93 protein-coding genes, 1 pseudogene and 1 riboswitch (2 of these 95 only partly in view) are annotated in these 115,343 nt (G+C 71.8%); of the genes and pseudogenes, 48 read left to right on the top strand and 46 right to left on the bottom strand.

The window, feature by feature from the left end; translation table 11 throughout:
* Positions 1–32 carry the 3' portion of a hypothetical protein gene (locus ACFZAM_RS09700; RefSeq protein WP_188283420.1) on the top strand. It extends 964 nt beyond the left edge of the window, so the window shows 32 of its 996 coding nt (coding positions 965–996); its start codon lies off the left edge, out of view; its stop codon occupies positions 30–32.
* Positions 33–163: 131 nt separating this feature from the next.
* On the top strand, positions 164–850 hold the full coding sequence (gene def, locus ACFZAM_RS09705) for a peptide deformylase (RefSeq protein ID WP_355347329.1): 687 nt from the start codon (positions 164–166) through the stop codon (positions 848–850).
* A gap of 93 nt (positions 851–943) precedes the next feature.
* Here the strand turns inward: def and ACFZAM_RS09710 are convergent, their stop codons facing one another.
* From ACFZAM_RS09710 to ACFZAM_RS09720, 3 genes are all read right to left on the bottom strand, one after another.
* Positions 944–1,957, bottom strand: coding sequence for a ribonucleotide-diphosphate reductase subunit beta (locus ACFZAM_RS09710; RefSeq protein WP_355347326.1), 1,014 nt, complete (start codon positions 1,955–1,957; stop codon positions 944–946).
* Positions 1,957–4,362, bottom strand: coding sequence for a ribonucleoside-diphosphate reductase subunit alpha (locus tag ACFZAM_RS09715; protein WP_391044805.1), 2,406 nt, complete (start codon positions 4,360–4,362; stop codon positions 1,957–1,959). The genes ACFZAM_RS09710 and ACFZAM_RS09715 overlap by 1 nt, the downstream gene beginning before the upstream one ends.
* 210 nt (positions 4,363–4,572) lie before the next feature.
* A riboswitch (cobalamin riboswitch) is annotated at positions 4,573–4,718 on the bottom strand.
* 77 nt (positions 4,719–4,795) lie between these two features.
* Positions 4,796–5,026 (bottom strand): hypothetical protein, encoded by a 231-nt coding sequence (locus tag ACFZAM_RS09720; RefSeq protein ID WP_391044369.1) that lies wholly within the window; start codon positions 5,024–5,026, stop codon positions 4,796–4,798.
* Between the two features lie 89 nt (positions 5,027–5,115).
* Between ACFZAM_RS09720 and ACFZAM_RS09725 the strand changes: the two genes are divergently transcribed.
* Positions 5,116–6,069: a helix-turn-helix domain-containing protein gene (locus ACFZAM_RS09725; RefSeq protein WP_355347320.1), complete on the top strand. Its 954-nt coding sequence runs from the start codon at positions 5,116–5,118 to the stop codon at positions 6,067–6,069.
* Positions 6,070–6,142: 73 nt separating this feature from the next.
* On the opposite strand, the gene mctP is transcribed toward ACFZAM_RS09725, so the two are convergent.
* The 3 genes from mctP to ACFZAM_RS09740 all read right to left on the bottom strand — a co-directional run bounded on the left by mctP (position 6,143) and on the right by ACFZAM_RS09740 (position 8,932).
* Positions 6,143–7,765 (bottom strand): monocarboxylate uptake permease MctP, encoded by a 1,623-nt coding sequence (gene mctP, locus ACFZAM_RS09730; RefSeq protein WP_391044373.1) that lies wholly within the window; start codon positions 7,763–7,765, stop codon positions 6,143–6,145.
* Positions 7,762–8,037: a DUF3311 domain-containing protein gene (locus tag ACFZAM_RS09735; protein ID WP_355347314.1), complete on the bottom strand. Its 276-nt coding sequence runs from the start codon at positions 8,035–8,037 to the stop codon at positions 7,762–7,764. The genes mctP and ACFZAM_RS09735 overlap by 4 nt, the downstream gene beginning before the upstream one ends.
* Positions 8,038–8,155: 118 nt before the next feature.
* Entirely contained in the window at positions 8,156–8,932 is a 777-nt protein-coding gene (locus ACFZAM_RS09740; RefSeq protein ID WP_355347422.1) for a GntR family transcriptional regulator, read from the bottom strand.
* A gap of 319 nt (positions 8,933–9,251) precedes the next feature.
* Here ACFZAM_RS09740 and ACFZAM_RS09745 point away from each other — a divergent pair, with 319 nt between their 5' ends.
* The 4 genes from ACFZAM_RS09745 to ACFZAM_RS09760 all read left to right on the top strand — a co-directional run bounded on the left by ACFZAM_RS09745 (position 9,252) and on the right by ACFZAM_RS09760 (position 14,077).
* Positions 9,252–10,547 (top strand): extracellular solute-binding protein, encoded by a 1,296-nt coding sequence (locus ACFZAM_RS09745; RefSeq protein WP_355347311.1) that lies wholly within the window; start codon positions 9,252–9,254, stop codon positions 10,545–10,547.
* Between the two features lie 91 nt (positions 10,548–10,638).
* Entirely contained in the window at positions 10,639–11,646 is a 1,008-nt protein-coding gene (locus tag ACFZAM_RS09750; RefSeq protein ID WP_355347308.1) for a sugar ABC transporter permease, read from the top strand.
* Entirely contained in the window at positions 11,643–12,530 is an 888-nt protein-coding gene (locus tag ACFZAM_RS09755) for an ABC transporter permease subunit (RefSeq protein WP_391044377.1), read from the top strand. The genes ACFZAM_RS09750 and ACFZAM_RS09755 overlap by 4 nt, the downstream gene beginning before the upstream one ends.
* Complete coding sequence (locus ACFZAM_RS09760; RefSeq protein ID WP_355347305.1) at positions 12,527–14,077, top strand: glycoside hydrolase family 3 protein; 1,551 nt, start codon at positions 12,527–12,529, stop codon at positions 14,075–14,077. The genes ACFZAM_RS09755 and ACFZAM_RS09760 overlap by 4 nt, the downstream gene beginning before the upstream one ends.
* A gap of 84 nt (positions 14,078–14,161) precedes the next feature.
* Here the strand turns inward: ACFZAM_RS09760 and nagB are convergent, their stop codons facing one another.
* Positions 14,162–14,947, bottom strand: coding sequence for a glucosamine-6-phosphate deaminase (gene nagB, locus ACFZAM_RS09765; protein WP_355347302.1), 786 nt, complete (start codon positions 14,945–14,947; stop codon positions 14,162–14,164).
* Positions 14,948–15,755: 808 nt separating this feature from the next.
* Here nagB and ACFZAM_RS09770 point away from each other — a divergent pair.
* Positions 15,756–17,204, top strand: a complete 1,449-nt coding sequence (locus ACFZAM_RS09770; RefSeq protein WP_355347416.1) for a histidine kinase N-terminal domain-containing protein — start codon at positions 15,756–15,758, stop codon at positions 17,202–17,204.
* A 133-nt stretch (positions 17,205–17,337) separates the two neighbouring features.
* Here ACFZAM_RS09770 and ACFZAM_RS09775 read toward each other — a convergent pair whose 3' ends face one another.
* Both ACFZAM_RS09775 and ACFZAM_RS09780 read right to left on the bottom strand, forming a co-directional pair.
* A complete protein-coding gene (locus ACFZAM_RS09775; RefSeq protein ID WP_031520293.1) occupies positions 17,338–17,595 on the bottom strand; it encodes a WhiB family transcriptional regulator in 258 nt (85 codons plus the stop codon).
* Positions 17,596–17,914: 319 nt separating this feature from the next.
* The gene (locus ACFZAM_RS09780; RefSeq protein WP_355347298.1) at positions 17,915–18,883 is read right to left on the bottom strand and encodes a diacylglycerol kinase family protein; all 969 of its coding nucleotides are present in this window, start codon (positions 18,881–18,883) and stop codon (positions 17,915–17,917) included.
* 48 nt (positions 18,884–18,931) lie between these two features.
* Between ACFZAM_RS09780 and ACFZAM_RS09785 the strand changes: the two genes are divergently transcribed.
* On the top strand, positions 18,932–19,453 hold the full coding sequence (locus tag ACFZAM_RS09785) for a hypothetical protein (protein ID WP_355347295.1): 522 nt from the start codon (positions 18,932–18,934) through the stop codon (positions 19,451–19,453).
* Positions 19,454–19,589: 136 nt separating this feature from the next.
* Here ACFZAM_RS09785 and ACFZAM_RS09790 read toward each other — a convergent pair whose 3' ends face one another.
* The 5 genes from ACFZAM_RS09790 to ACFZAM_RS09810 form a co-directional block, all read right to left on the bottom strand.
* Positions 19,590–20,618, bottom strand: coding sequence for a SigB/SigF/SigG family RNA polymerase sigma factor (locus ACFZAM_RS09790; protein ID WP_391044809.1), 1,029 nt, complete (start codon positions 20,616–20,618; stop codon positions 19,590–19,592).
* A gap of 228 nt (positions 20,619–20,846) precedes the next feature.
* The gene (locus ACFZAM_RS09795) at positions 20,847–21,260 is read right to left on the bottom strand and encodes an anti-sigma regulatory factor (RefSeq protein ID WP_188283433.1); all 414 of its coding nucleotides are present in this window, start codon (positions 21,258–21,260) and stop codon (positions 20,847–20,849) included.
* A gap of 196 nt (positions 21,261–21,456) precedes the next feature.
* Complete coding sequence (locus tag ACFZAM_RS09800; RefSeq protein ID WP_391044383.1) at positions 21,457–22,005, bottom strand: GNAT family N-acetyltransferase; 549 nt, start codon at positions 22,003–22,005, stop codon at positions 21,457–21,459.
* Positions 22,006–22,014: 9 nt separating this feature from the next.
* Positions 22,015–22,749, bottom strand: coding sequence for an AAA family ATPase (locus ACFZAM_RS09805; RefSeq protein ID WP_355347288.1), 735 nt, complete (start codon positions 22,747–22,749; stop codon positions 22,015–22,017).
* Positions 22,746–23,690, bottom strand: coding sequence for a pyridoxal-phosphate dependent enzyme (locus tag ACFZAM_RS09810; RefSeq protein WP_391044385.1), 945 nt, complete (start codon positions 23,688–23,690; stop codon positions 22,746–22,748). Before ACFZAM_RS09810 ends, ACFZAM_RS09805 begins: the two co-directional genes overlap by 4 nt.
* 127 nt (positions 23,691–23,817) lie before the next feature.
* On the opposite strand from ACFZAM_RS09810, the gene ACFZAM_RS09815 reads away from it, so the two are divergent.
* A complete protein-coding gene (locus tag ACFZAM_RS09815; protein ID WP_355347285.1) occupies positions 23,818–24,735 on the top strand; it encodes a MurR/RpiR family transcriptional regulator in 918 nt (305 codons plus the stop codon).
* 605 nt (positions 24,736–25,340) lie between these two features.
* Here the strand turns inward: ACFZAM_RS09815 and ACFZAM_RS09820 are convergent.
* Positions 25,341–27,365, bottom strand: a complete 2,025-nt coding sequence (locus ACFZAM_RS09820) for an N-acetylmuramoyl-L-alanine amidase (RefSeq protein WP_391044387.1) — start codon at positions 27,363–27,365, stop codon at positions 25,341–25,343.
* A 251-nt stretch (positions 27,366–27,616) separates the two neighbouring features.
* Here ACFZAM_RS09820 and ACFZAM_RS09825 point away from each other — a divergent pair, with 251 nt between their 5' ends.
* Positions 27,617–28,045: a MerR family transcriptional regulator gene (locus tag ACFZAM_RS09825; RefSeq protein WP_391044389.1), complete on the top strand. Its 429-nt coding sequence runs from the start codon at positions 27,617–27,619 to the stop codon at positions 28,043–28,045.
* The gene (gene trxA, locus ACFZAM_RS09830; RefSeq protein ID WP_391044391.1) at positions 28,042–28,377 is read left to right on the top strand and encodes a thioredoxin; all 336 of its coding nucleotides are present in this window, start codon (positions 28,042–28,044) and stop codon (positions 28,375–28,377) included. The genes ACFZAM_RS09825 and trxA overlap by 4 nt, the downstream gene beginning before the upstream one ends.
* Positions 28,378–28,625: 248 nt before the next feature.
* Here trxA and sodN read toward each other — a convergent pair whose 3' ends face one another.
* Positions 28,626–29,021, bottom strand: a complete 396-nt coding sequence (gene sodN, locus ACFZAM_RS09835; RefSeq protein WP_355347273.1) for a superoxide dismutase, Ni — start codon at positions 29,019–29,021, stop codon at positions 28,626–28,628.
* Positions 29,022–29,161: 140 nt separating this feature from the next.
* On the opposite strand from sodN, the gene sodX reads away from it, so the two are divergent.
* Positions 29,162–29,587 (top strand): nickel-type superoxide dismutase maturation protease, encoded by a 426-nt coding sequence (gene sodX, locus ACFZAM_RS09840; protein ID WP_355347270.1) that lies wholly within the window; start codon positions 29,162–29,164, stop codon positions 29,585–29,587.
* Here sodX and ACFZAM_RS09845 read toward each other — a convergent pair.
* Positions 29,491–30,123: a CGNR zinc finger domain-containing protein gene (locus tag ACFZAM_RS09845; protein WP_355347268.1), complete on the bottom strand. Its 633-nt coding sequence runs from the start codon at positions 30,121–30,123 to the stop codon at positions 29,491–29,493. The genes sodX and ACFZAM_RS09845 overlap by 97 nt on opposite strands.
* Before the next feature lie 78 nt (positions 30,124–30,201).
* On the opposite strand from ACFZAM_RS09845, the gene ACFZAM_RS09850 reads away from it, so the two are divergent.
* The gene (locus tag ACFZAM_RS09850) at positions 30,202–30,960 is read left to right on the top strand and encodes a methyltransferase domain-containing protein (protein ID WP_391044393.1); all 759 of its coding nucleotides are present in this window, start codon (positions 30,202–30,204) and stop codon (positions 30,958–30,960) included.
* 86 nt (positions 30,961–31,046) lie between these two features.
* Here ACFZAM_RS09850 and ACFZAM_RS09855 read toward each other — a convergent pair whose 3' ends face one another.
* From ACFZAM_RS09855 to ACFZAM_RS09865, 3 genes are read right to left on the bottom strand one after another with little or no spacing between them, the layout of a single operon-like run.
* Positions 31,047–31,814: an amino acid ABC transporter ATP-binding protein gene (locus tag ACFZAM_RS09855; RefSeq protein ID WP_355347265.1), complete on the bottom strand. Its 768-nt coding sequence runs from the start codon at positions 31,812–31,814 to the stop codon at positions 31,047–31,049.
* The gene (locus tag ACFZAM_RS09860) at positions 31,814–32,815 is read right to left on the bottom strand and encodes an ABC transporter permease subunit (protein WP_391044396.1); all 1,002 of its coding nucleotides are present in this window, start codon (positions 32,813–32,815) and stop codon (positions 31,814–31,816) included. Before ACFZAM_RS09860 ends, ACFZAM_RS09855 begins: the two co-directional genes overlap by 1 nt.
* A gap of 1 nt (position 32,816) precedes the next feature.
* Positions 32,817–33,788, bottom strand: coding sequence for an ABC transporter substrate-binding protein (locus ACFZAM_RS09865; RefSeq protein ID WP_355347262.1), 972 nt, complete (start codon positions 33,786–33,788; stop codon positions 32,817–32,819).
* A 492-nt stretch (positions 33,789–34,280) separates the two neighbouring features.
* Between ACFZAM_RS09865 and ACFZAM_RS09870 the strand changes: the two genes are divergently transcribed.
* Together ACFZAM_RS09870 and ACFZAM_RS09875 are read left to right on the top strand one after the other, a co-directional pair.
* Entirely contained in the window at positions 34,281–35,456 is a 1,176-nt protein-coding gene (locus ACFZAM_RS09870; RefSeq protein ID WP_391044811.1) for a malic enzyme-like NAD(P)-binding protein, read from the top strand.
* 77 nt (positions 35,457–35,533) lie between these two features.
* A complete protein-coding gene (locus ACFZAM_RS09875; RefSeq protein WP_391044398.1) occupies positions 35,534–36,496 on the top strand; it encodes a zinc-binding dehydrogenase in 963 nt (320 codons plus the stop codon).
* A 10-nt stretch (positions 36,497–36,506) separates the two neighbouring features.
* Here ACFZAM_RS09875 and ACFZAM_RS09880 read toward each other — a convergent pair whose 3' ends face one another.
* From ACFZAM_RS09880 to ACFZAM_RS09890, 3 genes are all read right to left on the bottom strand, one after another.
* Positions 36,507–37,496 (bottom strand): helix-turn-helix transcriptional regulator, encoded by a 990-nt coding sequence (locus ACFZAM_RS09880; RefSeq protein ID WP_391044400.1) that lies wholly within the window; start codon positions 37,494–37,496, stop codon positions 36,507–36,509.
* A 1-nt stretch (position 37,497) separates the two neighbouring features.
* The gene (locus ACFZAM_RS09885) at positions 37,498–38,346 is read right to left on the bottom strand and encodes a DUF4097 family beta strand repeat-containing protein (protein ID WP_391044403.1); all 849 of its coding nucleotides are present in this window, start codon (positions 38,344–38,346) and stop codon (positions 37,498–37,500) included.
* Between the two features lie 858 nt (positions 38,347–39,204).
* Positions 39,205–39,378: a DUF6104 family protein gene (locus ACFZAM_RS09890; protein WP_355347247.1), complete on the bottom strand. Its 174-nt coding sequence runs from the start codon at positions 39,376–39,378 to the stop codon at positions 39,205–39,207.
* Between the two features lie 210 nt (positions 39,379–39,588).
* Here ACFZAM_RS09890 and ACFZAM_RS09895 point away from each other — a divergent pair, with 210 nt between their 5' ends.
* The 7 genes from ACFZAM_RS09895 (at position 39,589) to fxsT (ending at position 52,776) form a co-directional block, all read left to right on the top strand.
* Positions 39,589–41,787, top strand: coding sequence for a serine protease (locus ACFZAM_RS09895; RefSeq protein WP_391044406.1), 2,199 nt, complete (start codon positions 39,589–39,591; stop codon positions 41,785–41,787).
* A 24-nt stretch (positions 41,788–41,811) separates the two neighbouring features.
* The gene (locus tag ACFZAM_RS09900; RefSeq protein ID WP_188283451.1) at positions 41,812–42,825 is read left to right on the top strand and encodes a MoxR family ATPase; all 1,014 of its coding nucleotides are present in this window, start codon (positions 41,812–41,814) and stop codon (positions 42,823–42,825) included.
* Positions 42,826–42,832: 7 nt separating this feature from the next.
* Positions 42,833–46,234: an SAV_2336 N-terminal domain-related protein gene (locus tag ACFZAM_RS09905; protein WP_391044409.1), complete on the top strand. Its 3,402-nt coding sequence runs from the start codon at positions 42,833–42,835 to the stop codon at positions 46,232–46,234.
* A gap of 122 nt (positions 46,235–46,356) precedes the next feature.
* Positions 46,357–46,776 (top strand): FxSxx-COOH cyclophane-containing RiPP peptide, encoded by a 420-nt coding sequence (gene fxsA / locus ACFZAM_RS09910; RefSeq protein ID WP_391044411.1) that lies wholly within the window; start codon positions 46,357–46,359, stop codon positions 46,774–46,776.
* A gap of 206 nt (positions 46,777–46,982) precedes the next feature.
* Positions 46,983–48,200 carry an FxsB family cyclophane-forming radical SAM/SPASM peptide maturase gene (locus ACFZAM_RS09915; RefSeq protein ID WP_391044813.1) on the top strand — a complete coding sequence of 406 codons (1,218 nt, stop codon included), beginning with the start codon at positions 46,983–46,985 and terminating at the stop codon, positions 48,198–48,200.
* Positions 48,197–49,603 carry an aKG-HExxH-type peptide beta-hydroxylase gene (locus ACFZAM_RS09920; protein WP_355347235.1) on the top strand — a complete coding sequence of 469 codons (1,407 nt, stop codon included), beginning with the start codon at positions 48,197–48,199 and terminating at the stop codon, positions 49,601–49,603. The genes ACFZAM_RS09915 and ACFZAM_RS09920 overlap by 4 nt, the downstream gene beginning before the upstream one ends.
* Positions 49,604–49,767: 164 nt before the next feature.
* Positions 49,768–52,776, top strand: coding sequence for an FxSxx-COOH system tetratricopeptide repeat protein (gene fxsT, locus ACFZAM_RS09925; RefSeq protein WP_355347232.1), 3,009 nt, complete (start codon positions 49,768–49,770; stop codon positions 52,774–52,776).
* Positions 52,777–52,897: 121 nt separating this feature from the next.
* Here the strand turns inward: fxsT and ACFZAM_RS09930 are convergent, their stop codons facing one another.
* From ACFZAM_RS09930 to ACFZAM_RS09945, 4 genes are all read right to left on the bottom strand, one after another.
* On the bottom strand, positions 52,898–56,794 hold the full coding sequence (locus ACFZAM_RS09930) for a multifunctional oxoglutarate decarboxylase/oxoglutarate dehydrogenase thiamine pyrophosphate-binding subunit/dihydrolipoyllysine-residue succinyltransferase subunit (RefSeq protein ID WP_391044415.1): 3,897 nt from the start codon (positions 56,792–56,794) through the stop codon (positions 52,898–52,900).
* 248 nt (positions 56,795–57,042) lie between these two features.
* Positions 57,043–58,134 (bottom strand): ATP-binding protein, encoded by a 1,092-nt coding sequence (locus ACFZAM_RS09935; RefSeq protein WP_355344450.1) that lies wholly within the window; start codon positions 58,132–58,134, stop codon positions 57,043–57,045.
* Positions 58,131–58,844 (bottom strand): response regulator transcription factor, encoded by a 714-nt coding sequence (locus ACFZAM_RS09940; RefSeq protein WP_188281597.1) that lies wholly within the window; start codon positions 58,842–58,844, stop codon positions 58,131–58,133. The genes ACFZAM_RS09935 and ACFZAM_RS09940 overlap by 4 nt, the downstream gene beginning before the upstream one ends.
* A gap of 60 nt (positions 58,845–58,904) precedes the next feature.
* Complete coding sequence (locus ACFZAM_RS09945; protein ID WP_355344446.1) at positions 58,905–59,639, bottom strand: spermidine synthase; 735 nt, start codon at positions 59,637–59,639, stop codon at positions 58,905–58,907.
* Between the two features lie 146 nt (positions 59,640–59,785).
* Between ACFZAM_RS09945 and ACFZAM_RS09950 the strand changes: the two genes are divergently transcribed.
* Both ACFZAM_RS09950 and lon read left to right on the top strand, forming a co-directional pair.
* Complete coding sequence (locus ACFZAM_RS09950) at positions 59,786–60,736, top strand: class I SAM-dependent methyltransferase (RefSeq protein WP_355344443.1); 951 nt, start codon at positions 59,786–59,788, stop codon at positions 60,734–60,736.
* Positions 60,737–61,013: 277 nt separating this feature from the next.
* Positions 61,014–63,488 (top strand): endopeptidase La, encoded by a 2,475-nt coding sequence (lon, locus tag ACFZAM_RS09955; RefSeq protein ID WP_355344440.1) that lies wholly within the window; start codon positions 61,014–61,016, stop codon positions 63,486–63,488.
* Positions 63,489–63,646: 158 nt separating this feature from the next.
* On the opposite strand, the gene ACFZAM_RS09960 is transcribed toward lon, so the two are convergent.
* Entirely contained in the window at positions 63,647–64,519 is an 873-nt protein-coding gene (locus ACFZAM_RS09960) for a GH25 family lysozyme (RefSeq protein ID WP_391044421.1), read from the bottom strand.
* A 239-nt stretch (positions 64,520–64,758) separates the two neighbouring features.
* On the opposite strand from ACFZAM_RS09960, the gene ACFZAM_RS09965 reads away from it, so the two are divergent.
* Positions 64,759–65,172 (top strand): MarR family transcriptional regulator, encoded by a 414-nt coding sequence (locus ACFZAM_RS09965; protein WP_355344462.1) that lies wholly within the window; start codon positions 64,759–64,761, stop codon positions 65,170–65,172.
* Between the two features lie 15 nt (positions 65,173–65,187).
* Here ACFZAM_RS09965 and ACFZAM_RS09970 read toward each other — a convergent pair whose 3' ends face one another.
* Entirely contained in the window at positions 65,188–65,946 is a 759-nt protein-coding gene (locus ACFZAM_RS09970; protein WP_391044423.1) for a hypothetical protein, read from the bottom strand.
* A gap of 400 nt (positions 65,947–66,346) precedes the next feature.
* Between ACFZAM_RS09970 and ACFZAM_RS09975 the strand changes: the two genes are divergently transcribed.
* The 5 genes from ACFZAM_RS09975 to ACFZAM_RS09995 are packed head-to-tail and all read left to right on the top strand — an operon-like array spanning position 66,347 to position 71,680.
* On the top strand, positions 66,347–68,875 hold the full coding sequence (locus ACFZAM_RS09975) for a nitrate- and nitrite sensing domain-containing protein (RefSeq protein ID WP_391044426.1): 2,529 nt from the start codon (positions 66,347–66,349) through the stop codon (positions 68,873–68,875).
* A gap of 26 nt (positions 68,876–68,901) precedes the next feature.
* Positions 68,902–69,390: a roadblock/LC7 domain-containing protein gene (locus ACFZAM_RS09980; protein WP_391044428.1), complete on the top strand. Its 489-nt coding sequence runs from the start codon at positions 68,902–68,904 to the stop codon at positions 69,388–69,390.
* The gene (locus tag ACFZAM_RS09985; RefSeq protein ID WP_188281760.1) at positions 69,390–69,782 is read left to right on the top strand and encodes a DUF742 domain-containing protein; all 393 of its coding nucleotides are present in this window, start codon (positions 69,390–69,392) and stop codon (positions 69,780–69,782) included. The genes ACFZAM_RS09980 and ACFZAM_RS09985 overlap by 1 nt, the downstream gene beginning before the upstream one ends.
* Entirely contained in the window at positions 69,763–70,371 is a 609-nt protein-coding gene (locus ACFZAM_RS09990; protein WP_355344424.1) for an ATP/GTP-binding protein, read from the top strand. The genes ACFZAM_RS09985 and ACFZAM_RS09990 overlap by 20 nt, the downstream gene beginning before the upstream one ends.
* A gap of 52 nt (positions 70,372–70,423) precedes the next feature.
* A complete protein-coding gene (locus tag ACFZAM_RS09995; protein ID WP_355344421.1) occupies positions 70,424–71,680 on the top strand; it encodes a styrene monooxygenase/indole monooxygenase family protein in 1,257 nt (418 codons plus the stop codon).
* A gap of 37 nt (positions 71,681–71,717) precedes the next feature.
* Here the strand turns inward: ACFZAM_RS09995 and ACFZAM_RS10000 are convergent, their stop codons facing one another.
* The 5 genes from ACFZAM_RS10000 to ACFZAM_RS10020 form a co-directional block, all read right to left on the bottom strand.
* Positions 71,718–73,076, bottom strand: a complete 1,359-nt coding sequence (locus ACFZAM_RS10000) for an NlpC/P60 family protein (RefSeq protein WP_391044431.1) — start codon at positions 73,074–73,076, stop codon at positions 71,718–71,720.
* Positions 73,077–73,344: 268 nt separating this feature from the next.
* Positions 73,345–75,021, bottom strand: coding sequence for a carbohydrate binding domain-containing protein (locus ACFZAM_RS10005; RefSeq protein ID WP_355344415.1), 1,677 nt, complete (start codon positions 75,019–75,021; stop codon positions 73,345–73,347).
* A gap of 200 nt (positions 75,022–75,221) precedes the next feature.
* Entirely contained in the window at positions 75,222–75,485 is a 264-nt protein-coding gene (locus ACFZAM_RS10010) for a hypothetical protein (protein WP_355344412.1), read from the bottom strand.
* A gap of 46 nt (positions 75,486–75,531) precedes the next feature.
* Complete coding sequence (locus ACFZAM_RS10015) at positions 75,532–76,266, bottom strand: TetR/AcrR family transcriptional regulator (protein WP_355344409.1); 735 nt, start codon at positions 76,264–76,266, stop codon at positions 75,532–75,534.
* Positions 76,267–76,355: 89 nt separating this feature from the next.
* Positions 76,356–77,249, bottom strand: coding sequence for a diiron oxygenase (locus ACFZAM_RS10020; RefSeq protein ID WP_391044436.1), 894 nt, complete (start codon positions 77,247–77,249; stop codon positions 76,356–76,358).
* Positions 77,250–77,354: 105 nt separating this feature from the next.
* Here ACFZAM_RS10020 and ACFZAM_RS10025 point away from each other — a divergent pair, with 105 nt between their 5' ends.
* From ACFZAM_RS10025 to ACFZAM_RS10035, 3 genes are all read left to right on the top strand, one after another.
* Complete coding sequence (locus ACFZAM_RS10025; protein WP_355344403.1) at positions 77,355–78,464, top strand: ferritin-like domain-containing protein; 1,110 nt, start codon at positions 77,355–77,357, stop codon at positions 78,462–78,464.
* Between the two features lie 30 nt (positions 78,465–78,494).
* Positions 78,495–79,679: a CapA family protein gene (locus tag ACFZAM_RS10030; RefSeq protein WP_391044440.1), complete on the top strand. Its 1,185-nt coding sequence runs from the start codon at positions 78,495–78,497 to the stop codon at positions 79,677–79,679.
* A gap of 176 nt (positions 79,680–79,855) precedes the next feature.
* The gene (locus ACFZAM_RS10035; protein WP_391044441.1) at positions 79,856–80,737 is read left to right on the top strand and encodes a polysaccharide deacetylase family protein; all 882 of its coding nucleotides are present in this window, start codon (positions 79,856–79,858) and stop codon (positions 80,735–80,737) included.
* Between the two features lie 34 nt (positions 80,738–80,771).
* Here the strand turns inward: ACFZAM_RS10035 and ACFZAM_RS10040 are convergent, their stop codons facing one another.
* A complete protein-coding gene (locus tag ACFZAM_RS10040) occupies positions 80,772–82,232 on the bottom strand; it encodes a penicillin-binding transpeptidase domain-containing protein (protein ID WP_391044443.1) in 1,461 nt (486 codons plus the stop codon).
* Positions 82,229–83,623, bottom strand: a complete 1,395-nt coding sequence (locus ACFZAM_RS10045; protein ID WP_391044445.1) for an FtsW/RodA/SpoVE family cell cycle protein — start codon at positions 83,621–83,623, stop codon at positions 82,229–82,231. The genes ACFZAM_RS10040 and ACFZAM_RS10045 overlap by 4 nt, the downstream gene beginning before the upstream one ends.
* 107 nt (positions 83,624–83,730) lie before the next feature.
* On the opposite strand from ACFZAM_RS10045, the gene ACFZAM_RS10050 reads away from it, so the two are divergent.
* The 3 genes from ACFZAM_RS10050 to ACFZAM_RS10060 all read left to right on the top strand — a co-directional run bounded on the left by ACFZAM_RS10050 (position 83,731) and on the right by ACFZAM_RS10060 (position 85,470).
* Entirely contained in the window at positions 83,731–84,384 is a 654-nt protein-coding gene (locus tag ACFZAM_RS10050; RefSeq protein WP_391044447.1) for a pentapeptide repeat-containing protein, read from the top strand.
* Positions 84,385–84,396: 12 nt separating this feature from the next.
* A complete protein-coding gene (locus ACFZAM_RS10055) occupies positions 84,397–84,897 on the top strand; it encodes a glutathione peroxidase (RefSeq protein ID WP_391044449.1) in 501 nt (166 codons plus the stop codon).
* Between the two features lie 126 nt (positions 84,898–85,023).
* Complete coding sequence (locus ACFZAM_RS10060; RefSeq protein WP_188281773.1) at positions 85,024–85,470, top strand: hypothetical protein; 447 nt, start codon at positions 85,024–85,026, stop codon at positions 85,468–85,470.
* A 153-nt stretch (positions 85,471–85,623) separates the two neighbouring features.
* Here ACFZAM_RS10060 and ACFZAM_RS10065 read toward each other — a convergent pair whose 3' ends face one another.
* Positions 85,624–86,058 carry a hypothetical protein gene (locus tag ACFZAM_RS10065; protein ID WP_391044452.1) on the bottom strand — a complete coding sequence of 145 codons (435 nt, stop codon included), beginning with the start codon at positions 86,056–86,058 and terminating at the stop codon, positions 85,624–85,626.
* Between the two features lie 134 nt (positions 86,059–86,192).
* Positions 86,193–87,200, bottom strand: a complete 1,008-nt coding sequence (locus ACFZAM_RS10070) for a LuxR C-terminal-related transcriptional regulator (RefSeq protein WP_188281775.1) — start codon at positions 87,198–87,200, stop codon at positions 86,193–86,195.
* A gap of 451 nt (positions 87,201–87,651) precedes the next feature.
* Here ACFZAM_RS10070 and ACFZAM_RS10075 point away from each other — a divergent pair, with 451 nt between their 5' ends.
* Both ACFZAM_RS10075 and ACFZAM_RS10080 read left to right on the top strand, forming a co-directional pair.
* A complete protein-coding gene (locus ACFZAM_RS10075) occupies positions 87,652–88,962 on the top strand; it encodes a Gfo/Idh/MocA family oxidoreductase (RefSeq protein ID WP_391044455.1) in 1,311 nt (436 codons plus the stop codon).
* A 190-nt stretch (positions 88,963–89,152) separates the two neighbouring features.
* Positions 89,153–89,392 carry a hypothetical protein gene (locus ACFZAM_RS10080; RefSeq protein ID WP_355344375.1) on the top strand — a complete coding sequence of 80 codons (240 nt, stop codon included), beginning with the start codon at positions 89,153–89,155 and terminating at the stop codon, positions 89,390–89,392.
* 212 nt (positions 89,393–89,604) lie between these two features.
* Here the strand turns inward: ACFZAM_RS10080 and ACFZAM_RS10085 are convergent, their stop codons facing one another.
* Together ACFZAM_RS10085 and ACFZAM_RS10090 are read right to left on the bottom strand one after the other, a co-directional pair.
* Complete coding sequence (locus ACFZAM_RS10085) at positions 89,605–92,466, bottom strand: AAA family ATPase (RefSeq protein WP_391044457.1); 2,862 nt, start codon at positions 92,464–92,466, stop codon at positions 89,605–89,607.
* Positions 92,467–92,721: 255 nt separating this feature from the next.
* Complete coding sequence (locus ACFZAM_RS10090) at positions 92,722–94,587, bottom strand: M1 family aminopeptidase (RefSeq protein ID WP_391044459.1); 1,866 nt, start codon at positions 94,585–94,587, stop codon at positions 92,722–92,724.
* A 693-nt stretch (positions 94,588–95,280) separates the two neighbouring features.
* Between ACFZAM_RS10090 and ACFZAM_RS10095 the strand changes: the two genes are divergently transcribed.
* Entirely contained in the window at positions 95,281–95,553 is a 273-nt protein-coding gene (locus ACFZAM_RS10095) for a LuxR C-terminal-related transcriptional regulator (protein WP_355344366.1), read from the top strand.
* 118 nt (positions 95,554–95,671) lie between these two features.
* Here ACFZAM_RS10095 and ACFZAM_RS10100 read toward each other — a convergent pair whose 3' ends face one another.
* Positions 95,672–96,373 (bottom strand): gamma-glutamyl-gamma-aminobutyrate hydrolase family protein, encoded by a 702-nt coding sequence (locus ACFZAM_RS10100; protein WP_391044461.1) that lies wholly within the window; start codon positions 96,371–96,373, stop codon positions 95,672–95,674.
* 366 nt (positions 96,374–96,739) lie between these two features.
* On the opposite strand from ACFZAM_RS10100, the gene ACFZAM_RS10105 reads away from it, so the two are divergent.
* Positions 96,740–100,159 carry a glycoside hydrolase family 3 C-terminal domain-containing protein gene (locus tag ACFZAM_RS10105; RefSeq protein ID WP_391044464.1) on the top strand — a complete coding sequence of 1,140 codons (3,420 nt, stop codon included), beginning with the start codon at positions 96,740–96,742 and terminating at the stop codon, positions 100,157–100,159.
* 135 nt (positions 100,160–100,294) lie between these two features.
* On the opposite strand, the gene ACFZAM_RS10110 is transcribed toward ACFZAM_RS10105, so the two are convergent.
* Entirely contained in the window at positions 100,295–101,788 is a 1,494-nt protein-coding gene (locus ACFZAM_RS10110) for a glycoside hydrolase family 76 protein (RefSeq protein ID WP_391044815.1), read from the bottom strand.
* 287 nt (positions 101,789–102,075) lie between these two features.
* On the opposite strand from ACFZAM_RS10110, the gene ACFZAM_RS10115 reads away from it, so the two are divergent.
* From ACFZAM_RS10115 to ACFZAM_RS10125, 3 genes are read left to right on the top strand one after another with little or no spacing between them, the layout of a single operon-like run.
* Positions 102,076–103,305: an ATP-binding cassette domain-containing protein gene (locus tag ACFZAM_RS10115; RefSeq protein WP_391044466.1), complete on the top strand. Its 1,230-nt coding sequence runs from the start codon at positions 102,076–102,078 to the stop codon at positions 103,303–103,305.
* Positions 103,302–104,039 (top strand): ABC transporter permease, encoded by a 738-nt coding sequence (locus tag ACFZAM_RS10120; protein ID WP_355344354.1) that lies wholly within the window; start codon positions 103,302–103,304, stop codon positions 104,037–104,039. Before ACFZAM_RS10115 ends, ACFZAM_RS10120 begins: the two co-directional genes overlap by 4 nt.
* Complete coding sequence (locus ACFZAM_RS10125; protein ID WP_355344351.1) at positions 104,036–104,704, top strand: ABC transporter permease; 669 nt, start codon at positions 104,036–104,038, stop codon at positions 104,702–104,704. Before ACFZAM_RS10120 ends, ACFZAM_RS10125 begins: the two co-directional genes overlap by 4 nt.
* 84 nt (positions 104,705–104,788) lie before the next feature.
* Here the strand turns inward: ACFZAM_RS10125 and ACFZAM_RS10130 are convergent, their stop codons facing one another.
* The 4 genes from ACFZAM_RS10130 to ACFZAM_RS10145 are packed head-to-tail and all read right to left on the bottom strand — an operon-like array spanning position 104,789 to position 109,018.
* Entirely contained in the window at positions 104,789–105,403 is a 615-nt protein-coding gene (locus ACFZAM_RS10130) for an ATP/GTP-binding protein (protein ID WP_355344348.1), read from the bottom strand.
* A complete protein-coding gene (locus ACFZAM_RS10135; RefSeq protein WP_188280651.1) occupies positions 105,390–105,830 on the bottom strand; it encodes a DUF742 domain-containing protein in 441 nt (146 codons plus the stop codon). Before ACFZAM_RS10135 ends, ACFZAM_RS10130 begins: the two co-directional genes overlap by 14 nt.
* A 36-nt stretch (positions 105,831–105,866) precedes the next feature.
* Positions 105,867–106,358 carry a roadblock/LC7 domain-containing protein gene (locus tag ACFZAM_RS10140; protein WP_355344344.1) on the bottom strand — a complete coding sequence of 164 codons (492 nt, stop codon included), beginning with the start codon at positions 106,356–106,358 and terminating at the stop codon, positions 105,867–105,869.
* Positions 106,355–109,018: an ATP-binding protein gene (locus ACFZAM_RS10145; RefSeq protein WP_391044470.1), complete on the bottom strand. Its 2,664-nt coding sequence runs from the start codon at positions 109,016–109,018 to the stop codon at positions 106,355–106,357. Before ACFZAM_RS10145 ends, ACFZAM_RS10140 begins: the two co-directional genes overlap by 4 nt.
* Positions 109,019–109,450: 432 nt before the next feature.
* Between ACFZAM_RS10145 and ACFZAM_RS10150 the strand changes: the two genes are divergently transcribed.
* The 4 genes and pseudogenes from ACFZAM_RS10150 to ACFZAM_RS10165 all read left to right on the top strand — a co-directional run.
* Entirely contained in the window at positions 109,451–110,422 is a 972-nt protein-coding gene (locus tag ACFZAM_RS10150; protein ID WP_391044472.1) for a glycine betaine ABC transporter substrate-binding protein, read from the top strand.
* A gap of 99 nt (positions 110,423–110,521) precedes the next feature.
* Positions 110,522–112,216 (top strand): aromatic amino acid ammonia-lyase, encoded by a 1,695-nt coding sequence (locus ACFZAM_RS10155; RefSeq protein WP_355344456.1) that lies wholly within the window; start codon positions 110,522–110,524, stop codon positions 112,214–112,216.
* Between the two features lie 166 nt (positions 112,217–112,382).
* Entirely contained in the window at positions 112,383–113,885 is a 1,503-nt protein-coding gene (locus tag ACFZAM_RS10160) for an IMP dehydrogenase (protein WP_355344335.1), read from the top strand.
* 194 nt (positions 113,886–114,079) lie between these two features.
* Positions 114,080–115,343: pseudogene (locus ACFZAM_RS10165) on the top strand (AAA family ATPase) (its annotated part continues 479 nt past the right edge of the window); the annotation flags it as partial.

A 115,343-nucleotide genomic window follows, 5' to 3' on the forward strand; every position in this document is an offset into this window, starting at 1 on the left:
GGGACTGGCGGGACCTCGAAGAGGTCTGCTGAACCGCACGCCCTGAACCCCGTGCCCCGAACGGCGAGGTGCGACGAACCACGAGGTGTGGGGAACACCGTCGTGCGCGGGCCCGTACCCTAGGGGGGTTCGTTTACGGGTTCGCGGAAGGCGTACGGCGCAGATGTCCCAGCAGCACACCGAGCACGGCCACGGTCACCAGCACCACCACGGGCATGACCACGACCACGCGCACAGCCACGACGCGGCCACCGAAGGCTTCCTCGACGACGTGACCGACGCGCAGGCGCGCGAACTGGCGTACCGCGAGCGCGGCACCGTCCGCCCGATCACCGTGGTCGGCAACCCGGTGCTGCACCGGGAGTGCAAGGACGTCACGTCCTTCGACGACGACCTGGACGCGCTGATCGCCGACATGTTCGCCAGCCAGCGCGCCGCCGAGGGCGTGGGCCTGGCCGCCAACCAGATCGGCGTCGACCTCAAGGTCTTCGTCTACGACTGCCCGGACGACGACGACAACCGGCACGTCGGCGTCGTCTGCAACCCCGTCCTGGACGAACTGCCCGCCGACCGGCGCCGCCTGGACGACTCCAACGAGGGCTGCCTGTCCGTCCCCGGCGCCTACATGGAACTGGCCCGCCCCGACTACGCGGTGGTGCGCGGCCAGAACGCCAAGGGCGAGCCGATCGTCGTCCACGGCAGCGGCTACTTCGCCCGCTGCCTCCAGCACGAGACCGACCACCTCTACGGCCGCCTCTACATCGACCGTCTCTCCAAGCGCGACCGCAAAGACGTCATGAAGCAAATGGCCGAGGCCACCCCGAAGTTCGAGACGGTCCCCAACGACTGACCCGCCCCGCGCGCCCGCCCGACGGGAAAGGGGCGGCGGAAGGCTCATCGCCTTCCGCCGCCCCTTTCGCCGTTGACCGTTCCAACCCGGGGTCTAGAAGTCCTCGTCCAGGGCGAAGCTGCCCTCCACCGCGACCTGGTAGGCGGACGGGCGGCGCTCGAAGAAGTTCGTCAGCTCCTGGACGCCCTGCAACTCCATGAAGGAGAAGGGGTTCTCCGAGCCGTAGACCGGGGGGAAGCCGAGGCGGGCGAGGCGCTGGTCGGCGACGCACTCCAGGTAGGCGCGCATGGACTCGGTGTTCATGCCGGGCAGGCCGTCGCCGCACAGGTCGCGGCCGAACTGGAGCTCGGCCTCGACGGCTTCGCGCAGCATGTCGGTGACCTGCTGCCGCAACTGCTCGTCGAAGAGGTCCGGCTCCTCCTTGCGGACGGTGTCGACCACGTCGAAGGCGAAGCTCATGTGCATGGTCTCGTCGCGGAACACCCAGTTGGTGCCGGTCGCGAGCCCGTGCAGCAGGCCGCGCGAGCGGAACCAGTAGACGTACGCGAAGGCGCCGTAGAAGAACAGGCCCTCGATGCACGCGGCGAAGCAGATCAGGTTGAGCAGGAAGCGCCGGCGGTCGGCCTTGGACTCCAGGCGGTCGATCTTCTCGACCGAGTCCATCCAGCGGAAGCAGAACTGCGCCTTCTCGCGGATCGAGGGGATCTCCTCGACCGCGTCGAAGGCCGCCGCCCGGTCCTCGGGATCGGGCAGGTAGGTGTCGAGCAGCGTCAGATAGAACTGGACGTGCACGGCCTCCTCGAAGAGCTGGCGGGACAGGTACAGCCGCGCCTCGGGGGAGTTGATGTGCTTGTAGAGCGTGAGCACCAGGTTGTTGGAGACGATCGAGTCACCGGTCGCGAAGAACGCGACCAGACGGCCGATCATGTGCTGCTCGGCGGGGCTGAGCTTGGCGAGGTCGGACACGTCGGAGTGGAGGTCGACCTCCTCCACGGTCCAGGTGTTCTTGATCGCGTCGCGGTAGCGCTCGTAGAAATCCGGGTAGCGCATCGGACGCAGGGTCAGCTCGAAGCCCGGGTCGAGCAGATTCTTGTCGGTGGACGTCATTACTGGCAGGCCTCGCAGGACTCGGGGTTCTCAAGGGAGCAGGCGATCGCGTCGGCGTCGGCGATCACCGGTACGGGGACGGGGGTGGCGGCCGTCTGCTGCTGGGCGCGGGCCGCGCGGGCGATCCGGGTCGCGGGCCGGGACCGCAGGTAGTACGTCGTCTTCAGGCCCTGCTTCCAGGCGTACGCGTACATCGAGCTGAGCTTGCCGATGGTGGGCGTCTCCAGGAACAGGTTCAGCGACTGGCTCTGGTCGAGGAACGGCGTACGCGCCGCCGCCATGTCGATCAGGCCGCGCTGCGGGATCTCCCACGCCGTGCGGTACAGCTCGCGGATCTCGGCCGGAATCCAACTGAAGCCGTTCACCGAGCCGTTGGCCTCGCGCAGCGCCTCGCGGGACTGCGCGTCCCACACGCCGAGCCGCTTGAGGTCGGCGACCAGGTACGAGTTGACCTGGAGGAACTCACCCGACAGCGTCTCGCGCTTGAAGAGGTTGGAGACCTGCGGCTCGATGCACTCGTAGACACCGGCGATGGACGCGATGGTCGCGGTCGGCGCGATGGCCAGCAGCAGCGAATTGCGCATGCCGGTGGCCGCGATCCGGGCGCGCAGCGCCGTCCAGCGCTCCGGCCAGTTCAGCTCGGTCGCGTAGTGGTCGGGGTGCAGCACACCGCGGGCGGTACGGGTCTTGTCCCAGGCGGGCAGCGGGCCCTGCCGCTCGGCGAGGTCGCAGGACGCCTCGTACGCGGCGAGCATGATCCGCTCGGCGATCCGGGTGGACAGCTCGCGCGCCGCGGCCGAGTCGAAGGGCAGCCGCAACTTGAAGAAGACATCCTGAAGACCCATCACGCCCAGGCCCACCGGGCGCCACTTGGCGTTGGAGCGGCCCGCCTGCTCGGTCGGGTAGAAGTTGATGTCCACGACCCGGTCGAGGAAGGTCACCGCGGTCCTGACGGTCTCGTCGAGCCGCTCCCAGTCCATCTCGCCGCCCGCGCCGCCCCCCGGGGTGGCGAAGGCGCCCAGGTTCACCGAACCCAGGTTGCACACCGCGGTCTCGCCGTCGTCGGTGACCTCAAGGATCTCGGTGCACAGATTCGAGGAGTGCACCGTACGGCCGGGCTCCGCCGTCTGGTTGGCCGTACGGTTCGAGGCGTCCTTGAAGGTGATCCAGCCGTTGCCGGTCTGCGCGAGGGTCCGCATCATCCGGCCGTACAGCTCGCGCGCCGGGATCGTGCGCTGTGCCAGGCCCTTGGCCTCGGCCCTGCGGTACGCGGCGTCGAAGTCGTCGCCCCACAGGTCGACCAGCTCCGGCACGTCGGACGGCGAGAACAGCGACCAGTCGGCGTCGGTCTCCACGCGGCGCATGAACTCGTCCGGGATCCAGTGCGCCAGGTTCAGATTGTGGGTGCGGCGCGCGTCCTCACCGGTGTTGTCGCGCAGTTCGAGGAACTCCTCGATGTCGGAGTGCCAGGTCTCCAGGTAGACCGCCGCGGCGCCCTTGCGACGGCCGCCCTGGTTGACCGCGGCCACCGACGCGTCCAGCGTCTTCAGGAACGGCACGATGCCGTTGGAGTGGCCGTTGGTGCCGCGGATCAGCGAACCGCGCGAGCGGATCCGGGAGTAGGACAGGCCGATCCCGCCCGCGTGCTTCGACAGCCGCGCCACCTGGTGGTAGCGGTCGTAGATCGAGTCCAGCTCGTCCAGCGGCGAGTCCAGCAGGTAGCAGGAGGACATCTGCGGGTGCCGGGTGCCGGAGTTGAACAGGGTGGGGGAGCTGGGCAGGTAGTCCAGCGCGCTCATCAGCCGGTAGAGCGAGGCGACTTCCTCGGCGGCGCGCACCGAGTCGTCCTCGGCGAGACCGCAGGCCACGCGGAGCATGAAGTGCTGCGGGGTCTCGATCACCTGACGGGTGATGGGGTGCCGCAGCAGGTAGCGGCTGTGCAGGGTGCGCAGGCCGAAGTAGCCGAAGCGGTCGTCCGCGCCGGCGGCCAGCGCCTCGTCCACCAGCGCGTCGAGCCGGGGCTTGTGCAGGGCCACGAAGGCGGCCGTGCGGTCGGCGATCAGGCCCTCGCGGTGCCCGACCGAGACGGACGCGGAGAACGACACCGCACCCTGGCCCGCGGCCTCTTCGGCGATGGTCGAGGTCAGCAGCCGGGCGGCCAGCCGCGAGTACGCCGGGTCCTCGGAGATCAGCCCGGCCGCCGCCTCGGTGGCCAGGCTGTGCATCTCGGCCGCGTCGGAGGCGGCGTTACGGCCGCGCAGCGCGGCGGCGGCGACCCGGCCGGGGTCGGTGTCGGTCAGGTCGGCGGTGAGCCGCACCAGCGTACGCAGCAGGTCCGCGCCCGGGCCCTCGTCGGGACCGGCGGGAGGTCCGGGGAGAGGTCCGGAGGGGGGAGCCGAGGGAATCCGGGGGGCGACGGTGCGGAGTTCGGCTGAAGCGGGGTCTGCGGGCGCGATGGTCACGGTGGTGCTCTCTCCCTCGAACGCGGCGACGGCCAGGCGGGAGGAGCGGGTACGCGTGCGGAGGCGCACCCCTGCTCAGGCATGGGCGTGCCGCGACGCGTCCGCCGGCCCAATCCGCGAGGCCCGGACACAACTGCGCCCGTCGCTTGTGGGCGCTACGGGCGCGCTGGCGGCAGGTCCTCGGGCTGTGCGGGCGTACGCCCGCTCACCGTTGCGGGGCAGCGCCGGATTCGCACCGGCTTCCCCTGCTCGACAGCGAAGTTGAGCATACATGTAGTGCCGCGGTTCGCGTGGAAGCCCAGATGTTGTGTCGTGAGGGCGGGTCGCCGAGGTCGGCGCGCAAGCGCCGGAGGGGATTTTATTCCCTCCGGCGCCCTCAGATCCGCGGGGCCGCGACCGCTGTGAGGGCCGGTTCGCGGCCTGGTTCGCGGTCCGCGCGCGCGGCGCGTCTCGCGTGCGCCCGGCGTGTCGCCTCGGCCTCGCGGGCGGCGTCGGCCGCGCGGATCTGGCGGGTGATCCTGGCCTCGGCGCGCAGGCCCAGGACGGGGACGAAGGAGAGGATGAGGAGGAGAGCGGAGAGGGCTGCGATGTCCAGGAGAACGGTCATGGGTCAATCGTGCTCGCGCCGCTTACCCGCGAACAGTGGCAGGACCGCCGTACTACCGCGACATCCTGCCACGTGGCATCCTCGGGAGCATGCTGAAGAACGTGGCCGCGGTACTGCTCGACGGTGTCCACCCCTTCGAACTCGGGGTGATCTGCGAGGTGTTCGGCCTCGACCGCAGCGAGGACGGGCTGCCCGTGTACGACTTCGCGGTGATCTCCGGCGAGGGCCCGACGCTGCGCACGCACGCCGGGTTCGAGCTGTCGGCCTCCTGCGACATGGACCGGCTGGACGAGGCGGACCTGATCGCCGTACCGGCCGGGGACTCGTACATCGACCGGGACTTCCCGCCGCAGGTGCTCACGGCGCTCAACCGGGCCGTGGAGCGCGGCGCGACGGTGCTCAGCGTGTGCTCGGGCGTCTTCGTGCTGGCCGCCTCCGGCATGCTCGACGACCGGCGCTGCGCCACGCACTGGCGGCACGCGGAACGCCTCGCGAGCCGGTACCCGCAGATCAAGGTCGAGTCCGACGTGCTGTACGTGGACGACGCGGGGGTGATCACCTCGGCCGGTACGGCCTCCGGCATCGACGCCTGCCTGCACCTGGTGCGCAAGGAGCAGGGCAGCGCCGTCGCCAACGGCATCGCCCGCCGCATGGTGGTGCCGCCGCACCGCGAGGGCGGCCAGGCGCAGTACGTGGACCGGCCGCTGCCGCGCGGGCAGAGCGACACCGTGGCCGGGGTGCTGTCCTGGATGGAACGGCACCTGGACCGCGAGGTGACCGTCGAGGAGCTGGCCGCCCGCGCCCACATGTCGCCGCGCACCTTCGCCCGCCGTTTCCAGCAGGAGACCGGCACCACCCCGTACCGCTGGCTGCTGGGTCAACGGGTGCTGCTGGCACGGGAGTTGCTGGAGGCCACCGACCACACCATGGACGCCGTCGCGCTCCGCGCGGGGTTCGGGAACGCGGCGACCATGCGGCATCACTTCGCCCGCTGGACGGGGACCACGCCGCAGGGGTACCGGCGCACTTTCGCCTCGCGCTGAGGCGCGGGTCCCCAAGGCGCGGGCCGCGCACCACAACGCGGCCTCGCGCCCCCGGGACCCGCCCCCTCGCGCTCTACGCCGGTGCGGGAACCGCCTCCTTCGCCGCCTCCTCCGCCTCCACCACGTAGTCGCCCTTCGCCGTCTCGTCCACGCCGTCGGGGGCCTTGAGGGCGCGCAGGAACAGGGTGAGGATGACCGCGACCGCCGCGTTCAGGACGAAGGCGGTGAGGCCGATGTAGCCGAGCTCGCCGATGCCGGGGATCTTCGCGGAGTTGCCGCCGAAGTGCGACTGGCTGGCGCTGGTCTGCTCGTACGCCTTCCACGTGCCGTACGCCATGCCCGCCGCCCAGCCGGCCAGCAGCGCCCAGCGGTGGAACCAGCGGGTGAACAGGCCGCCGACGATGGCCGGGACGGTCTGGAGAATCCAGATGCCGCCCAGGAGCTGGAAGTTGATCGCGACCGTCTTGTCCATCGACAGCACGAAGACGAGCGCGCCGACCTTGACCACCAGGGACGCGGCCTTGGAGACCTTGGTCTCCTGCGCGGGGGTGGCGTCCGGTTTGAACAGGTCCTTGTAGATGTTGCGGGTGAACAGGTTGGCCGCCGCGATCGACATGATCGCCGCCGGGACCAGCGCGCCGATGGCGATGGCGGCGAAGGCCACCCCGGCGAACCAGGAGGGGAACATGTCCTCGAAGAGCTGGGGGATGGCCAGTTGGGCGTTGTACCCCTTGACGCCCTTTCCGACGCCCGCCGCCAGCGCCATGAAGCCGAGCATCGCCAGCAGGCCGAGCATCAGCGAATACAGCGGCAGGATCGTGGTGTTGCGGCGGATGGTGTTGCGGCTCTTGCCGGAGAGCACGGCCGTCACCGAGTGCGGGTACAGGAAGAGCGCCATCGCCGAGCCCATCGCGAGCGTGGCGTACGCCCATTGGGCCTGCGGCGCGGACACCAGTGAGCCGCGCGGCTTGCCGGTGGCGGGGTTGGTCACCTTGTAGACCGCGTCCGCCTTGTCGAAGATGTCGCCGAACCCGCCCAGTTTGTACGGGATGTAGATGATCGCGACCACGATGACGATGTAGATCAGCGCGTCCTTGACGAAGGCGATCAGCGCGGGCGCGCGCAGCCCCGAGGAGTACGTGTACGCGGCCAGCACACCGAAGGCGATCAGCAGCGGCAGGTCCTTGACGAACCAGTTGGTGGAGTCGCCGCCGCCCACGCCCATCACGTCCAGCACGGCCTGGATGCCGACGAGTTGGAGCGCGATGTACGGCATGGTCGCGACGATCCCGGTGAGCGCCATCGCGACCGACAGGCTCTTCGACCCGAACCGGCCGCGGATGAAGTCCGACGAGGTCACGTACCCGTGCTTGTGCGAGACCGACCACAGCCGCGGCAGGAAGAGGAACACCAGCGGGTAGGTGATGATCGTGTACGGGACCGCGAAGAATCCGGCGGCGCCCGCGGAGTAGATCGCGGCGGGCACGGCGACGAAGGTGTACGCGGTGTAGAGGTCGCCGCCGAGCAGGAACCAGGTCACCCAGGTGCCGAAACTCCGGCCGCCCAGGCCCCATTCGTCCAGGTGCAGGGCGTTCTCCGCGCGTCGCCAGCGGGCGGCGAGGAAGCCCATCACCGTGACCAGGAGGAAGAAGAAGACGCAGACGCCGAGCGCCACGCCGTTCACGTCGTTCGTCACTTGCCCGCACCCCCCTTGCGCGCCCGCTCCTCGCGGCGCACCAGGACGTACGCGGTGTACGTCAGCAGCGCCGCCGCCGGCACCCACGCCATCTGGTACCAGTAGAAGAACGGGATGCCGATGAACCTCGGGGTGAGCCGCGAGTACGAGCCGACCCAGAGCAGCGCCACGAAGGGCGCGACCAGGCATATCCCGGCGATCACGCGCGACGCGGTGACCACCGGCCGCCGCGGCGGCGCGGGGTGTTCCTCAAGTGATAGGTCGTCGGGCATACGTGCGGCTCCCGTCCCCTAGAGCTACGAGTGTGACTCGCGGGAATCTAGGGGAGGGGAGTAGCGCACGTCACCATGTGTGCGGCGATCTCACTCGTGAGAAGTCAAACCGGCGGTCTCAGTCGGTGGGGCGGCTCAGTCGTGCCACGAACTTGTAGCGGTCGCCGCGGTAGACCGAGCGCACCCACTCGACCGGTTCGCCGACGGTGTCGATCGAGTGCCGGGAGAGCATCAGCATCGGCAGGCCGACGTCGGTGCCGAGCAGTCCGGCCTCGCGCGGGGTGGCCAGCGAGGTCTCGATGGTCTCCTCCGCCTCGGCCAGCCGCACGTCGTAGACCTCGGCCAACGCCGTGTAAAGGGACGTGTACTTGGCGAGGCTGCGGCGCAGCGCGGGGAAGCGCTTGGCCGACAGGTGCGTCGTCTCGATCGCCATCGGCTCGCTGTTGGCCAGCCGCAGCCGCTCGATCCGCAACACCCGGCCGCCGGCCTTCATGTCGAGCAGCCCGGCGAGCCGGTCGTCGGCGGTGATGTAGCCGATGTCCAGGAGCTGGGACGTGGGTTCGAGACCCTGGGCGCGCATGTCCTCGGTGTACGAGGTCAGTTGGAGCGCCTGGGAGACCTTCGGCTTGGCGACGAAGGTGCCTTTGCCCTGGATGCGTTCGAGCCGGCCCTCGACCACGAGTTCCTGGAGCGCCTGGCGGACCGTGGTGCGCGAGGTGTCGAACTCGGTGGCCAGCGTGCGCTCCGGCGGTACGGGCGTGCCGGGGGGCATGGTCTGGGTGATGTCCAGAAGATGCCGCTTGAGCCGGTAGTACTTGGGCACGCGTGCGGTACGGCCCGCGGTGCTCGCGGTCCCCGCCGTACTCTCCGCGCCACTGCCCGCGTCGCTGTCCATGACGTCTACTCCCGACTGCTGTCGTGCTGCCGTCACCGGCTCCTCCGTTATATGCGGCTCACATCGTGGCACGGCCTGACCTGGAGCGGGGAGGCGGTAGTGGTCGCTTCCCGCTCAGGTGTCGGTCCGATAACAGAGCCGACATGGGTTCTTATACACCCTTGACACCCCCAAAGGTCTAGGCCAAGCTCCGGGTACTGGTCTAAACCATTAACGACCAAATCCCAGACCCACGAGCAGGACGCGGCTGCACACGTGTCTCGCGGTAGCCGACATTTCGGGTGGTGGGGGGAGTTTCGGGCATCCTGAGGAGGGTGGCGTGAAGCGCAAGCTCATCGCGGCGATCGGCGTCGCGACCATGATTGCTGGTATTGCGGCCTGTGGGTCGGACAAGAAGGACGACAAGGCCGCTGAGAAGCCGGCCGACCAGACCGGCACGGTGACCGTCTGGCTGATGGCCGAGGCGCAGACCGCCTGGCCCGAGCTGGTACAGAACACCACCGCCCAGTTCAAGGCGAAGTACCCGAAGGTCAACGTCAAGATCCAGTACCAGCAGTGGAGCGACAAGGTCCAGAAGCTGGACGCCGCGCTCTCCGGTTCCAGCGCCCCCGACGTGGTCGAGCTGGGCAACACCGAGACCCAGACGTACATCCTCAACGGCGCTCTCGCCGAGCTGGACAAGAAGACCTTCCAGAACTCGGACACCTGGATCAAGGGCCTCGAGGACACCTGCACCTACCAGGGCAAGCTCTACTGCGCGCCCTACTACGCCGGTGCCCGCGTCGCGATCTACAACACCGCCGACTTCAAGGCCGGTACGGGCTCCGACGCCTTCCCCGCCACCGAGGACGAGCTGACCGCCGCCCTGGACAAGATCGAGGCGAAGAAGGGCGGCGACAAGACGTACTCGCCGCTCTACCTCCCCGGCCAGTACTGGTACGCGGCCATGTCGTACGTGAAGGCGTACGGCGGCCAGATCGCCAAGACCGACGGCAGCAAGTGGACCGCCGACCTGGAGAGCCCGCAGGCGCAGCAGGGCATCCAGCACTTCATCGACCTGGTGAAGAAGTACAACCACGGCGACCAGACCAAGGACGAGGCGGACCACGCCAACGTCATGGCCCACGAGAAGGCCGGCGTCATCTACGGCAACGGCTGGGAGTCCGGCTCGGTCATCACGCCGCCGAACGGCAACGCCAAGCTCAAGGACGTCATCAAGACGGCCACGATGCCCGGCCCGAACGGCAAGGCGCTGCCCTCCTTCATCGGCGGCTCCGACCTCGCCGTGGTCAACAAGTCCAAGGTGAAGGACCTCGCCAAGGAGTGGATCGCGGACTTCACCGACGAGAAGAACGAAGCCGCGCTGGTCACCAAGGCGACGCTGCCGAACAACACCAAGCAGCTCGAGCCGATGAAGGCCGACCCGGCCACCGCCGCCGCGGCCAACGCCGTGCCGGACGCCTGGTTCACGCCGATCGCACCGGGCTGGGCCGCGATCGAGAAGCAGGGCATCCTCAAGTCGATGCTGCTCGACATCCTCAAGGGCAAGTCCGTCGCCGACGCCACCAAGGCCGCCGACGACAAGATCAACTCGCTGATCAACACCGCCTCCTGACACGGCGGTCGTCACCAGGGGAGGGCGGTCCGCGGTCGCGGGCCGCCCGCCCCGGTATCCCGGCATGGACACCGAAGAAAGGTCAGAGCGGATGAGTGCCGCCGACACGCATGCCACCGAGCCGGTGACGGGGGGCCGCCCGCAGATCCCGCCGCCGCGCTCGACCGGTCCGGTCGCCACGACAGCGGGCCGCGCCGCCGGGCGCAACCGGCAGAGCAGATCGCTGCCGTATCTGCTGATCGCTCCGGCGCTGCTGATCATGATCGGCGTGCTGGGCTACCCGCTCGTCGACACCATCGTGCTGTCCTTCCAGGACGAGCGCCGCAACAACCTCTGGAACGGCGTCGCGGCGCCCTGGGTCGGCTTCGACCAGTACAGCTCGATCCTCGGCGACAGCGAGTTCTGGGCCGTGGTGCTGCGCACCGTGGTCTTCGTCGTCGTCTGCGTCGTCGCCACCATGTCGCTCGGCCTGCTGATCGCGCTGCTGATGCAACGGGTCTCCAACTGGGTCCGGGTCACCATGAGCAGCGTGATGATCGCCGTGTGGGCGATGCCGCTGCTGGTCGCCACCTCGGTCTTCAAGTTCATGTTCGACTCCGACTACGGCCTGGTGAACCAGCTCCTCACCCGGCTGCCCGGCGTCGACTACACCCGGCACAACTGGTTCCTCAACCCGACCACCGGCATGGCGATCATCGCCGTCCTGGTCGTCTGGGGCGCCATCCCCTTCATCGCCATCAGCCTGCACGCGGCGCTCACCCAGGTCCCCAAGGAACTGGAGGAGGCCGCGCGGATCGACGGCGCCAAGGGCTTCGGCATCTTCCGCTACGTCACCTTCCCGATCATCAAGCCGGTCTTCGTGATGACCAGCACCCTGTCGGTGATCTGGGACTTCGGCGTGCTCGGCCAGATCCTGCTGATGCGCGGCGGCCAGCCCGAGCAGGACTACCAGACGCTCGGCCTGTACGCGTACACCCAGGCGTTCATCTCCAACTCCTTCAGCCGGGGCGCGGCCATCTCCGTGGTCTCCGTCCTGCTGCTGTCGGGTGTCGCCGTCTACTACCTGCGCCAGCTTCTGAAGATCGGAGAGGTCGAGTGAGCACCGCTGTCAAGAGCGGCCCCGCGACCCAGGGCCCCACGGCCGGAGTCGTCTACCGCACTCCGAAGAAGAAGCGCAACGGCTGGAACGTGCTCGGCCTGATCGTCACCGTCATCATGGGCTTCCCGGTGTACTGGATGGTCATCACCGCGCTCCGCCCGAGCCAGGAGATCCTCAGCTACCACCAGAAGCTCTATCCCAGCTCCGTCACGTTCAACCAGTTCAAGCGCGCGATGGACATGCCCAACTTCTGGGACAACGTCAAGAGCAGCGTGATCATCTCGGCGTGCAGCGTCGTGATCGCCATCGGCATCGGCCTGCTCGCGGCGTACGCCATCGGCCGGTTCAAGTTCTGGGGCCGCCGCGGCCTGGTCATCGCGCTGCTGGTGATCCAGCTCATCCCGGCCACCTCGATGCTGATCCCGATCTACATCCAGCTCAACAAGATGGGCGGCCTCAACCAGTACTGGGGCGTCATCGTCGTCTACGCGGCGAGCACCCTGCCCTTCGCCGTATGGATGCTGCGCGGCTTCATCGTCAACATCCCCAAGGAGCTCGAGGAGTCGGCGATGGTCGACGGGTGCAGCCAGATGGAGGCGTTCCGCCGCGTCGTCCTCCCGCTGCTCGCGCCCGGCCTGGTCGCCGCGTCGATCTACGCGCTGATGACCGCCTGGAACGAGTACCTGTTCGCCTACGTACTTCTCCAGGACAATGACAAGTACACGTTGAGCATCTGGCTGCTGAAGTTCACCGGACAGCGCGGTACGGACTACGGGGCCCTCATGGCGGGCTCGATCCTGATCGCCCTGCCCGTCGTGATCTTCTTCCTGTTCGTCCAGCGCAAGGTGGCCTCCGGCCTGACCGCAGGCGCGGTGAAGGGATGACCGTCATTACCGTCGACACGCCCGCGGACGTCCTGGCCCGCGACGCCCTCACCGTCCTCCAGCCCGGCTTCCGCGGCACCGAGGCCCCCGACTGGGTGCTGCGGCTGCTCGCCGAAGGGCTCGGCGCGGTCGCGCTGTTCTCCCGCAACATCGAGTCGCCCGAGCAAGTCGCCCGGCTCACCGCCCAGTTGCGCGCGGTACGGCCCGACGTGCTCGTGGCCGCCGACGAGGAGGGCGGCGACGTCACCCGCCTCGAAGCGCGCGGCGGCTCCTCCTTCCCCGGCAACCTCGCGCTCGGCGCCGTCGACGACGTCAAGCTCACCCGGGCCGTCGCCGCCGAACTCGGCCGCAGGCTCGCCGCGTGCGGCGTCAACCTCAACTGGGCGCCGTCCGCCGACGTCAACTCCGACCCCGGCAACCCGGTCATCGGCGTCCGCTCCTTCGGCGCCGAGCCCGAACTGGTCGCGCGCAACACCGCCGCCTACGTGGAGGGAATGCAGTCGGCGGGCGTCGCGACCAGCGTCAAGCACTTCCCCGGCCACGGCGACACCGGCGTCGACTCGCACCACGCGATGCCGCGCATCGACGTCGACCTCGACACCCTGCGCGACCGCGAACTCGTGCCGTTCAAGGCGGCCGTCGCCGCCGGCACCAAGGCCGTGATGAGCGCTCACATCCTCGTCCCGGCCCTCGACCCCGACCTGCCGGGCACGCTCAGCTCCGCCGTCCTCACCGGCCTGCTGCGCGCCCCGCGCGAGCAGGGCGGCCTCGGCTACGACGGCCTCATCGTCACCGACGGCATCGAGATGCAGGCCATCTCCGCCGCGTACGGCATCGAACGCGGCACCGTCATGGCGCTGGCCGCCGGGGCCGACGCGATCTGCGTCGGCGGCGGCCTGTCCGACGAGCAGACCGTGCTCGGCCTCCGCGACGCCATCGTGCGCGCGGTGCGCGAGGGCGACCTCCCCGCCGAGCGGCTGGCCGACGCCGCCGCCCGGGTGCGCGACCTCCAGGTGTGGGCCGCCGAGCGGGCGGCCGCAGCGGAGGGGACCGCGTCCGCCGCCCCGGCAGGGGAGTCCGACATCGGCCTGGAGGCGGCCCGCCGCGCCCTGCGGATCACCCGCCGCGCCGAGTTCACCCCGCTCACCGAGGCGCCCTACGTCGCCGCCCTCACGCCGGTCGCCAACATCGCGGTCGGCGACGTGACCCCCTGGGGCATCGCCGCCGACCTCGCCAGGCTCCTGCCGGGCACGGTCACGGGCACCTACCCCGGCCGCGAGGTGGAGGAGCTGGGCGCCGAGGCGTTCGCCGCCGGACTCCTCGACGAGGCCGGCGACCGTACGATCGTCGTCGTCGTCCGCGACGCCCACCGGCACCGCTGGATGTCCGAGGCGCTCGCGGCGGTCGTCTCCCGCCGCCCAAGCACGGTCGTCGTGGAGATGGGCGTGCCCCAGGCGCCCGCCACCGGCGCTCTCCACATCGCCACCCACGGCGCGGCGCGCGTCTGCGGCACGGCCGCCGCCGAGGCCATCGTGGGCTCCGTCTGACGCGGGCTCCGTCTGACACGACAGAGCGCCGGACGGACTGCGATCAGTCCGTCCGGCGCTCTTTCGCGTTCCGCCGGGCAGGCCCTAGACGCCCTGCCAGGCGGGCTTGGCCGCGAAGGTGGCGCGGAAGTACGGGGCCAGCTTCAGCTTGGAGGCGGCGGCCTCGTCCACGACCACGGTGGCGTGCGGGTGGAGCTGGAGCGCCGAGGCGGGAACGACGGCGGCGACGGGCCCCTCGACGGTCTGCGCGACGGCCTCCGCCTTGCCCTCGCCGGTGGCGAGCAGCACCAGGTGCCGGGCCTCCAGGATGGTGCCGATGCCCTGCGTGATCACGTGGTGCGGCACCTGCTCGATGTCGCCGTCGAAGAAGCGGGCGTTGTCGACCCTAGTCTGCTCGGTGAGCGTCTTGATCCGGGTCCTGGAGGCGAGCGACGAACAGGGCTCGTTGAAGCCGATGTGCCCGTCGGTGCCGATCCCCAGGAGCTGGAGGTCGACGCCGCCGGCCGCGGCCAGCGCCGCGTCGTACGCCTCGCAGGCGGCCTGCACGTCGTCGGCGGCCCCGTCGGGCCCCATGAAGGACTTCTCCGACAGCCCCAGCGGCTCCACGACCTCCCGCAGCACGACCGAGCGGTACGACTCCGGGTGGCCGGTGGGCAGGCCGACGTACTCGTCGAGCTGGCAGACGCGGGCACGGGCCGCGTCGACGGCGCCCGAGCGGACCTTCGCCGCCAGCGCCTCGTAGATGGGCAGCGGGGTGGATCCGGTGGCCACGCCGAGCAGAGCGTCCGGCTTGCGGCGCAGCAGCGCGGCCATGGCCTCCGCGATCAGCTCGCCGCCTGCCGCGGCGTCCGGGACGATGACAACTTCCACGCTGGGCCTGCCGTTCTGGAGGGGACTTGTGTGGTATAGACCAATCTAGCAGAGCAGGGCCCCGTCGGCGCTGCGCCGGGGCACCTCTGCCCGCCACCGCTCGGGTGCGGCTGCGCGTGGCGCTGAGCCCCTGGGCCACGTGTGCGCGAGGTGGGTGCGCCGGTAGCCAGCGAGCCGAAGGGCGCGCCGGTGTTGAAAGGGAGAACGCGCACAGAGAGCGAGGAACGAGCGAACGAGCACGATCGACTGTCGACACCGGGCTTAAGCGCCCGGAGGCGAGAGGGCGGCAATAAAAAGGGAATTACGGCGCCCCCACAAAAGACGGCTCCCACCCCACGGCGCCCCCACAAAAGAGCCCCCCGCCCACAAAAGAGCCCCCCGAAAAACCCACGGGCCGCGGTGCGCAGCGGGGACCCTCAACCCCGCCGGCACCGCAGCCCGGAGCAGCCGTCGGCGCCTGGCCGGCGGGGTGTGCGGTTCCCCCCGGCGCGATGGGCCGACCTTGAGGTCAGGGCGTAGTCAGGGCAGAGAACGCCTTGCCTCGGTCCGTCCTCCTGTGCGGGGAGGACGGAGGTCTGATGCCACGCGTGTACGCGACACACGAGGTGTCACGTTCGACGCGCGGTACGCGCCACGCGTGGTGTCACGCTTCATTGTGGACTAGACCATTCGGCCTTGTCTACGGTTCCCGGCGACGCTTCCTCGCCAGGCCCCCGGCGGGTCGATGCACCCTCCAGCGAAATCATCTCCGAAAACGGCTCGTCCCGCACCCCCCTCCCCGGCCGGTACGCTCACAGGCGTGCCCTCCATGAACGACCTCGTACGCGAGCACACTGCCCTCGACGACTCCGACCTCGAATGGCTTCATCTGCTCGTCTCGGAGTGGCAGCTGCTCTCCGACCTGTCCTTCGCCGATCTCGTGCTGTGGGTCCCCACCCGCGACGGCACCCGGTATGTGTCCGTCGCGCAGATGCGGCCGAACACCGGGCCGACCTCGTACCAGGACGACATGGTCGGCCACCTGGTGCCGCGCGGGCGGCGTCCGCTGCTGGACATGGCGCTCGACGAGGGCCGTATCGTCCGCGAGGGCGACCCGGAGTGGCGCGAGGAGGTGCCGGTACGGGTCGAGTCGATCCCGGTCCGCCGCGACGGCCGGGTCCTCGGGGTGATCGCGCGCAACACCAACCTGCTGACCGTACGCACCCCCAGTCGCCTCGAACTCACCTACTTGCAGAGCGCCAGCGACCTGGCCCAGATGATCGCCCAGGGCGCCTTCCCGTTCCCGGCCGAGCAGGTCGACATGGACGCCTCACCGCGCGCCGGTGACGGCCTGATCAGGCTGGACGCGGACGGGCTCGTGCAGTACGCCAGCCCCAACGCCCTGTCGGCGTACCACCGGCTGGGCCTGGCGGCCGACCTGGTCGGCCACCACCTGGGCAAGGCCACCGCGGAACTGGCCCCGGCCCGCGGCCCGGTGGACGAGGCGCTGGTGAAGCTCGCCAGCGGCTGGGCGCCGCGCGAATTCGAGGTCGAGGGCGGCGACGGCGTCATCCAGCTGCGCGCGATCCCGCTCAAGCCCAAGGGCGTCCACACCGGTTCGCTGGTGCTGCTGCGGGACGTGACGGAACTGCGCCGCCGCGAGCGCGAGTTGATGACCAAGGACGCCACCATCCGGGAGATCCACCACCGGGTGAAGAACAACCTCCAGACGGTCGCCGCGCTGCTGCGCCTCCAGGCCCGCCGGATGGACTCCGACAACGCCCGTGAGGCGCTGGAGGAGGCGGTCCGCCGGGTCGGGTCGATCGCCATCGTGCACGAGACGCTCTCCCAGACTCTGGACGAGCGGGTCGAGTTCGACGAGATCGCCGACCGCGTGCTGTCGATGGTCGCGGAGATCTCACCCGGCCGGGTCACCCCGCGCCGCACCGGCCGGTTCGGCATCCTGACCGCCGAGATCGCCACTCCGCTGTCCATGGTCCTGACCGAACTGCTCCAGAACGCGCTCGAACACGGCTTCGGGCCGGGGGAGTCGGGCACGGTGGACGTCACCGCCACCCGCGGCCGGGAGCGGATCACCATCTCGGTGCAGGACGACGGCCGGGGCCTGCCCGACGGCTTCGACGCCCAGGAAGCGGGCAACCTCGGCCTCCAGATCGTCCGCACCCTCGTGGTCGGCGAACTGGGCGGCACCTTCGACATGGTCCCCGCCGAGCCGCGCGGCACCCGCGTCGTCCTCGAACTGCCCCTGGAGAGCTGAGAGTTCGCCCTTCCTCCGCGAGGGCACAGCAAAGGACCCCGACCTGGAAGGTCGGGGTCCTTCATGATGCTGTGTGCTGCGCGTGTTGGTGGGTGCTGCGCGCTGCGGCTCGGGGGGAAGCGGTAAGTGCGCGTCAGGCGCTGGCGTTGCGGGCCCGGTTGCGAGCGGCGCGGCGCTTCATCGCGCGGCGCTCGTCCTCGCTGAGGCCACCCCAGACACCGGCGTCCTGGCCACTCTCCAGCGCCCACTGCAGGCACTGCTCCATGACGGGGCAGCGGCGGCAGACGGCCTTGGCTTCCTCGATCTGCAGCAGCGCAGGACCGGTGTTGCCGATGGGGAAGAAGAGCTCGGGGTCTTCCTCGCGGCAAACGGCGCGGTGACGCCAGTCCATGGCTGCTCCAACTCCTTGTGTGACAAGCACGTTGCTTGTGAATGTGAACGCTTTCACGAATCCCTACGCAGGCAACGGGACGCCGCCCAGTCTTCACTGGTGCTGGTCCCGCTGAGTGAGGTAGAAGATTCGGGCTCTCAAGGGGGTCGTTGTCAGACCGTCCCGAGCGCCACCTAGAGACTCGCAAACCTCGGCTGGAGATACAACCCCTTCAGAGAAGTTTTTTTGGATTCCTCGGTGTCGCCTCGGTCACAGCCGTACTTCCATGGGGTGCAGGGCAGTCTAAACGTTCGAGTAAAAGGACTTTAGGCTCTTCGACTTACACAATCACACGCAGTGCACGGCGTACGCCTGTGAAGGTCGCGCTCGTTCGCAGCCCCAGGTGGTCACCGTCCACCTGGAAGGGCAATGCCGCCTGCGATTGCAAGGTGAAGTCGGTCAGGTCGTGGAGCGCCAGCGCGTTCTTCCCGCGCGGTCCCCGCTCCGGAGTGGAACGGAGCAATTGCGCCGAGTAACGCGTGGCAGAGGCCATGGACATCTTTGTCACGCCCAGCAGATCGAGGGCGGTGTCGAAGGACGCGCCGGGGGAGGCGTACACCGGTCTGTTCCCGAGATAGGTCCACGGCGAGGTGTTGCAGATTATCGCCATCGCGAGCCCCGACACCGGTTCGCCGTCCGGGCGTTGCAACGAGATCGTGCCGTGCCTGCGGTGCGGATCGGCCAGAAACTGACGTGCGACCTGGCGCAAATACAGCGCGTGCGTGGAGCGCTTGCCCAACTCCCGCTGCTGTTCGACCCGTCCGACCACCCCGGCGTCGAACCCCAGACCCGCGCAGAAGGTGAACCAGCGCGGCGGCACCCCTTCGTCCTCGGTGCCCGGCGTCCCGCTCACCAGACCGAGCCCCACCGTCCGCGAGGACCCCTCGCGCATCGCGTCCAGCAGCGCGCCGGTCGCCTCCACCGCGTCGTTGGGCAGCCCGAGCGCCCGCGCGAAGACATTGGTGGACCCGCCGGGCACCACCGCGAGCTGCGGCAGCGCCTCCGGGTCGGGGCCGTGGTGCAGCAGCCCGTTCACCACCTCGTTGACCGTGCCGTCGCCGCCGAGGGCGACCACCAGGCCCACCTCGCCGCCTTCCGCGGCCCGCCGCGCGAGGTCCCGCGCGTGCCCGCGGTACTCGGTCGTCGCGACGTCCAGCTTGAGGTCGCTCGCCAGTGCGGTACTGATCACATCACGCACCCGCGCGCTGGTGGTGGTGGCGGCAGGATTGACCACGAGGAGAGCGCGCATGGTCGACAGCGTACCTACCGTCTGGTACAGCGGGCTACGCTGGCCGGTGTGAGCCAGCCCTCGAAGAAGACGCGGAAGCCGCCTCAGCGGGTGGCGGAGAAGATGCAGAAGTTCGTGCCGCCGATGCGCGAACAGCCCACCGAGCGCGAGCGGGAGGCAGCCGCCGCCGCGAAGGCCGCCGCCGACGCGGACGCGGGACCGCCGCCGCTGCGGCTGACCGCCGCTGCCGCCGTCGCCGCCGTGGAGGGCCTGGCCGTGGTCGCCTGGGGCGTCACGATGTTCTTCGGCGGCTCGGGCAAGGCCGTGCTCGCCGGGCTGCTCGTCCTCGTCCTCGCGGGCTTTCCGCTCGGCGCCGCGTACGGGCTGCGCAAGGCCCGCCGGTGGAGCCGCGGGCCCGCGCTGATCATCCAGCTCCTGTCGCTGCCGATCGCCTGGACGCTGCTGCACAGCGACGGCGGCGGCTTCGTCGCGGGCGGCGCGGTCCTGGGCGCCCTCGCCCTGACCTGCCTCGTCCTCCTGGCCCACCCCGCCACCACGGACGCCCTGGGAATGAGCCGGACGTCGTCCTGACAGCCTGACGTCGTCCTGACGGACCGCGCGTCCTGACGGACCGCGCGCCCCGGCGGTCCGCGGCCGGTCTCTCGCGGGCGTGCGGGTCCCGGTCGCCCCGGGCGGGCCTGATGGCCGGCCGCCCGCCCGGCGAGGGCTACTCCTCGATCAGCAGCTTGTCCCGGAGCTGGGCCAGCGTGCGGGCCAGCAGACGCGAGACGTGCATCTGCGAGATGCCGACCTCCTGGGCGATCTGCGACTGGGTCATGTTGCCGAAGAAGCGCAGCAGCAGAATCGTCTTCTCACGCGGCGGGAGCTGTTCCAGCAGCGGCTTGAGGGACTCGCGGTACTCCACGCCCTCCAGCGCCTCGTCCTCGGAGCCGAGGGTGTCGGCGACGGCCGGCGACTCGTCGTCGGTGTCCGGGACGTCCAGGGAGAGCGTGCTGTAGGCGTTGGCGGACTCCAGGCCCTCCAGCACCTCCTCCTCGGAGATCTTCAGGTGCTCGGCCAGCTCGTGCACCGTCGGCGCCCGCCCGTGCCGCTGGGACAGCTCACCGGTCGCGGTGGTCAGCGCCAGCCGCAGCTCCTGGAGGCGGCGCGGCACCCGTACCGCCCAGCCCTTGTCCCTGAAGTGACGTTTGATCTCGCCGACCACGGTGGGGGTCGCGTACGTCGAGAACTCCACGCCGCGGTCCACGTCGAACCGGTCGACGGACTTGATCAGCCCGATCGTGGCCACCTGCGTCAGGTCGTCCAGCGGCTCACCGCGGTTGCGGAACCGCCGGGCCAGGTGCTCGACCAGCGGCAGATGCATCCGTACGAGCTGATTGCGCAGCTCCGCGCGCTCGTTGGAGCCCTCGGGCAGCTTGCTCAGCTCGACGAAGAGGGCGCGGGCGCCCGCCCGGTCGTGCGGGTCGTGCGCCTCCCGCTGCTCCTCGCGGTCGGATTCCCGGTCGGACTCGCGGTCGGAGCCCCGGTCGGGCTCCTGGTCGGCTTCCCCGTCGGACCGGGGCTCCGCCTCCTGGCGCGCGGACGGGGGCCCGGCCGGCTCCGCCTGCTGCTCCGGCGGCGCGTCCCGTCGCTCGGGCGGCTCGGGCTGTCCGGGCCGCTCCGGCTGCTCGCGCTGGTCCTGCTGCTCCATGGGGTCCGCCTGCTCCGCCTGCTGCGCCGCGTCCATTCCGTCCATACGGTCGTCCGTGCGGGTCTCCCCGCCGGGTTCGGGGTGCTGCCTGGCCGTGTGCCGCCGCCCGGCCGGCCCCGCGGGATCGGGTTGGGCCGGTACGGAGGCGCGGCCGTGCACCGCGGGCGACTGACGCGCGTCGTGCGCCTCGTCGTGGCCCGCGGGCGTGCCGGGGTCTTCACCCCGGGATAGCTCAGCGCTCATGGCGATTCCCCGTCTTCCCGCACGCGAGAGTCACGACAGCCCTGGACCGGCGCCGCGCTTCTTGTGGAGGCTGATGCTGACGGTCTTGTCCTCGGCGACGGTGGAGTCCACCTCGCCGGCCAGTGCCGACAGCACCGTCCACGCGAAGGTGTCCCGCTCCGGCGCCCTGCCGTCGGTGGTGGGCGCGGAGACGGTCACCCACAACGAGTCCCCGACGAGCCGGAAGACACAGCTCAGCACGGACCCGGGGACGGCTTGCTGCAACAGGATCGCGCACGCCTCGTCCACGGCGATCCGCAGATCCTCGATCTCGTCGAGGGTGAAGTCCAGCCGTGCCGCGAGTCCGGCCGTGGCCGTCCGCAGCACTGACAGATAGGCTCCCGCCGCGGGCAGCCGGACCTCGACGAAGTCCTTCGACCCGGGCTCGCCTGCGATCTGGGACACCCTCACCTCCACGGTGGCACACAGTGATTGCTCTGGTTCGCAGCGACGCTATCGCGATCCGTACCCCGCTGTCGCCCGGACGGCGCACGGTAGGGGAACGGTACGGTATCCGTATCTCTGTCACCCATGGTAAGCGCACGAGCACGGACCGTGGGTAGTGGTCTGCCGACTCAATTCGCATGAGAATCCGCCCGGTTCACCGAGCGTGCGCCAGCGCGGCCAGTTCGGCCAGCGCCGGGCCGGAAAGCCGCTGTACGGTCCACTCGTCCTGCGGGCGGGCGCCGATGGAGCGGTAGACGCCCAGCGCCTTCTCGTTCCAGTCGAGGACCGCCCACTCGAAGCGCTCGTAGCCGCGCTCCACGCAGACCGCCGCGAGCGCGGCCAGCAGCGCCTTGCCGTGCCCGCCGCCGCGCGCCTGCGGGCGTACGTACAGATCCTCCAGGTAGAGGCCGGGGGTGCCGGTCCAGGTGGAGAAGTTCCGGAACCACAGCGCGAAGCCGACCACGGTGCCCGCGCCCGCGCCCGCGCCCTCGCCCTCGCTCGAGCCGTCGTCCGCACCGTCCGCCGCGGGCTTCGCGGGCTCCTCGGCGATCAGCGCGTGCGCCACCGCGTCGGGGCCGAACAGGGCCGCGTGCAACTGCTCCTCCGTGGCCCGCGCCTCCTCCAGCGCCCGCTCGTACTCGGCGAGTTCGCGGATCAGCGCGTGGATCACGGGGACGTCGTCCGGGGTCGCGGTGCGGATCATGCCACCAGGTTACGGCTCGATGATGTGACGCAGGTAAGCGCGGGGGTCGGCCAGATAGCGACGCCAGTGGTCGACGATCGCCAGGTCCTCCCAGGCCGTCTCGCGCACACCGCGCTCGCCCACCTCCAGGATGGCCGCGTCGGGGGTCGCGGTGAGCAGCGGGGAGTGGGTGGCGCAGATGATCTGCGCGCCGGAGCGGCCCAGCTCGTGCATGAGGCCCACCAGGTGCAGACAGGCCGTGAACGACAGCGCGGACTCCGGCTCGTCCAGCACGTACAGGCCCACCGGGTGGCTGAAGCGCTCCCGGAAGGCGAGCAGGAAGCCCTCGCCGTGGCTCATGGACTCCACCGGCAGGAATTCGCGGCCGAGCGCGTCCATCGCGGTCTCGGCGCGCAGGAAGAAGCCGCGGCGGCCGGTACGCGGCCCGCCGAGCATCCGGCCGCCCGCCGCCGTGGTGTCGAAGCGGATGCGCTCGCCGAGCGGGGAGCGGGGGCGGTCCGAGACGTAGCGGTAGCCCGCCCGCCCGCCGTGCGGGTCCAGGCCGAAGCCCTCGGCGATGGCCTCGACCAGCGTGGACTTGCCCGAGCCGTTCTCACCGACCAGGAAGGTGACGGGCGCGGTGAAGCGCAGCCCGTCGCGCAGCAGCCCGGCGACGGCCGGGACCGACCACGGCCAGCGGTCCCCGCGGAACTCGTCGTCGCCCTCGGCGGCGGGGATGTGCGCGTACGCCCTCTCGATGATCATCCGGTCCCTCCGGGGTCGGTGCCCGTGATCACCGCGGCCACCCGGGTGCCCGGCGGGAAGACGCCCTCCTCGGCCAGGGAGTGGACGCCGTGCAGCATCTTCGCCACGTAGACCGGCTCGGGGCGCAGTCCGTGCCGGGCGGCGAAGTCGGCGGCGAAGGCGTCGAGTTCGGGGGTGGTACGGGCGTAGCCGCCGTGGTGGAAGCGGTCGTCGAGGCGCCACCGGCCGCGTCGGCCGCCGAACGCCTCCTCCTGGAGCCGCAGCACCTCGGCGGCCAGGAAGCCGCCGCCGCGCAGGACGGGGAAGCCGATCGCCTCCGCCCGGCCGAGCCCGGCCGCGAGCCCGGCCAGGGTGCCGCCGGTGCCGACGGCGACCGCCACCACGTCGGCCTCGCCGTCCAGCTCGCGCCCCAGCTCGGCGGCGCCGACGGCCGCCAGCGCGTTGCTGCCGCCCTCGGGCAGCACATAGGCGGGCCCGAACCGGTCGGTGAGCGCGGCCAGCGTCTCGGGCTCGGCCTTGCGGCGGTACGTGGCCCGGTCGACGAATTCCAGTCGCATCCCGTCGGCCGCGGCCCGTGCCAGCGAGGGGTTGAGCGGCCGGTCGGCCAGTTCGTCGCCCCGCACGACGCCGACGGTGCGGAAACCGAGCAGGCGACCGGCCGCCGCCGTCGCCCGCAGGTGGTTGGAGTAGGCGCCGCCGAAGGTGAGCAGCGTGGTGTGCCCGGCCTCGGCCGCCGCGGCCAGATTCAGCCGCAGCTTGCGGTATTTGTTGCCCGGCAGGTCGGGGTGGATCAGGTCGTCCCGCTTGAGCGCGAGCCGCACCCCGCGGGCGGCCAGGCGCTCGTCCGCCACCTCGACGAGCGGCGACGGCAGCCGGGCGTCCAGCGGGTCGGCGGCACCGGAACCGGTGGATTCCGGGGCGGCGGGCGGCGGTAGGGTCACGCCGACATTGTCACCCGGACGTGTGACATTCGCCGGGGGCGGCCGGGTGCCGCGACGATCCCCTGGCGGCACAAGAGAATCCTCCCGGCAGGTCCCACGCGGAGGATTCACGGTGCATTCTTTCCCCGTGCACGAAAAAGTCCCGGGACGACCGGCCACCAGAGCAGCCAGCGTCACTGCGGCCAGTGACGCCGGTGACGCGCTCACCGCCACGGTGCGGGGGCTGCTGCCCTCGCTCACCCCGGCCGCCGCCAGGATCGCCTCGCTGATCGTGGAGGATCCGGCGCAGGTCGCGCGCAGCACGATCTCCGAGCTGAGCGCCCTGGCGGGCACCAGTGAGTCGTCGATCGTCCGCACCGCGCGGGCGCTGGGCTTCGCCGGGTACCCCGAGCTGCGGCTGGCGCTGGCCGCGTCCGCCGCGCGGCAGGCGCCGCGCTCGACGCTGACCTCCGGGATCACCGAGGACGACTCGCCCGCCGAGGTGATCGCCAAGCTCGTGCACACCGAGTCGCAGGCGGTGCTGGAGACCGCCACGCAGCTCGATCCCGAGCAGCTCGCGGGCGCCGTGAAGGCCGTCTGCGGCGGCGGGCAACTGCACATAGCCGGGGTCGGGGCGTCCGGTCTCGTCGCCCAGGACCTCCAGCAGAAGCTCGCGCGTATCGGGCGGCCCTGTCACGCCCACGGCGACTCCCAGTCGGCGCTCACCAGCGCCGTGCTCCTGGGGGCGGGGGACGTCTTCCTCGCTGTCTCGCACTCCGGCGAGAGCCGTGACGTCCTCGCGCCGCTGCGGCGCGCCGCCGCCGAGGGCGCGACGACCGTGGTGATCACCAACCACCCGCTGTCCACCGCCGCCCGGCTCGCCGATTTCATTCTCGTCTCGGCGGGCCGGGAGACGACGTTCCGTCCCGGTGCCATGGCCAGCCGCATCAGCCAACTGGTCGTCGTCGACTGCTTCTTCGTCTGCGTCGCCCAGCGCACCTTCGACACATCCAGCCGCGCCCTGCGCGTCACACACGCCGCCCTGGAGGGCGACCGCACCGGCTGACCCCGGTGGTGCCACCCGCCCCGCCGGGCCAGTCCGGTGGTCGCCGGTCCACCCGCCGGTGGTGGGTTGCTCGCGCAGTTCCCCGCGCCCCTGAAAAGCCCGGCTTGCCCGGACGGGGAAGCTTGCGCCCCGGCGGGGCAGTTCGGTGGTGGCCGGACCACCGGCCCGGTGGGGGCTGGTGGCGCAGTTCCCCGCGCCCCTGGCGGGGCGCACCGTCTTTCGTCTGGGGGGCGAGCCGATCTTTTGAGGGGCGCGGGGAACTGCGCGCTCAGCCACGACGCTTCCGCAGGTCACCGCCCGCCCCGGTGGGGCAGTTCGGTGGTGGCCGGGCCACCGGCCCGGTGTGGGTTGCTCGCGCAGTTCCCCGCGCCCCTGACGGGGCACCGTCTTTCGTCCGGGGGCGAGCCGATCTTTTGAGGGGCGCGGGGAACTGCGCGCTCAGCCACGACGCTTCCGCAGGTCACCGCCCGCCCCGGCGGGGCAGTTCGGTGGTGGCCGGACCACCGGCCGGTGGGGGCGGGTGGCGCAGTTCTCCGCGCGCCGGAAGAAGCCGGCCTGCCCGGGCGGGGAACTGCGCGCTCGGACATGGCGGGCTGCAAGCCAAGCTAGTGGGCCGGGATGACGTCGACGTCGGCCGCGTTCACGAAGGCGACGCGGTGGTTGTAGACGATCTCGTACACCTTGGTCGTGCCGACGAAATCGTGCTGGTCGTACGGGGCGGAGCCGTCGTAGTAGATGGCGAAGTAGGAGTCGGTGTACTCGGCGGGGCCGGCGGAGACGTAGGACTGGCCGGCCGGGATGGTGTATTTGGCGCGGGCGAGCTGGGCGCGGGGGGCGACGCCGCCCTCGAAGGCCACGAAGTCCGGCGGGTAGACGGAGGCTTCGGGGTAGGCCGTGGTGTAGACGGGGATCGAGGTCTTCCCTGCCTTGGGGACGATGCGGGACGCCTTCACCGGGACGGTGGCCGGGTGTTGCGCGGAGTCCTGGAGCCACGCCTCGGTGCCGCCCCACCAGATCGCGGTCCAGCCGGGCCTGCGCTCGGCGACGACGTACTGCTCACCGGCCGGTGCCTTGTCGCCCCAGTCGTTCATCGCGGTGGTGCCCGCGCTGCCGTCCGGGTGCAGATACGGGTCGGCGACCAGCGGCGCGCTCGTGCTGGGCGCGGTGTGGAGCGGTACGAAGCTCGACGGCGTGTCGGTGGACGTCACCGGGCAGTCGAAGGCGCGGTACGGGCCGGGGAACTGCTTGTAGCCCTGCACGTCGTCGCAGTATGTGGTGGTCTGCTTGTTGCGCGCGTAGCCCGGCTTGATGGCGACGACGGCGCTGCCCGGCTTGGCGGTCGCGCGGATCGGCGCGCCGAGCAGGTCGAAGAAGTGCTCCCAGTCCCAGCCGGGTCCGGGGTCCCAGTGCTGGGTGGCGACGCCGCCCTCGGTGCCGCCGGGGATGTTGTCGTGGCCGAGGATGTGCGCGCGGTCCAGCGGGATGTCGTACTTCGCCGCGAGGTAGCGCACGAGCCGGGCGGTGGAGCGGTACAGGTTCTCGCTGTACCAGCTCGCGCCGTGCGTCGCCCAGCCCTCCTGCTCGATGCCGATCGAGTGCTGGTAGAAGGAGCGGTTCGCGCTGTCCCACGCGATGTCCTTGGTGGGGATCATCTGCGTGACGTGGCCGTCCTGCGAGCGGACGACGTAGTGCGCGCCCGCCGCGTAGGTCGGGTCGCGGAAGAGGTCGAGCGTGCCGTCGTACGTCTCGTCGGTGCTGTGCAGCGTGATGTAGCGGACGTCGAGGTTGCCGTTGGGGCGGTCGGCGAGGTCGTGGCTGCCGTAGTCCGCCAGGTCCGACGGGTCGAGCAGGGTGTACGCGCCGGGTATGAAGTCGCAGTTCAGCGACGTGGGGCACTCCGGCTTCCGAGAGCTCTTGGGCGGAGTGACCTCCTTCAGGCCCAGCTTGCGCACGTCGTCGCGGTTCGGGCGCAGGTGCCCGGTCGGCGCGAGGGTGATGTGCTGGCCGTCCTGCGTGGTGCGGGTCGCGCCGCCGCGCATCGTGTCCCACACGCCGTCGGCGAAGGTCTGCGCGACCTTGTTCTCGGTCGACTGGCTGTAGCGGGCGGCGGCGGCGTACCAGCCGTCGATGTCACGCGGCAGCCTGCCGTGGCCGTAGCCCTTGGCGTACGAGGCGAGCAGCGCGGCGCCGCCGCGGATGTTCAGCGTCTCGTCGCTCTGCACGGCGGCGGTGTCGGTGCCGAGGAGTCCGGCCGCGACGGCGGCGGTGTGCTCGGCCGGGGCCTTCAACAGGTCGGCGTAGCGCGGCGACTGGGTGGTCAGGCCGTCCGCGTCGAGTTCCCCGGCGGTGAGGTTCGTCAGGTTCATCGGGCCGTATCCGGCCTCGGCGTTGGACTGCCCGGCGTGTGCCTCCCACCGGGTCTCGTAGAACGACACGGCTTCCAGTACGGGCAGCGGTACGCCGAACTCGTGGGCCGCCGCGGTGAATTCCGCCTGCCGGGCGGTCCGCGGGTCGTCCGCCGTGGCGGAGGTCGTGGTGACGGCGGTCACCGAGAGGCCGGCCAGCAGGGAGAGCGCGGCGGCCACGGTGAGGGTTCTGCGGCTGCGCGGTTGTCTGAGCGGGCGGTGCATCCGTGCTCCTCGCGTGTGCGTGGGTCTGCGTGGTGGGGCTGTCGTCCGGGGGTGTTCGGGGGCGTGTGCGGGGGTGTGCGGGGGTGTGCGGGGCAAAACTGTCGGGGGTACGTCAAGAAACTGCTCCGCGCAGCCTGTCGAGCCGGACTGGCAGTAAGCAACCACCTGGACGTAAATCTTGGAACTTTTTGCCAGCGCGGCCGGAAATCGTCCTGGCCTTGACGCGTACGTCAAGGTCTAACGTCGTCCGTATGCGCATCGGCGAACTCGCGGAACGGGCGGGCACCACCACCCGGACCCTCCGCTACTACGAGTCCCTGGGCCTGCTGCCGCCGGCCGACCGGTCGGGCAACGGGTACCGGTCGTACGACGAGGAGCATCTGCGGCTGCTGGAGCAGATCCGGGTGCTCCAGGACTTCGGCTTCGGCCTGGAGGAGACCCGGCCGTTCGTGGACTGCCTGCGCGCCGGGCACCCGGCGGGGGACACCTGCGCCGCCTCGCTGGAGGTCTACCGGCGCAAGCTCGCCGAGCTGGACGCGGTCGTCGACCGGCTCCAGGAGGTACGGGCCCAGGTCGCCGCCCAGCTCGCCCGCGCGGAGCTGGAGGCCGGGCCGGGCGGGGTGGGGAACGCCGCCGAGCCGATGTGCGAACTGTCCGTCAGTGAAAGGGATTCACCATGACCAGTACCGCCACATCCGTCCCCGCCGTCACCGACGCGACCTTCGCCGCCGAGGTGCTCGGCTCCGACCTGCCCGTCCTGGTCGACTTCACCGCCGACTGGTGCCCGCCGTGCCGGATGATCGCCCCGGTGCTGGCCGAGATCGCCGCCGAGGAGTCGCACCGGCTGCGGATCGTCCAGCTCGACGTCGACACCAACCCGGGGACCCAGGCCGCGTACGGCGTGATGTCGATGCCCACGCTGCTGCTGTTCCGCGCGGGCGAGCCGGTCAAGGTGCTGGTCGGCGCGCGCCCCAAGCGGCGGCTGCTCCAGGAGCTGGCCGACGTCCTGTGAGCGGGCGCCCCGAGACAAAAAGCCCCCGTCCGCCGGTACGGGGGACCTGACGGACGGGGACGTTCTGTGATCGTGCCGGTTTCCTCCGGCGCTACATAAGAGTGCGCCGGACGGCACGATGTGACAGCACATCGCTGTGGCGCACGCCACATTCTTGAATGATGACGGGGACTAGAAAAACGCCCGCGCTCGGCCGTATGGGTGACGGCCGGGCGCGGGCGGTTGACGCTCCGGGGTGAACCGGGGGGTCAGGCCTGCTTGGTCTCCCAGAAGATCTTGTCGATCTGGGCGATGTAGTCCAGGGCCTTCTGCCCGGTCGCCGGGTCGTTCGACGCCTTCGCCGCGCTGAGCGCCTTGAGGGTGTCGTTGACGAGCTGGTGCAGCTCCGGGTACTTCTCGAAGTGCGGGGGCTTGAAGTAGTCGCTCCAGAGCACCGAGACGTGGTGCTTGGCCAGCTCCGCGCGCTGCTCCTTGATCAGAACGGCACGGGTGCGGAAGTCCGCGTCCTCGTTGGCCTGGTACTTCTCCTGGACCGCCTTGACGGACTCGGCCTCGATGCGGGCCTGGGCAGGGTCGTATACGCCGCAGGGCAGGTCGCAGTGGGCGCTGACCTTGACCTTGGGCGCGAACAGGCGAGTGAACATGGCTGTCCTTCCTCGTGATCGTCTTTCCACGTGGGAGATTACTCCCTGGGAGAGTCGTTTTCTCGGGTGCCCCAGGTGGCTTAGGACAAAAGTCTGGTGCCACTCTGGGGTCGGTGGAGGAACGAACCAGGAGGCGCAGGATGCGGGAGCAGGGGGCCAGGCTGTCGTGGCAGTTGGTCGAGGTCACTGGTCCGTCGATGGCACCCACGCTGCTGCACGGGGACTGGCTGCTGATCCAGCGGATCGCCAGTGGCGCCGAGCAGGTGCGTGAGGGCGACGTGGTGGTGCTGCGGCACCCGTTGCAGCAGGACCTGCTGATCGTCAAGCGTGCCGTGGAGCGGCGCGAGGGCGGCTGGTGGGTGCTGGGCGACAACACGTTCGTCGAGAACGACAGCCGGGAGTTCGGCGCGGTGCCCGACGAGCTGGTCATGGCGCGTGCGCGGGGCCGGTTCCGGCCACCGGGCGAGGTTCAGCGGTCGGTGGCGGGGGCGGCCTCCTGGGCGGCGTCCTGCGTGCGGCTGCTGCGGCCCGACCGGTCGTTCTCCAGGCGCTTGCGGGCCCGGTAGGCCGCGACGTTGGCGCGGGTGGCGCACCGGTCGGAGCAGTAGCGCCGGGAGCGGTTGGTCGACGTGTCCACGTACGCGTTGCGGCACGGCGCGGCCTCGCAGATGCCGAGCCGGTCGACGCCGAGCGTGGTGAGCTGGACGGCCAGGCCCATGCAGGCGGTGGCCGAGTACGACGCGCCGGCGTTCGCCGCGTGGTCGGCGAGGTGCATGTGCCAGTCGGGGCGTCCCGTGGCGTCGTCCGGATAGTCGTGCCCGGAGATCTGCGGGCTGACCGGGAACTCCAGCATCAGCGCGTTGAGCAGGTCCACCGCCCGGACCTCGTCGCCCTCGTCGGCGGCCTCGAAGATCCCGCGCAGCCGGACGCGTACCGCCCGCAGCCGGGCCACATCGGCGTCGACCGCCCGCGCGGCGGCCTGCGTACCGGCGCCGATCAACTCCCGTACGGCCTCGACCGAGGTCAGCGCGTCCGTGCCGCGCTTGGGCTCCTCGGTGTTCACGAGGCGCACGGCGTATTCCGAGTAATAAGCCAGTTCCACTTGTGGTCCTTACTGGGGGCGGTCTAGTCTCGGTAATGGCTGAACGGGCTATCAGGGTATTACGAAACGGAGGCTGGTGTGGCTGTGGCGACGGAGAGTGTCTGGCAGGACTGGCAGCGGAGCTGGGACCGCCAGCAGGAGTGGTACATGCCCGACCGCGAGGAACGCTTTCGGGTGATGCTGGACATGGTCGAGGCACTGGTCGGCACCGCGCCCAGGGTGCTGGACCTCGCGTGCGGTACCGGAAGTATCACGGACCGGCTGCTCCGGAGGTTCCCGGCGGCCAGGAGCACCGGCGTCGACCTGGACCCCGCGCTGCTCGCCATCGCGGCCGGTTCCTTCGCCGGGGACGACAGGGTCACCCTTGTGACCGCCGACCTCAAGGACCCGCGCTGGACCGAGAAGCTGCCGCACGACTCGTACGACGCCGTGCTCACCGCGACCGCGCTGCACTGGCTGCACAGCGACGCGCTCCGGACGCTGTACGGGCAGCTCGCCGGACTCGTGCGCGAGGGCGGGGTCTTCCTCAACGCCGACCACATGCCGGACCCGGCGACCCCCGTCCTCAACGCGGCCGACCGCGCGCAGCGGCACGCCCGGATGGACCGGGCCAAGGCCGAGGGCGCCCTGGACTGGAGCCAGTGGTGGCAGCTCGCCGCCGCCGACCCGGTGCTCGCCGAGCCCACCGCCAGGCGGTTCGAGATCTACGGCGAGCACGCCGACGGCGACACCCCGCCGCTCGAATGGCACGCGCGCACACTGCGCGAGGCGGGCTTCTCCGAGGCCCGGGGTGTGTGGAGTTCGCCCAGCGACGCCCTCGTGCTCGGCCTCAAGTAGCCCTGATCGCGCGGGAGTTGACGCCGGGCGTACGACGGAGGGGGTACGGGCCCGAGGCCCGTACCCCCTTGTGGTCCCGCGTCGCGTCACAGTACCTTTGATAGAAAGGCCCTCGTGCGCTCGTGCTGCGGATTGCCCAGCACCTCCCGGGGATGACCCGACTCGACGACGACACCGTCGTCCATGAAGACCAGAGCGTCGCCCACCTCACGGGCGAACCCCATCTCGTGCGTGACCACGATCATCGTCATGCCGTCCTCGGCCAGCCCCCGCATCACGTCGAGGACGTCGCCGACCAGCTCCGGGTCGAGCGCCGACGTCGGCTCGTCGAACAGCATCAGCTTCGGCTCCATGGCCAGCGCCCGCGCGATGGCCACCCGCTGCTGCTGCCCGCCGGAGAGCTGCGACGGGTAGTTCGCCGCCTTGTCGCCGAGGCCGACCCGGTCGAGCAGCCGTACGGCGCGCTCCCGCGCCACCGCCTTGGGCTCCCGCTTGACCTGGACCGGACCCTCCATGACGTTCTCGATCGCCGTCATGTGCGGGAAGAGATTGAACCGCTGGAAGACCATCCCGATGTCCCGGCGCTTGGCCGCGACCTCGCGGTCCCGCAACTCGTGCAGCCGGTCGCCCTGCTGCCGGTAGCCGACCAGCTCGCCGTCGACCCACAGCCGCCCGGCGTTGATCTGTTCCAGGTGGTTGATGCACCGCAGGAAGGTGGACTTGCCGGAACCGGAGGGACCGATCAGACAGAACACCTCGCGGGGCGCGACCTCCAGGTCGATGCCCTTGAGAATGTGCGCGGCGCCGAACGACTTGTGGACGGCCTCCGACTTCACCATCGGCTGGACGCTCATCAGGCCACCTTCGGTCGGCGCAGGGTGGACAGGTTGGACATGACCTTCTGCCACGGCGTGAGCGGCAGACTCCGCAGCGAGCCACGCGCGTAACGCCGTTCCAGATAGAACTGGCCGACGCTGAACACGCTGGTCAGCACCAGGTACCAGACGGAGGCCACGAACAGCATCTCCATCACGGCGCCGGAGTCGGACCCGATGTCGGAGGTGGCGCGCAGCACTTCGGTGTACTGCACCACCGACACCAGCGAGGAGGTCTTCAGCATGTTGATGAACTCGTTGCCGGTCGGCGGGATGATCACGCGCATCGCCTGCGGCAGCACGATCCGCCGCATGGTCCTGCCGCCGGTCATGCCGAGCGCGTGCGCCGCCTCGGTCTGGCCCTCGTCCACCGACTGGATGCCGGCCCGCACGATCTCCGCCATGTACGCGCCCTCGTTGAGGCCGAGGCCCAGCAGGGCGGCCACGAAGGGGGTCATGACGGCGACGGTGTCGTTCTTGTAGATCGGCCCGAGGTTGATCACCGGGAAGATCAGCGACAGGTTGAACCACATCAGGAGCTGCACGTACACCGGGGTGCCCCGGAAGAACCAGATGTACAGCCAGGACACCGCCCCCGTCACCGGGTTCTTCGACAGCCGCATGACCGCGAAGAGCACGCCCAGCACCAGGCCGAGCGCCATCGAGCACACACTGATCAGGACGGTGTGCCACAGACCCTTGAGCACCTGCTGGTCGAAGACCTTGTCCCCGACCGTGCCCCAGATGACATCACCCTGCGAGAACGCGTAGACCAGCCACCCCAGCAGCACGACCACCACGACGGCGCTGACCCAGCGCCCGTAGTGCCGTACCGGGACCGCGCGGATGGCCTCGTACGGCGTGGCCGGCCGTGTGTCCTTCCGCAGCGGGTCCTGCGGCGGGGTGTCCCGGGGCGGGGCGTCCTGCGGCGGGGTGTCGCCCGACGGTTTCTCGAAGGGGGTCGGTGTGCCCGATGCCACGTCAGGAACCGCCGTTGATCGCGGCCGACGCGATGGCGCCGCTGCTCGCGTTCCACTTCTGCAACACCTGCGCGTAGGTGCCGTCCGCGATGATCGCGTCCATGGCCGCCTTCAGCGCGTCCCTGAGCTGCGTGTTGTCCTTGCTGACCGCGATGCCGAACGGACCGGCGTCGGCGGGGGAGCCCGCGACCTCGAAGTCGTTGCCGTTGCCGGACTTCTGCGCGATGTACGCGGCCACCGGCGTGTCGTTGAGGTCGGCGACCGCGCCGCCCGCCTTCACCCGGGTCTGCGCCTCGGAGTCGGTGTCGAACTTCTGGATCGTCAGACCCTTGGAGCCGCACTCCTTCTTCTGGGCCTCGAACGCGTCGTCGTAGATCGTGCCGCGCTGGACGGCCACGGTCTGCCCGCACACGTCGGCCAGGGACTTGACGCCCTTCGGGTTGCCCTTCTTCACCAGCAGGGAGGAACCGGAGGTGTAGTAGTCGACGAAGTCGACGCCCTTGCCGATCTTCTTGCCCTTGTCGTCCAGACCGCCCTGGCGGGCCTTCGTGTCGCTCATAGCGGACATCACGATGTCCGAGCGGCCGGTGTAGATGGAGGTGATCAGGCCGTCGAACTTGCCGTTGGTGAACGTGAAGGTGACGCCGAGCTGCTTGGCCAGCGCGTCCGCGATGTCCGGGTCGATGCCGACGATCTTGCCGTTCTCGGTCTGCTCCATCGGCGCGTACGAGGCGTCCGTGCCGACCTTGATGGTCTTGGAGTCCTGGTACTTCTGGGGGAGCTTCGAGAAGAGCGGGGCGACCGCCGAGGTCGCCGAGGACCCCGTCCCACTAGGGGTGACGGTGTTCGCGGGCTTGTCCTTCTTGGTCTGGTCGCCGCATCCGGTCAGTACCAGAGTGCCGGCGACCGCTATGGCGGCGACCGCGGTGAGACGAGTGAGAGCGGCCGAACGCCGGGTCGTACATGCGGTCATCGCTGTGTCCTCCTGCGGAAGTGAGGGGGTCGTGCAGTGGACATGGCACACGCCATCGAGTACCGCCACCGTGTGTGATCTGTGCATCTTGCCATCCGGACACCCCCGGGCAGGGTTCCCGTTGTGTCAAAATCGGATAACGGGCGATCCCCGGGCCTCCACCAGGCCGGCACACCAAGGCCGGACCACGCGGAGGCCATGCCGATCAATTCCCACTCGTCGCCGGAACCGACTTCCGGTAGAACGGGTCCTCACCCCTCATCCGGGGCCCATGGCGTGCGTGCGGCGCGCCTGGCGTCGGCCGTCACCTTGCTCACTCGTACCTGGTGACGCGGACGCCGAGCCCACCTCCACCCCCTTCGGGCGGAGTACCCTCATTCATCATTCAGACAAAGGGGTCAAAAAGTGGCAGCGGAGATCGTCAATCCCCGGACCGATGCGGACAGTACGGACAGCGCCGACAGTGCGGACGGCGCCGACCGTGCGGACGGCATGAGCGGTACGGACGACGCGTTCCCCATCGATCCGGTCTTCGCCCTGCACCGCGGCGGCAAGATGGAGGTCACCTCGACCGTGCCGGTCCGCGACGCCGACGACTTGTCGCTCGCGTACACACCCGGTGTCGCCGAGGTCTGCACCGCCATCGCGAACAAGCCGGAGCTGGTGCACGACTACACCTGGAAGTCCCAGGTCGTCGCGGTCGTCACCGACGGCACCGCGGTGCTGGGCCTGGGCGACATCGGGCCCGAGGCGTCCCTGCCGGTCATGGAGGGCAAGGCCATCCTCTTCAAGCAGTTCGGCGGCGTCGACGCCGTGCCGATCGCGCTGGCCTGCACCGGCGTGGACGAGATCGTGGAGACCGTGGTCCGGCTCGCCCCGTCCTTCGGCGGCGTCAACCTGGAGGACATCTCCGCCCCCCGCTGCTTCGAGATCGAGCGCAAGCTCCAGGAGCGGCTGGACATCCCGGTCTTCCACGACGACCAGCACGGCACCGCCGTCGTCACCCTCGCCGCGCTGCGCAACTCCTGCACGCTCACCGGCCGTACCCTCGGCGACCTGCGCGCGGTCATCTCCGGCGCGGGCGCGGCCGGGGTCGCCATCGCCAAGATCCTCGTCGAGGCGGGCATCGGCGACGTCGCCGTCACCGACCGTAAGGGCATCGTGCACGCCGGACGCGACGACCTGAACCCGGTCAAGCGCGAGCTGGCCTCGTATACGAACAAGGCGGGTCTCACCGGGCCGTTGGAGGCCGCGCTGGACGGCGCCGACGTCTTCATCGGGGTCTCCGGCGGTACGGTCCCGGAGTCCGCGGTCGCCACGATGGCCCGTGGCGCGTTCGTCTTCGCGATGGCCAACCCCACGCCGGAGATCCACCCGGACGTCGCGCACAAGTACGCGGCGGTCGTGGCGACCGGGCGCAGCGACTTCCCGAACCAGATCAACAATGTGCTCGCCTTCCCCGGGATCTTCGCGGGCGCCCTCCAGGTGCGCGCCTCGGCCATCACCGAGGGGATGAAGATCGCCGCCGCCGAGGCGCTGGCCGCCGTCGTCGCCGACGAGCTCTCGCCGCAGTGCGTCATCCCGTCGCCCTTCGACCCGCGGGTCGCCCCCGCCGTGACCGCGGCCGTCGCCGCCGCCGCGCGGGCGGAAGGGGTGGCGCGCCGCTGACCGCGGCCCGGGGTGCGCGGAGCGTCACATGCCGTGGCGGTTCCTCGGGCGCCGGGACCGACCGTAGGGTCGACGGCATGTATGCCGCATACGCCGCACGTATTGACGCCGACAAGCCGTTGAGCGGGTTGGAGTTGGGGGAGCGGCCGGAGCCGTCGGAGCGCCCCGGCTGGACCACCGTCACGGTCAAGGCCGCCTCGCTCAACCACCACGACCTGTGGTCGCTGCGCGGGGTGGGCCTCGGCCGGGAGAGCCTGCCGATGATCCTCGGCTGCGACGCCGCCGGGATCGACGAGGACGGCAACGAGGTGGTGCTGCACTCCGTGATCGGCCAGACCGGTCACGGGGTCGGCCCCACCGAGCGCCGCTCCATCCTCACCGAGCACTACCAGGGCACCTTCGCCGAACGGGTCTCCGTACCGGCCTGGAATGTGCTGCCCAAGCCGAAGGAACTCTCCTTCGAGGAGGCGGCCTGCCTGCCGACCGCGTGGCTGACCGCGTACCGCATGCTCTTCACCAACGCCGGGGTACGGCCGGGCGACGCGGTCCTCGTGCAGGGCGCGGGCGGCGGTGTCGCCACCGCCGCGATCGTGCTGGCCCGCGCCGCCGGACTGCGGGTGCACGCCACCAGCCGGGACGCGGCCAAGCGGGAGCGCGCGCTCGAACTGGGCGCGCACGCGGTGTACGAATCGGGCGCGCGGCTGCCGGAGCGGGTGGACGCCGTCATCGAGACCGTCGGGGCGGCGACCTGGTCGCACTCGGTCAAGTCGCTGCGGCCCGGCGGCACGCTCGTCATCTCCGGCGCCACCAGCGGGCAGAATCCGGCCGCCGCCGAGCTGAACCGGATCTTCTTCCTGGAGCTGAAGGTGGTCGGTTCGACCATGGGCTCCAAGGAGGAGCTGCGGGACCTGCTGGCCTTCTGCGCGGCCAGCGGCATTCGGCCGGTGATCGACTCCGTACTGCCGCTGGACCGCGCCCGCGAGGGCTTCGAACGGCTCGCCGCCGGGGAGCTGTTCGGGAAGGTCGTGCTGACCGTGTAAGCGGTCCGCGTTACGTGGGCGGGAGGTGCAGGGCCGCCGCGATGTGCGCCGCCGCGGCGGACAAGTGGCGCCTCACCTCGCGCAGTTGGGTGTCGTCGACGCCCAGGTCGCGGGCCGAGTCGCGGATGTCGTCGCGGAAGCGGTCCAGCAGGCGTTCGAGGTCGCGGAAGGGGTCGGCGGACGGCGGGGTGTCGTCGTCCGCGGGCTCGGGCGCTTCCGTGTCCGCGTCCGACGTCGCCGACGTGTCCCCTTCCCTCTCCGTCTCCTCCTCCGTCTCCTTCTCCGTCTCCTGGGCGGGCTCGGCCGTGGCGTCGGCCCAGACCGGGGGCGTACCGGGCGCGCCCCAGGGCGTGGTCGGTACGTCCATGCCCTTGCCGAACCGGCCCAGCTCCTTGGTGAGTTCGGCGAGACCGTCGCGCAGCCCCGCCTGCCAGTCGCCGGAGCGTACGTGCGACTGCACCTGCTCCTGGACCTGGCGGGCGATCCGCTCGACCTCCTCGCGCGCGGCCTTGGCCTGGCGGCGGGCGTCGCGCGCCTCCTCCTTGGCCCGGCGGCTCTCCTCCTTGGCGCGCGCGGCCTGCTCGCGCCACTCGTGCTTGGGCGACGGGGGCGTACGCGCCTCCTGCGCGGCGGCGCGCACCTCGCGGCGCAGATCACCGGCGGCGCCCCGGACGTCCTCGCGGATCTCGGCGGCCAGCGTGGAGACGGACTCGCGGATCTCCGCCTCCAGGCCCGCGATCTCGTCGGCGCGGTCGGACAGCTCGCCGCGGCCCGCGTCGGTGAGGGCGTAGACCTTGCGGCCGCCCTCGGTGGAGTGCGTGACCAGGCCCTCCTTCTCCAGTTTCGCCAGCCGCGGGTAGACGGTGCCCGCGGAGGGCGCGTACAGCCCCTGGAAACGCTCTTCCAGCAGCCGGATCACCTCGTAGCCGTGCCGGGGCGACTCGTCCAGCAGCTTGAGCAGGTAGAGCCGGAGTCGGCCGTGGGCGAAGACGGGCGCCATGTCAGATGTCCTTCCGGAACGAGGGCGCGTCCTCCAGCGGCGGCCTGCGCAGCAGGGCGATGGCGCCGGAGACGGTGGTGGCTCTCAGGCGCGCCCCGCCGGAACCGATCCGGCCGGTGATGCGCTTGGCCCCCCACTGCCCGGTGACGCGCAATTCGTCGAAGGCGCAGGAGACATGGCCGCTGGTGGTGTTGGCGTCGACCTCCGCGTCGCCCGGTTCCGGGATACGGATGGCGATCTCGCCGGAGACGCTGGTGAGCCGGACGTCCGCCCCCGCGGACGGATCGAGGTCGAGCACCATGTTGCCGCTCACGGAATCCGCTTTCACCTCGGCGCCGCTGCCCTCGACCACGGTGAGGTCACCGGAGACGGTGTTGATCCGCAGGCTGCCGGAGACGGACTGGGCCTCGACGCTGCCCGCGACCGTGTTGGCCCGCACCGGGCCGCTGAGGCCGACGAGGGTCGTGTCCCCGTTGACCCCCTGGACGCTGGTCTCCCCGGCGATCCCGGAGATCACGGCGCCGGCGCCGACGACTCCCACTTCGACCTTGGTGTGCTGCGGGACGGCGAGCGTCACGACCGCGTGACGCTGCCAGCCCTTGGGGTCGAGCCACTTCAGGAAGCCCTTCCACGGCAGGTCGTCGTAGGTCACGGTGAGGGTGCCGCCGCGGTGGTACACCTTCAGCGGCGGGCCGTCGATCTCGGTGACCTCGACCCGTGCGGGGCCGTCCTCGGTGCCGACGACGTTCACGGCGCCGTTGACGATGCGCACGCAGAGGGTGTCGACGGGCTCCTCGAACACGAACTTTTCCGGCTCCGCCACGGTCCGGTCCGACGACATGCCGCTCATCGTGCCCCTCCTCGGGTGCGCCTTGGGACGCAACATATCGCGTCTCGTGCATTCACGATATATCGCGTGGCTCACAAGTCAAGTGGTGTCTTTTTTGCCCGCCCGCCCACCCGTGCGGGTGCTTTCTTCGTCTGCGGGTGCCGCTTGTGCCTGGTCGGTGCCGGTCCGGGGTACCTCCTCGAAATGCGGCTACCTGGTCTCCTGTATCCGGTGCCCTTCTTGTCACCGCATTTCTGCGGGGGCACCCCGGCCCGTCCCCTCCCGGTACGTCGGCGTCCGGCGGTCCGGTGGGGGTGGCCGGGAGGGGGGTGGGTGGGCTTGGGTACGTCGGCGTCCGCCTGCCGGTGGGCGTTGCGGAGGGGGGTGGGTGGGGTCGGGTACGTCGGCGGCTGACGGTCCGCTGTGGTGGTGGTGGAGGGGGTGGGTGGGAGTCCGGCCCCTGCGCCCCCGACCTTCCGGCGGGGTGGGCGAAGGGGGGTGGGTGAGAGCCCGGGCCCTGTGCGCCCCGACCTTCCGGCGGGGTGGGCAGGGGCTTTGTTGGGCTCTTGGAGGAAGGGCCCGAGCATTCCGACTCACCGGGAGGGGGACCGGCGCAGGGCGGCACGCCGAAAGAACCCCCCTCCCCGGCAACCCCCACCGGACAGGCGGACGCCGACGTACCGGGAGGGGACGGGCCGGGGTGCCCCCGCAGAAATGCGGTGACAAGAAGGGCACCGGATACAGGAGACCAGGTAGCCGCATTTCGAGGAGGTGCCCCGGACCGGCACCGACCAGGCACAAGCGGCACCCGCAGACGAAGAAAGCACCCGCACGGGTGGGCGGGCGGGCAAAGACAAAGACCAAGGACCGAGCCGGAGGCTAGTCCTCGTCGTCGAGCCGCGCCAGCCACGTCGCCAACCGCTCGGTCGGAATCTCGAACTCAGGGTTGAGGTCCACGAATTCGCGCAAGCGCTCGGCCAGCCAGTCGAAAGAGACTTCCTCCTCGCCGCGCCGGGTGGCGAGCTCCTCGATGCCGCGGTCGGTGAAGTACAAGATCTGCTCCGGAACGGGGTGGGACGGTGGTGGACGGGGAAGAACGGGAGGGACGAGACGGGACGTACACCGCAAGGATAGGGAGTATGTCCGAAGGTCCTCGCGCCGGTCCTGGCCGCGGGCTAGCCTTCGGAGACGATCAGTCACTGGGGGTGGGATGGGGGCGCAGACGGCTGCCGCCGCGGCACCGCGATTAGGGCGGGGCGCGCGATGACGGCGTTCGGCGGTCCCGGCGGGCTCGACGAGCCCGCCGACCCCGCCGAGATCCTGACCCCGCTGGTCAGCGAGGCGACCGTACGCGTTCACGGCCGGGAACCCGGCTACCCGCTGCGGGGCAGCGGCTTCTTCGTGGCGCCGAACTGGGTGCTCACCTGCGCGCACGTCGCGCTCGCCCAGAGCGGCGAAGGCGGTGACGGCGGCGGCGGTGACGGCGGCGGCCCGGCCGGCCGCAAGGTCTCCGTCGGATACGGCGACCGCATGCTCAGCGGCGTCGTGGAGTGGGCGGAACCGGCGGGCCACACCGGCACCGGCCGCTGGCCGTCCCCCGACCTCGCGCTGATCCGGCTGCTGGACAGCGTCGACCACCCCTGCGTCTGGCTCACCGAGCGCACCGCCAAGGGCTACACCACCAACCAGGTCGCGTACTTCGGCCACATCCCGATGGACGGCGAGGTCGTCGCGTACAACGGCCGCTGCTCCATCAGCGGCCAGCTCGGCAGCGGCGGACTGCTCAAGCTCGGCAATGAGGACGAGATGCCCAACGGCGTCTCGGGCGGCCCGGTCGTGGACCTCGTGCGCGGCGAGGTGATCGGGGTGCTGAAGGCGCGCCGTACCGGCCAGGACGGCGGACTCGCCATCGGCGTGCAGGAGTTGCGCAGGCTGCCCGCCACCGGCACCGCCGCCGACCTGTACCACCGCGTGATGACGGCGCACGACCTCTACCACGCCGACCGTTACGCCTTCGTCGGCGGCCAGGAGGTCACCTGGACCGACGCGCACGGCGAGATCGGCGCCGCCGCGGGCCGCGCCCTGACCCCGGGCCAGCGCACCGCACTGCTCGGGATGCTCGCCCAACTCCCGCCGCCCGCCAGCGCGAAGAGCCTCCAGGACATCGTCGGAGCGGTCCGCGGCAGCCCCGCGCAGGGCCTGCCGACCGCGCCGCGCGCCTGGCGGGACGGCCTGGGCCTGCTGTACGACCTGCGGCGCGGCACCAGCGAGTTGGAGGCGGTGCTGCGGTTCGCGGTGCAGGCCGCGACCGCCGACAGGACCCGCGCCGCGGACGAGGCGGCCGAACGCGTCCTGTGGCACTGGGCGCAGGACACCGCCGCCGACGCGATCGGTCTGACCCGGCTGTTCCGCAACACCCTGGTCACCGAGCGCAAGGCCCGGCTGCGCGCCCGCGGCACCCTGGTCACCGGCCTGACCGGCGACCTCGGCGCCGGACTCGGCGCGGACCCGGACGTCGGCCTCGGCGCCGACTTCGGCACCGGCTTCGGCGGCCCGGGCACGGACCTCGACGATCAGGGAGCGGACAGCGGTACGGCCGCGGCCACCGCCACCGCGACCGCGACCGCGGCCGACGCGGGCCCCGGCGGCCGGCCGGACCGCCGTATCCGCCCAGAGGCCCTGCTGGAGATCATCCCGCGCGGCTGGGAGCCGGGCCGCCTCGACTGGCGGGTCTGCGTCGTGCCGGAGAACGGCGAAGTGGAGTGCGTCGAGGAGGACTTCCGCGGCACCGCGCTCGACGACCTGCCGGTCCGGCTGCGCGAGCCGCTGGACGAGGCGTTCCGCCGCTGCGACCAGCCCGGCTACCCGGCGCCGCTGCAACTGGCCGTCCCCGGCGCCCTGGTGGGCTTCCCCGTCGAGACCTGGCCGCTCGGCCCCGGCGGGCGCGCGCTCGGCGCCGTACGCCCGGTCGTGGTGCGCCGCACCGACGCGCCGCCCGACGACGACCCGGCGGTGACCGAGGCCAGGCACGGCCGTTGGCACACCCTGCACCAACAGCGGCCGCGCGCCGACCTGTTCGACTGCGACGACGGTACGCCGGGCCCGCTCCCGGCCGACGACGAACTGCGCGACCGCGCGCGCGACACGCTGCCGGCGCTCTGCCGCAGCGCCGCGACCGCCCCCGAGGAGCTGCACCGCCTGGTGACCTCCGGCTACCCGGTCGCGGTGTGGCGCAGGGAGCCGGTCGCCCCCGAGACGGCCTGCGGCGACTTCCACCGCGGCGTGAACCGTACGGTGCGCGCCGCGCGCACGGCCGCACGGCTGCCCCGCGCCCTCGCCGTCCTGCGCGCGGCGGTGGACGCGGGCGTGCCCGAGGCGTTCTGGTCGGTGGGAATCACCCTGCTCTACGACGATCCGACTCGCCCCCTACCGGGGACCGACGAGCTGTTGGAGACTCCATGAGGACGAGGTATCGAGGTGAGTGAGATGACCGACGCCAGCCCCGCCGGCGAGTGGCTCATCTACCGGGGCACGGGAGAACCGCACACCGGCATCGACGGACTGCCAGAACCGCCGCCCTGGCGGGACTTCGACGGCGGCCCACTGGTCCAGCAGGGTCCTGGGCCCGACAGTTCCTCCGCCCGCAGGCTCGGCGCGTACCGGCACATGGCCGAGATGCACCGGCCCAGCCCGGAGGAGCTGGAAATGGTCAACGCGGCGCTGTACCTGCGCCGTCCGCTGCTGGTCACCGGCAGCCCCGGCACCGGCAAGAGCACCCTCGCGCACGCGGTGGCGTACGAACTGGGCCTCGGCCGCGTGCTGCACTGGCCGATCGTCAGCCGCAGCGCGCTCCAGGACGGGCTGTACCGCTACGACGCGATCGCCCGCCTCCAGGACACCCAGATCGCGGCGAATTCCGGCACCGCCCCGCCCGGCGGCATCGGCAGCTACATCCGGCTCGGCCCGCTGGGCACCGCCCTGCTGCCGACCGCCAAGCCGCGGGTGCTGCTCATCGACGAGCTGGACAAGAGCGACATCGACCTGCCCAACGACCTGCTGAACGTGATGGAGGAGGGCGAGTTCGGCATCCCCGAGCTGGAGCGGCTGGCCGAACGCGAGCCGCAGGTCGAGGTGTTGACCGACGACGGCGCCAAGGTCTCGCTCCGTGAGGGCCGCATCCGCTGCCGGGCCTTCCCGTTCGTGATCCTCACCAGCAACGGCGAGCGCGACTTCCCGCCGCCGCTGCTGCGCCGCTGCATCCACCTGGAGCTGGGCCGTCCCGACCACAAGCGGCTGTCCACCGTGGTCCGCGCCCACCTCGGCGACGAGGCGGCGACTGTCGGCGACGACCTGGTGACCCGCTTCCTGGAACGGTCGCGCAGCGAACTCCTCGCCACCGACCAGTTGTTGAACGCGATCTTCCTCACCCATCACGCCGCGCCCCCCACCCGCAGCCGGTTGGCGGACATGCTCATCCAACGGCTCGACCGGCCCAGGTGAACCGGCCATGGCCACCCGGAGACCCGACCCGCAGGCCCCCGACCCGAGGACGCCCGACCCGAGGACACCACCCTCCGCAGACACCGACACCGACACCGCCACCGAGCGGCCCGACCCGCTCGCGTCCGTCGTCGGCGCCCTGACCGAGGCCGGACTCGACCCGGGACCCACCGAGTTGGCCGACGCGCTGTGGCTGGCCCGCTGGTCCCGCCCGACCTCCCCCGCGAGTACGGCGGGGGAGGCCCGCGACCCCGGCGGCGCCGGTACGGGCAGCGGCGCGCACCACCCGGGACTGTCCGGCGTCACCGACCCCACTCCGCCCGGCGGCACCGTACTGCCGCGCAGCCTCACCGACCCGGACGACGACCGCCTCGTCCAGCTCTATCCGGGCGTCAGCGCCCCCGGCCGGGCGCGTACGGGACCGGCCGCCGCCGCGCTGTCGGTCGCCGTGCCCGAGGCGGCGACGCTGCCCCGGCTGCTCGAACTCCAGTCGGCGCTGCGGCCGTTGCAGCGCTACCGCAGCCCCGCGCGGCCGTTGCGCGAAGTGCTCGACGAGTCGGCCACGGCGGAGAACAGCGCGCGCGCCGCCGGACTGCTGCTGCCGGTCTTCCGGCCGGTGCTGCGCGGCGACGCCTCGATGCAACTGCTCATGGACGCCTCGTCCTCGATGTACGTGTGGGAGCGGATGCTCCGCGAGCTGAGCCAGGTCTTCGAACGGCTCGGCGCCTTCCACGAGGTGCAGGTCCGCTATCTGCACGCCACCCCGGACGGCGACCCCGCGGTCAGCGGGCGCTTCGACCCCGAGGCGGTCGGGATGCGCTCCGCCGAGCAGTTGAGCGACCCCACGGGCCGCCGGGTGACCCTGCTGGTCAGCGACTGCGCGGGGCCGCTGTGGCGGTCGGGGCAGGCGCACCGGCTGCTGCACCGGCTGGCCAGACACGGCCCGGTCGCCGTACTCCAGCCGCTCCCGGCCCGGTTGTGGGCCAGGACCCGGCTGCCCGTCTCGTACGGCGTGCTGCACCGCGGCGAAGGGCTGCTGCCCGCCTCGCCGCCGCGCTTCTCCTCGGGCACCGGCGGCTCCTCCTACTACGTGCCGGCCGCACCCGCGGGCGACGCGCTGCCGGTGCCCGTACTGCCGCCCACCGCCGAGGCGTTGGGCGCGTGGGCGCGGCTGCTGGCGGGCACCGGCGCGGCCCGCGTGCCCGCCGCCGTCGGCTGGGTGCGCTCCGACCAGCCCCCGACCCCGGCGCCCGTACGGCAGTCCCCGGTGCCGCCGGTCGCGCTGGTCGGCCGGTTCCGCTCGGCCGCCTCGCCCGCCGCCGCCCAACTCGCCGTCTACCTCGCCGCCGCCCCGCTCTTCCTGCCCGTCATGCAGCTCGTCCAGCGCACGATGCTGCCCGACTCGGGGCCCGCCGAATTGTCCGAGGTGCTGCTCAGCGGCCTGCTCAAGCGCATATCGGGCGACGACGCGCGCGACCACCGCTGGTACGAATTCGCCGACGGCGTACGAGACGTGCTGCTCGGCCCGCTCGGCAGGGACGAGGCGCTGCTGGTGCTCAAGCACTGCTCGGAGTACGTCGAGCAGCGTTTCGGCAAGAGCGGCCCCAACTTCCCCGCGCTGGCCATCACGCAGCTCACCGAGGGGCCGGGGGACCGGCTCGCGGACGCCGCCGTCGCCACCGCGGCCCGCGCCACCGCGCTCGCCGAGCAGGCGTCGACCGTCGTCGCCGAGTCCCCGCAGCCCTTCGCGGAGGTCGCCGCCCGGGTGCTGGAGCGCTTCATGCCGCTGCCGGGGAACACCGGCCACGACCGGCTGGCCGTGGGAGCCGGTACGGGGCAGCCGTCGTCCGCGGTGCAGCGGGCCCGGCAGTTGGTGGCGCGCTTCACCGAGGAGGGTATGGTCCAGAATCTGCTGGACGCGGTGCAGTTGCTGCGCCGCGCGGCGGACGAGGAGCGGGTGCGCGGCTCGGACCCCGACCTGTGGAGCGAGCTGGCGCAGAATCTCATCACGCTGTGGCGGCTGCGCGGCGGGGCCGCGCTGCTGCGCGAGGCCCAGGACGCGGCGGCGACGGCCGCGGCGCACCCGGGCTCGGTACCGGCCCGCGCGGTGCGCGCTCGCGTGTTCCAGGCCGCCGCGGACGAGCGGGCGGCGAACGGGGACACGCGGGGCGCGTTGGAGCTTCTGCGGCGCGCGGACCGGGAGTTCAGCGCGGTCTGCGCCGCCCCGGGACTCGACCCGCAGGACGTGCTCGGCGCCACCCTGGAGCGGGTCAGGGTGCTGGAGGACCAGTGGCAGCTCAGCGGCGACGCCGGGCTGCTCCAGGAGACCGTGGGGATGCTGGAGGCGTTCGCGGACTCCTGGCCGCTGTCCGACGCCCGCCCCAGCGCGCTGTCGCTCGCCCACGGCCGCGCCCTGCTGCGGCTGGCGGGCACGGCGGGGGAGCGGGAGCGCGAGCAGGTCTACGCGCTCCAGGCCGCCGAGTACTTCGCCGCGGGACTGGACGCGCTGGAGCGCGAGGAGGCGGCCCTCGAAGCGCGGACCGCCGCGCTGCTGTCGCTGGTCGACGCCCATCTGCTGGTCGGCGGACGGCTGCCGGAGGCGCAGCGGCTGGTCGACCGGGCGCTCGGCGAGACCCGCGACCGGCTGGCGCGGGCCTCGATCCTGCTGCGTGCGGGCCGGATCAGGGTCGCCCGGCACACCGAGGGCGGCCCGGCCGGTGAACTGGAGGCGGCGGCCGGGCGGTTCGCCGAGGCGTGCCGTCTGACCCCGCGCGACCGCCCCGAGTACAGCGAGATCGTCGCCGAATGGGGCGACGCGCTGCTCGGCCGCTCCGCGCTCCCCGGCGGCGAACTCTTCGTCAACCGGGCCGTGCAGGTCCTGCGGGACTGCCGGATGGAGACCCCCGAGAGCGACCCGCGGCTGTCCGGCAGGCTGCTGATGCTCGGCCGGGCCCTGGTGCTGCGCTACCGGGCGGAACAGGACCTGGTGGACCTGCGCGAGGCCGAGCACGTCCTGGGCCTGGCCGTGCAGCCCGCCGTGGACCCGGCGCAAGTGGCGCGGATCTGGTACGAGTTGGGCGAGTCGCACCGGCTGGGCTACGCGCACACCCAGCGCGGTGAGCGCCTCGACCAGGCGGCCGACGCCTACCGCCGCGCCGCGGAGGCCGCGGGAACGGCGGCCGACCGGTCGGCGGAACCCGGCCCCATGGTGCGGCTGTCGGCGCTGGCGCATCATTGGCGTGGCGTGGTCTACGAATTCGCCCGGCGCCCGCGGGCCGCCGCCGACGCCTACCGGGCCGCGCAGGCCGAATGGCGGCGGCTGCCGGACGACGGAGGGGACGGCGCCGCGGACGAGGAGGCACGGCAGCGGACCGCCGAACGGCTGGCGGCGCTGACACGGACGAACTGAGCCCGGGGCGACCGGCCCCGGTCCGGCCGCCTCGGACCGACCGGCCAGGACCCCGCGCGAATCCGGGCCGCGACAACTGCATCCCCCCACGAGCCACCACGGGACGAGAGCTGAGGCCGACGATGGACGACCGAGCGTACGGCGGGGCCGAGCGGCCCCCGGACGAACCCGCTCACCACGACGAGGCGTTACCCGAACGCGCCGTTCACGAAAGGGCTGTTGACGAAAGGGCGGTCGCCGAGCGGGCGGTCCCCGAGCGGCCAGTCCCCGAGCGGGCACCTTCCGGCCGGGCGGTCCCCGAGCGGGCACCTTCCGACCGGGACCTTCCCGAGGCGGCGTCGCCCGAGCACGCCCCCGCCTACCGGATTCCGGCGGACGCCGACATCGACCTGCTCGGCCTCGACCTGGAATCGCTGCGCACCGTCGAACACCCGGTGCTGTCCGCCCTGGTGAGCGATCTGCGGGCGCGCGCGGCCGGTCCCGGCGGCGAGGCGCTGTGGGGCTTCGAGAGCGACCCCAGCGCGCCGGAGGCCACCGGCTGACGCCGCCCGGCGCACCGGGCACCGGCGCGCGCGACCACCGCCCACGTACCCCCGTATCGCGTGAACTCCTGACGGAACGCCGCTTTTGGCCGTGCTCCAGGGCGAATACGGCCAATTCCTTGCCGAGGTGTTTACTTCCGGCCGCCCAGCGGGAACAACCGCTGGGGCCGACGGGGCGGCCTGAGGTACACGGGGGAGGTGATGTGGTGCGTCATCCGGCCGACGACAGGCCGCGGACCGGCAGTACGGCGGCCGAAGGGGCCTTCCCCCTGCGGCAGTTCATCCTCAAGACGCACAGCCGCTGCAATCTGGCCTGCACCTACTGCTACCTCTACGCGGGCCCCGACCACGGCTGGCGGGACCGCCCCCGCGCCGCCCCCGACGCGGTGACCCGGCGCACCGCAGAACGCATCGCGGAACACGCCGCGACCCACCGTCTGCGCGATGTCGCCGTGGTGCTGCACGGCGGCGAACCGCTGCTCAACGGCGCCGACGCGCTCGCCGCCGACGTCGACCTGATCCGCCGCACCGTCCCCGCCGACTGCGCCGTGCACGCCAGCGTGCAGACCAACGGCACCCTGCTCACCGCCGACCGGCTGCGCGTCCTGCGTGACGCGCGTATACGCGTCGGCGTCAGCCTCGACGGCGGCCTGCCCGCCCACAACGCCGCGCGCGTCGACCACGCCGGCCGCCCGTCCTGGGCCGCCGCCTCCGCCGGGGTGCGGCTGCTCGCCGAGACCGCGCCCGAGGCGTACGGCGGACTGCTGTGCGTCGTCGACCTCGCCCACGACCCGGTCGAGGTCTACGAGTCGCTGCTGGCCTTCCGGCCGCCGCGGATGGACCTGCTGCTGCCGCACGGCAACTGGACCGCGCCGCCGCCGGGACTGCCCGCGTCCGCCGACGACCCCGCGCCGTACGGGAGTTGGCTCTCCGCCGTCTTCGACCGCTGGTGGGGCGCGGAGCGCCGGGAGACCAGGATTCGGCTGTTCGAGGAGTGCGTGGCGCTGCTGCTCGGCCTCCGGTCGCCCGTAGAACGGCTCGGGCTCCAGCCCTTCACCGCCGTCGTGATCGAGACCGACGGCAGCATCGAGCAGGTCGACTCGCTCAAGTCCGCGTACGAGGGGGCCGCCGCCACCGGGCTCGACGTCTTCCGCAACAGCTTCGACGACGCGCTCGCCCACCCCGGCGTCGCCGCCCGCCAGGCCGGACTCGCCGCCCTCGCCGCCACCTGCCGCGCCTGCCCGCTGGTCACCGTCTGCGGCGGCGGCCACTACGTCCACCGCTACCGGGAGGGCTCCGGCTTCCGCAACCCGTCGGTCTACTGCGCCGACATGGCGCTGCTCATCCGGCACATCGCGCGCCGCCTCGCCGAGGCGGCGGCCCCGGCGCCCGCCGCGTCCCGCGTACGGCGGGAGACGCCGTGACCACCGCCGCTGCGCCCGTGCTCGACGCGGTGCTGCCGGTGCTCGGCAGCACCGGCAGCGGGCCGGACTCGCTGGAACTGCTGGTCAGCCACCAGCGCGGGCGGCGGCTGCTGGTGCTGCGCGCGCTGCTCGACGCCGTGCGGACCGCGCCCGCCGGGTCGCTGCCCGAGGGGACCGCCGAGCGCGTGCTCGGCGACTGGCGGCTGCTGGAGCGGGCCGAGCGCGCGGACCCGGCCGCCGCCCGCCGCGTCGTGCACTACCCGCTGACCGGCGCGTGGGCCGAGCGCAGCCTGCGGGCGCTCACCGTGGCGGGCCAGGCGCCGCGGGCCGCGGAGGCGCTGCCGCACCTGGGCGCGCTCGCCGCGTCCGCCGCCGCCCGCGCGGGCCTGCGCTTCAGCGCCGACGTACCGGTACGCGACGGCCTGTTGACGCTGCCGACGCTCGGCGGCTACCGGCTGCCGGCCGCGGGCCCCCCGCGCAAGCCCGGCGCCGCCGCGCCCCGGATGCGGGTGGACGGCGACGGCAACCGGCTCTGGCTGCGCCCCGAGGAGCGCACCCGCCACGCGGTCGAGGTGCGCAGGGGAACCGACGGCGTGTGGCGCTCGGCCGCCCCCGGCTGGCGCCCGATCCAGGCGCTGTGGCCGCAGGAGGACCGCCCCGACGGTCACCCGGTGCTGATCGACGACGCCGACCCGTACCGCGCGGAGGGCCGCCGCGCCAACCCGTACGGGCTGTCCGCCGCCGACCGGCTCGCCGACGAGGACCGGGCCAGATGGCGTACCGCCTGGCGCGAGGCCCAGCCCTGGCTGCGGCTCGGCGACGGCACCCGGGCCCGCGAAGTGGCCGCGCTGCTCGACTGCTTCGTGCCGCTGGACGGCGCCGCGTCCGCGCAGTACAGCGCCACCTTGGGCGACGCCTTCGGCGCGCTGCTCAGCAGTACGCCGATGGGCGGCCTGAAGATGGCCGCCGCGCTCGTCCACGAGTTGCAGCACACCAAGCTCCTCGCCCTGGCCGGCGTCACCGCGCTGCACACCGCGGACGACACCGCCCGCTACTGGGCCCCCTGGCGGCAGGACCCGCGCCCCTTCGACGGCGTCTTCCAGGGCGCGTACGCCCACCTCGCGCTCGCCGACTTCCACCTCGGCGTCGCGCTGGCCGCCGCGGACCCCGCACAGCGCGACGCCGCGTGGGCCGCGCACTGCCGCTGCCGCCTCCAGGTCGAGGCCGTCCTGCCGCAGCTGCTCGGCTCCAACCGGCTGACCCCGCAGGGCCGCACCCTGGTCAACTCCATGGCGGCGTACCACACTCGGCTGGGACGGCACACGCCGCCGGAAGGCCACCTGGCGCGCGCCACGGCGTACGTCGAGACGGCCCGGGTCATCTGGCGGCGAAAGCGGGTCTGAACGGGCGTCTTTGGGCGCGCGAAACGGCATGACCGTACGTCAACGGGGGAGTAAAGCAGTGTAGTTTCTGGCGAAAGTCACCTGTGCCGTCGGGCGCACCTGGCTCACTGTCGATCCACTGACCCGCCAGAGCACTACGCGCGTATCACGAGGGAGTCGCACGCATGGCCGGAGGGCGTAACGCCGCCTCAGCAGCACGGGGGCCGGGAATCGTCACGATCAGTTACGCGGGCTACAACAGGGCCTGGGCGGCGTGGATCGCGAGCAGACTCGAACGGCACGGCCAGCAGGTGGCGCTGCAACGCTGGGACGCCGACCCCACGGACTCCATCGAGCGGATGTTACGTGACCTGCTGCTGTCCGAGGGCCGCGTGCTGATCGTGCTCAGCGAGTGGTACTTCCGGCTCGGCCCGCGCACCCACGAGGAGTGGAACGTCGCGCTGCGCGCGGTCGTCCCCGACCACAGCGAGCGCTTCGCCGCGGTCTCCGTCACCCCGGCCGCGCTGCCCAGCGCCGTCGCCTCCCTCGGCGCCGCCGACCTGTGGGGCCTGGGCGCGGCCGAGGCCGAGCGGCGACTGCTCGGCAGGCTCGGCATCACCCCCTCCCGCGCCTCCTCCAGCGACACCCTCAGCGGCTCCGGCGGCCCGCGCTTCCCGCTGGAACAGCCCGACGTCTGGGGCGGTGTCCCGCGCCGCAACACCCGCTTCACCGGTCGCGAGGAGCTCCTCGGCGACCTGCACAACCACTTCACCCAGGCCGAGCCCGGCGCGGGCGTCGCCACCCTGCACGGCCTGTCCGGGGTCGGCAAGACCCACATCGCGACCGAGTACGTCTACCGCTTCGGCCCGGAGTACGACGTCGTGTGGTGGGTGCGCGCCAGCGAGCGCGGCACCCTGCGCGAGAAGCTGGCGGGCCTGGCGCCCGCGCTCGGCCTGGTCACCGGCCGCGAGTACGGCGAACGGCTGCGCGCGGTACGCGACGCGCTGCGCCGGGGCGAGCCCTACTTCCGCTGGCTGGTGGTCCTCGACGGCGCCGACCAGCCCGAGGACATCCACGACCTGGTGCCCACCGGGCCCGGCCACGTACTGATCACCTCGCAGAACCGCGAGTGGGCCGAGCACAACAGCGCCCTGATCGAAGTGCCCGTCTACAGCAGGGCGGAGAGCGTCGCCTTCGTACGGCGGCGCGCGCCGCGGCTGGACGACGCCGACGCCGACAAGCTGGCCGACGCCCTCGGCGACCTCGCACTGGCCCTGGACCAGAACGCGGGCGCGCTCAACGACTCGTCCATGCCGGTGGACGACTACATCGAGCTGCTGCGGCACGGCGCGGACGTCGAACCCGGCCTCAAGGTCGCCGCCGACTTCCAGATGACGTACTACACCGCCTTCTCGATACTGCTCAACCGGCTCCGCGAGGACAAGCCGGAGGCCGTCGACCTGCTGCGGCTGTGCGTCTTCTTCGCGCCGGGGCCGATCCCGGTCCGGCTGCTGCGCGACCTGCCCGTGCGCGACCTGCCGGAACAGCTCACCGGGCTGATGGAAGACCCGCTGCTGTGGAACTCGGCGATCAGCAAGCTCGCCCAGTGGGCCGTCGTGCAGTCCGACCCGCCGGAGGCCGAGGACGACGAGGCCGCGGGCAGCGCCGAGGTCGTCCAGATGCACCGGCTGGTCTACCAGGCGGTGCGGGCCGACATGCCTGCCGCCGAGCAGAACCTGTACTCCCAGGTGGTCCGCAAGATCCTGGCCGCCGCCGACCCCGGCCGCCCCACCGACACCCGGCTGTGGCCGCGCTACGCCGAGATCGTCCCGCACCTGGAGGCGTCCGGCGCGCTGCGCAGCACCAACCCCGACATCCAGCTCATGATCGTCAACTGCCTGCGCTACCTGCACCTGTCGGGCGAGTACCGGGCCGGACTGCGGCTCGCCGAGGCCACGGCCAAGCACTGGCCCGAGCTGCTGGAACCCGGTCACCCGCGGCTGTGGGACCTGGTGAACAACCGGGCCAACATGATGCGCGCCATGGGCGACTACGTCGCCACCGAGGCCCTGGACCGCGACGCCTTCGAGACCCTGCGCGCCGACCGCGGCGAACAGGACCTGCTGACCCTGCGCGCCGCCAACGGTCTCGCCGCGGACCTGCGCAACCTCGGCCGCTACGACGAGGGCCTGGAGACGGCCCGGTTCGTCGAGCGCGGCTACGCCCGACTCGTCGGGGAGCAGGACCCCCGCACCCTGCTCGCCAAGAACAACCTGGCCGTCACCTACCGGCTGCTCGGCCGCTACCAGGAAGCCCTCGACCTCGACGGCGAGATCCTGGAGGCGCGCCGCGAACTGCTGCGCGCCCGCAACATCGTCACGCTCTCCTCGGAGAACTCCTACGCGTACGACCTGCGGCTGCTCGGCCGCTACGACCAGGCCACCTCGGTGCAGGAGCGCAACGCCGAGACCCACCGCACCGTGCTGGGCGCCGACAACCCCCAGACGCTGCGCGCCGAGCACAATCTGGCGCAGTGCTACTACCGGGCGGGCGACCGGCCGCGTGCCGCCCATCTGATGGGCCGGCTGCTGGAGCGCTGCGAGCGGGTGCTGGGCAGCACCGACCCGCTGTCGCTGCGGGTCGCGGTCACGTACTCCAGTTTCGAGCGGGAGCACGGCGACCTCGACCGGGCCAGGGAGCTGTCGGAGTTCGTACTGCGGCACTACCGCTGGCAGTTCAACGCCCGGCACGCGTTCGTCGCCGGCGCGCTCGCCAACCACGGCCTGCTGCTGCGGGCGGCCGGAGAGCGGCAGCAGTCGCAGATCGAGATCGAGGACGCGCTGACCGGCATGTCCCGCGCGGTCGGCGACGACCACCCGTGGACGCTGGGCTGCGCGCTCAACGCCAGCGGCGCCCGCAACTTCGCGGGCGACCCGGAGAGCGCGGCCGAACTCTCCCGCGCCACCGCCGAGCGGGCCACCGCCCGGCTCGGCAAGGACCACCCGCTGACGCTGTCCTGCCGGATCGCGCTCGCCACCGACCTGCGCAACATGCGCAAGCGGCAGGAGGCCGACAAGATCGAGGAGGAGGCGCTGGCCGCGCTCTCGGCCACCCTCGGCCCGCAGCACCCGCACACGGTGACCGCCCGCTCCCGCACCCGCCCCTACTGGGACTTCGAGCCCATCAGCTCCTAGGGCGTGTCCGTAAAGTCTCGTCTGGCTGGCGGCGCCTGGCACGCGCCCCGCGCGAACGGCCGCCGGCCCCGCACCCCTTGAGAGGGTGCGGGGCCGGCGGCCGTTCGCGACGGGCGGGAGGTCAGATCGAGAAGACCTCTTCGATCAACTGCTGCTGCTGCTCCTGGTGCCGCTTGGCGGAGCCCACCGCGGGCGAGGACGACGCCGGGCGGGACACCCGGCGGAGCCGGTCCGCGTTGTCCGGGGCCGCGCCGAGCAGCAGGTCCAGGTGGTCGATCAGATTGAGCGCGATGAACGGCCACGCGCCCTGGTTCGCGGGCTCGTCCTGCGCCCACACGAACTTCTGCGCCTTGGTGTACGGCGCGATGGCCGCCTGGATCTCCACACCCGGCAGCGGGTACAGCCGCTCGATGCGGATGAAGGCCACGTCGGTCGCCCCGCGCCGCTCCCGCTCGGCGATCAGGTCGTAGTAGACCTTGCCGGAGCAGAAGACGACCTTGCGGACCGCCTCGGGCTGCACCGAGGTGTCGCCCATCACCGGCTGGAACTGCCCGGTGGTGAAGTCCTCGGCCTTCGACGCCGCCGCCTTCAGCCGGAGCATCGACTTCGGGGTGAAGACGATCAGCGGCTTGTGGTGCGGGTTGTGCACCTGCCAGCGCAGCAGGTGGAAGTAGTTGGCCGGGGTGGTCGGGGTGGCGACCGTCATGTTGTTCTGCGCGCAGAGCTGGAGGAAGCGCTCGATCCGGGCCGAGGAGTGGTCCGGGCCCTGGCCCTCGTAGCCGTGCGGCAGCAGCAGGGTGACGCCGGACGTCTGGCCCCACTTCTGCTCGGCCGCGGTGATGTACTCGTCCACCACGGTCTGGGCGCCGTTGACGAAGTCGCCGAACTGCGCCTCCCACAGCACCAGCGCCTCGGGCCTGGCCAGCGAGTAGCCGTACTCGAAGCCCATCGCCGCGTACTCGCTGAGCAGCGAGTCGTAGACGTTGTAACGGGCCTGGTCCTCGGACAGGTACAGCAGCGGGGTGAAGTCCTCGCCGGTCTCCCGGTCGATCAGCACCGCGTGCCGCTGGCCGAAGGTGCCGCGCCGCGAGTCCTGGCCCGCGAGCCGGACCGGCGTGCCCTCCAGGAGCAGCGAACCGATCGCCAGCGTCTCGCCCATGCCCCAGTCGATCGTGCCGTCCTCGACCATCGCCGCGCGGCGCTGGAGCTGCGGCAGCAGCCGCGGGTGGACGGTGACGTGCTCGGGGATGTTGACCTGCGACTCGGCGATCCGCTTGACGACCTCGGCGGAGACCGCCGTGGGCATCGCGACCGGGAACTCCGGCTGCACGGGCGTCTCGTGGCTCGCGGGCGGCGCGGACGCCGCCTCGCGGACCTCGGTGAAGACCTTCTCCAACTGCCCCTGGTAGTCCTGGAGCGCCTGCTCCGCCTCTTCCAGGGTGATGTCGCCGCGGCCGATCAGCGACTCGGTGTAGAGCTTGCGCACCGAGCGCTTCTTGTCGATCAGGTCGTACATCAGCGGCTGGGTGAACGCCGGGTTGTCCGACTCGTTGTGCCCGCGGCGGCGGTAGCAGATCAGGTCGATCACGACGTCCTTGTTGAACGCCTGCCGGAACTCGAACGCCAGCCGCGCCACGCGGACCACGGCCTCCGGGTCGTCGCCGTTGACGTGGAAGATCGGCGCCTCGATCATCCGGGCCACGTCGGTGCAGTACATCGACGAGCGCGCGGACTCCGGGGCGGCGGTGAAGCCGACCTGGTTGTTGATCACCACGTGCACGGTGCCGCCGGTGCGGTAGCCGCGCAGTTGCGACATGTTGAGCGTCTCCGCGACGACGCCCTGGCCCGCGAAGGCCGCGTCGCCGTGCAGCGCGATCGGCAGCACCGTGAAGTCGGTGCCCGCCTTGTTGATGATGTCCTGCTTGGCGCGGGCGATGCCCTCGATGACCGGGTCGACCGTCTCCAGGTGCGAGGGGTTCGCGGCCAGTGAGACGGTGATCTGCTCGCCGTCGAGACCGGTGAAGGTGCCCTCGGCGCCCAGGTGGTACTTCACGTCGCCGGAGCCGTGCATCGACTTCGGGTCGAGGTTGCCCTCGAACTCGCGGAAGATCTGCGCGTACGACTTGCCGACGATGTTCGCTAGCACATTGAGCCGCCCGCGGTGGGCCATGCCGATCACGGCCTCGTCCAGCCGCGACTCGGCCGCCGCGTCGATGACCGCGTCGAGCAGCGGGATGACGGACTCGCCGCCCTCCAGCGAGAAGCGCTTCTGGCCGACGTACTTCGTCTGGAGGAAGGTCTCGAACGCCTCGGCCGCGTTGAGCCTGCGCAGGATGCGGAGCTGCTCCTCGCGCTCGGGCTTGGCGTGCGGGCGCTCGATCCGGTCCTGGATCCACTTGCGCTGCTTGGGGTCCTGGATGTGCATGAACTCGACGCCGACGGTGCGGCAGTACGAGTCGCGCAGCACTCCGAGGATGTCGCGCAGCTTCATCAGCGACTTCCCCGCGAAGCCACCGACCGCGAACTCGCGCTCCAGGTCCCACAGGGTCAGTCCGTGCTCCAGCACGTCCAGGTCGGGGTGCTTGCGCTGGCGGTACTCCAGCGGGTCGGTGTCGGCCATGACGTGGCCGCGGACCCGGTAGGAGTGGATCAGCTCGAAGACCCGCGCGGCCTTGGTGACGTCGTCGTCGTGCGCGGTGTCGATGTCGGTGCGCCAGCGGACCGGCTCGTACGGGATGCGCAGCGCGGCGAAGATGTCGTCGAAGAAGTCGTTCTCGCCGAGCAGGAGCTGGTTCATGATCCGCAGGAACTCGCCGGAGGCGGCGCCTTGGATCACCCGGTGGTCGTACGTGCTGGTCAGCGTCATGACCTTGGAGATGCCCAGCTTGTTCAGGGTGTCCTGCGAGGTGCCCTGGAACTCGGCCGGGTAGTCCATCGAGCCGACGCCGAGGATCATGCTCTGGCCGGGCATCAGCCGGGGCACGGAGTGCACGGTGCCCAGGCCGCCGGGGTTGGTCAGCGAGGCGGTGACGCCGGTGAAGTCGTCCATCGTCAGCTTGCCGTTGCGGGCGCGGCGGACGATGTCCTCGTAGGCCTGCCAGAACTCGAAGAAGTTCAGCGTCTCGGCCTTCTTGATGGCCGCGACGACGAGCTGGCGGTCGCCGTTGGGCTTCACCAGGTCGATGGCCAGACCCAGGTTGACGTGGTCGGGCTTGACCAGCGTCGGCTTGCCGTCCTTCTCCGCGAAGGAGTGGTTCATCGCCGGCATCGCCTTGAGCGCCTGCACCATCGCGTACCCGATCAGGTGCGTGAAGGAGACCTTGCCGCCGCGGGCGCGCTTGAGGTGGTTGTTGATGACGATGCGGTTGTCGAACAGCAGCTTCACCGGGATGGCGCGGACCGAGGTGGCGGTCGGCAGCTCCAGCGAGGCGTTCATGTTCTTGGCGACCGCGGCGGCCGGGCCGCGCAGCGTCACGTACTCGGTGCCCTGGGGCTCCGGCGCGGGGGCGGCCTGCCGGGGCGCCGCCTGCTTCGGGGCGGGCGCGGGCGCGGGAGCGGCCGGAGCCGCCGGTGCCTGGGCCGCGGGCGCCGGGACGGGCGCGGGGGCCGCCGCGGGCGCCACGGGGGCGGCAGGCGCGGCGGGGGAGGCCACGGGGGTGCCGTTGGCGACCGGCTGCGCGGGAGCGGGAGGGGCGGCGGGCGCCGGGGCGTCCGTCGCGCCCGCGGGGACCGGCTGCGCGGCGCCTACGGCGCTGCCCTCGTCGGGGGACGTCGCGCGAGCGGCGGCGCCGGAGGCGCCGCCCTGGCCGGGGGCGGCCGCCGAATCGGCGGAGCCGTCCGGCTTGTAGTCGGCGAAGAAGTCCCACCAGGCTCGGTCTACCGAGTCCCGATCCTGGAGGTACTGCTGGTAGATCTCATCGACCAGCCACTCATTGGGGCCGAAGCCCGCTGCGGGGCCTTCGCCCTGCGCTTCGTGGTCGGTCGAGACACTAGAGCTATTGGGGGACTGTGACGACACGGCGGCAACCGCCCTCTTCCGCTTCACAAGATGGTGGACAGCGGAAATAAAGGCTACGCCTACTGGAGGGGTCGATGCAGGCCCGGGGCCCTTACGTCGCGCATGTCACACCCGAAGACTGGTTTCAGTGCTGTTCCTGGCGGGAAATTGATCTCTCTTGGGGGTCGTTCGATCAGCCGCGCTCGCACCGCGTCGGTGCGGCGGAGGGCGGCTGGGGGCGGCCGCGAGCGGCTCGCCCCAACTTTAGGTCAAGGTTGCGCCGTGGAAACACCCGGAAGGGTGACGTGGATCCGGCAGCCGCGAGGGGATTCGGCCACTTCTATCCGCCCGCCGTGCAGGTCCACCGCCCAGCGCGCGATGGCCAGACCGAGCCCCGTCCCGCCGTCGCCGCCCGGATGCGCGCCGCGGTGGAAGCGGTCGAAGACGCGGGTGCGATCGGCCTCGGGGATGCCGGGCCCCTCGTCGCGCACGTCCAGGTCGAGGCTGCCGGGCGCGCCGCCGCGCCTGGCCCGTACCGTCACCCGACCGCCCGGCGGGCTGTGCTTGACCGCGTTGTCGACCAGGTTGGCCACCACCTGGTGCAGCCGCTCGCCGTCGGCGTAGGCCGTCAGTTCCGGGGGTGACACGTCCAGGTGCAGGTGGACGTCGGCGCGCGGCCGGGAGCGGGAGCCGGTCGCGGAGGAGCCCTCCATGCCCAGGCTCGCGGTGCGCAGCACCGCCGACAGGTACGGCCACACCTCGAAGCGCTTGGCCTCCAGCCGGACCGCGCCGCTGTCCAGCCGCGAGAGGTCCAGCAGCTGGGTGACCAGCTTGCCGAGCCGTTCGGTCTGCTGGAGCGCCAGCCGCATCGTCTCGGGGTCGGCGGCCGACACCCCGTCCACCACGTTCTCCAGCACGGCCCGCAGCGCGGCGATGGGGGTGCGCAGCTCGTGCGAGACATTCGCCACGAGTTCCTTGCGGTGCCGGTCGACGGCGGCCAGGTCGGCCGCCATCTGGTTGAAGGTCTCGGCCAGCTCGCCGACCTCGTCCCTGCGCACCCGCGCCACCCGGCGGCTGTAGTCGCCGCCCGCCATCGCCTTGGCGACGGCCGTCATCTCGCGCAGCGGCGCGGTCAGGCCGTTGGCGACGATCTGGGTCAGCAGCAGCGAGGCGATGATCGAGAAGATCGTGATGACCCGCAGCTCGGTCGCCGAGTGGATGGCGACGATCACCAGCAGGGTGGTGATCAGCACCGAGATGATCACCAGGAGCTGGAGCGCGGCCTTGATGGAGCGGTACGGGTCCCAGGGCCGCAGCGCGTCCCACACGCGCCGCCACAGCCGGCGCCACCACCGGGTCATGGCGCCGGGGTCTCCAGCGCGTACCCGACGCCGTGCACGGTACGGATGCGCTCGGCGCCGATCTTGCGGCGCAGCGCCTTGACGTGGCTGTCGACGGTCCTGGTGCCCGACGCGTCGGCCCAGTCCCACACCTCGGCGAGCAACTGCTCGCGGGAGAGCACGGCGCGCGGCTGCTGCGCCAGGCAGACCAGCAGCTCGAACTCGGTCGGGGTCAGGTGGACGTCGGCGCCCCTGACCCGGACCCGGCGCTGCGCGTGGTCGATCTCCAGGTCGCCGAGCTGCATGCTGGCGCCGCGCGGGTCGTGCGCGGCGATCGAGGCCCGCTCGACCCGGCGCAGCAGGACGTGCACGCGGGCGGCCAGCTCGCGCATCGAGAACGGCTTGGTCATGTAGTCGTCGGCGCCGACGCCGAGCCCGACCAGCATGTCCGTCTCGTCGTCGCGCGCGGTGAGCATCAGCACCGGCACCGGCCGGTCGGCCTGCACCCGGCGGCAGACCTCGAGGCCGTCGTAGCCGGGCAGCATGACATCGAGAACCAGCAGGTCGGGCTGCCAGGTGTGCGCGGACTCCACCGCGGAGGGACCGTCCCCCGCCGTCCGCACCTGGAATCCCTCGGCCTGCAGCCTGGCCGCGATGGCCTCCGTGATGGTCTGGTCGTCCTCGACCACCAGCACCCGGCGCTGCGTGCCCGTCGTCTGCGCGCTGTCCAATTCCGCCCCACAAGGTCGTCCTGGTTACGGGGGAGCCTACGGGGCAGGTGGGCGCCCTGACTACGCGGCGTTGATCGCCAGGTGCACGACATCCGGAACCCCACGCGTCACTTCCACCTCCAGAGTGCGTACTCCGGAGAAGCCCGCGGCCCGCAGCGCGTCCTCGAAACCGGCCGACGGGCTCGCCGACCACACGGCAAGGACGCCGCCGGCCGTCAGCCGGTTCCGGCAGGCCGCGAGGCCCGCGGGGCCGTACAGACCGCCGTTGTCGTCGGTGACCGTCCAGTCCGGGCCGTTGTCGATGTCCAGGCAGAGCGCGTCGTACCGCTCGCCGGGCTCCGCCACGTACGCCACCAGGTCGCGCTCGACCACGGTCACCCGCGGGTCGTCCAGCGCGCCCGCGGAGAACGGCGCGAGCCGCCCGTCGCGGTGCCAGCCGACGACCGCGGACTCGCGTTCGACGACGGTGATCCGGGACCAGCCCGGCCGCGCGGCGGCGCGCGCGAGGGAGAAGCCGACGCCGAGACCGCCGATGAGCACCGAGCGGCCGGGCCGGTCCGCGCTGTCCGCCGGTTCTTCGTCCAGGTATTCCAATGCCGCGTCGACCAGAAGGCGTTCGGACCGCCCGTCGGAGGTGTCCATGAGGAAACACCCGTTCGCGATGATCTGGAGCAGGTCGCCGTGCCGTCGCAGCACCACCTCCCCGTACGGGCCTTCCTGCCGGTCGAGCACCACGGGAGCGGTGTGGTCGAAGGCGCGGGTTCCGCTGTAGGAGGATGGGTGTTGGAGGGTCATACGGCCAGTTTGGCGTATGCCGCACGAGGTCATGACCTTATGTCGGCCACCTTTCCATCGGGCGTTAACTGCTCGGTCGTGAGAACTTCATTTCCTCTGCATCGGGGCATGACCTGGGCGGCGAACCGGCGGCGTAAATTCCGCGCATGTCCTCCCTACTGAAGAATCGACTGACCAGGCGGGTGCTCGCCCCCGCTGCCGCACTGGTCGACCGTCGCGTGCAGAGCTCCGCCTCCAAGCTCCGCAAGGAGATCGAGAGCGACCGCAGGTCGCAGGTCGCCGATCTCGACTCGATGCGCAAGAAGGTCGCGGAGCTGGGCGACCAGCAGTTCGCGATCGGTCTGCTCTTCGACAAGACCGGGCGCAGCGGTCCCCGGCTGCCCACCCCGGACCGGATCGACACCCTGGTGCGGGAGATGGTCGCCGTCTCGGGCCGCGACGAGGCCGACGCGCGGCGCAATGTGACGATCGCCTTCCGCAACGTGATCGCGCTCGAAGCCCTGGCCGTCGGCCGCCTGGCCGGTTCCACCTACAACATCTGCGGCAAGCTGGCCACGGTCCCGCTGCTCGACCCGCCCAACGAGGACGTGCTGGAGATCGGCACGTTGCACGGCCTGTTCTCCGCCGCGCTGATGCGGATGCTGCACCGGGCCGGTGTCGAGGCGCGGCTGACCATCGTCGACCCGCTGGCCGGGACGCAGCTCCAGCCCGGCGCCCGGCCGGTCGGCGAGCCCACCGGCACGCCGGTGCGGATGGACGTGGTGCGCGCGAATCTGGCGCTCGGCGGCAAGGCCGGGGAGCGGGCCAGGATCGAGCAGGGCTTCTCCGGCGACCCGGACACCCAGGCCGCGGTCTCCGACCGGAAGTACGGCGTGATCATCGTCGACGGCGACCACTCGGCCGAGGGCGTCATGGCCGACCTGGAGTGGGCAGAGAAGATCGCGGCGCCCGGCGGCATCGTGGTGCTCGACGACTACGGGGACGCCGCATGGACCGGTGTCCAGGAGGCGGCGGACAAGTACCTGGAGACCGGGGAGTCCCGGTTCGAGATGCTGGGCCGGGTCTCCACCTCGGCCTTCCTGCGCGCCAGGAGCTGACCGGGGGAGCTGCGGGGGACCGCCGGGAGCGGGACCGCCGAGGTCGGGCCGCCCAGGTCGGGGATCGCCGAGGTCGGGGTCGCCCCAGGTCGGGGTCGCCCAGGTCAGGGACCGCCGAGGTCGGGGTCGCCCGGGTCGGGGATCGCCGGGAGTTGGATCGCGCAGGTCAGGACCGCCGAGGCCGGGGATCGCTGAGAGCGAACGCGCCCCGGGGAACATTCGAAGTGCCCCAGGCATTGAGTCGACATAGCTCAACTTGATTGCCGAAGGGGAGATCATGGCTTCGACGCCCACAACGCTCACTCTGCCCGTGCTGCCCCTGTCCGACGAGGTCGTCCTGCCCGGCATGGTCGTGCCGGTCGACCTGTCGGACACGGAGGCGCGGGCCGCGGTGGAAGCCGCGCACGCCGCCGCCGGATCCGGCGGCCTCGCCGGTGACAGCGGCGACAACAAGCCGAAGGTGCTGCTCGTTCCCCGCGTGGACGGGACCTACGCGGGGATCGGGGTGCTCGGCACCGTCGAGCAGGTCGGCCGGCTGTCCGACGGCGACCCCGGCGCCGTGATCCGGGGCCGCTCACGCGTGCGGATCGGGGCCGGTACGACCGGGCCCGGCGCCGCTTTGTGGGTGGAGGGCACGCCGGTGGAGGAACCGGCGCCCGCGGAGTCGCCCGGCACGGTCGCCGAGCTGATGAAGGAGTACAAGGCGCTGGCCACGAGCTGGCTGCGCAAGCGCGGCGCCTGGCAGGTGGTGGACCGGGTCCAGCAGATCGACGACCTGTCCCAGCTCGCCGACAATTCCGGCTACTCCCCTTACCTCACCACCGAGCAGCGCGTGGAGCTGCTGGAGACCCTCGACCCGATGGCCCGGCTCAAGCTGGCCGTCCAGTGGCTGCGCGACCACCTCGCCGAGCAGGACGTGGCCGAGAGCCTGCGCAAGGATGTGCAGGAGGGCATGGAGAAGCAGCAGCGCGAGTTCCTGCTGCGCCAGCAGCTCGAAGCGGTCCGCAAGGAACTGGCGGAGCTGAACGGCGACCCGGAGAACGAGAGCGAGGACTACCGCGCCCGCGTCGAGGCCGCCGAACTGCCGGAGAAGGTCCGCGAGGCCGCCCTGAAGGAGGTCGAGAAGCTGGAGCGCTCCTCGGACGCCTCCCCCGAGGGCTCCTGGATCCGCACCTGGCTGGACACCGTCCTGGAACTGCCGTGGAACACCACGACCGAGGACACCTACGACGTCCCGGGCGCCCGCGCGGTGCTGGACGCCGACCACTCGGGCCTGGACGACGTCAAGGAACGCATCACCGAGTACCTGGCGGTGCGCAAGCGGCGCGCGGACCGCGGTCTCGGTGTCGTCGGCGGCCAGGCGGACGGCGCTTCCGGCAAGAGCGGCGGCGGGCGGCGGGCGGGCGGCGCGGTGCTGGCCCTGGTCGGGCCGCCCGGAGTCGGCAAGACCTCGCTCGGCGAATCCGTCGCGCGCGCCATGGGCCGTACCTTCGTCCGGGTGTCGCTGGGCGGCGTCCGCGACGAGGCGGAGATCCGCGGCCACCGGCGTACGTACGTCGGCGCGCTGCCCGGCCGGATCGTGCGGGCCATCAAGGAGGCCGGGTCGATGAACCCGGTGGTGCTGCTCGACGAGATCGACAAGGTCGGCTCCGACTACCGGGGCGACCCGGCGGCGGCGCTGCTCGAAGTCCTCGACCCGGCGCAGAACCACACGTTCAGGGACCACTACCTGGAGGTCGAACTCGACCTGTCCGACGTGGTGTTCCTGGCGACCGCCAACGTCCTGGAGACCATCCCCGAGCCGCTGCTCGACCGGATGGAGCTGGTCAGGCTCGACGGCTACACCGAGGACGAGAAGGTCGTCATCGCCCGCGACCACCTGCTCCCGCGCCAGTTGGAGCGGGCGGGCCTGGCCGAGGACGAGGTGGCGCTGGAGGAGGAGACGCTGCGCAGGCTGGCGGGCGAGTACACCCGCGAGGCGGGCGTCCGCAATCTGGAGCGCACCGTCGCCCGGATATTGCGCAAGATCGCGGCGCGGCACGAACTGGGCGACCAGGAACTGCCGTTCACCGTCGGCCCCGACGACCTGCGGGCGCTGATCGGACGGCCGCACCACGTACCGGAGTCCGCGCAGGACCCGGAGGAGCGGCGCACGGCGGTGCCGGGCGTGGCCACCGGGCTCGCGGTGACCGGCGCGGGCGGTGACGTCCTCTACATCGAGGCGTCGCTGGCCGACCCGGAGACCGGCGGATCGGGACTCCAGCTCACCGGCCAACTGGGCGACGTCATGAAGGAGTCGGCGCAGATCGCGCTGTCCTTCCTGCGCTCGCACGGCGCGGAGCTGGAACTGCCGGTCGGCGACCTCAAGGAGCGCGGCGTCCACCTGCACGTGCCCGCGGGCGCGGTGCCGAAGGACGGGCCGAGCGCCGGTGTCACCATGACCACCGCGCTGGCGTCGCTGCTCAGCGGGCGCCGGGTCCGTACCGACGTCGCCATGACCGGCGAGGTGTCCCTGACCGGACGGGTGCTGCCGATCGGCGGCGTCAAGCAGAAGCTGCTCGCCGCGCACCGCGCCGGGATCACGACCATCGTCATCCCGAAGCGGAACGAGGCGGACCTGGACGACGTCCCGGCCGAGATCCTGTCGGCCCTCGACGTCCACCCGGTCAGCGACGTCCGCCAAGTCCTGGCGCTGGCGCTGGAGTCGGCCTCCGCCGAGGCCGCCGAGGCGGAGGTGCCGCTGGCCGCCTGACGGCCTCCGGCCGCGGGTCCGGTCGAAGGCCGCGGTCCGGCCGTGAAGGCCGTGGCCCGGCCGTGAAGGCCGTGGTCCGGTCCTGAACACGCGAGTTCCCCGCACCCTTGGGACGAGGGTGCGGGGAACTCGTGCGTGCGGGAGCCGCCGCGAAGTGACTAGCCCAGGGCGAGGGCCTGGAGACGGGACAGGTCTCCGTTGAAGCGGTCCTGGTCACCGGGGAAGGTGCCGGAATCGCCGTACTGCCAGAAGGTGTAGAAGCCGTAGCCCGCGGGCAGGGTGCCGACCGTGCTGGTGTACTTCGCGATCCAGATCGGGCTGGTGGTGGCGAAGCCGCTGTTGTTCCCGGTGCAGGTGTTCCACCAGTCGAAGGTGGTGTAGATGACCGGGTAGACACCCTCGCGCGCGTGGTACTGGTTGGCGAAGGCGTGGATCCAGCTCACCATGCTGGCCTGGCTCAGGCCGTAGCAGGTCGCGCCGTAGGGGTTGTACTCGATGTCCAGCGCGCCCGGCAGCGTCTTGCCGTCGCCGGACCAGCCGCCGCCGTGGGCGATGAAGTAGTCGGCCTGCGCGGCGCCGCCGGAGGTGTCGGGGGTGGCGAAGTGGTACGAGCCGCGGATCATGCCCACGTTGTACGACCCGTTGTACTGCTGCGTGAAGTACGGGTTGGCGTACGACGTGCTCTCGGTCGCCTTGACGTAGGCGAACTTGCCGCCGTTCGCCCACGCGGTGGCCCAGTTGACGTTCCCCTGGTAGCCGGAGACGTCCATGCCGAGCGTCTGCGTCGCCATCGGGGTGACGGTCCCGGCGGACGACGACGAGGAGGCGCTGGAGCCCTCGTGCGCCTTGATGGTGGAGCCCATCCAGTCGAGTTCGGGGTGCGTGAGGTGCCCCGTGCCGCTCGCCGCGCTGGCGGAGCCGGGCACGACGAACACCATCGCGAGCATGGTGACGAACAGACCGGCCAGCAGGCCGAGCCTCTTCCGGACCGAGCCGGGGCCGTGCACGACGGAGAGATCTCCGTGGGACATTCGTGCCTCCATGGTGGGGACTCGGCATGGCCTTGCAGTGGCCATGACAGATTTGAAGGTAGAGGCGCGACTCCGGGCGTGAAAGGGGGTCAGGAAACCGCCGATGGTCTACTCCTGCGAAATACTTGACGTGCTGCGGAAACAACCGTGAGTGAAGGAAACTTTCAGGCGTTGAAAGCGGGAACGGTGTGAACGAGGCGAGACAGGCGGCGGAAGCGGCCGGATCCGACGACAGCGACATGGACGCGCTGGAGCGCGAACTGACCGTGCTGTTCCGGCGCGCCCGCGCCACCTCGGGCGACCTCGCCCGCGCCGTCCACCCGGAACTGGAACCCGCCGCGTACGGCCTGCTGGTCCGGCTGGAGGAGACGGAACCCGAGCGCGCCACCGAACTCGCGGCGTACTTCGGGGTCGGAAAGGCCACCATGAGCCGCCAGTTGCGGGCCATGGAGGAACTGGGCCTGGTCACCCGCGAGCCCGACCCCGCCGACGGCCGCGCCTTCCTGATGCGCCTGACCGCCGAGGGCCGCGAGCGCTTCTCCCGCGTCCGCACCGCCCGCCGCGAGCGCTACCTGCGCCAGCTCATGGCCTGGGACCGCACGGACGTCGCGGAGCTGGCCCGCCTGCTCCAGCGCCTGAACAACGAGGAGTAGCGCGCCCCCGCGCGGCTACAGCTCCACCAGGACCGCTGTCGCGTCGTCGTGGCGCTTTCCGCCGGGGGACTCCTCGGCGGCCTCGCGGGCGCGCACGCGGGCGATCAGGGCCTCGGGGCCCGCCTTGCGGAGCAGGGTGAGGACATCGGACCAGGCGTCGTCGCCGAAGACCTCGACGGTACGGGCGGCGCCGTCGGTGAGCGCGGCCAGCGCGCGGACCCGGGAGCGCGGGGTGCGGCCGGTGACGGCCCGCGAGACGACCGCGGGATCGGCGGCGGCGGTGAAGAAACCGCCCTCCAGATTGCGCAGCGGCCCGACCCGTACGCCCGCGGCGCGCAGCCGGTCGATCCGGTCGTCCAGCACCGCGGTCACCTCGCCGTCCGGCGACTCCAGCAGCAGCGCCGAGTCCGACAGCACCAGGTGCTCGACGTACTCCTCGTCCCAGCGGACGGCGACCACCGTGGCCTGCGGGGTGAGTGGGTGAGAAAGATCACAGGTGTCACGGTGTGCCGCGGCCGTCCTGCCGATCGCGGCGGACAGAGCGTCGGGAAGCGTCATCTCCGGCCGGGAAACGGACAGTTCGAGCAGCGCGCCGCCGACCCGGGCGGTGAACCACGGCACCGAGTGCACGCAATCTCCGTTGTCCGGCGGCGGCGTCACCCCGTCCAGCAGGACCACGGCGCCGCCCTGCCCGGAAGCGGGCAGGGCCACGGAGACGAAGTCCTCGTTCGGACGGTCGGGGGTGCCGGGCGCGGTGGCCGTCTCGATGCGCATGGGACCAGTGTGCGGGACCCGCGGGTACGGACGGCGGCCCGCGGGTGTCCCGGCGGTGGCCGGACGGCGGCTCCCCGGCACCCCGCGCGGCGGCCCGGCGTTCGAAACCGCGCCCCCCGCGGACGGCCCCATTGGTACGGACCGGGGCGCATGGGCATATGCGCGCGGGCATCCTGCCAAAGGTCGCAGCACCGCGCCAGTGCCGTCCACGCCGGGCGAAGTGTCCCCGCGCACGCCGGACTTGTCGGTCAACTCCTCGTTGCGATTCACTCGTTCGAGTGTCCGGGGGAGCGACGCGTGGCACCTCTCCGGGCGGGGCTGCAAGGGTCGGAGGGACTTCTGCATATTCCCCGGGGACACTCCCGGGCCCGCCGGCGATACGTGATTGCGAGCACCGAAGTTGCGTGAACGACGTCAACCGCGAGAGCGGAGGGTCCGGCAGCGTCTGCTCGCCGCCCTGCTCGTCTGCGCCGTGACCGTCCTGGCCGCCGCCGCTCCAGGCGTCGCCCTCGCGGTCCGCGACCTGTCGCGGGCCCAGGACCGGGCGGACGCGGCCCAGCTCACCACCCGCGCCACCGTGCTCGCCCACTCCCTCGCCGACGAGCGCGACGACCTCGCCGCCTTCGCCGCCGACGGCCGTGACGCGGCCAACGGCGACGGCCTGCCGGAGGACAGCCGCTCCCGCGTCGACCGCCAGGTCCAGGACGTCGCCGCCGACGCCCCCGCCGGCCTGCGGACCGCGCTCGCCGCGCTGCCCCGCGTCCGGCAGGGCGCCCTCGGCGGCGACGGCGGCCCGCAGAGCGTCATCAGCGCCTACCAGCCGCTGCTCGACGCCCTCGGCAGGACCGCGGGCCCGGTCACCGCGCCGCTGACCCGCGCCGTCACCGCCGCCGCCGTCCAGCGCGGCCTGCTGGTCGCCGCGCTCACCGCGGGCGGCACCCAGCCGGAGCTGACCGCCGCGGCCCAGGTCGCCCACGTCCAGGAACAGGCCGCGCTCGCCGAATTCCGCGCCACGGCCCCCGCCGACCTGCGCGGCCAGTACGACCAGACCGTCACCGGCGCCGACACCGCGCAGGCCGACCGCGACCTCGCCCAGCTCCTCGACGGCGGGCAACTCACCCGCTCCGACCGGGCGCTGGGCGCGAAACCGGTCAACGCGGCGCTGACCGCCAGGATCGGCCTGATGCGTACGGTCGAGGCGTCCGCCGCCACCGACGAGGCCCGCGCCGCCGCCCACGACCGCGACGACGACGTCACCGCGCTGGAGCTGCGGGCCGCGCTCGCCGCGCTCTGCCTGCTGCTCGTGGTGGGCGTCCTCGTCACCGTCTTCCGCAGCCTCACCCGCCCGCTGGCCGCGCTGCACCGCTGGTCCCGCGCCGACGCCGAGAGCGGCCAGGGCGCCGAGGTGACCGGCACCGACGAATTCGCCGCCGTCGCCCGCCGGGCCAACGCGCTGACGCAGGAGGCCCAGGCACTGCGCTCGCGCTCCGCCGACCTGGCCGCCGACCGCATCCGCGCGCTCGGCGTGCACGGCGCGCTCTCCGCCGAGCGGGACACGCTGCTGCGCCGCCAGGACGAGCTGACCCGGCAGCTCGCCGCCGCCACCACGCAGGGCGCCGCGCAGCTCACCTACGTCAACCTCAGCCTGCGCACCCTCGGCCTGGTGGAGCGTCAACTCACCCTGATCGAGGGCCTGGAGGACCAGGAGCAGGAGCCGGACCGGCTGGAGACCCTGTTCAAGCTGGACCACCTCGCCACCCGCATGCGGCGCAACAGCGAGAATCTGCTGGTCCTCACCGGCACCGAGCACAGCCACGGCGCCGCCGCCCGCCCGGTCCCGCTGGTCGACGTGGCACGCGCCGCGATCTCCGAGATCGAGCGGTACGACCGGGTACGCATCCAGGCGCTCGCCGTCGCCCGGATCGCGGGTCGCGCCGCCGACGACATCAGCCACCTGCTGGCCGAACTCCTCGACAACGCCACCTCCTTCTCCGCCCCGCACGCCGAAGTGCACCTGTCCGGCTGGCTGCTGGAGAGCGGCGAGGTCATGCTGTCGGTCGAGGACGCGGGCATCGGCGTACCGCCGGAACGCCTCGGCGAGCTCAACGCGGTACTCGCCGACCCCGACCCGGCCCCGCCCGGCACGGTCTCCGGCATGGGCCTGTACGTGGTCTCCCGGCTCGCCCACCGGCACGGCGTCCGGGTGCAGTTGCGCCCGCAGAAGCTCGGCGGCACCGCCGCCGTCGTCGTGCTGCCGCGGGTCCTGCTCCCGGCCGCGCAGCCCGACGAGCAGCCCGCCACGCCGGTGGAGGCCGCGCTGGCGGGCGAGCCGATGCCCGCGGCCACGACGCCGGCCGGCGCCGGGGCCGACGCCCCGTCAGCCACGGAACCGGCCGCCGAAACCGCCTCCGCCGCACCGGAGTTCGGCCGGGCGCCCGCGCCCGCCGCCGACCCGGCCGTACCGCGCCAGACCGAGCACACCCGCCCGGCTCCCGACGGCGGGACCGCGCCAGGACAGGGCGCCTCCCGGCCCAGGCACCGTAGGGTGTCCGCAGCCGACACGCCTGCCGCGCCCGTCGGCGGCAGCCTCACCGGCAAGGGGCTGCCGCAGCGGACCCCGCGCAGCACCGGTCTGACCGGAGAGCCCGCGACGCGCGAGCCGCAGCGCGGGGGACCGGTCGACGCCGAGGCGCTGCGGCGCAAACTGGGCGGTCTGCAAAGGGGATTGCAGGCCGGACGGCGGGACGTCGAGGAGGAGATCACCAGCGGATCAGGACCGGTCGCCGGGGCAGGAGTGGTGATACCGGAGCAGGGAGCCGGAGCGGGACCGGGAGCGGTGGAGGGCACCGCGGTCACGACCACGGACGTGCGAGGGGACGACCAGGGGGACGCAGGCCCAGCCGAAACCGTTGAGGAGGCGACCCGTTGAACGCGGTCGGCACGCAAACGAAGGACTTGAGTCATGAGGCGCGCAATCTCCAGTGGCTGTTGCAGAGCTTCGTCGAGGAGGTGCACGGCGTCCGCTCGGTCGCCGTGGTCTCCTCCGACGGCCTGCTGCTGATCACCTCGCACGCCGAGGCCGACGCGTCGCCGCCCCCCGCGCCGCCGGCCGACGAGGACCCGGCGGTCCCCGCCCCGCGGAAGAACCCCGCGGGGGACCGCGGCGACCTCGCCGCCGTCGTGTCGGGCCTGGCCTCCCTCACCGTCGGCGCGGCGAAGCTGATGGACGGCGGCAAGGTCCGGCAGACCACCGTCGCGATGAGCGACGGCGCGTTGTTCGTCATGTCGATCAGCGACGGCTCGCTGCTGGGCGTGCACGCGGGCGCCGACTGCGACATGAGCGTCATCGCCTACCACATGGCCCTGTTCGTCGGACGGGCCGGACACGTCCTGACCCCCGCACTGCGCAGTGAGCTGCGCCACGCCATGGAGAGTGCCCGCTGATGCCGTCGCTGCCCCAACGCGGAGCCGACCGGCGCACCGCGCGCGTACGCCCGTACGCTTTGACCGGCGGTCGCACGCGGTTCGGCCATGTGCTCATGGTCGAGACGTTCGTGGCCACCGTTGACGGTCCGGGCGAACAACTCGCCCTCACCAGGGGCGACTGGGCCGAGCGCGTGATGCCCGAGCTGCGGGCGATCGTCGAACTGTGCCGCAGAATGCGGTCGGTGGCCGAGATCTCCGCACTCCTGCGGATGCCGCTCGGCGTCGTCCGTGTCCTGATCAGTGACCTGGCGGACCAGGGAAGGATCCGCGTGTACGGAACCGGGCACGGGCCCGGCAGCCCCGACCGCGCGCTGCTCGAAAGGGTGCTCAGTGGACTTCGCAGGCTCTGACCAGCAGGACGGCCTGCAAGAGTGGCAGAAGGAACGCGGCAGGGCGCCGGTCTCCACGAAGATCGTGGTGGCGGGCGGCTTCGGCGTGGGCAAGACCACCTTCGTCGGCGCCGTCTCCGAGATCGCACCGCTCACCACCGAGGCGGTGATGACCCAGGCCAGCGAGGCCGTCGACGACCTCGCCGCCACTCCCGACAAGACCACCACCACGGTGGCCATGGACTTCGGCCGGATCACCCTGGACCAGGACCTGGTGCTGTACGTCTTCGGCACGCCGGGACAGCAGCGCTTCTGGTTCATGTGGGACGACCTCGTGCGCGGCGCGATAGGCGCGGTCGTGCTCGCCGACACCCGCCGACTGGCCGACTGCTTCCCGGCGTTGGACTACTTCGAGGGCACCGGTCTGCCCTACACGGTCGCCGTCAACCAGTTCGAGGGCACGGCGCAGTACACCCCGGACGACGTCCGTGAGGCACTGGCCGTACCCGCCCACATCCCCGTATTGGTGATCGACGCTCGCAAGCGGTATTCAGTGGTGGAGGCGCTGCTGGCGCTGGTCGGGCACGCGCTGTCCGAACAGCCCATGTAGTGGCCGCGGTTGCCGCCGCCTTACGAAGTCCATCGACCTGAAGCGAGCCGTTGTGCGCAAGATACTCATCGTCGGAGCCGGGCAGGCCGGGCTCCAACTCGCCCTGGGCCTCCAGTCCCAGGGCTATGACGTCACCGTGATGTCCAACCGGACCGCCGACGAGATACGCGGCGGCCGGGTGATGTCCACCCAGTGCATGTTCGCCACCGCGCTCCAGCACGAACGCGACCTCGGGCTGAACTTCTGGGAGGACCAGGCGCCGCGCATCGAGGGAGTGGGTGTCTCCGTCTCCGCGCCCGACGCCTCACGGCCGATCGACTGGGTGGGCAGGCTGCGCGGTCACGCGCAGTCCGTCGACCAGCGGGTGAAGATGGCCGGCTGGATGGAGACCTTCGCCGAGCGCGGCGGCAAGCTCGTCATCCACGGTGTGGCCGTATCGGATCTGGACTACTTCTCCCGCGCCTACGACCTGGTGCTGGTGGCCGCGGGCAAGGGCGAGATCGTCTCCATGTTCCGCCGGGACGCCGCCCGTTCGCCCTACGACGCCCCCCAGCGGGCGCTCGCGGTGTCGTATGTGCACGGACTCGGGCCGCGCCCCGAGCACCCCGACTTCTTCGCGGTGCGCTGCAATCTGGTGCCGGGCGTCGGCGAGTTGTTCGTGATGCCGACGCTGACCACCTCGGGCCCGGCCGACATACTCTTCTGGGAGGGCGTGCCCGGCGGCCCGGTCGACGTCTTCCAGGGCGTCAAGGACCCCGCGGAGCAGCTCCGCCTCACACTTGACCTGATGCGCCGCTTCACGCCGTGGGAGTACGACCGGGCGGGCTCGGTCGAGCTGACCGACGCGGGCGGCACGCTCGCCGGGCGGTACGCGCCGACCGTGCGCGAGCCGGTCGGTGAACTGCCCTCGGGCGGGCTGGTTCTGGGCGTCGCGGACGTCGTGGTGGCCAACGACCCGATCACCGGCCAGGGTTCCAACAACGCCGCCAAGTGTGCGGCCTCGTACCTGGCGAGCATCGTCGAGCGCGGCGAGCTGCCCTTCGACCGCGCGTGGATGCAGAGCGCCTTCGACCGCTACTGGAACCACGCGGCGCCGGTCACCAAGTGGACCAACGCGATGCTCGCGCCGCCGCCGGAGCACGTCCTCGGCCTGATCGGCGCGGCGGGCGGGCTCCAGCCGGTCGCCGACCGCTTCGCCAACGGCTTCGACGACCCGGCCGACTACGAGGAGTGGTTCTTCGACCCGGAGCGGGCCGGGGCGTATCTCGCCGAGGCGCAGGCCGCGGCGGGCGCCGGGCCCTCCGCCTAGGCGTCGGACCCGGCTCCCATGATCCGCCGGACAGGCCCTAGCTCGCGCCCCCGCTCTCGGTGGCGGAGGGCGTGGGCGTCGGGCCGCCGGACGGGGTGTCCGAGGGCGTCGGCGTCGGGGTGATCCTCGGCGGCGGCGTGCTCTCGCCCGGGGTCGGCCGGGTGACGGGACCCGTGGAGTGCGGCGGCGGCGTGGCCGGCGCGGTGCCGGTCGACCCGCCGGAGGTCCTGGGCTTGGGCGCCGGGGGCGTCACCTGCGGGCTGAACGGCGTCGGCTGCTCGGCCTGCTTGGGGATCTTCGGCAGGGTGTAGTCCCCGGCCGGGGCGCTGCCGAGGTCCGGGCGGACGGCGCCCAGTATCGGGTTGGCGGCGATCGGCGAGACCTTCACCACCGAGCCGGGGCGCGGCGCCTGGACCACCAGGCCGTCGCCGATGTAGATCGCCACATGGGTGGCGCCGGAGAAGTAGATCACCAGGTCGCCGGGGCGCAGCAGTTCGAGCGGCACGTGCGGGAGCCGCGCCCACTGCTCCTGGCTGGTGCGCGGGATGGTCACCCCGGCGTGCGACCACGCCTGCGAGGTCAGCCCCGAGCAGTCGAAGGAGTCCGGACCCTGCGCGCCCCACACATACGGCTTGCCGAGCTGCATGAAGGCGTAGCTGATGGCCCGCTTCCCCGCGTCGGACGGCAGGCGGCTGTCGGCGTCGGAACCCAGCGCCTTGGAGTCGAGGAACTCCTGCTGCGCCTTGTTGACGCCCTTTTCCTCCAGCGACTGCAATTCGCTGATCTGCACGCCGGTGAGCCCGGCCAGTATCGACTCGACCTCCTGGAGGCGCTTTTCCACCGTGTTCTTCTGCGCCTGCTGGACGGCCAGCGCGGACTGCGCCTTGTCCAGCGCCTGCTGCGCCTGGGTGTTCAGCTCGTTCAGCCGCTGCTCGCCGCTGGTCAGCTCGGCCAGCACGTCCTGCTGGTGATCGGCGGCCCGGTCCAGGACGTGCCGCTGCCCGAAGAAGTCCTGCGGGGTCTGGCCGGTCAGCATCGACAGGTACGGCGACACGCTGCCGTCCTTGTACATCTGGCGGGCCATCAGACCCACCTCGTCGCGCTTGTCCGCGACCGAGACCCGCTGGTCGGCGAGTTGTGCGTCGACCTGGTCGGCCTGGGCGCGCTGCCGGTCGGCGGTCTCCTTGGCCTTGTTGAACGACTCGGTCGCCGTCTCCGTCTGCGCGTAGAGGGTCTGGAGCCTGGTCAGCAGATCGGGCAGCGAGACCTCCGCCGCGGGCGGTGGGTCGTAGGGCCGCGCCGCCGCCTGCTGGGCCGGCAGGGCGAGTGCCGCGGCGGCGAGCAGAGTGCCGCAGACCGCGGCCGAACGCAGCCACCTCCTGGTACCTCGGGCCACTGACTACCCCTCATCTCCCGTAACCGGTCGGTAACACGCTACGCGATCCGCATCCTGCCACGAATTGTCATATGTTCGACAGAGGGAATAGGCGATTCCGCGCAACCCGGTCACTCTCACAGGTGATCTTCGCCGTGCGATCACCTTCCGGACATAAAAAGCGTACGGCCCGGTCACCGCCCTCGGCGGCCGGGCCGTACGCGTTTCAGGAGCCGTCACCGGCTCGGTCGAAGGCAGCCGACGGATCGGCGGGGGATCTGCGGGCGGTTCAGCCGAAGTAGCTGGTGAAGTTCTTCTGGAATTCCCAGTTGCTGAACTTGTCCCAGTTCACCGACCACGTCATCAGACCGCGCAGCGCGGGCCAGGTGCCGTGGGTGGTGTAGCCGCCGCAGTTGGTCTTCTTGGTCAGGCAGTCGAGCGCCTGGTCGACGGCGGCCGGGGCGGTGTAGCCGTTGCCCGCGTTGACCGAGGCGGGCAGGCCGATCGCGACCTGCGAGGGGGCGAGCGCCGGGAACATGTTGGCGGTGTTGCCCGCCACCGGGAAGCCGGTGAGGAGCATGTCGGTCATCGCGATGTGGAAGTCCGCGCCGCCCATGGAGTGGTACTGGTTGTCCAGGCCCATGATCGAGCCGGAGTTGTAGTCCTGGACGTGCAGCAGCGTCAGGTCGTTGCGCATCGCGTAGATCACCGGCAGGTACGCGCCGCAGCGCGGGTCCTGGCCGCCCCACGGGCCCGAGCCGTAGTACTGGTAGCCCATCTGGACGAAGAACGTCTCGGGCGCCATCGTCAGCACGAAGCCGCTGCCGTACTTGGCCTTGAGCGTCTTCAGCGCCGAGATCAGGTTGACGATCACCGGGGTGGTCGGGTTCTTGAAGTCGGTGTCACCGGTGTTCAGGGACAGCGAGTGGCCCTCGAAGTCGATGTCGATGCCGTTCAGGCCCCAGGTGTCGATGATGCCGCTCACCGAGGAGACGAAGGCGTCGCGGGCGGCCGTCGTGGTGAGCTGCACCTCGCCGTTCGCGCCGCCGATGGACAGCAGCACCTTCTTGCCCTTGGCCTGCTTGGCCTTGATCGCGGCCTTGAAGTCCGCGTCGGACTCCACTCCCGGGCACTCGCTGGCCGAGCAGCGGGTGAAGTGGATGCTGCCCGAGGTCGGCGAGCTGGTCTCGCCGAACGCCAGGTCGATGATGTTCCAACTGTCCGGCACGTCCGCCAGCTTGGTGTAGCCGGAGCCGTTGGCGAACGTCTCGTGCAGATAGCCGACCAGCGCGTGGGTGGGCAGTCCGCCGGAGGGCGGGGGCGAGGTCGGGGGAGTGGTCGGCGGCGTCGTGGGAGGCGTCGTCGGCGGGGTGGTGGGGGGAGTGGTCGGGGGCGTCGTCGGCGGGGTCGTGGGCGGGGTGGTCGGGGGCGTCGTGGGCGGCGTGGTCGTGCCGCTGCCGGGGCCCTGGAGCGAGACGTCGTCGGCGAGGTACGCGGGCTGGCCGTACCAGCCGTGCACGTAGACCGCCGCGCTGGTCTGGCTCGCGCCGGTGGTGAAGGACACGCTCAGCGCCGCGTAGCCGCTGCCCGTGCCGGGCGTCCACGTACTGGTGCCGCCGTCCACGCCGAGGTAGACGTACGCGCCCTTGACCTGGGCGGTCAGGGTGTACGTGGTGTTCGGCGCGACGGACACGTTCTGCTTGCACTGCGCGGTGCCGCTCGCGCTCGGGGTGCCCTGGAGGGCGTAAGTGCCGCTGTGCGCCTGGCCGCTGACGACGGCGGCGGTGCCCGCGTCGCAGCTCCAGCCGGACAGGCCGCCGGTCTCGAAGCCGCCGTTGGTCAGGAACTCGCCCGCGCTGGCGGACGGGGCGAGCGCCACGAGCCCGCCGAGCGCGACGGCGCCCGCGAGGGTGGCGGAGGCGGCGATGAAGGTTCTGCGTCTGTTGCGCGGTGCGGTGGAGAGCATGGGGGGATGCTCCTTCGGTGAGGACGGCGCATGTCACCGCGCAGCAAACAGGTCCAGACCAATGCGTGTCAATGGTCCGGACCAATACCCGGCCCTTTGACCTGTGGAACCGCCCGGTTCGGCCGCCTTTGCGCCGCACGCCGCGCGGCCCGGTCCGACGCGATGTCCCGCGTGGCCGCACGGGCCCGTCCGGCGGGGCGTCAGGCGCCTTTGCGCCAGGGCCACTTGGGGCCGTCCGGGCGGTTGCCCTCCGGGTCGTACACGAAGACCCAGCGGGTACGGCGGGAGCCGCGCGGGCCGGGGCTGGGCTCGCGGTGGTAGACGTGCACCACCGGCGGACCGCCCTCGGGCGTGGGTACGGGCACGGTGTAGACGCGCGGCGGCTGCCCGGTCATCCCGGCGAGCACGCCGAGCACCCGCCCGTCCAGCGGGCCCCCGACGAATTCCGTGTCCTCGTGTCTCACCCGCTCAGGATGGCACGGCGGGCGGCGCGGGGTTCCCCGGTCGGGGTCAGGAGGGGTCGGGGAGCAGATGTGCGACCGCGTCCGCGATCGGCGCGAGCCGCCGCGCCAGCCCGCCGGCCGGGCTGCTCGGGGTCTCCAGCGCCAGCGCGCGGGCGGCGGCCTCCGCGGCCTCCGGGTCGGTCGTCGCGGTCACCAGCAGCAGCCCGATGAAGTGGTCCACCAGCCACGCCCGCAGCTCCGCGACCGGCGGCTGCTTGCCCTCGTCCAGCCAGATCAGCGATATCGCCTCCACGCAGGCGATCCACGACCTGACCATCATCGCCAGCCGCGGCCCCGGCGCCGTCACCCCGAGGTGGTGCAGCACCTGCTCCGCGGCCCGGCGCCGTACGTCGTCCACGATCGCGTCCGTACGGCTGGTCTCGGCGACGCTGCCGCCGCGCAGCAGCGCCCCGTACGCCGCGTCGTGCTCGTCCACATACGCCAGGTAGCGGTCCAGCGCGTCCGCGAGCCGTTCGGTCGGCGGCCCCTGCGAGGGGACGCCGAAGCGGCCGATCAGCTCCTGCGCCGCGTCGTGCACCGCGGCCTCGTACAACTGCTGCTTGCCGCCGGGGAAGTAGCGGTAGACCAGCGGCCGGGAGACCCCGGCCGCCGCCGCGACGTCGTCGACCGACACGTCCTCCGGCCGCCGGTGGCCGAACAGGTCGACGGCGGCGGCCAGCAACTGCGTACGGCGCTGCTCGACGCTCATCCGGCGGTATGCGGGCGCCGCGCTGCTGGTCATGTCCAGCAGACTATCCGCCCGCACACGTGAACGGGTCGGCCCGGGCGCGGGGCTTCGCACGGGTGTCCGGGTCCGTGGGTGCGGCCGGGTCAGCCGAGCAGTCCGGACGAGCGCCACAGCTTGCGGCTCGGGCCCTTGATCAGCCCGATCTCGTCCAGGAAGTCCATCAGCCGCTTCGCCGACTGCCGCATCACCTCGCGGCGGTGCGGGCTGGTGCGGGCCGCCTCGGCCGCCTGGACGGGGTCGAGGCCGACCGACGCGTAGACCTGCGGGCTGATCAGCGAACGGGCGATGGTCCTGGCGGCCTGCGCGGAGGTCAGCCGGGTGAATTCGACCTCCCAGCGCGGCGCCGTCACCATCTGGCGGCGCAGCTCCTCGCGGGCGTAGCGGATGTGCCGGGCCTCCTCGACCACGTGAATCCGGGTCACACCCTGGACGAAGGGCTGCACGCGGTCGTCGGGGAAGGTCAGCCGCTGCATCCAGTCCAGGATCTCCTCGGCCAGCAGCGTGCCGGTGAAGGCGCCGGGCGTGGTGGACACCGTCTTGATCAGCCGGCCGAGATTGTGGTCGAGCCTGCTGGGGCGGTAGGTGGGCGTGCCCATCTTCGTCACGGCCCGCGCGAACATCTTCGAGTGCCGGCACTCGTCGGCGATCTCCGTCAGCGCGTACCGCACATGGTTGCTGGTCGGGTCCAGGTCGTAGGTGTGCCGCAGCAGGAGCTGCATCAGGATCGTCTCGAACCAGACGCCGATCGAGCACAGCGACGCCGCCTCGTGGCGGCTCAGCTCGACGCGCTGCTCCTGCGACATCCGCTGCCACAGCGGGGTGTCGTACAGCGACACCAGCTCCGGCGGCCAGAACCACTTGCCTTCCTCGAAGGGCGCGTCCCAGTCCAGCTCGGTGTCCGGGTCGAACGAGTGCTTGGCGGACGCGGCCAGCAGCCGCTCCGCGGTCTTCTCGCGGTCGATCAGGCTGGTGTCCATCGTGAAGTGGCCTCCGGCGCATGAGGGTTACCTGCGGTACGACTCTTATGAGACTCTGTGTCAACAAGCCCGTCAAGACCCCGCGCACGTGGAATGGAGCCGCCGATGTCGACGGAAGCCCTGTACACGCAACCGCCCACCGAGTGGATCTGGCAGGTCCCGGCCCAGGGCGCCGCCCGCTTCTCCTGGGAGTACGGCGACGGCCGCGAACGCCTGCTCGCCCTCTACCAGAAGGGCAAGGACAAGCAGTGGGACGCGGCCAAGCGCATCGCCTGGGACCTGGAGGTCGACCCGTACGACCCGCTCGGCACCCCCGACGAGGCCATGTCCATCTACGGCAGCCGCTACTGGGACGCGATGAACGCCCGCGACCGCGGGCTGCTGCGGCAGCACTACACCTCCTGGCAGTTCAGCCAGTTCCTCCACGGCGAGCAGGGCGCGATGATCTGCGCCGCCCGGATCGTGGAGTCCGTCCCCGACCTCGACGCGAAGTTCTACTCCGCCACCCAGACCATGGACGAGGCCCGGCACGCCGAGATCTACGGCCGCTTCCTCCAGGACAAGGTCGGGATGGTCTACCCGATCAACGACAACCTCCAGGCGCTGCTCGGCGACACCCTGCGCGACGCGCGCTGGGACATGCCCTACCTCGGCATGCAGGTGCTCATCGAGGGCCTGGCGCTCGCCGCCTTCGGCATGATCCGCGACACCACCACCAAGCCGCTGCCCAAGCAGATCCTGGCCTACGTCATGCAGGACGAGGCCCGGCACGTCGCCTTCGGACGGATGGCGCTGCGCGACTACTACAAGCAGCTCACCGACGCGGAACTGCGCGAGCGTGAGGACTTCGTCATCGAGGGCTGCTACCTGATGCGCGACCGGCTGCGCGGCCTCGAAGTCCTGGAGAACTTCGGCATCCCCACCGCCGAGGCCGCCGAGATGACCGAACGTTCCGAATTCCTGCACCTGTTCCGCAAGCTGCTCTTCAGCCGCATCGTGCCGTGCGTGAAGGACATCGGCCTGTGGGGACCCCGGCTCCAGAAGGCGTACCTCGACATGGGCGTCTTCGACCTCGGTGACTCCAACCTCGACCAGCTCATGGACGAGGACGAGGAGATCGCGGAGAAACTCGACGCGGAACGCTTCGCCGCCGAGGAGCAGGCCCGCGTGGCCGAGGTCACCGACGCCATCGCGCAGGGGGCGGCCCCGCACTGACCCACGGCGAGCGGATCGTACGCTTGTCCGATGAACGAGGGAGCCGGACCGGAATCGCGGCGCGAGACACGCCGGGCCAGAGCACGCCGCCGACGCAGAAACACCGTCGTCGGCGGTACGGCGCTGCTGCTCGTCGCCGCCGGTTCCCTGTACGTGGCCTACGGCCGCGGCGGCTCCACCGAGGCCGGACCCGCACCGGACTCGCGCACCGCCACGACCGGCGGCGCCGCGCCCTCCTCGACGCCGACGGCGGCCGCCGCCGCGCGCCCGGCCGAGCCCGTCGGCACCGTGACCCTCGCCTTCGCCGGGGACGTGCACTTCACCGAGCGGACGGCGAACCGGCTCGGCATCGACCCGGCGCTCGGGCCGATGTCGACGGCGCTGGCCGCCGCCGACTTCTCGATGGTCAACCTGGAGTCCGCGATCACCACGCGCGGCACCCCGCAGCCGAAGAAGTACCACTTCAGGACCGGCCCCGACGCGCTCGCCGCGCTCCAGCGGTCCGGCGTCGACGCCGTCACCATGGCCAACAACCACGCCGTGGACTACGGCGCCCAGGGCCTGGCCGACAGCCTCGCGGCCAAGCGCGTGGCGCCGGTCCCCGTGGTCGGCATCGGCGCCGACGCGGCGGAGGCGTACCGCCCGTACACCGAGACGGTCAACGGCGTACGCCTCGCGGTCGTCGCCGCCAGCCAGGTCTACGACATCACCAACGAGAACTTCCGGGCCACCGCCACCGCCCCCGGCATCGCCTCCGCGCTCGACCGCCCCCGGCTGCTGAAGGCGGTCAGGGACGCCAAGGCGCACGCCGATGTCGTGGTGGTCTATCTGCACTGGGGCACCGAGGGCCAGAGCTGCCCGGGGCCGGAGCAGAAGTCGATCGCGGCCGACCTGTCGGCGGCCGGGGCCACCGCGGTCGTCGGCACCCACGCCCATGTGATGCTCGGCTCCGGCATGCTCGGCCCGACCTATGTGGCCTACGGGTTCGGCAACTTCCTCTGGTACGGCTCCTCGCCGTACCCGCACTCCGACGAGACCGGCGTCACCACACTGACCGTCCGCCGCGGCAAGGTCACCCGCGCCGTCTTCGCGCCCGCCCTCGTCGACGGCGCGGGCGTACCGCAGCCGCGGACCGGCGCGGCGGGGCAGCGGATCACCGACCGGTACGACCAGTTGCGCCGGTGCACCGGGCTGACGTCGCCACCAGGGAGTTAGCCGGACGTCCGGGTTCTGTAACGGCAGTGTCGCCGACGTGCCCATGGCGGAACCGACGCGGAGGCAGCAGCATCTATTCGGTCGCGGAGCCGGGGGGACGGCCGGCCGTGCGGACAGCGCGTGGAACACGGCGCGGACCGGGTCGATGGAATCAACGAGGCGGGCGGGTACAGACGATGACCGGAGGGCGATTCTCGGTGGGGCGACTGAGGACGATGCCGCAGGCGGCGGCCATCACGATGGCGGTCCTGGTGGTGGTGATCGCGTCGGTGGCCACCGCGGTCCTGGCACACGGGCACGGCAAGGCGTCGGCGAACAACGGCACCGGCGTCATCGGCGGGGTGAACGGCGGCGGCAAGGGCGGCGGCAACGGGAGCGACGGCGGCGGTACGGGCGCGGGTTCGACCGGCCCGTCCAGTACGCCCACCAGCCACATACCCACCGTGGCCGCGGTGCCCGACACGATCGTGCACGCGCCGGAAGCCGCGGGCAAGGCCGTCAACATCACCATCGACGACGGCCCCGACCCGGTCTGGACGCCCAAGGTGCTCGACGTCCTCAAGCAGCACGGCGTCCACGCCACCTTCTGCATGATCGGCCCGCAGGCCAAGGCCCACCCCGATCTCGTACGCGCCGTCGTCGCCGCGGGACACCGGCTGTGCGACCACACCGTGACCCACGACGAGTCGATGGACCACAAGCCCTTCGCGTACCAGCAGAAGGAGATCATGGACGCCTACGCCATGATCGAGGAAGCCTCGGGCGGCGCGCCCGTGCAGTACTACCGCGCCCCCGGCGGCGCCTTCACCCCGGCCAGCCGCGCGCTCGCCGCCCAGCACGGCATGCGCCCGCTCGGCTGGAACGTCGACACCAAGGACTACACCAAGCCCGGCGTCGGCACGATCGTGCAGACCATCAAGTACGAGCTGAGCAACGGCCCGACGATCCTCTTCCACGACGGCGGCGGCGACCGCGAGCAGACCGTGGACGCGCTGGAGCAGATCCTGCCCTGGCTCAAGGGGCAGGGCTACGCCTTCAGCTTCCCCAAGGTGAAGTGACCGCCGTCGCACGGCACTTGTCCCCGACGGCACGTCAGCGCGCGTTCAGCACCGCCTGCATGACCGCCCGCGCGACGGGCGCCGCGTTCCCGCCGCCGGAGATGTCCGCCCGCACCGCCTCCGCGTCCTCGACGACCACCGCCACCGCCACCGACGCCTGCGTACCGCCCGGCGGCTTCGCGTAGGAGATGAACCAGGCGTACGGCGTCCCGGTGTTGTCCACACCGTGCTGCGCGGTGCCGGTCTTGCCGCCGACGACGACACCGGGGATCGCCGCGTTGGTGCCGGTGCCGTCGGTGACCACCGCCTCCATCAGCTGCTGGAGCTGCCGCGCGGTGCCCTCGCTCATCGCCCGGTGCAGCGTCCGCGGCCCGTCGGCGGAGACCGTCGCCCCGCTGTGGTTGGTCACCGAGTCCACCAGGTACGGCGCCATCAGCACCCCGCCGTTGCCGACCGCCGCCGCCACCATCGCCATCTGCAACGGCGTCGCGGTCGTGTCGAACTGCCCGATCGAGGAGAGCGCCACCTGGTCGGGGCTCATCCGCGTGTCGAAGTTGCTCTTCGCGACGGACGGCGGAATCCGCAGCCGCGTGTCGTTGAAGCCGAACGCCTGCGCCTGCGCCCGCATCCCGGCCAGCCCCACGTCGGCGCCCAGCTTGGCGAAGACGGTGTTGCACGACACCCGGAAGGCGTCGTACATGCTGGCGTCGGCGCAGCCGCCGCCCTCGTTGGTGAGCGTGGCCGTCGAACCCGGCAGCCGGTACGGATCGGGCGAGCGCGTCGGCGCCAGCAGATCGGTGACCTTGCCGCTCTGGAGCGCGGCGGCGGCCGTGACGACCTTGAACGTCGAACCCGGCGGATACGTCTGCCGGATCGCCCGGTCCAGCATCGGCTGACTTGTGTCCGTGTTCATCCGCGTCCACGCGTCGTTCACCGCCGCGCCGGTGCCCGACAGCGCCGCCGGGTCGTACGACGGCGACGACACCAGCGCCAGAATCCGCCCGGTCGCCGGATCCACCGCGGCCACCGCGCCCCTGCGGCCCGCGAGGCCGGTGTACGCCGCCCGCTGCGCCGCCGCGTCGATCGTGGTGTGCACATCGCCGCCGCGCTGCCGCGCCCGGGTGATCTCGTTCCACAGCGGCACCGACGCCAACTGCGAGGCCGTGCCCGACAGCACGCCGTCCTCGGTGCCCTCCAGCAGCGTCGTGCCGTACGTCTGCGAGGCGAAGCCGGTCACCGGCGCGTACAGCGGCCCGTCGGCGTACGTCCGCTGGTACCTCAACTGGCCGCCCGCGTCGCGTGATCCGGTCACCGGGGAGCCGCCGACGAGGATGTCGCCGCGCGGCTGGTGGTAACGGGTGATCGCGATCCGCCGGTTGGCCAGGTTGCCGTCGTACGCGGACGCCTTGACGACCTGCACCCGCGCCGCGTTGAGCAGCAGCGCGACCAGCAGCAGGAAGCAGAAGGCGGCGGCGTGCCGCACACAGCGGATCACCGGGTCCGCTCCAGCGGCGCGAGCTGGTCCGGCGGCCCCTCGGGCAGATCGGGCGCCGGGCGGCGGGCGCTGTCGCTGAGCCGGATCAGCAGCGCCACGATGATCCAGTTGGTCACGACGGACGAGCCGCCCTGCGCGAGGAACGGCATTGCCATGCCCGTCATCGGGATCAGGTCCATCACCCCGCCGGTGATCACGAAGACCTGGAGCGCCAGGATCGAGGTCAGGCCGACCGCGAGCAGCCGCCCGAAGGGGTCGCGCAGCGCGAGCCCGGCCCGGAAGCCGCGCGCCACCAGCAGCGCGTACAGCAGGAGCAGCGCGGTCAGTCCGAACAGGCCCAGCTCCTCGCCCGCGGTGGCCAGGATGAAGTCCGACTTCGCGGCGAAGCCGATCAGCGCGGAGTGGCCCTGGCCGAGCCCGGTGCCGAGCACCCCGCCGTTGGCGAAGGCGAACAGCGACTGCGAGATCTGGTTGGGGCCGATGCCCGCGTCGATGGTCGCGAAGGGGTGCAGCCAGTCCTGCACCCTGCTGTGCACATGCGGCTCCAGCGCGCCGACCGCGCACGCGCCCACCCCGGCGAGCAGCAGCCCCACGGCGATCCAGCCGGTCCGCCCGGTCGCCACGTACAGCATGATCACGAACAGGCCGAAGAAGAGCAGCGAGGTGCCCAGGTCGCGCTCGACCACCAGGACGCCGACGCTGAGCAGCCAGATCGCCACCACCGGGCCCAGCACGCGGCCGGTGGGCAGTTGCAGCCGCCACACCCGGCGGCCCGCGTACGCCAGCGCCGCGCGGTTGGCCGACAGGTAGGCGGCGAAGAAGACCGCGAGCAGCACCTTGGCGAACTCGCCCGGCTGGAAGGAGAATCCGGCGACCCTGATCCAGATCTTCGCGCCGTTGATCGCGGGGAAGAAGATCGGCAGCACCATGAGCAGCAGCGCGGCGGTCACGCTGATGTACGCGTAGCGGGCCGGTGTCCTGTGGTCGCGCAGCGCCAGCACCACCGCGATGAACAGCGCCACCCCGAGCGTGGACCAGATCAGCTGGGTGGGCGCCGCCCGGCCGCCGAGCACCGGCTCCAGGTCGAGGCGGTAGATCAGCACCAGGCCGAAGCCGTTGAGCAGCACGGCGATCGGCAGCAGCAGCGGATCGGCGTAGGGGGCGCGGGCCCGGACCGCGAGGTGGGCCAGGAGCGCGAGCACGCCCAGGCCCGCCCCGTAGGCCGCGGCGTCGGGCGGCACCGCGCCGTTCCTGGCCAGGCCGACCTCCGCGTAGCCGTACACCGAGATCAGTACCGCGGCGACGATCAGCGACAGCTCCACACCGCGGCGGCGGGGCATCCGCAGGGCGGCCGGGGGAGCGTCCGCCGCCGCGGCGCTGGTTGCGCTCATGGGCTGCAACCTAGCAAGGGGTGGGGTGTATGTCCCTTAAGTCGGCTTCCCGGTGGGCCGCCGATGCCTCACGGGGCGCTGTCGGAGGTGCCGCGTACGCTGGCCGAGTGACACCCCCGGACGAACTCGCCGACCTTCCGTACGCCGATCTGCTGCGTCCTCACACCGGCCCGCTGGCCGTCGAAGGGGACTACGACACCGTCCACTTCGACCGCCTCGCCTTCGAGGACGAGGCGGCCAACGGCTCCCGCTTCCTGGAGTGCGCGGTCACCGACTGCACCTTCACGGACACCACCCTGCGCCGGTCCCGGATCAACGACCTGTGGGCCACCGGCAGCCGCTTCACGGGCGTCTCGCTCGCCGAGAGCGACTGGCTGGACTCCTCGCTCACCGCCTGCTCGCTGGCCGGCGTGGAGGCGTTCGGAGCCGTGCTGCGCCGGGTCACCTTCCGGCGCTGCAAACTGGACTCCGTGAATCTGCGCGCCACCGCCCTGCACGACGTGGCCTTCGAGGACTGCGTCCTGCGCGACGTCGACTTCGGCGAGGCCAAGCTGAACGGGGTGACCTTCCCCGGCAGCAGCATCGAGCGCGCCCGGCTCGGCCGCGCGACGCTGAAGAAGGCCGACCTGCGCGGCGCGGTCACCATCGACCTCGCCGACGGATACGAGTCGCTGCGCGGCGCCGTCATCAGCTCCTCGCAGCTTCTCGACCTCGCCCCCGCGCTCGCCCAGACCCTGGGCATCACGGTCACGGACCGATAGGAGAATTCACTCATGAGCAACCCCGCAAGCCTCTACGACATCCCCCTGAACACCATCGACGGCGACCCCACCACCCTCGGCGCCCACGCGGGCAAGGCCGTCCTGGTGGTCAACGTCGCCTCCAAGTGCGGCCTGACCCCGCAGTACGAGGGCCTGGAGAGGTTGCAGAAGCGCTACGCCGACCGCGGCTTCACCGTCCTGGGCGTGCCGTGCAACCAGTTCGGCGGACAGGAGCCCGGCACCGCCGAGGAGATCCAGACCTTCTGCTCCACGACCTACGGCGTCAGCTTCCCGCTGCTGGAGAAGGCGGATGTCAATGGCGCGAACCGGCATCCGCTCTACGCCAGGCTGACCGATGTGCCCGACGCGGCCGGAGAAGCCGGTGACATCACCTGGAACTTCGAGAAGTTCCTGGTCAGCGCCTCGGGAGAAATCGTCGGGCGTTTTCGGCCGCGGACCGAGCCCGAGGCTGCGGAGGTCGTTGGGGCGATTGAGGCACAGCTTCCGTCGTGACCTTGCCACGTGCTTAGATGCGCGATTGCGCCATGGCAGAATCCGGCCGGTCCGTGGACATTGTCCGGATCACCCTGTTCCTGGTTCGCTCTTCTTACCGCCCCAAGCGAGGAAGGGACAGCGGCAGTGCAGGAGATTGATTTCCGTAGCGGACACCTTTGTGTCGAGACGGACCCTGCCCTGTGCGTTCCTTGCCAGGAGCGGTTGGATCGGCAACTCGCCTTGCTTCCCCGGGTATACGGCGAGTTGGAGGTGGCACTCGTACCGGCGCCGAACTCCGGCGACCGACTGACCGGCACTGCCCGGCCCGGCATCCCCCTGAACGGGCCGGCTGTCGAGGCGCGCGCCGCCATACGAGGCACACTCGCCTCCTGGGCCGATCTGATTGTCGAGGGCCGCACCGTCCGTCTCCCCCTACGGACGGTGCCGGCCCTCGCGGCCTTCCTGCGCCGCCACCTCGGCTGGCTCGCCGTACATCCGGCAGCCGAGGACGCGGCCACGGACATCGATGAACTGGTGCGGCGGTCCCTGCGGATCGCCCGCCCCTGTCAGGAAGTGACATCGGCTCCCTGAGCCCCCAGGATTCCCCCCACAATGCAGGAAACGCTGTACGGCCCGTGAATATCGCTCACGGGCCGTACAGCGCTGTGCGGGTCTTGGCGGGTCTTGCGGCGCCGGGGTCCGGCGGGGAAACCAGGACCTGGTGGCGCGGAGAGCTCGGGGAAATTAAACCGACAGTGATGACACGGTCACATCGGTCGGGGCGATATTCGGGAACCAGTTCCCGGCGGGGACGGCGTTCGGGAACCAGTTGTCGGGGGAGACGGCCACGGCGCTGGGGAACCAGTTCACGGGTACGGCACCCGGGAACCAGTTGTCGGGGGATACGGCGCTCGCGGTGGGGAACCAGTTCGCCGGTACGGCGTTCGGGAACCAGTTGTCCGGGCCGGTGTCCGCGCTGGCGCCGGGGAACCAGTTCGCGGGCTGAGCACCGGGGAACCAGTTGTCCGGGGCCACCGACGTGTCCGCGGGTGCACTGGGCGCCGGAGCGGAATCCGAACCGGCGTCGGCGAAGGCGACGGTTGTTCCGATAGCCGACGACAGAGCGAGCACCAGGGCGGCGACGGCGGAAATCTTGGTCGTGTGCCGGATGCGCGACATCGTGATCCTTCGTTGGGAGGGCAGGCGCTCAAGGGGGTGATAGGTACGCGTAGCCCTGCCGATGATGTCAAAATCGGACAGGGCCAGGCCAGATTCCGGTTGTGCGTAAGTGCGCAATGGCGCGAATGCGCAGGTCAAATTAGCCCATGGGCCGCAGCGAGGACTCCCGCCTGGAACCGGCTGTCCGCCTGGAGATATCGCATGATCTCTGATACCAGGCGACTCACAGTGCGCAGGGACACCCCTAGTTTGCGCGCGATCCGCTCATCTGTCAGCCCGTTGGCCAGAAGTCGCATCGTCGTGCGGTGCTGTTCGGTCAGCTCGCCCCCCGAGTCGAAGCTCCCTGCCGACTTCGCCGAGTACGGCACCGCGCGCAGCCAGCAGTCCTCGTAGAGCGCCACGTACGACCGGACCAGGGCCGCGCCGCGGACGATGACCGCGGGGCCCGAAGGGTTGTCGGGATTGGCCGAGACAAGCGCGCTGTGCGAATCCGCTATCAGGAGGTCGAAGGGGACCTGGGTCGCCAGCCTGACCTCGACTCCGACCGCCGAGAGTTCCGTCAGGTATTTACGTTGACGTGGCGCGGAATTAATGCTCTGCCCGTATACGGCGCGGACTTTCACGCCCCGCTCGATAAGCGCGCTGTCCGCGGCGATGGAATGCACGAGAACTTCGGCGGGCGGCAGCGGTCCCGGATGCATCGAACCGGTGGATTCCGTGATGCGCGCATTGAAATCGCCGATGGACTGCCGCTTACGGTTTTCCCCGATGAGGAGTTCCACCTCGATCTCCGCCGCGTCGCGCAACACCGCGGGGCGGTAGCGCTCCATCAGCGACTCGGCCGCCCGCACGATCGAGGACAACTCGTCGCGCTGGGCCTGGAGCGCCTCGCGCTGCCGGGCCAGCAGGCCGATCAGGGCGGTGTCGGGCTCCACCGAATCGACCTCCTCCGGCACCCGACCGGCGCGTATGAGCCCCAGCTCCCGCAGCTCCGACCAACCGGCCCTGGCCTCGGCGTCGGTCAGCCCGATGCCCGCGGCCGCCTTCTCCGGGGCTATGGATCCGTTGGTGCGCAGCGTCTGGTACAGAGCGAGACCGATGTCCTCGGCATCCGCCCCGCCACTGCGAACAACTCCCGCCACGGCTAGCCCCCTCTCGTCACCGCGGACCGGTCCCGTGGGTCGGCCCGCGGCGTGCCGACAGCACCCGAAGCGACTCTAGCAACGGTTCTGTCCTAAGCCGGCGGACGAGTGTTCGCCGCCGGTTCCATGAGTGCTTCCAGGAGTGAGGGGTATTACCGGCGCGGCCCGGCGACCGGAAGCCCGCAAGTGCGACTTTTCCGGTTGCACATCGCCTATTCGTCGCCCGCGTCGAATGGGTGCGGAGGCGCAGGGCGCCAACGTGGGAAACATCCTCTTGGGCACACGTCGGCATGTCAATACCTGTTTTTGACACTGGCCACCGCATCGTCGCACCTCCACGCATACATGGTCGGGCACCATCGGTCGCCACGCCAGTGACCCTCACCCCGGCGGGCGCGCGCCGCCCGCCGTGTGATGCGCTGGGAGAGAGACGGAAAAGGGGTGCGGACCGATGGGACAACCGGTTCCCGTGGCGTTGATCGGCGCGGGCAAGGTGGCGCACGCGGCGCATCTGCGCGAGATGCGGGACCTCCCGGAGCTGCTGCGCCCGGTCGCCGTCATCGACCCCGATCCGGCGCACACCGCGGCCGTACGGGCCTGGTTTCCCGGTACGCGGGCGGGTGCCGGGTCCTGTGCGGCGGACGGGGCCGGTGGGGTGACACCGGCCGGAACCGGGAGCCCGGTCGGTGGCGTGCGCCCGGCGGACGGTGTCGCCGTCTGCCGGACGCTGGACGAGGCGGTACGGGCCGGGGCGCGGGCCGCGCTGGTCTGCACGCCGTGGTGGACGCACCGGGATGTGGTCCTGGGGTGTCTAGAACGGGGCCTGCCGGTGCTCTGCGAGAAACCGGTCAGCCTCGACCTCGCGGAGATCGACGAGCTGGCGGCGGCCGAGCGGCGCTCGGGGGTGCCGGTGGCGGCGGGTTACATGAAGCGGCACGACCCGGTCGTGGCCCGCTTCCTCGACCACTGCCGGGAGCACCTGCCCGCCGTCCGCCGGATCACCGCCGACATCCACGACCCCAACGCGCCGCACCAGGTCGAGCACCTGCTGCCGTATCCGCCGCCGCCCTTCGGCCCGCAGCCGCCGCCGGCCGAGGCGGCGCTGGCCCGCGCGCTCGGCCCCGGAGCGACGGAGGTGACGGCGGAGGCGACGGAGGCGACGGCGGGCGCGGCGGTGGCGGCGCGGCGGCGTGAGGCGTACGCCCGCGGCCTCGGCGGCTCGCTGATCCACCAGGTCAATCTGGTGCACGCGATCCTGGCGGGCGGGGACCTGCGGCTGCACGGGCGGCTGCTCGACGCCACCGGCTGGGCGGGTACGAGCGCGGTGAGCGCGCGCTGGCGCCCGGCCGACGGCCTGCTGGTCGACCTCACCCATGTACGGCTGCCCGGGCACCGCCGCTACCGGGAGACGCTGGAGTGCGTGGCGGAGGACTCGGTGGCCACGCTCACCCTGCCCTCGCCGTACGCCCGCGACGAGGCGGCCACTTTGCACGTCGACACCTGGGACGCCGGGCCGGGCCTCGGGACGCGGCGCACGTACACGGCGGAGCCGGGGCGTACGGGTTTCCGTCGGCAGCTGGTGGCGTGGGCGGGGAGCCTGCGCGGGGACGGCAGCGGCGGGGCCGGGGTCGGGGTCGGTGCCGGGATCGGGGTCGGCGGGGGTGTCGAGGGCGGCGTCGGGGGTGGCGCCGCGCTGCCCGGTCTGCGCGAGGTCAGGCAGGACACGCTGGCCGTCCGCGAGGCGGCACTGCGCCTCACCTGACCCACGAGGGCCATCCGTCGGCTGCTGTCACACATTGGCCTAGACCTATTGCTGCGGCCTGTAGTCAACGGCTAACGTTCGATCACGGCGCGCGGCCCGAACAGCTCTGATCTGGACGTCTGATCCGCACACGCAAGCCCCTTCCCTCCCCCCGCAGGCGCTTCCGCCTGCCCGGAAAGGAGTTGTGCACATGACCAAGCGACTGATGGCCCGCACCGGAACGCTGGTGGCCACCGCCCTGCTCGGCCTCGGCGTCTTCGCCGGCGCGGCCCAGGCTTCCCCGCCGCCCGGCAGCGGCTTCATGTTCATGGGCTACTTCCCGACCTACGCGTCGTGTGTCGCCCAGGCACAGGCCAACGCGCCCATCCACGGCCCGGTCTACATCTGTGAGTTGGGCACCAACAACTTCTACCTGCTCTGGATGCACTGACCTCGCGTCAGGCACAGGGCGAGGCGGGCCGGTCGTTCACGGGGGCGGCCGACTCGCTCGTACGAAGGGGTGTTCCGCCGACCGGGCGGGGCGCCCCTCGGCGTTCTCCCCCAAGTCCGCGGGTCCGCGGGTCCGTAGGGCCGTACGTCGGTACGTCGGCACCTCCGTACGTGCCGCGAGGCCGTGTTCGCGTCACGTACGCACGCTCGCCGTCAGACCTCGTGGCGGTCGGCGGCCGGGTGGTCGAGGGCGACCCTGGCCAGATCGACGCGGGAGCGGACGCTGAGCTTGCGGTAGGCGCGGGTGAGGGCGGCCTCGACGGTCTTGACGCTGATCACCAGGGTCGCGGCGATCTCCCGGTTGCTCGCGCCGCGCGCCGCCAGCGCGGCGACCCGGCGCTCGGCGTCGCTGAGCGCGGTGAGCGGCGCGGCCCGGTCGTGCGCACGGCCCGGCGGGTCGACGCGGTCGTACCCGCCGAGCCGGTCGAGCCGGTCATCGCGGTCGACGCGGTCGGCCTCGGCGTCGGTCAGCGCCAGCCACGGGTGCGCGCGGGCCGCGCGGAAGACCCGCGCCGCCGCGTCGAGCGCGGCCCGCGCGGCCCGCGGATTGCCGCGCCTGGCGTGCAGCCGTCCCAGCGCCAGCCGCGCCCTGCCCTCCTCCAGCGGATACGGCAGCGCGGTCAACGTGGTGACGGCCGCGCCGAGTTGGGCCACCGCCGCGTCCGAGTCGCCGCGCGCCTCGGTGACCAGCGCGGCGGCCCTGTCGAGCACGGCGAGCAGCCCGCGGCGGCCGAGCCGGGCGGCCTGCGCGCGGGTCGCGGCGACCAGGTCGGCGGCCTCGTCGGTGGCGCCCGACCTGACCAGTGCTTCGGCGAGGTCCGCCTGCCAGCGGCGCATCGCCGGATCGCCCTGCCCCTGTCCCGTCTCCAGCAGCCTGGCCCGCTGGAGCGCGTGCACGGCCGCGGCCGTCTCGCCGCGCAGCAGCCGCACATGGCCCTCCGCGTGCAGCGCCCTGGGCAGGAAGAGCTGGTCGTCGTCGTCCTCGCTGTGCCGTCTGGCCCGGTCGGCGGCGGCCAGCGCCCGTTCCGTACCGCCGCCCGCCGCCTCCGCGAGCGCGACCGCGTACCAGGCGGGGCCCTGGCTCAGCCCGCCCTGCTCCGCGATCCGCAGGCTCTGGTGGGCCAGGTCGAGGGCGCGTTCGCAGCGGCCCCGCAGGATCTCCACCTGGGCGAGGCCCGACAGGCACTGGCACAGGCTCTCGGCCGAGCCGCGCCGCCGTACCGTGTAGACCAGCGCCCGCAGTTCGGTCCGCGCGTCGTCCAGCCGGTCGTGCAGCAGATGGCGGCGGTGCTTGAGGAAGACCGGGCCGTTGTGGTCGAAGAGCACGCGCGGGTCCTGCGGCCCCGCCAGCGCGGCGGCCAGGGTGTCCTCGGCCTCCGGGCGGCCGAGGTAGAACTCGACGGCCGCCTGCTGGCTGAGCGCCGACAGTTCGGTGCGGCGGTCGCCCGCGCTCCTGGCCAGTACGGCCGAACGCGCCGCGTGCGTATGCGCCTTGACCGCCGTGCCCTCCACCATCCAGGCCCGCCAGCTCATCCGGTGGTGCAACTGGGCCAGCAGCCGCGGGTCGTCCCGCGCGTCCTCGAGCGCCTGCGGGAAGACGTCCGCCACTTCGGCCATCGCCTGGCCGCACGAGTCCACGATGACCATCCACGCCCTGACCCGGTCCGCGGGCCTGCCCGGTTCGGCCGGCGGTTCGTGCAGCACCTCGTGCGCGATACGGCGGGCCAGCGGGTAGTCGCCCGCCGCGACCGCGTCCTCCGCCGCCGTCAGCAGCCGGTCGGTCTCGGCCGCCGCGTCCCCCGGCGGAGTGCGGTCGGCCGCGAGCCGCCCGAGTCTCGCCGCGGTCGCGGGGGAGCCCCGGCGGCGCGCCGCGGTCGCCGCCGCCGACAGCGCGGCGGCCACCTCCGCGTCCCAGCCGGGCGTCAACGACGCCAGGTGGTGGGCCCGTTCGACCGGATCACCGGCCGCCGCCGCGAGCGCCGTGTGCACCCGCCGCCGCTCGTCGGGCTCCGCGTCCTCGTACACCACCCGCGCCAGCAGCGGCGGTACGAAGCGCACCGCCCCGCCGTCCGGCACCGGCTCCACGACCCCCTGCCGTACCGCCTCGGCCAGTTCGGCCACCGCGTTCTCCCGCCCCGCCCGGCGCAACAAGCGTACGGTCGGCCGCTCGGCGGCGCTCGCGGCGAGCACCGTGGTCCGAGCCCCGGCCGTGAGACCTGACACCCGGCCGAGCAGCGACTCGCGCAGCGAACGGGGTACGGGGAGCGGCCCCGCCGTATCGCCCTCGCCGAGCGCGCGGGTCAACTCCAGCGCCACGTAAGGGTTTCCGCCGCTCTCGGCGTGCACGCGGGCCGCCACCGCGCGCCCGCCGAGCAGTTCGGCCACCTCCCGCTCGGTCATCGGCGGCACGTCCAGCACCGCGGCCCCTTCGGCTCCCGTCCACGCGGCGCCGTCCGCGCGGAGGGCGGCGGCGGTGGTCAGCGGCAGGCGGGCGGCGCGGCGGGTGGCGAAGGCGAGGAGGGCGGCGGTCGGTGCGTCGAGCCACTGGACGTCGTCCACGGCCAGCAGGACGGGGGAGCGGGCGCAGAGCGCGGTGAGCAGGCGGAGCAGGGCCAGGCGCAGGGTGAGCGGGTCGGGGGGAGCGGCCCCGGCCGCTGCGGGCGGGCGGCGCAGGGCGGCGCGCAGCGCGTCGCGTTCCGGCGCCGGGAGGTCGGCGAAGGCGCTGTCCCCGACGTCGGACAGCAGGTCGATGAGGCCGACGTACGGCAGGTGCCGCTCGGCGGGGGAGGGCGCGCAGCGCAGGACGCGGTGGCCGGCCGCGGCGTGTTCGTCGGCCAGCGCCGTCAGCAGGGTGCTGCGGCCGATTCCGGCGGGGCCGGTGAGCAGGACACCGGCGCCGCCGCCGAGTGCGGCCCGCGCGGCGGTCATCAGCGCGGCGCGGCTGCGGACCGCAGCCCGCCTCGTGGGGGTGGGGCGGGCGGCGGTCCTGCCTGCGGAACGCGTCGCTTCTGTCATGCCCGGGGCCCTCCCGACACGGCGTGGGCCCCGATCATCAGCTTCGATCGTGCACCTGTCAAGAAGGCGTGACGGTCGTCGGAGGCGTCGCGTGTGGGGCACCCCGTCCGGGAACCGCCGCGGCTCCCGGACGGGGGCGAGAAGTGAGGGGCCGGGTCCCGGCCGGGCCTGGACCCGGACCCGGCCCCTCGGCCTTGAGGGCCGGCGGCCCGGGGCCGGTGGCGCGGCCCCGGGCGTTGATCCGCCGGACAGGCCCTAGCCGTCGATCCTGTGCTGCGTCCAGAAGGACGTCAGGTCGACCGTGGTCGCCGCCTGGGCCGCGGCCTTGAACTCCGCGGTGGTGGAGACGCCGTACCAGTGCGACTGCGCGTAGCCGCGCAGGAGTTGGGTCATCGCGCTGTCACCGATGAGGCGCCGCAGGTCGTGCAGGGCGCACTTGCCGTAGTTATAGACGACCGTGCCGTAGCGCGAGGAGTGCGCGTCCCAGTACGCCATCGAGTTGGTGATCTTCTCGGCGGAGGACGCCCAGGAGACGCTGTTCCAGCAGCTCGCGCCGGTCTTGCCGAGCGCCAGGTCGGTGGAGTAGTCCGCGAACGACTCGTCCAGCCACGGGCTGTTGTACTCGTCGTCGCCGACGATCCCGTACCACCACTGGTGCCCGATCTCGTGGGTCAGCGCGGTGGTGTCGACCAGGTCGAGCACGAAGCCCGGGTACTCCATCCCGCCGAACCAGAAGTTGTTGTCCAGCACCGCGTCGATCTCGCTGTACGGGTAGGCGCCGAAGCGGCCCGCGTGCGCGTCCACCGCGTTCTCCGAAACGGTCAGCATGGAGTTGGAGTTGGCGGTGCTGATGCCGCTCACCGCGTACACGTTGACCTTCACGCCGCCCGGCGACGTACCGGAGACCTTGCTGAACGGGCCCGCGGCCCAGGCGAAGTCGCGGACCTTGCTCGCCGTCGCCTTGGTGACGGTGCGGCCGGAGGCGCCGGGGGTGTCCACCGAGGTGCCGGTCGCCGGGACGGAGATGCCCGTCGGGTGGTCGAGCGTCACCGAGAAGTCGGCGGCCAGCGAGTAGAACGCCTCGCCGTTGTTGGTGTACGGGTCGAGGTGCCAGCCCGCCGCGTCCCGGATCGCCAGCACCGGCAGCGCGTTGCCGATGAAGCTGAAGGAGCCGTCCTTGCCGAACCGGTCGGCCCCGCTGGGCACCACGATCTTCAGGTCGAACCCGACCGTGCCGCTCTGCCCCTGGGCCAGCGCCGCGGGCAGCGTCACCTTCAGCGCGGTGCAGTTGACCGTCAGGGCGGACGCGGTGCCGCCGGTCACGTTGGTGACGGTGATCGGCGTCGTCGGGCAACTGCCGTGGTAGTTGTCCCACAGCCGCAGGTACACCTCGGTGAGCGGCGTGGCCGAGGCGTTGGTGAAGTTCACGCTCTCGTGGCCGTTCCAGGTGCCGCCGGTCGTGTCGCTGGTCAGGCTGACGGTGTACGCGGGCGCCGCGGGCGTACGGGTCGCGTCGGCCGCCGGGGGCGGTGTGGTGTCGCCCGAGGTGTTCAGCGCGATGTCGTCCAGGACGAAGCTGGTCTGGAGGCCGGAGTCCTCGGTGCCGGTGAAGGCGAGGGTGACGCTCTGCCCGACGAACGCGGACACGTCGACGGTCCGCTGCACATAGCCGGTGGCCGCGTCGAGGTTGGAGTACGTCGCCAGCGTGGTGCTGCCGATCTTCGCGGTCAGCTTGTCGTAGGCGGTGGTGGTCGTGGTCTCCGCGGTGTCGATGTGCAGCCAGAAGGTCAGGCTGGCGGCCGAGCACCCGGCGGGGATCGTGACGGCCTGCGACAGGCTCTCGGTGTGCGTGGAGCCGTACCCGTTCAGCCAGGCGAACTGGGTGCCCGCGTGCGCGCTCTGCCCGCCGCCGGTGGTGATCACTCCGGTGGAGCTCGTCCAGGGTGAACTGCCGGACTCGAAACCGCCGTTGGCGATCACCTGGGTGGGGGTGCAGGCGGCCGGTGCGGCGTGAGGGGCGGTCCGTGGGGGTGGTGCGGCCTGCGCGGGCGCCGCGGCGACCGCGCCGCCCGCGACGAGGACGCCCGCGGCGGCGACCAGGGACAGAAGTCTGTTTCTCATCGGATCCTCTTGTGGGGTAGGCGGATGAGCCGACGGCGGAGGGTCGGAAGGCGGGTGGCGTGGGTGGCACCCCGGGTGGGAGTCTGCACAGTGCGCTCACAGGAAGTAAGGCCCGCCGGAAATCCGTAGGGATATCCCTATGCGCGCGGCTTCGAAGCGACATCGAAGCGGGCTCGAAGCGGCTTCGGTGCCACGCGCAATCGTATGAGCGCGCGCGGCGCCGATTCGCGGGTGCCGAATGCCCGCGTGTCGAATGACCGGACATGTGCCGCCGGCACGCGCCTCCACCGGGCTGACGGAGCGTCAATGAGAAGCGGGAGCGCTCCCGCGCGAATTGCGACCGGCTTTCAACCATGTCATACAACTGCCCCTCTGGCCTGGGGAGTTGACGCATCGCCGCTGCTAAACCTGGATCGAGGTGTCACGTATGTGGCGTAGGTCACGTGATTGCCTCGCCTGAACCGGGCGGCGGACAGCCCCCGTTGTTTACTGTCGGGGAGTGGGCGGAGCGTCAATATCCGGCCGATCACCGCGAGCTCATGAAGCCCGGCGAAGGGAGTGACGATATGAACGGTCAAATTCGGTCGGGCGATTGGCGTGTTCAGCCCATTCGGCACCTTCTGCGTTGAAGGTCTTCATTGGGAGTTGGGGAGTAGCGTGTACGGGGACAAGCTTCTTACTGACCGTCAAGGATTGAGTCGGTTCGACAGGGGACGGGGTGGCGGCGCGGGTCTCGCGCCACTGGAGCGCTCGGCGCTCAGCACCCTCACCCCCCGCGAGCGCGAGGTACTGAGCGTCATGGGCTTCGGCGAGGGCAACAGGGCACTCGCCTCCCGGCTCGGTATCGCCGAGCGCACCGTGAAGGCGCATCTGACGAGCATCACCCGGAAGCTGGGGCTGCGCTCCAGGGTCGAGACGGTGCTCGTGTCACTGGAGTGGGCCGAGGATCTACGCCGCGTGGAGTGACATCCGCACGGACCCTGTGAAGCGCCCTGCGGCAAGGCCCGCCGCCCGGCACGGCACAGGGGCCGTCGTGCGGTACGCGGCGTGACCGCGTTCCCCCGCGCTCACCCGCGCGAGGTGATCACGCCGCCGACGCGACGGCGGCGAAGCGCAACGCCACCTGACGCCATACGTCGGCCGCGGCCGCGTCGTCCCGCACGGCGGCGCGGTGCAGCTCGTCGCGGTCCACGCCGTGCCGCCGCAGGCGTTCGACGTTCCACCCGCGGATGCGGTCCGCCGTGGTCTCCGGGTGGAACTGGACGCCCCAGGCGTTCTCGCCGACCCGGAACGCCTGGTACGGGCAGCGCTCGCTCTCGGCCAGCCACCGCGCGCCGTCGGGGAGTTCGACGATGGCGTCCACATGGTTCTCGATCGCGGTGGGATGCTCGGGCAGCCCGGTGAACAGCGGGTCGTCCGCGGCCTCCTGACGCAGCGTCAAGGTCGTGCTGCCGAATTCGGGCCGCCCGTGCGCGCCGCGCACCGCGCCGCCCGCGACCTGCGCCAGCATCTGGCCGCCCAGGCAGATCCCGAACACCGGTGTGCCGGCCTCCAGCGCCTGCCGCACCAGCTCGCGCGTGGCCGCCAGCCACGGGGCCCGCTCGTCGTCGTCGGGCAGATAGCCGCCGCCGAGCACGATCAGGGGGCGCCGCCCCAGCCGCTCGGGCACCTTCTCGCCGTCGTACGCGGCGACCACGTCCACGCCGACGCCGCCCTCGCCGAGCCAGCCCTCCCATCGGCCGGGCCCTCCGGATGCCCCGTGCTGCACCACCAACGCCGCCGTCACGCCCGTACCTCCGCTCGCCCGCCCGTCGTCCGCACCCATGATCCCCCGCGCCCCGCTCCGGAGCCACCCTGCCCCCTGTGACCCCCGCCACCGCAGAAGGCCCCGCCGCCGTGGAAGACCGCGCCGCCGCGGAAGGCCCTGCCCCCAAGGAAGGCCCCGCCGCCAGGGAAGGCCCCGCCACCGCCCCGCCCCCGTCCCGGCCGCCGGAACCGGGACGGACGCCGGGACCCGAAGGGTCGGCGCGTTCAGAACAGCGTGTCGTGTTCATGTTCTTGACGCTCTTCCTGGGTGAGCGCAGACTTCGAGGCGTTTGCGTTCACCTCCTGAATTCGCCGGCAATGACGCCCCTTTGGAGAACGTATGCGCATGGCTCGTCTCGCGGTCGCAGCAGCCGCTGTCACCGCCCTCGCCGTACCGCTGGCGCTGGCAGGACCCGCGTCCGGCAGCACCGGGCCCGCCGGAGCCGGGCAGCGACCCTGGCTCAACTCCCGGCTCCCGCTGGAGAAACGGATCGACCTGCTGCTCGGGCAGATGACCAACACCGAGAAGGCCACGCTCATGACGGCGGTGGGCGTGCCGAGCGGGTCGCACGCCACCGGCTACATACCGGGCATCGACCGCCTCGGCATCCCCGGCACGCAGTTCACCGACGGCCCCGGCGGCGTACGCGACGGGCAGCCCGCCACCGCGCTGCCGTCCCCGGTCTCGCTGGCCGCGTCCTTCGACACCGAACTCGCCAGGCGGTACGGCACGGTGATGGGCTCGGAGGCCAAGTCCCGCGGCTACCAGGTCATCTACGGCCCCATGGTGAACATCGTGCGCACCCCGCTCGGCGGGCGCGACTTCGAGACCTTCGGCGAGGACCCGGCGCTGGCCGGTGACATCGGCGCGTCCGAGATCGACGGCATCCAGAAGCAGGGCGTCGCCGCGCAGGTCAAGCACTACGCGGGCAACAACCAGGAGAACGGCCGCACGACGACCAGCTCGAACATCGACGAGCGCACGCTGCACGAGATCTACCTGCCCGCCTTCGAGAAGGCCGTCAAGGACGCCCACGTCTGGTCCCTGATGTGCGCCTACAACAAGGTCAACGGCACCTACGCCTGCGAGAACGCGCAGATCCTGCGCGACATCCTGATCGACACCTGGAAGTACGACGGCGTCGTCGACACCGACTACCCGGCCAACCACAGCACCGTGGCCTCCGCGCTGGCCGGTCTCGACCAGGAGTTCAGCGGCACCACCTACTTCCAGCAGCTTCCGGCGGCCGTCGCGGCCGGCCAGGTGCCGCAGTCCGTCCTGGACGACGCGGCCCGCCGCATCCTGCGACTGGAGTTCCGCACCGGGCAGTTCGAGGGCAAGACCCCCACCACCGTCGACTACGAGGCCGACAGCGCCTTCGCGCGCAAGGCGGCCGAGGACGGCAGCGTCCTGCTGAAGAACAGCGGCAGCACCCTGCCGCTGGACACCAGGAAGCTGAAGTCCCTGGCCGTCATCGGCCCGAACGCCGAGACCGCGGTCACCGGCGGCGGAGGCAGCTCCGCGGTCACCCCGTACAAGAAGGTCGACCCGGTCTCGGGGCTGAAGGCCAGGCTGGGCAGCGGAGTCGACGTCACCTCGGTGAAGGCGGGCGGCGCCGGCGGCTTCCCGGCGATCCCGGCCTCCGCGCTCACCGGCCTCAAGGGCGAGTACTTCGCGAACAAGACGCTCTCCGGGACGCCCGCGGTCACCCGCGACGACCCGGACATCGACTTCGACTGGGTCCTCGGCTCCCCGGCCGACGGCATCCCCGTCGACAACTTCTCCGCCCGCTGGACCGGCACGGTCACCGCGCCCGCCACAGCCGCGTACACCTTCTCCGCGACCAGTGACGACGGCAGCCGGATCTACCTCGACGGACAGCTCATCGTCGACAACTGGTCCGACCACGCGGCCAGTACGGTCAAGAGCGCGCCCGTCCAGCTCACCGCGGGCGAACCGCACAGCCTGCGCGTGGAGTACTACGACAGCGCCCAGAACGCCTCGGTGACCATCGGCTGGTCCGGGGCAGGACTGCCCGACCCGACCATCCAGGCCGCGGCCGACGCCGCCGCCAAGGCCGACGCGGCCGTCGTCGTGGTCGGCGACTCCTCCAGCGAGGGCTCCGACCGTACGACGCTGGCGCTCCCCGGCAACGAGGACGACCTGATCCGCGCGGTCGCCGCCGCCAACCCCCGTACCGTCGTGGTCGTCAGGGCCGGGGCGCCGGTGCTCATGCCGTGGCTCGCCGACGTCCCCGCCGTGCTCGACATGTGGTATCCGGGCCAGGAGGACGGCAACGCGCTGGCCGCGCTGCTCACCGGCGACGCCGAGCCCGGCGGCCGGCTGCCCGTCAGCTTCCCGAAGTCCGACACGCAGACCGCCGTCGCCGCAGCCCCGGGCCGCTACCCCGCGGTCAACGGCGTGTACGACTACAGCGAACGCCTGGACGTCGGCTACCGCTGGTACGACCAGCAGGGCCAGACCCCGCTCTTCCCGTTCGGATACGGCCTGTCGTACACCACCTTCAAGCAGTCCCGCCTCACGGTCGACCACGACCGGGTCGAGGCCACCGCCCGCGGCACCCAGCCGGTCCGGGTCTCGGTGGACGTCACCAACACCGGCCGCCGCACCGGCACCGACGTGGTGCAGCTCTACATCGGCCACCCGGCCGGGTCCGGCGAGCCGCCGAAAGCCCTGAAGACCTTCGCCAAGGTCCAGCTCAAGCCGGGCCGGACGAAGACCGTACGGCTGACCCTGTCCGCCGACGCGTTCCGGACGTGGGACGCCGACGCGCACGACTGGACGGTCCTCAAGGGCCGTTACCCGCTGTACGTCGGCCAGTCGTCCGCCGACACCCCGCTGACGTCCGCGGTGACGGTGAGCAGGACGGTCGGCGCGCAGTACACCGCGCTCTCCGTGCCCGCCGCCGCCGACGCCGGTGCCTCGTACCCGGTGAAGCAGACCTTCACCAACACCGGCGACTCGACCGTGCGCGACCTCGCGCTGAGCCTGAAGGTCCCGGCCGGCTGGACGGCGACGCCCGCACCCGGCAAGGCCGTCGGCCGTACGGTCGCGCCGCACTCCTCGGTGAGCGCCACCTGGGTCGTCACGGCGCCCGCGAACGCGGTGCCGGGCGCGGCCACACTGACGGGGAAGGCGACGTACGACCTCAGCGGCAGGCAGAGCAGGACCGCGGACGCCGCGACCACCGTCCCGTACGCGACGACGGCCGCCGCGTACAACAACAAGGGGATCAGCGCCGACAGCGATCCGAGTACCGGCACCCTCGACCCCGCCGGTTACAGCTTCTCCGCCACCCAACTGGCGGCGGTCGGCTACACGCCGGGCGCCACGGTGACCGCGGGCGGACTGCCGTACACCTGGCCGGACACGCAGCCGGGCCAGCCCGACAACGTGGCGGCGGCCGGACAGGTGATCCGGTTGCGGGGCCAGGGCACCCGCCTGGGCCTGCTCGGCACGGGCATCAGCTCCACGCACGCCGGGACGGTCAAGGTGACCTACACCGACGGCACGAGCGCGGACCTCGCGGTCGTCCTGCCCGACTGGTACAGCAACGCGGCCAGCGGCAACAGCCAGTTGGCGGTCACCACGGCCAACTGGAACCGCCCGCCCGGTGACACGCTCGGCGACCACGCCGTCAGCCTGTACACCACGGGCGGCGCGCTCGACCCGGCCAAGACGGTCGCCACGGTGACGCTGCCGAACGACAGCGGCTTCCACGTGTTCGCCCTGTCGGTCGGCTGAGGCCGATACCGAGGCCGAATCCGAGGCCGAGGCCGAATCCGAGGCCGAATCCGAGGCCGCGCCCGCGCACAGAGAGCCGCCGCCCGTCCCGGACTCCGGGGCGGGCGGCGGCGTGTGACGCTCGCGGCGGAGACGTCAGCTCGCCTCGGACGCGGTGAGCGCGTCCAGCGCGCTCTGCTGGCAGCCGTAACCGGTCCCGGCCAGCGGCCCGTTCCAGTGCGGCCCGTACACGTCCAGCGCGTTGCGGTCGTTGGCGTGCGCCGCGTTCGCCTGCGTGCGCAGATACCCGCTGTACGGACGGTCGGAGAGCTGCTTGTTGAGGTCGCGCAGCCCCCGGACGTACGCGCCCTTGAACGACGCGCCGTCGTTGTCGCACGAGTCGCCCTCGCCCGGCTCGCGCAGCACCCCGCCGGAGTTGACCGCGGTGGACGTGGTCGAGGCGTTGCCGAGGGTGCGCGCGGTGGTCAGCAGCCCGCTGTCGCCGGTCGCCTTGTACAGCTCGCTCAGACCGCCGAGGATCACGCCCTGGTTGTACGTCCACGTCGGCTGGCCGTTGTTGACGCAGGAGTCATTGAGCCCGTCGTTGACCAGGTGCGAGGAGTTGATCATCCCGCTGCTCTGGAACCAGCTCCACTCGCTCCGCGCCCGCCCGAGATAGACGCTGTCACCGGAGATCCGGTTGTGGAGCGCGGCGTTGAGCTGGAGGTACAGCTCGTTGGTGATGGCGTTCTTGTACGCGTTCGTCTCGTTCCACTGCACTCCGCCGCCGCACTTGCTCGTCCAGTAGCCGAACATGTGGTCGGCGTCGGCGCGGGCGGTGTTCAGGTAGCGGCTGTCGCCGGTCAGGTCGTACGCGTCGACCCAGGCCAGGCCCCACCAGCCGGTGTCGTCCAGGTAGTCGTTCCTGAACTGGCCCTCGCGCGCGTTGACGTTGAGGTCGTAGGTGCGCGAGACCGCGTAGCCGTAGCTGGGCATGCCGCTGGTGCGGATGTTGTCGATCACCGAGGTGAGCGCGTTGGCCGCGGTCCACCAGCCGTTGCCGCCGAACAGCCCGGTGCCGCGGTCCCACTTCATCATCAGCGCGGTGGCGGCGGCCGTGCTCTGGCTCCAGGCGTTCCAGTTGGACCTGGCCCACTGGGTGCAGGCGATCTCGGGCCGGTCGCCCGCCTTGCCGCAGGCGCGCAGCGCGCCGACCCCGTTGGTGTTCCAGTCGTCCACGTTGTACATCAGCGTGCGCCAGCCGCTGTTGGCCGCGGGCGTGACGGTGTCGCCGAGCTTGCTGCCGTTCGTCCAGGTGGCGCCGCCGTCGAAGGACCGGTCGAGCCAGACCTCGTCGCCCGGACTGCCGTTGCCGATGGACGCCCAGCCCATGGCATCGTTGTCATCCACATGAAGTTGAATGCTGCGGGAGTAGATCGAGGCGCTGACGGGCACGCGCTCCGAGGGCGCGGCGGCCGGATCGCGCGCGTCGCAGTACGTGTTGCAGATCGCTGTCGCGGCCTGTGCCCTGAAGGTCGTGGGGACCAGACTCAGCAGCAGGCAGGACAGCACGAGGACGAGGACGCGCGAGGAACGCACGCGCGACGGACGGTGGGGGACCGCGTGGTGAGCGGACAGGTGCGCGGGCATGTGTGCGGGCATGGCTCCGCTTCCCGGCGGCTCGGACGCCGCCTGTGCGACGGATGGTGGGGGGTGACCGGGTCCGGGGACCGGGCCGGGCCGCGGGGTCCGGCCAAGTGCCGTCCTCCGGGCCGTGGTCGAGACCAGAACACCTCTATGTCCTGCCCATGTCAAGATGGCCGCCCTGCGTCCCATGGGACGGATGTTCCCCGGAACGGACACATGTGCGGGATAGGCTTTCCGCGCGACGGCCGGAAACAGTCCCCCCAAGCCCAGCCCCGAAGGGGATCAGGAACTTGATACAGATAGATTCGGTGACCAAGCGATACCCCGACGGCACTGTGGCGGTCGACGAACTCTCCCTTGACATACCCGACGGCTCGATCACCGTACTGGTCGGACCCTCCGGCTGCGGCAAGACCACCACCTTGCGGATGATCAACCGGATGGTCGAGCCCAGCGGTGGCCGGATCCTGCTGGACGGCGCCGACATCCACGCGCAGCCGGTCAACGCGCTGCGCCGGTCGATGGGTTACGTGATCCAGAACGCCGGACTCTTCCAGCACCGCACCATCGTGGACAACATCGCGACCGTGCCGCGCATGCTGGGCTGGGACCGCAACCGGGCCAGGAAGCGCGCCAGGGACCTGATGGAACGCGTCGGCCTGGACGCCTCGATGGCCAAGCGCTACCCGTACCAGCTCTCCGGCGGCCAGCAGCAGCGCGTCGGCGTGGCCAGGGCGCTCGCCGCCGACCCGCCCGTCCTGCTGATGGACGAGCCCTTCTCCGCGGTCGACCCGATCGTCCGCAAGGGGCTCCAGGCCGAACTGCTGCGTATCCAGGCCGAGTTGGGCAAGACCATTGTCTTCGTCACGCACGACATCGATGAGGCCATCAAGCTCGGCGACATGGTCGCGGTGCTGCGGACCGGCGGGAAACTCGCCCAGTACGCGCCGCCGGACGAGCTGCTGACCGCCCCCGCCGACGCGTTCGTCGAGGACTTCCTCGGCACCGACCGCGGCATCCGCCGGCTGTCCTTCTTCACCTCGGCGGGACTCGAACTCACCACCGCGCCGATCATCGCCGTCGACTCGAGCTCCGCCCAGGTCGCCGAGCGCACCGCGGCGTCCGACGCCCCGTACCTCCTGGTCACCGACACCGACGGCAGGCCGATCGGCTGGACCGAGCCCGCCGCCGCGGCCAAGGGCGCCGACCGGCTGGACCGCGCCGATCTGCTGCCGCACGGGCGCCCGTTCGTCTTCGGCGAGGAGTCGCTGCGCGACGCGCTGGACTGCGCGGTGCTCTCGCCCACCGGCTGGGCGGTCGCCGTGGACGACACCGGGCGGGTGGTCGGCGTCACCTCGCAGACGACGATCGCCGAGGCCATCCGCGGCGCCCACGCGGAACGCGGCGCGGGCAGGGGCGCCGCGAAGACCGCCGCGTCCGGCGGGCACGGCGGGTCCGCCGCGAAGGCCGCGGACCCGGCCGACGCCGACCCGGAGACCGCTGCCAAGGCCGCCCGATGAGCGAGTACTTCACCATCCCCAGCGACCTCCAGCACTCCTATCTCGGCCTGATCGGCCTGCACTTGCGCGAGGCGCTGCTCCCGGTGCTCTTCGGCACGCTCATCGCGCTGCCGGTCGCCCAGCTCTGCGTCCGCTTCAAGTGGATCTACTCGCCCGTGCTGTGGGTCACGACCGTGCTGTACGCGATCCCGTCGCTCGCCTTCTTCGTCGTCCTCATCGACTACACCGGCGCGACCGAGACCACCGTGATGATCCCGCTGACCGTCTACAGCCTCGTGCTGCTGGTCCCGGCGATCGTGGACGGCGTCCGGTCGGTGCCCGAGGAGACGATGGCCGCCGCGACCGCCATGGGCCTCGGCCCCGGACGCCGTTATCTCCAGGTGCAGTTGCCCATCGCGGTGCCCGCGATCTTCGCCGGGCTGCGGGTCGCGGCCGTGTCCAGCATCAGCCTGGTCAGCGTCGGCGCCCTGATCGGCAACCAGGGAGCGCTCGGCAATCTGCTCACCGACGGCATGTTCTACCACCGCACACCGCTGGTGGTGACCTCCGTGGTCTCCATCGCCGTACTGGGCATGGCGGTCGACGGCGTACTCGTCCTGATCCGCATGCTGCTCACGCCGTGGATGCCGCGCGGCGGACAGGCCAGGCGCAAGGGCGTACCGCTGTCGGAACCGGCGGAGCCCGCCTCACGACCCGCGCCCACCGCGCCCACCCTGAAGGACGCCGCCCGATGAACGTCCTGCACTTCGTCAACGCCTTCTTCAGCGACGGCTCGCACTGGCACGGCGCCGACGGCATCCCGCACCGGCTGTTCGAGCACGTCCAGTACAGCCTCATGGCCCTCGCCATCGCCGCCGCCATCGGACTGCCGATCGGCATGTTCACCGGCCACACCGGACGCGGCGGGAACGCGCTGGCGGCCATCGCGACCGCCGCGCGGGCGCTGCCCAGCTTCGGCCTGCTGGTGCTGATCACCGTCTGGGTCGGCATCGGCCTGACCCCGGTGATGATCCCGCTGGTCGCGCTCGCGGTGCCGCCGATCCTGGTCACCACCTACGAGGCCGTGCGCACCGTCGACCCCTCGCCGGTCGACGCGGCCCGCGGCATGGGCATGAGCACCACGAGCGTGCTCTTCCAGGTCGAACTGCCGGTCGCGCTCCCGCTGATCCTCAGCGGCCTGCGCTCCGCGGCGATCCAGGTGGTCTCCACCGCGTCGATCGCCGCGTACGTCAGCTTCGGCGGTGTCGGCCGCTACATCATCGACGGCCTCTACCAGCGCAACTACGAGAAGGTCGTCGGCGGGGCGACCCTCGTGGCGGGCCTCGCCCTCACCACGATCGGCCTGTTCTGGCTGGTCAACCGGCTCGTGGTGTCCCCGGGAGTGCGCCGCGGCGGCTGACCGCCGGGCAGCGCGAAGGTGCAGGGGGAAGCCACGCGGGAGCGGTGGGGGAACGGTCGGGGGCCGTACGACAACGGCCCCCGCTCAGCCCTCCGCGCGCGCCAGCGCCAGCTCCAGGACGACCAGCAGCGCGTCCCGTACCGAACCGCGCTCGCGCGCGTCGAAGGTGAACACCGGCACCTGCTCGGCGATGTCCAGCGCCCAGCGCACCTCGTCCATGGCGTGCTCGACGTGCCCGTCGAAAGCGTTGACGGCGACGGCGAACGGGATCGCCTTGTGCTCGAAGTAGTCGACGGCGGCGTAGCAGTCGTCGAGCCGCCGGGTGTCGACGATGACGAGCCCGCCGAGCGCGCCCTCCACCAGGTCGTCCCACATGAAGCCGAAACGGTCCTGCCCCGGCGTGCCGAACAGGTACAGCTTCAGCGACGCGTCGATCGTGATGCAGCCGAAGTCCATGGCGACCGTGGTGGTCGTCTTGTGCGGTGTGTGGCTGAGGTCGTCCACGCCCGCGGCGACCTCGGTGATGGCCGCCTCCGTGGTCAGCGGCCTGATCTCGGAGATCGACCCGACGGTGGTGGTCTTGCCGACACCGAAGCCGCCCGCGATCACCATCTTCACCGGCAGCGGCGGCCGGACGGCGGTCGGCAGCCCTGAGTCGGTCCTGCGGGCGGCCCGGCCCGCCGGTTCACTCGGTGTCACGTAATGCCCCCCTGGAGTCGGGGATGGTGCGGAGCCCATCGATAACCCTTCGCAGTACGGAGATGTCCTGGGCGATGTCGGAGCTGGGAACGTAGACCGACAGATGGCCGCCGGACTGGAGGTCCTCGGCCAGCACGCGGACCACGTTCAGGTGCAGGCGGAGCTTGGCCGCGATCTCCGCCAGCGACTGCGGCACGCGGCAGAGCGCGACGATGTCGTGCTCCTCGAAGGAGAGCCCGTCGAGCGCCCCGACACCGGCCGCGGTCGTCACCACCTGGGTCTCGACCGGGATCGGCGGTCCCGACCTGGTGCCGGCCACCCGGCCCGCGGTGACCAGGAACGGCCGTACCGCGGGTGCCCGGCCGACCGGGTCGTCGGCGGAGCCCGTACGGGACCCCTCGCCGACTGGCGTGTCACCGGCCGCCATGTGCCTGCCTCCTCCTTCTGCTCTCCTCGCTTCTCGCTAGTCCCAGGACCGGCCGCGCGGGGACGGAACGGCGACGCTGTTCTTGAGTTCGAGGACGAGCTGCGGGCTGAGGGCGGCGCCCGCGCGGTTGGCGAAGACCGTCATCTCGTAGGCGATGTTGCCGAGCTTGGCTTCCTTGGAGGTGACGACGCCGAGCACCGCGCCGCTGCCGATCGCGGAGACCAGCACATGGCCGTCCTCCAGATCGATGATCACCTTGTTGAGGCCGCCGAGACCGTAGTTGCCCGCCGCGCCCGCCGCCAGGCTCGTGATGCCGGAGACGATGGCCGCCAGCCGCTCGGAGTCGGCCGCGTCGCGCAGTTGCGAGACGGCGATGAGCAGGCCGTCGGAGGATACGGCGATGGCGTCGACCACGCCCGCGGTCTCGGTGGCGAAACGGTTCAGCAGCCAGGTGAAGTCGGCTGCGGCGGCGCGCAGATCGGCGGGCGGGTCCTGTCCGGCCGGGGTCCCACCTGTCGGCGATGTCACTGGTCCGCTCCTTCCGGAAGCCCTGCTTGGCTGTTCGTCGTACCGGGTGCCGTGCCGCTCGCGACGTCACGGTTGGCCCGCTCCACTGCGGCCTCGAACTCGTCGAGTTCCGAGCGGACTTCTTCTGCGTCTGTCTGACGGGGGGCCCGGCGCGCGGCCGCGCGTCCCGCGTCGGTCAGTGTGGTGGCGAGCGTGGCACCGCGCACCCGGCGGCGCAGCGGACGGGCGCCGCCGTCCTCGCCGTCGCTCGGGGGCCGGTCCTGCTCGGAGTGGGGGGCGGTGGGTCCGCCCGCCGCGGGCGCCGGGGCGGCCGGGGTCTCCTCGGCCGCCTGGCGCTGCGGGACGCGGCGGGGGAGCGGGGTCAGGCCGTCGCGGCCGTCGCCCGGTCCGCCGGGGCCGCCGGGTTCGCCCGGTCCGGCTGATCCTGATCCGTCGCGTCCGTCGTCGCGTCCTGCCGCCGGTTCCGGCGCGCGCGGCGCGGGCACCGGGGCGGGGCCCGCGGGTGTCGTGGGTGTCGTGGGGGAGCCTGCCGCGGGCGTACCGGCCCACGACGGCGCGGTACGGCGTTCGGGCAGCGCGACCGTCTCCTCGGCCTCGACGTGGCGGGGAGCCGCGACGGCCTCCCGCGCGCCGCCGACGGCCTTGGCGGCCGGAGCCGCCCCCTCGGCGACGGGCTCCGCGAACGGGCTCATGAGCAGCAGCAGCGTCGCCGGGATCGTCACCCGGCTGGTGACACCGCCGCCGGGCGTCCGCGTCAGCGTGACCCGTACACCCCAGCGCCGGGCCAGGCTGCCGACCACGAAGAGGCCGAGCACCTTCGTCGGCACCAGGTCGAGGCGCTCGCGGCGGATCAGCCGGGCGTTCTCCTCCGCCAGCCGCTCCGCGCTCATGCCCAGGCCGTGGTCGGTGATCTCGATCAGCGCGCCCTCGGCGCCGTCGCGCACCGACACCTCGACGGGGCTGCGGGCCGGGGAGAACGCCACGGCGTTCTCCAGGAGTTCGGCCAGCATCAGCGTCAGGTCGGCGATGATGTCGGGCGCGACCGTGACGTCGGTGTCCGCGAGCAGCGAGACCCGCTGGTAGCCCTCGATCTGGCCGAGCGCGGCGCGTACGACGTTGGTCAGCGCGGTGGGGCTGGCGTCCAGGCCCGCCTCGCGGATACCGGCGAGCAGCATCAGGCTGTCGGCGTTGCGCTGGAGGCGTACGGCCAGGTGGTCGATCCGGTACAGCCGGTCGAGCAGCGCGGGGTCGGTCTCGCCGCGCTCCAGGGCGTCGATCAGGGTGAGTTGACGGGCCGTCAGGTTGCTGACGCGGCGGCCGACGTTGCCGAACATCTCGGCCACGTTGCGGCGGCTGAGCACCTGGCGTTCCAGCAGCGCCGCCGCGGTGGACTGCACGCGGTTGAACGCCTCGGCCAGGTCGCCGATCTCGTCGTGCGCGGTGACCGGCACCTCCTGGAGGCGCGGCGCCCCGGCGAAGTCCGCGTCGTCGTCGGCGACCCGGGCCAGTTCCTGCCCGGCCACCTCGGCGACCTCCGTCGCGGCCCCGGTCAGCACCTGCACCGGCCGGATCACCGAGCGGCGTACGGCCACGGAGAAGGCCAGCCACAGCACGAACGCCAGCAGCGCGCCGCCGAGCAGCCACGCGGCCCGCCACCAGGCGTCGTCGGACGCCCGGTCGGCGCGGTGCGCGATCTGGTCGATCAGCGAGCCGGTGATCTTCAGCCGGGTCTGCGCCTGCTTCTGGTAGTCCGGGTAGGACTTGAGGGCCTTGGTGAAGGCCGCCCGCACCTGCGCGGGGCCGCTGGCCTCCAGCGCGCTCGGGTCGATCTGGAGGCCCGCGTACTGGAGCGCGATGCCGTTCCAGACCGGGTTCATCTCGATCCCGGCCAGCTCCGTGCGCTGCGCGTCGCTGGCGAACCGCCCGAAGCGGCTGGCCTGGGAGACGTAGAGCTGCTGGTAGCCGACCGCGTTGTTGAACTCGATCAGCGCGTTGGTGTCACCGGTCTGCGCGGAGAAGACGCTGGTCTCGAAGGAGGCGTGCGCGGCCTCCGCGCGCAGCAGCGAGTCCAGCATGCTGCCGGTGCGGGTCGAGCTGAGGTTCTTGTTCAGATCCAGGCCGAGGCCGTCGATCAGGCCGTCCACGGTCGCGGTGTACGCCGGGTCGATGTTGTCCGCGGGCAGATAGCTCTGCTCGATGGTGCTCCGCAGGCTGCCGAGGCCGTTGATCTCCTTGAGGACCTGGGCCTCCGCGGCGGGCAGCCGCGATCCGAAGGTGGCGCGTACGTTCTCCACCTGCGCGTCCACGGCGGTGCGCGCCTGCCGGTAGGCGACCAGCGACGGGCGCTTGCCCGAGGTGGCCGATTCGTAGCGCACGGACAGCAGCAGAGCCTGCTGGTGCTCGGTCTCGACCAGGTCGACGAGTTCGGCGACCTGGCGGCTGTCGCGGACGAGCTGCGCGGCCGAGGCCGCGTCCTGCGCCTGGCCGACGAGGCCGGTGATCACGTAGGCGAGCAGCATCGCGACCACGACAAGCGGAACGCCGACGAGGACGTTGAGCTTGCGCCGGAACGGCCAGCGGTCGGCGAAGTTCCGTACCCCGCCCCTGACGTGTGGCTCCGGGTCAGGACGTGCCGACCCGTCCACCTCGTGCACGGACACCAAGCCTCCTCCGGAACCGCTTACCGGCTCGCCGACAACCGGACACGACGACAGTGGCGCATAATGAACGCTTCTGTACGTAACCGGAATGAAGTGACCGGATACTCCCCGCGGTTGTCCGAGCACCTGACCAACGTCGGGGAGACTACCTCCTCTTGACCACGACTACCTGACCACACCATCAATAATTTGTTACGGACACGACCGTACGGAACGGGAATCACCGACCAATCCACCGGTGTTCAGACATCGATGCCGATCGGTGATCAGGCTGCTCTTGACTGACGCGGAAGCGGCTGGATTGGATCGCTGGGTAGCACTCGCAACCGCACGTGTGTGCGTACTCGACGTACGTCCGCGTGTGTGGGTGCGCCTACGCCACGAGTACGCCCGATCAGAGACCGAAACTCCCCGAGCCCGGAAGCGGAAATCGTGACCTCTCACGTGAAGAGCACCTGGTCCAGCCCGAGCCACATACGCCGCCTCGCGGCGGTCGCCGTCGTCGCCGCCGTCGCGGCGCCCCTGCTCGCGGGTTGTGGTGACTCCGGCTCCGACAAGGCCAAGGACCCGCTGGCCGGGTCGAAGGCGAGCGGCGACACCGTGGTCGTCGGCTCCAACAACTTCCCCGAGAGCATCCTCATCGCCGACATCTACGGCGAGGCCCTGAAGGCCAAGGGGATCAAGGTCAGCTACAAGCCGAACATCGGCAGCCGGGAGACCACCTACGGCCTGCTGAAGAACGGTTCGCTGACCGTACTGCCGGAGTTCAACGGCGCACTTCTGGCATACCTGGACGCCAAGGCCACGCCCAAGACGGCCCAGGCCACCAACGAGGCGGCACTCGCCAAGCTCGACCCGAAGCTGACGCTGCTCGACATGGCACCGGCCGAGGACAAGGACTCCCTGACGGTCAACGCGGCCACCGCGGCGAAGTACAAGCTGACCGAGAAGTCCACCATCGCGGACCTGGCGAAGTACGGCTCCGAGATCACCATCGGCGCCTCGCCCGAGTTCCAGACCCGGCAGCAGGGCCTGGTCGGCCTGAAGTCGGTCTACAACCTCACGCCGAAGTCGTTCAAGGCGCTCGACGCGGGCGGTCCGCTGACCGCGGCGGCGCTCAAGAACAACAATGTGCAGGCCGCCGACGTCTTCACCACGGACCCGACCATCGAGAAGGAGAAGTTCGTCGTCCTCCAGGACCCGGAGAACCTCTTCGGCTTCGAGAACGTGATCCCGCTGGTCTACAAGAGCGGTCTGTCCAAGGAGGGCGTCGCCGCGCTCAACGCGGTGTCGGCGAAGCTCGACACGGCGGCCCTGCTCAGCCTGGACACCCAGGTGCAGAGCGACAACAAGGACCCGCTGGAGGTCGCCAAGACCTGGCTGACCTCCGTCGGCCTCGGCTGACCGCGGCAGCGGGACCGATACAGCGCAGTGGGTACAGCCTCTGATTCCGAGACGCCGACGCACCGCACGACGGCACCCTCCGCCGAGGAGGGGGCCTTCGTGGTGCTCGACGGCGCCGGCCTGGACGCCGACGCCGTGACGCGGATCGCGGACCGGACGGCCGTACCCACCGTGGCGCCCGAGGCGCTGGCCCGCGCGGACCGCTCCTGGCGGGCCGCGCGGCAGGCCGCCGCCGCGGGCCGGATGTACGGGCGGCACACCGGCGTCGGCGCGAACCGGCTCGTGCCGGTCAGCGACGAGGACCAGGCGGGACAGGACCTGCGGCTGCTGCGCAGCCACGCGGGCGGGGTCGGGGCGCTGCTCCCGGCCCGCCAGGTGCGTGCCGCGCTCGCCGTCCGCGCCAACCAGGCGCTGGCGGGCGGCTCCGCGCTCCAACCGGCCGTCGTGCAGGCCCTGGTGGAGGCGCTGCGGCTCGGTGTGCACCCGGCGGTCAGCGAGTACGGGGCAGTCGGCACCGGGGATCTGACCGCGCTCGCCGAGACCGGTCTCGCGCTGATCGGCGAACGGCCGTGGCTGCACGAGGACTTGGGGCGGCAGCCGGATCCCGCGGACGCCTTCCGCGAGGGGCCGTGGCCGTCGCCGTCGCCGCAGTCCTCGCCGTCGCCGTTCTCGCCGCAGTCCACGCCGTCGCCCTCGCGGGCACCTTCGCCGTCGCCTTCGCCGTCGTCCGGTCCGTCGCCCGACGGTGAAGTGCCGCCGTCCGCCGGTGGGTTGGACCCGGCCGCCGCGCTCGACCCGGCCGCGGTGCCCGCGCCCTTCCCCGGCCGCGTCACCCTCCAGCAGGGCGACGCGCTCGCGCTGATGAGCAGCAGCGCCTTCACCCTCGGGCAGGCCGCGCTGGTCTGCCACGACCTGGACGTCCTGCTGCGCGCCTCGCACGCCGTGACGGCCCTCTCGCTCGCCGCCGTCTCCGGCTCGCTCGAGGCGTACGCGGCGCCCGCCCTCGCCATCCGCCCCTATCCGGGCGCGCTGCACGCCGGGGCCGAGGTCCGCAGACTGCTCGGCGTCCCCGACCGGCCGCGCGCCACCGGCCGCCGCATCCAGGACCCGTACGGCTTCCGGGCCTTCCCGCAGGTGCACGGCCCGGCGCTGGAGGCGGCCTGGGCACTGCGCCGGATTCTGGACGTCGAGGTCAACTGCCCCTCGGAGAACCCGCTGATCGGCGAGGAGGGACCGGACGGCGGGCCGGTCGCGTACCACCACGGCGGTTTCATGGCCACGCCCGTCGGGCTCGCGCTCGACCACCTCTGCCTCGCCGTACTTCAGACCGCGCAGCTGTCCGCCGCGCGGCTGACCGCCTTCGGCGACCCCGAGATCACCGGCCTGCGCTCCTACCTCGCCGGGGGCTCGGCGGCCAGCTCGGGCATGATGATCCTGGAGTACAGCGCCAATTCCGCCCTCGCGGAGATACGCGCCAGCGCCGTACCGGCCTCGGCCGGGCACGCGGTGCTCTCGCGCGGGGTCGAGGAGGCCGCGAGCTTCGCCTCCCAGGCCACCCGGCAGGCGCTGCGCGCCGTGGACGCCTACCGGCTCGTGCTCGCCTGCGAACTCGTCGCCGCCGTACGGGCGTTGCGGCTGCACCCGGCGCTTCCCGCGCTGTCGGCGGGCGCCGGTACGCACGCGCCGGTCTTCGCCGTCCTGGACTCCGCGCTGCCGACGGCCACCGAGGACCGGGCGCTGACCCCCGACGTGTCGCTCGCGGTGGACCTGCTGCCGGAGCTGGCGGCGCTCTGACATCCGCCGCCGGGAGCGCGCGGAAGCGGCGGCGCTCTGACGTCCGCCGCCGGGAGCGGGCGGAAGCGGTGGCGCTCTGACATCCGCCGCCGGGACCCGCGGAAGGCGACTGACCTGCGGCAGGGCGCCGCGCGGCGGACGGGCGGCGCCTGTAGAGTCCGGGTGCATGGCTCAGATCATCGAAGGGGTCTCGCGCACCTTCAACGAGTTCCTGCTGCTGCCCAACCGGACGCGGACGGACTGTTCGCCGGAGGCGGTGGACCTGCGGACGCCCCTGGTCCGGCACGCGCGGGACGAGCCGTCGCCGATCGAGCTGCGGACCCCGTTCACGTCCGCGATCATGCAGTCGGTGAGCTCTCCTGAGCTGGCCATCGCGCTCGCGCGCGACGGCGGGCTGAGCTTCCTGCACCACAACCGGCCGGTGGCCGACCAGGTCGCGGACGTCCGCGCGGTGAAGAACTTCAAGGCCGGATTCGTGGTCAGCGACACCAACGTACGGCCGCAGGACCCGCTGGGCCGGCTGCGGGAGCTGATGCGGACCACCGGTCACAGCACGGCCGCCGTCACCCACGACGGCACCGGCACCGGGCGGCTGCTGGGCCTGGTGACCTCCCGCGACTTCCACCCGCAGCGCCACCGGTCCGACGAGCCGGTCTCCAGCCGGATGGTCCCGGTCGACGTCCTCGCGTGCGCGACCGACGACATCACCTTGTCGCAGGCCAACTCCCGGCTGTGGGACGAGCGTCTGGACTGCCTGCCGGTGGTCGACGCCGAGGGCTTCCTGCGCTACCTGGTCTTCCGCTCCGACTACTCGGACAACAAGCGCTTCCCCCACCAACTGGTCGACCAGGACAAGAGGTTGCGGGTCGGCGCGGGCGTCAACACGCACGACTACCGCGAGCGCGTCCCGCGACTGGCCGAGGCCGGGGCCGACGTGCTCTGCTTCGACTCCTCCGACGGCTTCAGCGACTGGCAGGCCCAGGCGATCGCGTGGTCGAAGGAGCACTTCCCGCGGATCCCGGTCGGCGGCGGCAACGTCGTGGACGGCGAGGGCTTCCGCTTCCTCGCCGAGGCGGGCGCCGACTTCGTCAAGGTCGGCGTCGGCGGCGGTTCCATCTGCATCACCCGCGACCAGAAGGGCATCGGCCGCGGCCAGGCCAGCGCCGTCCTCGACGTCGCCGCCGCCCGCGACGCCTTCGCCGAGCGGACCGGCCAGTACGTGCCGATCTGCTCCGACGGCGGCCTGGTGCACGACTACCACATGTCCCTGGCCCTCGCGATGGGCGCCGACTTCGTCATGATGGGCCGCTACTTCGCCCGCTTCGACCAGGCGCCCGGCGCCAAGCTCCCCACCCGCGACGGCTTCGTCAAGGAGTACTGGGGCGAGGGCTCCAGCCGCGCCCGCAACTGGCAGCGCTACGAACAGGGCGGCCAGGGCCTGGTCTTCGAAGAGGGCGTGGACGGTTACGTCCCCTACGCGGGCGACCTCAGCGAAGGTCTCGCCGTCACCGTCGCCAAGATGAAGGCCACCATGGTCTCGTGCGGCGCCCTGACCGTCCGCGACTTCCAGGCCACCGCCCGCCTCACCGTCGTCTCCGAACAGAGCTTCCAGGAAAGCCACGCCACGGTCGCCCTCCGCGACCCCACCGACTCCTTCGACCGCGCCTGACGCTCGCGCGGTTGCGCCCGCGCCGGTCCGGAATGGCTGGTACCGGGTGCTCGGCCGGCCGTCGGACGGATAATCGCGGTGAGGGGGCAGCGATGATGGACGAGACGTGGCAGGCCGACCCGCGACATCCGCACCTGGAGCGTACTCGTCCGGATCCCGGCTCCGGCCTCCCGCGCTGGACCGCAGGCGACGCTATGCCGAGCCGGGACAATGACGGCCGTCCGTTCGCGGCAGGCCGTTCTGACCCGGGACCTGAGCGTCAGCACTTCCTGGAAGTCCTGGAACCAGACCATTTCCTCGGCCGCGAGCAGGATTTGGCACATCTCGACAATCTCTATGCTGCCTCCCTGGCCCACGCCGGACGCACGATCGCGCTGAGCGGCCCTGCGGGGAGCGGCAAGACCACACTCGCCGCTGCGTGGCTGCGCCGCCATGCCGACGCCTTCCCCGACGGCACCTTGTACGTGGACTTATGCGGCCATCAGCGCGGCCGCGAAGTCGAGCCGCCTGAAACTCTGGACCGACTGCTACGAGCTCTCGGATTCACGCCGGTGCCCTCCGAGCCCGCTGAACGAGCCCGGTTGTGGCGCTCGGTGACCCGTACACGGCGTCTTGTCGTCATGCTCGACAACGCGGGCCATTCCCGCCAGGTCGGTCCTCTGCTGTCCGGCCCCGGCGGCACCGTGGTCATGGTGGCCGGTCGCAATCGGCTGACCGAACTCGCGGCCGAGGGAGTCGCCTTCCACGAGTTGGGACCGCTCGAACCCGCAGCCGCCATGAAGCTGTTGGTGCGAGGCATGGGCCTCAGCGGCCAGCGCAGGGCAGAGCGCGAACCCGCGGCCGCACGGCAGGTGATCTCCTTGAGCGCCTGCTTGCCGCTGAACGTCTGCCTCGCGTCCGCCAGGTTGGCGTCGAGCCCGGTCCTGAGCATCAGCGAGGTGGTCGGAACCTTGGTCCAACAGGAGGCGGAGCCGGCCGCGGAATCGGCTGTCCCGTATGCGACATGGGCCTTCCTCGACGCGTCGTACAGGAGCCTGTCCCACGACGTGGCCCTTGCCTACCGCTGCCTCGGTCTGTCACCGGTGCAGGAATTCGACGAAAGCGTGCTGGCTGCGGCCTGCGACATCTCGGTCGCGGACGCCGCGCGCCGCCTCGACGTCCTGGTGGGGATGTACCTGGTCCAGGCTGCCGGGGGCGGCCGCTACCGACTCCACGACACGGTGCTGCCTCATGCCCGGAGGCACGCCGAATCGGAGTCGAGCCCGGTTGAGCGGAGCAAATCGGTCCGCCGCGTGCTCGACCTCTACCTCGCGACGGCCAGGACAGCAGAGCTTCTGCTCTGCCCTGGCCGACGCCTCCTGTGGAGGGACGACGAAGGCCTGCTGGCCACCACTCACTTCGCCGATTCCACGGATGCGGTGAGGTGGCTCAAGCATGGGCTCGGCCATCTCATGGCGC

The organism is Streptomyces sp. NPDC008079 (genome assembly GCF_042957385.1).
Lineage (GTDB): Bacteria > Actinomycetota > Actinomycetes > Streptomycetales > Streptomycetaceae > Actinacidiphila.

What these genes read in the sequence shown, in the direction of transcription:
- ACFZAM_RS09935 (WP_355344450.1), bottom strand. Translation starts at nt 58,134, where the DNA reads ATGACCCGGTGGTGGCGCCGGCTGTGGCGGCGCGTGTGGGACGCGCTG.
- ACFZAM_RS09885 (WP_391044403.1), bottom strand. Translation starts at nt 38,346, where the DNA reads ATGAGCGGCATGTCGTCGGACCGGACCGTGGCGGAGCCGGAAAAGTTC.
- ACFZAM_RS10080 (WP_355344375.1), top strand. Translation starts at nt 89,153, where the DNA reads ATGACCAAGCGACTGATGGCCCGCACCGGAACGCTGGTGGCCACCGCC.
- ACFZAM_RS09965 (WP_355344462.1), top strand. Translation starts at nt 64,759, where the DNA reads ATGGACGCGCTGGAGCGCGAACTGACCGTGCTGTTCCGGCGCGCCCGC.
- ACFZAM_RS10020 (WP_391044436.1), bottom strand. Translation starts at nt 77,249, where the DNA reads ATGGACACCAGCCTGATCGACCGCGAGAAGACCGCGGAGCGGCTGCTG.
- ACFZAM_RS09825 (WP_391044389.1), top strand. Translation starts at nt 27,617, where the DNA reads ATGCGCATCGGCGAACTCGCGGAACGGGCGGGCACCACCACCCGGACC.
- ACFZAM_RS09740 (WP_355347422.1), bottom strand. Translation starts at nt 8,932, where the DNA reads ATGGACAGCGACGCGGGCAGTGGCGCGGAGAGTACGGCGGGGACCGCG.
- sodN (WP_355347273.1), bottom strand. Translation starts at nt 29,021, where the DNA reads ATGTTCACTCGCCTGTTCGCGCCCAAGGTCAAGGTCAGCGCCCACTGC.
- ACFZAM_RS10135 (WP_188280651.1), bottom strand. Translation starts at nt 105,830, where the DNA reads ATGGCGGCCGGTGACACGCCAGTCGGCGAGGGGTCCCGTACGGGCTCC.
- ACFZAM_RS10030 (WP_391044440.1), top strand. Translation starts at nt 78,495, where the DNA reads ATGAACGAGGGAGCCGGACCGGAATCGCGGCGCGAGACACGCCGGGCC.
- ACFZAM_RS09875 (WP_391044398.1), top strand. Translation starts at nt 35,534, where the DNA reads ATGTATGCCGCATACGCCGCACGTATTGACGCCGACAAGCCGTTGAGC.
- ACFZAM_RS10035 (WP_391044441.1), top strand. Translation starts at nt 79,856, where the DNA reads ATGACCGGAGGGCGATTCTCGGTGGGGCGACTGAGGACGATGCCGCAG.
- sodX (WP_355347270.1), top strand. Translation starts at nt 29,162, where the DNA reads ATGCGGGAGCAGGGGGCCAGGCTGTCGTGGCAGTTGGTCGAGGTCACT.
- ACFZAM_RS09960 (WP_391044421.1), bottom strand. Translation starts at nt 64,519, where the DNA reads ATGTCCCACGGAGATCTCTCCGTCGTGCACGGCCCCGGCTCGGTCCGG.
- ACFZAM_RS09950 (WP_355344443.1), top strand. Translation starts at nt 59,786, where the DNA reads ATGTCCTCCCTACTGAAGAATCGACTGACCAGGCGGGTGCTCGCCCCC.
- fxsT (WP_355347232.1), top strand. Translation starts at nt 49,768, where the DNA reads ATGGCCGGAGGGCGTAACGCCGCCTCAGCAGCACGGGGGCCGGGAATC.
- ACFZAM_RS09985 (WP_188281760.1), top strand. Translation starts at nt 69,390, where the DNA reads ATGCCGTCGCTGCCCCAACGCGGAGCCGACCGGCGCACCGCGCGCGTA.
- ACFZAM_RS09770 (WP_355347416.1), top strand. Translation starts at nt 15,756, where the DNA reads ATGAACGACCTCGTACGCGAGCACACTGCCCTCGACGACTCCGACCTC.
- ACFZAM_RS10065 (WP_391044452.1), bottom strand. Translation starts at nt 86,058, where the DNA reads ATGTCGCGCATCCGGCACACGACCAAGATTTCCGCCGTCGCCGCCCTG.
- ACFZAM_RS09855 (WP_355347265.1), bottom strand. Translation starts at nt 31,814, where the DNA reads ATGAGCGTCCAGCCGATGGTGAAGTCGGAGGCCGTCCACAAGTCGTTC.
- ACFZAM_RS10120 (WP_355344354.1), top strand. Translation starts at nt 103,302, where the DNA reads ATGAGCGAGTACTTCACCATCCCCAGCGACCTCCAGCACTCCTATCTC.
- ACFZAM_RS10090 (WP_391044459.1), bottom strand. Translation starts at nt 94,587, where the DNA reads ATGAGAAACAGACTTCTGTCCCTGGTCGCCGCCGCGGGCGTCCTCGTC.
- ACFZAM_RS10125 (WP_355344351.1), top strand. Translation starts at nt 104,036, where the DNA reads ATGAACGTCCTGCACTTCGTCAACGCCTTCTTCAGCGACGGCTCGCAC.
- trxA (WP_391044391.1), top strand. Translation starts at nt 28,042, where the DNA reads ATGACCAGTACCGCCACATCCGTCCCCGCCGTCACCGACGCGACCTTC.
- ACFZAM_RS09775 (WP_031520293.1), bottom strand. Translation starts at nt 17,595, where the DNA reads ATGGACTGGCGTCACCGCGCCGTTTGCCGCGAGGAAGACCCCGAGCTC.
- ACFZAM_RS09735 (WP_355347314.1), bottom strand. Translation starts at nt 8,037, where the DNA reads ATGCCCGACGACCTATCACTTGAGGAACACCCCGCGCCGCCGCGGCGG.
- ACFZAM_RS09750 (WP_355347308.1), top strand. Translation starts at nt 10,639, where the DNA reads ATGAGTGCCGCCGACACGCATGCCACCGAGCCGGTGACGGGGGGCCGC.
- ACFZAM_RS09905 (WP_391044409.1), top strand. Translation starts at nt 42,833, where the DNA reads ATGGCCACCCGGAGACCCGACCCGCAGGCCCCCGACCCGAGGACGCCC.
- ACFZAM_RS09865 (WP_355347262.1), bottom strand. Translation starts at nt 33,788, where the DNA reads ATGACCGCATGTACGACCCGGCGTTCGGCCGCTCTCACTCGTCTCACC.
- ACFZAM_RS09725 (WP_355347320.1), top strand. Translation starts at nt 5,116, where the DNA reads ATGCTGAAGAACGTGGCCGCGGTACTGCTCGACGGTGTCCACCCCTTC.
- ACFZAM_RS10085 (WP_391044457.1), bottom strand. Translation starts at nt 92,466, where the DNA reads ATGACAGAAGCGACGCGTTCCGCAGGCAGGACCGCCGCCCGCCCCACC.
- ACFZAM_RS10105 (WP_391044464.1), top strand. Translation starts at nt 96,740, where the DNA reads ATGGCTCGTCTCGCGGTCGCAGCAGCCGCTGTCACCGCCCTCGCCGTA.
- ACFZAM_RS09900 (WP_188283451.1), top strand. Translation starts at nt 41,812, where the DNA reads ATGACCGACGCCAGCCCCGCCGGCGAGTGGCTCATCTACCGGGGCACG.
- ACFZAM_RS09780 (WP_355347298.1), bottom strand. Translation starts at nt 18,883, where the DNA reads ATGCGCGCTCTCCTCGTGGTCAATCCTGCCGCCACCACCACCAGCGCG.
- ACFZAM_RS09970 (WP_391044423.1), bottom strand. Translation starts at nt 65,946, where the DNA reads ATGCGCATCGAGACGGCCACCGCGCCCGGCACCCCCGACCGTCCGAAC.
- ACFZAM_RS10015 (WP_355344409.1), bottom strand. Translation starts at nt 76,266, where the DNA reads ATGACCAGCAGCGCGGCGCCCGCATACCGCCGGATGAGCGTCGAGCAG.
- ACFZAM_RS09790 (WP_391044809.1), bottom strand. Translation starts at nt 20,618, where the DNA reads ATGGACGGAATGGACGCGGCGCAGCAGGCGGAGCAGGCGGACCCCATG.
- ACFZAM_RS10055 (WP_391044449.1), top strand. Translation starts at nt 84,397, where the DNA reads ATGAGCAACCCCGCAAGCCTCTACGACATCCCCCTGAACACCATCGAC.
- ACFZAM_RS10005 (WP_355344415.1), bottom strand. Translation starts at nt 75,021, where the DNA reads ATGCTCTCCACCGCACCGCGCAACAGACGCAGAACCTTCATCGCCGCC.
- ACFZAM_RS10160 (WP_355344335.1), top strand. Translation starts at nt 112,383, where the DNA reads ATGGCTCAGATCATCGAAGGGGTCTCGCGCACCTTCAACGAGTTCCTG.
- ACFZAM_RS09880 (WP_391044400.1), bottom strand. Translation starts at nt 37,496, where the DNA reads ATGGCGCCCGTCTTCGCCCACGGCCGACTCCGGCTCTACCTGCTCAAG.
- ACFZAM_RS09945 (WP_355344446.1), bottom strand. Translation starts at nt 59,639, where the DNA reads ATGACCCTCCAACACCCATCCTCCTACAGCGGAACCCGCGCCTTCGAC.
- ACFZAM_RS10075 (WP_391044455.1), top strand. Translation starts at nt 87,652, where the DNA reads ATGGGACAACCGGTTCCCGTGGCGTTGATCGGCGCGGGCAAGGTGGCG.
- ACFZAM_RS10045 (WP_391044445.1), bottom strand. Translation starts at nt 83,623, where the DNA reads ATGAGCGCAACCAGCGCCGCGGCGGCGGACGCTCCCCCGGCCGCCCTG.
- ACFZAM_RS10025 (WP_355344403.1), top strand. Translation starts at nt 77,355, where the DNA reads ATGTCGACGGAAGCCCTGTACACGCAACCGCCCACCGAGTGGATCTGG.
- ACFZAM_RS09895 (WP_391044406.1), top strand. Translation starts at nt 39,589, where the DNA reads ATGACGGCGTTCGGCGGTCCCGGCGGGCTCGACGAGCCCGCCGACCCC.
- ACFZAM_RS09720 (WP_391044369.1), bottom strand. Translation starts at nt 5,026, where the DNA reads ATGACCGTTCTCCTGGACATCGCAGCCCTCTCCGCTCTCCTCCTCATC.
- ACFZAM_RS09870 (WP_391044811.1), top strand. Translation starts at nt 34,281, where the DNA reads ATGAGCGGTACGGACGACGCGTTCCCCATCGATCCGGTCTTCGCCCTG.
- ACFZAM_RS09760 (WP_355347305.1), top strand. Translation starts at nt 12,527, where the DNA reads ATGACCGTCATTACCGTCGACACGCCCGCGGACGTCCTGGCCCGCGAC.
- ACFZAM_RS10110 (WP_391044815.1), bottom strand. Translation starts at nt 101,788, where the DNA reads ATGCCCGCGCACCTGTCCGCTCACCACGCGGTCCCCCACCGTCCGTCG.
- ACFZAM_RS09805 (WP_355347288.1), bottom strand. Translation starts at nt 22,749, where the DNA reads ATGATCATCGAGAGGGCGTACGCGCACATCCCCGCCGCCGAGGGCGAC.
- ACFZAM_RS09800 (WP_391044383.1), bottom strand. Translation starts at nt 22,005, where the DNA reads ATGATCCGCACCGCGACCCCGGACGACGTCCCCGTGATCCACGCGCTG.
- lon (WP_355344440.1), top strand. Translation starts at nt 61,014, where the DNA reads ATGGCTTCGACGCCCACAACGCTCACTCTGCCCGTGCTGCCCCTGTCC.
- def (WP_355347329.1), top strand. Translation starts at nt 164, where the DNA reads ATGTCCCAGCAGCACACCGAGCACGGCCACGGTCACCAGCACCACCAC.
- fxsA (WP_391044411.1), top strand. Translation starts at nt 46,357, where the DNA reads ATGGACGACCGAGCGTACGGCGGGGCCGAGCGGCCCCCGGACGAACCC.
- ACFZAM_RS09820 (WP_391044387.1), bottom strand. Translation starts at nt 27,365, where the DNA reads ATGCACCGCCCGCTCAGACAACCGCGCAGCCGCAGAACCCTCACCGTG.
- ACFZAM_RS09710 (WP_355347326.1), bottom strand. Translation starts at nt 1,957, where the DNA reads ATGACGTCCACCGACAAGAATCTGCTCGACCCGGGCTTCGAGCTGACC.